Raw genomic sequence first — 115343 nt, 5'->3', positions numbered from 1 at the left:
GGTCAATTCTTCCAAATGTTTGCAGGATAGATACAATCGAAAGTGCCATCTGGGTATCATCGGTGTAGTACCAAGGTGCTTCTGGTATGGCACGAGCAGCAATTAAATTTTCTGCCACATCTGGATGAAGAAAAAATCGCTCTCCAAAAGCATCTCCCACCGATAAACCTTCTAAGGAGCAGCAAGCGCGGACAAGACTAGGGTTATTTCTCTCTAGCACAGCTTACCTCTAGATATTTTGTAATATAAATGTAGTATAAAATGCCTTGATTGAGAAAGCTATTGAGTCAGAAGTGCAAGAGAATTTTTAACAAAACAAAACTTAGTGTAAGAATTGCACTGGCATAATTGCAAATATGATTGTTTTTTTATTGCTAATTGCTAAATAAATGTGTAGTTATAAGATACTTTATTAGACAATATAAATATCGGCGTTGCTGATTTAGGCTATGAAAATAATTTTTCGTAATGCCAAAACCCCTGCCCAGACGCGATATATCGCGTCTCTACACATCAAATTCATACCGCGATTCAGCAACGCCTAAATATCAGTCTCTATAGAGACATATTCCTCAAATGTAGGGGAAGTAAATAGCGAGAAATGGCTCACTTGTTCAATAGTAAGGAGGAACTTAAATGAGTCTACCACTATTGATATTTTGGGCGCTTGTGGGATTTTGTCCTCAGCCACCACTAATGCCAAGTAGAGTTTCAACATCTGCCACTATTGAACATATACCTTGGTGGCGATGGTGGACATCCAAGATTATTGGTATTGTTGGAGGAATCCTTGGTGGCTGGCTTTTTGTTCGTGTCTGGCCTGTAGTAGCGGTAATGAGCAGCATTGATGTTGCTGCCACAGCTGTTGGTGCCTTTATTGGCGCAGTTGTACTCATGCATATCTACGAAATCGCAACCGAGATGGTTGGCGGTAGGCCCAGGACTGTGATCCAGCATTAGATACATTTTTTAGCAAGCAAAACTCCTAGATTGGATATACATAATCTAGGAGTTTTCTAATTTTCGTAAGGTACTTCTAACTAGCAATAGCACAGACACCAAGAAGTTAAGACAGAAGCTAGAATCTGCTTCCAGTGCAGCAGAGTGTTAGCCGAGAGTGTGTTCCAACGTTACCGCATGGCCTCTAAAAAGCGGTAGTCGTGCATCCATCTTTCCCCTTCTTGATCGCTCAACACGGCGATCCGTCCGGTACTCAAAAATGCCAGCTTGAAGATCTCCCACTGCTCGTCAGTGATGTCACCCTGCTGGGAACTGACACCTCCCTCCTCCCAGACAATAGTTACTTCTCTGCCACCAGCAATCTCAAAGTACCCCAACCGAGTAATTCGGCCGAAATGCCACTCGAATTTGGCCCCGGCTTGCTTGGCTTGGGCTTCTTCAAGCCCTTCAGTGCCAGGTCGGCGAATTTGTTGCCCTGTATCGACTGATGAAGACTTGTTTTCCATAATCTTTCCAAAATCATGAGTGTGCAGAGATGTAGATTTCGGAGAAAAGTCTGTAAATACCAAAAGGAAAAGCCTGTCAATAATAAAAACAAACGCTGTCGCCGAATTAACTCTCACTTTCCACCTTGACATAGGAGGAAAATATTAGAAGAGAAGTTATAAAAATCGTTATAAAAAGTTATGAGAGCAATTGTTCTAAGTATTAGGTAATCACGTAGGTTACAGCCAGTTATCATCAATGCTCGGTTCACCTAGAACCGAGCTTAATCAACCGAAGGCAAAAAAGACTACATCAATTTACAGGATGCCCCAGAAATGGAGGAAGCCTTGACCAGAAAAAACTTCAATCAAAATGACAGATACAAAACCAATCATTGCAAAGCGACCGTTCCAGTTTTCACTTTCAGGAGTGAACCCAAAACGCATAGCATTAGGGTCATCTGAAACAGTAGGAGTAGAATTTTTGAAACCTGACATGAGCAAAACTCCAAAGTTCAAGCTTTGTAACAGTTGCAACTGCCTGTAAAGTAATGTAACAGATTTTTAAGAGAATGCAACATTAAGTTGAAACAAAAATGCTGGCGTTGATTGGTTACGAGCGATCGCAGAGTAATCTTATTTTGATAGCATTGAATAGGAACTTAATTAAGTACGCAATTTAGTATTTAATTTATGATTAATCTAGAGCATATTCACTCTCTTACAGACTTTAAGCGCAACGTCAAACAGTTTCTAGAGAAGATCAAGGCGACTAAATCACCTCTTGTGCTTACTGTTAATGGCAAAGCAGAAGTCGTCATCCATGATGCAAGTGCCTTTCAGGAAATGATAAATAGACTTGAGCATACACAGGAGGAACTGCGTCAGCTAAAGTTAGAAGCATTACAGCGAGATATTGCGATCGCAGCCGAACAGCTAAAGAATGGAGAATATACCGAATACGATGACGAGTCTCTACCCCGTTTGCTGGAAAATATCAAGGCACGAGGACAGCGTAAGCTAGATCAGGATAGCTGACAATGAATCGCTATAGAATTTCTCGGCAAGCTGAACAAGACTTAGAAGATATTTGGACTTACCTAGCTCAACAAAATCAAATTGTAGCTGACAAACAAATAGCTCAAACTCTTAATCGTTTTCCAATGCTTGCTCAGTTTCCCGATCTGGGCAAAAAGCGAGATGATTTAATGAACGAACTTAGAAGTTTTCCTGTTAAGCCTTACGTTGTGTTTTACATAAAGATAAATGATGACATAGAAATTTTCCGAGTATTACATCAATCGAGAGATATTGAAAGTGAGTTTTCTTAATTTATAGGTATTTTCTTGACTGGTGTACGGATCTTTACCTTTATAAGATTGCGCGATCGCCCTCTAAACTTGATTGCGATCGCTGTTTGACGTGCAGGGAGTATGTCATAAACAAGCAAACCGATCCGTAGCCTCTATCAAAGCACTGCGAATTCCGGGTTCGCTCATCGAATGCCCGGCATCAGGAACAACAATAAATTCTGCTTCCGGCCAAGCACAATGTAATTCCCAAGCTGATATCATCGGACAAACCACATCATAACGTCCTTGAATAATTACAGCTGGAAGATGGCGGATGCGATGAACATTTAAAAGCAATTGATCTTCGGGTTCAAAAAAACCTTTATTAATAAAGTAATGACATTCAATCCGTGCAAAAGCATCAGCAAATTCATTTTCACCAAACTTTTGCATTAATTCTGGATCTGGAAATAGTCTACTAGTACTAGCTTCCCAAATAGACCAAGCACGAGCGGCTTCTAGCCTGACTTGCAGATCAAGACTGGTTAAACGTTTGTAGTATGCTGTTAGCATATCATCACGTTCTGCCACAGGAATAGGTTTTAAATACTCTTCCCAAGCATCGGGAAAAATATAGCTTGTGCCCTCTTGATAGAACCAACGTAACTCTTTTTGCCGTAGCATAAAAATGCCACGCAGAATTAATCCTTTGCAACGTTCGGGATGAGTTTCACTGTAAGCTAAAGATAAAGTACTTCCCCAACTGCCACCAAAAACTACCCACTTTACAATTCCTAAGTGTTCTCGGAGTTTTTCAATATCGTTAACCAAATCCCAAGTTGTATTTTCTCGCAATTCAGCATGGGGTGTACTTTTTCCACATCCCCTTTGGTCAAACATCACCAATCGCCATTTTTCGGGATGAAAATACTGCCGATAATAGGGTGGACATCCTCCACCCGGCCCGCCATGCAGTAAAATGATAGGCTTACCTTGTGGGTTACCAGATTCTTCAAAATGAATTGTATGGATTTCTGATACCCGTAAATTCCCTTCTCTATAAGGCTCAATTGGTGGATAAAGTTCTCGCATTTTCTCAATTTTCCTACTTGTGAGCCTGAATTCTCAATCCACAAGACATCGGTTGCGATAGACTTGTGATCTATGACTTGTTTGCACTCAGCCACTTTACCTGAATCAGTTACTCACGGCGTTTACCCCTTGAGTATTGCGCCAATGATGGATCGTACCGATCGCCACTTTCGGTATTTTATGCGGCAGATTACACGTCGCACTTTACTTTACACCGAAATGGTTACAAGTGCGGCAATTTTGCATGGCGATCGCCAGTATCTCTTAGGCTTCTCACCCCAAGAAAAACCCCTGGTTTTGCAAGTGGGAGGCGATAACCCCAAAGAGCTTGCTGAATGCGCTCGCATTGCTGAAGATATGGGCTATGACGAAATCAACCTCAATGTCGGTTGTCCTAGCAGTCGCGTGCAAGATGGCAATTTTGGCGCTTGCTTAATGGCACAACCCCAACGGGTTGCAGATTGTGTGGCAGCAATGCTCAATGCTGTTCAAATTCCTGTTAGCGTTAAACACCGGATCGGAATTGACGATCGCGATCGCTACGAAGACATGGCAAACTTTGTCCAGGTTGTTTCACAAACAGGTTGCCAACGCTTTACCGTTCATGCACGCAAAGCTTGGTTGCAGGGATTAAGCCCGAAAGAGAATCGAGACATCCCACCGTTGCGTTATCAAGATGTGTATCGTCTCAAGCAGGAATTTTCCTACCTATCGATTGAAATAAACGGTGGAATTACCAATTTAAAACAGGTGCAACAGCAGTTACAGTTCGTAGATGCAGTCATGATTGGACGTGCTGCTTACGATCATCCCTACCTGTTTGCCACAGCAGATAGTGAAATCTACGGCGAGACGGTGCAACCCCCTAACCGTCATCAAGTTGCTGAAGCGATGTTTTCTTATATTGATGACTGGGTAACAAAGGGACTCAAGCTCAATAAAATTACTCGCCATATGCTACAACTGTTTGCTGGGCAACCGGGTAGTCGAGTGTGGAAGCGTCACCTGACAGAAAATTCCTGCCGTTTGGGAGCAGGTTCTGATGTGGTACGAGAAGCATTAATGCAAGTCTTGGAATTTTCGGCAATATCAAACGTCAACATCCCTACTAGCTGAACTTTACCATTACCCAGTTGGTAGAGCCTGCGGACGTAACATCGACATTAGATCCTGGATTCCCTTTTGCAGATACCGCGTTACCGTCATCGGACTAGTACCTATTTTTTGAGCGGCGTCTTTGCGAGAAAGTTCCTTCAAAAATACCAATTCCACTGCCATGCGGGGTTTTTCTTCTAACAAACAGATTGCCCCTTGCAGTTGTTGGCGTTCTTCTTCTCGCTGTTGTTCTGCCACCGAACGAGGACAAGGAAGTGCTTCACCTAGAGTAATTTGGCAGTCAACGTAGTTAACTACAGTTGCATCTAAACTCAAAGGCATCCGATTTTGAGCAGCCAACTTGGTTTCTTGCCATTCCTGGGTGGAGACTTTGAGTTGCTTGGCTATTTCTGAATCTTTAGGAGGACGTCCCAAAATTTCTGCCAATTCTTTGCGAACTTTTTGCCCTTCATTATAAAGTTCCTGCCAACGACGGGGAATCTTTAATAAAGTGCTGCGATCGCGTAAAAAATGCAGCATTTCACCCCGAATATAAGGAACAGCGAAAGAACTAAAAGCATATCCTTGGCTCGGATCGAAGCGCTCAATAGCTCTAATCAAACCAAAATAACCAATTTGCTCTAAATCCTCGTAAGGCTCATTACACTGATGGCTAAATTTATGAGCCATTTTTCGTACTAAGCCGATATGTAACCTTACAAGTTTATTACGAAGTTCAATAGAGGGATTCTGATGGTATAACTGCAATAATTCCATACCATCACCTCGTATAGAGGACTGACTTACTGCCATAGAAATTCCTTTGTAGTAACTCCTATTCTGAAAAAATGGAGTTGCGTAAAATTTCACCTAAGCTGTAATTATTGTCCTTAGGAAAGCTTTGCTACACCATTCGTTGTTTCACTGAACTTATGTATACCCTACCCCTATATCCCAGTATTTACACGCACTTAGTTTGTACAAAATATTATTTGTAGAGTATTGAAATTTTGTAACAATTGTGTGTGTATTCCCTTGCTTAGTTAAAAAATATAAAAATATTTTTAGAGTATCTATTCAGTATGAGATGTATTAGATAATGAGAATGAAAAATTAGGGTTCTGTTTATTTAAATCTAAAATTTTCTTTTTATATACTTAATAAACTTAGTTTTTAACCTGGCTAATTTTCGTGTTATTTGTATAGTAAAAACTCTCGCCACAGATATTTAGTTATCTGTATCATCTCAATAATTTTATAGTTGTAACCACAATTTACAGTGTTAAGGTACTGAGACACGCTAATGAAAAATTTTTCTAATTTTTTAACAAAGGCAGCAAAAATGGTCGTTCCTGCAGATTTATCAAACAGAATTCAGGAGCTAGAATTGGTGAATTCAGAATGAAGAATTCCCAAGCTGGCTCCTGACTTTTGACTTCTGCATTCTTCAAGCACTAATTGCGATCTGAAAATTTGAGTAAAAATGAGAGTAGTTTAGTAATGTTGTCACACAAAGCGAGTTGTGAAATATGAGCAATACTAGCAACTTCCGTGATGCTATCCGTGAAGCCAAAACTCAAGCCCTTGTCGGCCCAAATGTCATAGCTAATGCCTTACCCTACTTGGGAGGAGGTTTAGTATTAACCGCACTGGGAACCTACGGTGGTTTGGCAGTTATCCGTGCTAATCCTGGGTTATTCTTTCCCACCTTCATTGGTGCAATTATTCTAGAACTAATTCTGTTTTTTGTTGCCCAAAACGTTGCTGAAAAAGGTCAAAACAACGTTGCACTGCCACTTTTAGCAACCTACAGTTTGTTATCTGGATATACCCTTAGTGGCTTAGTGTTTGTGGCATTGAGAACTGAGGGCGTAGGCATTCCTGGGATTGGTTTAGCTGCTCTTGGTTGCGGCATCACGTTTATTGTCGCCCGTCAGGTTGGTTCAAATCTCTCTGAATCTGACGGCATGGCTTTAACAAAAACCATTCGTCTGGGCATTATTGCTTTATTCGTTGTTGTACTTTTGCAATTCTTGTTTGCCCTGTTTGGCGTCTACACCCCAACATGGTTAGAAATAGGCATTTCTGGCTTGGGCGTATTTTTGTTTGCTGGCGCATCTGTAGTTGATTTTTACATTCTGCCCCGTACCTATCGCAACGATCAGTACTTACCGGCAGCTTTGTCAATGTACTTGACTTATATCAATCTGTTCATCTTTATCCTACGGTTGCTAATCGCCCTTAATGGCCGTGATTAAGAATTCATTCAAAATCAGCGAGAAGCAAAGTTAAAGTTCAAGTGCCGTGGTTTTTGCGCAAGCAAACCACGGTTTTTTTGGTCAGGTTGAATATAGCCTGTACTACAGTTTGTAGCAAAATCTTATAAAACTCAATCTTCCTCATCCCCCGTTCCCTGTATTTCGCCAGAGAGTAGCCGCACAGGTGGCGCACCACCCGCTACAAATGGAACAAACAAGTCCAATCCTCTTTCCTTCTGCCTTCTTAAAAGACAAATATGGATAAAATTGAAGATATGAATACAATAAAGAGCGATGTCTTTTGCAAGACGTTCCGCGTCTGAAGATAAAATCAAAAACGCTCTGTTATTTAGCAAAAACGATGGAAGTACTGGAATTAAAACGCGAAATTGAAACGTTGTGCGATCGCCTGGGTAAAACCCAGGACTATCTTTGACATACCTGCACTTACTGCTAAAATTCAAGATTTAGAACAAATAGCAGCACAACCAGAGTTTTGGAACGACCAAATTCAAGCTCAAAAAACTTTGCAAGAACTCAATGACCTGAAAAACCACCTTCAGCAGTATAATCAGTGGCAAACCAGTCTGGAAGACAGCAAAGCTGTAGTAGAGCTTTTGGAATTGGAAACTGATGAAGCACTACTGCAAGAAGCCCAAACTACCATTACCAAACTGAATCGTGAACTCGATCAGTGGGAATTGCAGCAGCTACTTTCTGGCCCTTACGATGAACAAGGTGCTGTGTTAACGGTTAATGCTGGTGCTGGTGGTACTGATGCTCAAGATTGGGCTGAAATGCTATTGCGGATGTACACGCGTTGGGGAGAAAACCAAGGCTATAAGGTACATTTGACGGAAATATCTGAAGGTGATGAAGCGGGAATAAAATCTGCCACCATAGAAATTACCGGACGCTATGCCTACGGTTACTTGCGATCGGAAACTGGTACTCATCGTTTAGTGCGAATTTCACCTTTCAATGCCAATGGCAAGCGGCAAACTAGTTTTGCCGGAGTAGAAGTGATGCCACAGTTAGATAACTCGGTACAATTAGAAATTCCAGAGAAGGATTTGGAAATTACCACATCTAGATCTGGTGGAAAAGGTGGGCAGAACGTCAACAAAGTCGAAACAGCCGTGCGGATTGTTCATATCCCCACAGGCATAGCGGTGCGTTGTACAGAAGAGCGCAGTCAACTGCAAAACAAAGAAAAAGCTCTTGCTCGCCTCAAAGCCAAACTGTTGGTAATCGCCCAAGAGCAACGGGCTAAAGAAATTGCCGAAATTCGCGGTGATATGGTGGAAGCTTCTTGGGGCAACCAAATCCGTAACTATGTTTTTCACCCCTATCAAATGGTGAAGGATTTACGTACTGATGTGGAAACGACTGCGATCATGGATGTGATGAACGGTGAGATTGACATATTCATCCAATCTTATCTCCGGCAAGAAAACCAACTGGTAGAAGCTACCGCCTAATCAAAGAAATTGTTAGTAGATAGTAGTTAGTAGTTAGTAGGTAGTAAATAGTAGGTAGTAGGTAGTAAATAGTTTTTTATACCTACTAACCGCTAACTAGGTAAAGACGCTTCAAACAGCGCGTCTCCACTAACCACTAACCACTCACTATTCACTAAACAAACTGTTACATTTATAGAAGAATTGTGAGCAAATCATTATGAGCGACTCTCCTTCTACAGAATCTCAACCGAGCTATGTCAAACTTGCCATGCGAAACATGGTGCAAAAGCGACTAACTTCTTTAAAACATTTTTTCCTAACTACTGTAGGGCTTTTAGCTGTCCTTGTGGGCTTGGCTTACCTAACTCGTTGATCGTCTACCACAACCTAAGCATAGGAGATTTTTTGACTGGTGCAAGTTGAAGTATGCGTGCAGGATTTTGTGTTTGAGTCTTCTCAATCGGCAGCTACAGATACTAGGGATGCTAATACCCAAATTAGTGTAGAAACTTGGGAAAAGTGGTTTAATTGCTGGTTGGAAATACTACAACCCAATCTTCCACCCGCAACAAACTACGAATTAGGGTTGCGTTTGACAAACGATGCTGAAATTCAAGTGTTAAATGCTCAGTATCGTCTTCAAAATAAGCCTACAGATGTTTTATCCTTCGCCGCATTAGAAGTAGAATGTCCGCAGTCCGACGAAATGCTTGCTTCCTTGCCCCTGTATCTAGGTGACATTGTTATTTCCATCGATACTGCTCAAAGACAAGCTCAACAGCTGGAGCATTCCTTACAAACTGAATTAGCCTGGTTAGGTGCTCACGGATTATTACACTTACTTGGCTGGGATCACCCTGATGAAGAAAGTTTGGCAAAAATGCTCAAACAGCAAGTAATATTACTTGAATCAGTAGGTATAGATATTGATATAGAATAACACGTGGCTGCATAACCGCGAACGTGTATTACTTTTGTAATAAATTGGCATAAAGTCTGATATGCGATTAAAATCGGCCAGAAATTTCAGTTAAACAAAATCTGCTGCTGTATTTTTATGACTATGTCCCAACCAGTTCCATCACCGACGACAAATCCTTTAGAAAAAGTGGTGACTAAAAAGCGGGAGCTATCCTGGCAAGTTGCCTCAAGTTTATTTGTTAGTTTTAAGTATGCCTGGTGTGGGATAAGTTACGCATTTCAAACTCAGCGCAATTTTCGCATTCACGTATGTGTTTGCATTTTGGCACTTGGGTTAAGTTTATTTTTGCATTTAAAAACGGTAGAAATAGCAGTAATTGGTATAACTAGTGGTTTGGTTTTAGCTTTGGAACTACTGAATACGGCGATTGAGTCAGTAGTTGATTTAACAGTGAAGCAGACATACCACGAATTAGCAAAAATTGCCAAAGATTGTGCTGCTGGTGCTGTGCTTGTATCTGCTTTAGTCGCAGTATTGGTGGCTGGTACGCTCTTGTTACCTCCTTTGTTAACCTTAATTTCCTCTGCTTTTTGAATAGTAGCGATCGCATTCTATAGGGAACAGGGAATGTGTAATAAGTTTGTTTAGGTAGTGATTATTGATATAAATTAGGGGTGATAAGTTGTGATTATAGTTATCGATAATTACGATAGCTTTACTTATAATTTAGTTCAGTATTTAGGAGAATTGGCGGTAGAGTTCCCGGTAGCGGCTGATATTAAAGTTTTTCGTAACGATAAAATTACCCTAGATGAAATTCGTGCTCTCAAGCCAGATGGAGTTGTAATATCTCCAGGCCCAGGGCGTCCAGAAGATGCGGGAATTTCTCTAGAATTGATTGAAAAACTCGGAGCTAATTTGCCAATTCTGGGAGTTTGTTTGGGGCATCAAAGTATCGGTCAGGTATTTGGAGGTAGAATAGTCTCTGCACCAGAGTTGATGCACGGCAAAACTTCTCAAGTTTCTCACACTGGGATCGGTGTTTTCCAGGGATTGGAAAATCCCATGACTGCAACCCGATATCACAGTTTGGTAATTGAGCGCCAAACTTGCCCAGACGTGTTAGAGATTACGGCTTGGGTTGAAGATGGCACAATCATGGGAGTGCGACACCGGAACTATCCTCATGTAGAAGGCGTCCAATTTCACCCAGAGAGTGTTCTCACATCTTCAGGTAAGCAGTTACTGCGAAACTTTTTGGCAACATTACAAATGAGGACGAGAGAGTAATTAATGAAACGACGGCAATTGATGGGCTATGCTGGAGCGGGGTTGGCAACAACCATAATCACTAGTTTGGGTTCTCGCCTGCAAGCTAATGCCCAATCTCGCGGTGGTTCATTAACAGTTCAGTGGTTGGGGCACACTTGCTTTCTATTTACTGGCGGTGGTACGAAAATTCTGGTTAATCCATTTCGTACAGTTGGTTGTACCGCCGGTTATCGTGCGCCAAAAGTGGCAGCAGATTTAGTGCTGATTAGCAGTCAACTGCTGGATGAAGGCGCAGTGGAAAATCTACCTGGAAATCCCAAGTTAATTTACGAAGCAGGAGCTTACGAATTTCAAGGAATTAAATTCCAAGGAATTGCTATAGATCACGATCGCAAAGGGGGCAGGCAATTTGGTAAAAATACGGCTTGGCAATGGAATCAGTCTGGAATCAATATCCTACATTTAGGAGGAGCTGCTGCACCCATTTCCATTGAACAAAAAATCCTGATTGGACGTCCCGATGTAGCATTTGTACCTGTGGGAGGTGGGCCAAAAGCTTATAATGCTCAAGAAGCAAAACAGGCAATTCAAGTCATAAATCCGAAACTAATCATTCCTACCCATTACCGTACACAAGCAGCAGATGCTAGCACCTGCGATATTTCTCCTTTAGATGATTTTTTGAAATTAATGGATGGAATGACAGTACGCCGTAGCAATAGTGACACAATTACTATTAGTTCTGGTAATTTACCGGAGAATGGGGCAATACAAGTTTTGAGTTATAAGTTCTAGTTTGTAGGGCAAGTTATGACCGATTATGACCTGCCCTTGCAAATGCCATGCCAAGGCATAAAAGTACGAAAACGAACATACTAAGTTCAAATCCGTTGTTTGCCAACCCAACTCACCCGCTTCTGCACACCGTACCCATCTTCAATTGTGCGATCGCGATAAGAACCTGCTCGTGATTGAATCACTATCCAGTTCAGCTGTTCCCCATCTGAGGTATTGCGCAAGCAGCGCTCCCCTTCAGAATCCACACGCACTACAGTTCCCTCACACACTGGAAATACGCGATCGTCTACTTGAAACTCTCCTTGACCTTGAATAAAAATATAAATTTCCTCGTTTAATCGGTGCTTATGATAGAACGGTATGGACTTCAGAGGCTGTAAAGTGTTAAGGGAAATCTCTGCACTAGTTAGGTTAAGCAATTGTTTTAAAAAGACTTTGCCTTCCAGCTTAATCGAGTGTTCCTCAGCCTCAAAAACATACTGATGCAAATCAGAGAATTTCCCTAAATCCACAACAGCGAAGTTCTGCCCAGTTTTGGCTATTGGTATCGGTTGCATCATGGTTATCCTTAGGTTTTAAATTGCAAGTTAAAAGTTACTTTAGCAAAGTTAACTTGTAAAATGCAAGTAATCTTGAAATTCAGATTTTAGATTGATGGCACAATTAAAACGCTCCTACTGTCCGATCGCATCCACGCTGGATCTAATTGGCGATCGCTGGACACTGTTGGTAATTAGAGACATGATGTTTTTTGGCAAACAGCGATTTGAGGAGTTTTTAGAATCTCCGGAAGGAATTTCCACTAATATCTTGGCAAATCGGCTCAAGTCTCTTGAAGACTTAAATTTGATAGTAAAACAGCCCTATGGCAATCATCCGCGGCGAATGAACTACCAACTTACAGAACGAGGACAGAGTCTTCGCCCTGTGCTGGTAGCAATGATTGAATGGGGGTTAGAGCATATTCCTGACACAATGATTCCTAAAGGTGGCTCCAAGTAAACTGCGTGAAAATTAAGTAATAGCATCTCTACTACTAACCTCCCACTGGGAAGCGGTTTCTCCCCATCCTCCCCATCTTCCTCATCTTTCCTAATCCCTAGTCCCCTGTCACCTGTCCCTACTTGTATAAATCTTTCATCATTCTTCTCAAAAATTTTAGTATGTTCGGGGATTCTTCTTGTCCTTAAAGTAGTACAATTGTTCTAGTTAAGCTAAATTTTGCCAACAGCACAATAGTGCGATCGCTTTATGACGACACAAATGCACAGTGTAATAGCAGCCCAAGTTGATTCTAAAACAATTAGCGAATCCTCCTTTAAGCAATACGAGAAAGAGCAGGCTGAGATGGCAGCGCTTTCTGGCGATCTAAATTCCTCTTTTGGGGCACTCTTTCATGTCACCGCAACTATTCTGCGTCATGCCTTCTTTTTAGCCGAATTTAAAAAGACGCACTCCAAGCGGGAATACAAGAAGCTGCTTGATGAACACGGCTTCTTGGGTGAGGAGAAGAAATATCTAAAAGTGGCAGCAGCCTTTCAAAAGTTCTCGCCTCAAGATTTAGCGCAAATTGAACCGAGAACCATATATCAGCTAGCAGAAAACAGCAAGAAATATCAGCCAGTCATCGATCAGCTCTTAGATTTAGCAGAAGTTTCTCAAAAAGCAGTACGAGAGCTAGTCAGAAAGCAACGTCAACCCAGGGAAATAAAACCCGAAAAGCCCAGCATCTGGAGACGGACAAAAAATGGCGGCAGGTACTGTCAAATTCCACCCATTCATGAAGAAAATGAACGGACTGGAACTACTCTACAAAAGATGATGGATACAGAGGGACTGAGCGCCCAACAGATTGTGGCAGAGGCTATAGCCTTGCGGCAGGCATACAAAGAAGGAAGATTAGTACTGGTACAAGAAACAGTGAATTAACAACCCTGACATAGTCTTTACTGGGGTAAGGATGGAATCCTAGCCAAAATGCCTTTCTTGAGGGGTTCAGGACGTTCTGACCAAGGCAGTAAACCATCGGGTTTAGCATAGTATTGGCTAGCACATTCTAAGATTGCAGATGCACTGTTATCGATTGGTAAATCTCCAAACAGATAAGTTAATTTACCAGAACCAGCAAAAGCGACGACGCAAGAATGACTGCAAGCGCTCATGCATTCAACTTCCTGAATTGGAAAATAATTTTTCAAGTGCCAGTCTTGTGATAGGTTTTGCAGCTGTTTTAGTAGCTTTTGCCCTCCACTTTCACCAACTCGCTTGCCATCTTGCCATGTGGTGGCGCAAGTTTTACAAACAAATAAAGTATGAGAAGGGGCATTAGTGCCCTTGGTTGCGGAAATATTTGCTGTGGCTGTCATCTGTTCCTCGCAGATACATAAAAATACATTGATTAACTTCGGCGGGCATCCTGACTTACAAGGACAAAAGTTATGTGACTTTTGACTTGATTACAGTTGCGGGACAGCGTCGGATTTGCACCGTACTTTCCCCGTTACCTCTGGTGGCTGCTCCCCACCAGAACCGAACGTCTTCGATCATAACATCAATGTGATTTTCACTGACGTAAAAGGCGATCGCGATGTCATACCAATTCTCTGTAACAATGCATTTAATATCTATATCTATATCACCCAAACCCTAGAAGGGTTGGGCTATAAGAACTAAGCCCACCTGCGCGGGCTAAATAAAGAGCTTCTTTATAGATCAATGGTATCAGCAAGTTAATATTACATTGCAGCAGATAGACGAGAGCCGCTGTTGTTGGACTTAATTATGAGCGCGTACTTGCTTCACACTGAACGATTGAGCCTGCGTCCATGCCAGAGCGAGGATCTTGACTCCTTGCACGAGCTATGGACTGATGCTAATGTGCGGCACTTCCTCTTTGACGATCGCCAAATTTCCCGTGAGGAAGCGCAATCTTTTATTGAAACAAGTGCAGCGAATTTTGCAAATTACGGCTACGGGATTTGGCTATTTTTTGAAAATCAAAGTGACTTGATCGCGGGATTCGCAGGTTTGCTTCATTTCTCCCAGGAAGCGCCGAGTCTCATTTTTGGTACTTGTCCCTTACTTTGGGGACGCGGCTACGCAAAAGAAGCCGCACGGGCTGTACTTTGTTATGCTTTTGACGTGCTTGGTTTGGAATGGGCGATCGCAGATGTCGATGAACCGAATGAAGCTTCGATTAGGGTACTTGAGGCTCTGGGTATGTCTCGAACTCGGCGGGCGATCGTCAACGGACGACCACTTCTATACTACGAGATCCACACAGGGCAGGCACATTTATAGGCACATTTATAAACTTGTGGGATGAGCTTCTAACCCGTCCGGTGCGGACAAGATGTCCACACCACAAGATTTACCACAAGATTTATATTTATGCACTAAATTAGTCCGTCACGCCAGTGCGATCGCGCTTCACACTATTTGTACTGGCATCAAAGTTGCATATGAATTACTGCTTCACAGGCTTCCGTGCTATATGTGGAGTCTAATTTCTACTAAGTATGACAAGAAATACTTATGAATAATCGCTACATCCACCGACGGCGTTTCCTCAAAGCTAGTGCTTTTGCTCTTGGAGGTTATACAGTCACCAGCCTTGATGTCTTGCGTTCCTGGGCAAATCAGAGTGAACCTATAGATGCGATCGTGATTGGCAGTGGCTTTGGCGGCGCGGTTGCGGCGCTGCGGTTGGCGCAAGCTGGAGTACAAACTCTTGTGCTGGAACGCGGGCGTCGTTGGACTTTGACTGAAGAACAAAACACCTTTTCTAGCCTGCGTGCTCCAGATAGTCGCTCTTTTTGGCTAAACTCTTCTTCTGTTCCTTTACTTGGTGTTTTTAAGCCTGCTGCCATTGATGACTGTACCGGTGTGTTGGAGGTTTTGGGGGAAAACGGCATCGGTGTGTTAGCAGGTGCAGGTGTGGGTGGCGGTTCTCTTGTCTACTCTGCAGCTACTTACGAACCAACACGCGCTAATTTCGATCGAGTCTTCCAGGGATCAATCTCTTACGATGAGATGGCTGAGGTGTACTATCCTAGAGTCCGCTCTATACTAAAGCCCAGCCCCATTCCAGAGGATATATTGGCGTCAGACTACTACCGCCTGACACGCATTACCCTAGAGCAGGCGGCAAATGCAGGATTGCCCGGAAAACTATTGGACATGAACCTAGATTGGGATGTGGTTCGCCAGGAGATATCTGGAGAGCGGGTTCCCTCTGCGATCGTTGGTGAATTTTTGTATGGGAATAACAGCGGTTGCAAGAACAGCTTGGATCGCAACTACCTGTTACAGGCAGAACAGAGTGGGTTTGTTCAAATTTTGCCATTACACGTAGTCACGGATATTTATGAGATGTCGGAGCATCGTTATGCAGTTTTTTGCAACCAAATTGATGAAGGTGGGAATGTTCTGCAAAAGCGCACCTTTACGAGTAAGCACGTTTTCTTAGCGGCTGGTTCCATGGGAACATCTAAGCTTCTAGTCAAGGCAAAAGCTAAAGGAACGCTCCCCAAGCTAAATGACGCTGTCGGAAAATTCTGGGGTGGTAATGGTGATACTCTTGGTCTTAGAGTTGGTCTACCACCCACTAATCCCAGTCAAGGCGGGCCATTAAGCGCTGTAATTGAAGATCATGCCAACCCAATTGCACCAACAGCGCTTCAACCATACCCAAAATGGAACGAAACACGGCAAGATTATCTTTATTCATTGGGATTTAGCATCGGTTCGGCGAAAGGGAGTTTCCAGTTTGATCCCTTTACCAATAGCGTGCGACTGACTTGGCCGATATACGATCCAGAAATAATTCAGCTACGTCAAGCGACCTTAAAAACATACCAAAAACTTAACCAAGCCAATACAAACAGCACGTATCAGCCTAAAACTGCCCGCGTACTAGATGAGATAACATTACATCCGCTCGGTGGTGCCGTACTTGGAAAAGTCTGTGATTTTTACGGCAGAGTTAAAGGCTATAAGGGTTTATATGTTGTAGATGGTGCGATGATTCCTGGCTATACTGCATGTGCCAACCCTTCTCTCACCATTGCTGCCCTTGCGGAACGGTGCATCGAGCGGATTATTGCAGATGACTTTGTCTAACCACTTATTTATCTGACTCAACAACCTTACTGCTAGAATGCCGATCGCGCTCTGAAAATCCTGCGATCGCTGTGTGCAGTGTGAGATATATGCGTTCATTTCCAATCTTCTGTAAAAGTTGCGATCGCTTTAGCTGGATATAGAGATCCTGTTTGACGCGTGCCATTGCAAAGGTGATGTTTCTAGCGGCTAGTTCGCTTTGCAATTCTGCTAAGGTGTCGATGGCAGTGATATCAACTTCGGCGATCGCTTCTGTATTTAAGACAAACCACTCCACTGGAACTGCTTCTGCCTCGATTGCTTCTAATGCCCGTCGCTTAAAGTTTTCTGCATTGGCAAAGCATAAGGGAGCGTCATACCGATAAATCACCAATCCAGGAATAGTTTTAGCTCCTTCCCAGTCTTCAATATCATGCAATCCCGGTAATCCCGGCACCTCTCCCAAAACAGCATCGTGTGGGCGCGCTACCCTAGCAAACAAATCAATGACGGATAAACCCACAGCAATGCCAACGCCAATCAAAATATCTGTTAGTAAAACTCCAACTGTTGTAATCAGAGCCAGAAACAGCTCGCTGCGCCGAAATTGTCCCAGTCTGATAAATTCCGGTATTTCAATCAATTTGGTAGCGGCATAGATCACGATCGCTCCCAATGCCGCTTTGGGAAATTGCGCCAATAACGGACGCAAAAATAATAGTACCAAGACAACGACAACCAGAGCCACTAAGGAAAACACCTGCGTCTTGCTTCCCAATGAATCTCCGATGACAGTGCGGCTACCACTGCTACTGATTGGGAAACCCTGCATCAATCCGTTTCCCAGATTCGAGGTTCCTAGTGCCAAAAGTTCCTGATTAGCATCAATTTTGTAATGATTGCGGTTAGCAAATGCCCGTGCTGTGAGTACGTTATCTGAATAGCCAACAATCGCAATTCCAATCGCAGATGCTACAAGTGGTAAAAAATCTTGAACTGATAGGCTGGGTAAAGCAAACTGAGGCAAGCCCGCCGGAATTTCCCCAACAATAGCAACACCCCGCTCATCAAGATTAAAGAGTGCCACAGCAGCAGTTGCCAGCAACACCGCCAACAATGGGCCAGGTGCTGTGCGAAAGCGACGCTGAATCGTGAACAAGAAAAATAAAACCAGAGTTGCTAAAATCAGAGTCGGCCAGTGAATGCGATTGAGCTGACTGAGGAATTCACCTACTTCTCCAGAAACAGTATTTGCCTCAATACCAATGCCACCTATTTTACCAAGCTGACCTGTAATCATAATTACAGCAACTCCGGCCATATATCCTGTCAGGATTGGTTTAGATAGTAAATCTGCTAGAAAACCCAGCTTTGCAATGTAGCCAATTATGCACACTACGCCTACCATTAAAGCCAACAAAGAAGCGAAACTTGCATAGTTACCACCATTTGCAGCTATTAGGGGAGCGATCGCTGCTGCCGTCATTACTGCCGTTGTCGATTCCGGCCCTACCGATAGTTGAGGCGATGAACCCAAAAGGGTGTAAATTATCATTGGCGGCAAAATTGCCCACAACCCCACTACAGGTTCCACACCAGCCAACTCCCCATACGCCATACACTGGGGAATCAAATAAGCAGCTACTGTTACACCCGCCAGCACATCCCCTCGCAACCATGTTCGCTGATAAGACAGCAATCGTTTCAACCCCGGCATTTGTAGAGGGATGACTTTATATGTTTTTAATTGGACGTTCACAGACTATATTTGCGTTTAATTTAAGATTAGGCTAAGGATAGGTTAAGCCTTATATAGATTTTATCTCTTAAGGTTATTAAATTAACAGAAAGGCGATCGTAAAATTTTGCGCGATCGCTCCTTTGTTCAAGCTATTTCACAACAATTCAACAAATTCGTCTACACTCAAGCCTACCTGCTGGATAATTGCACGCATTCTGGTAGGGAGACTATCGTTCTAGGCTCTTCACGAATTAGAATGTGCGATCGCAAAATCTACAGTTAACCCTCACCCAACTAGAATAAGAAAGCAAACTCGAAAAGCAGTTTCGTTGAGGTGCAGGTGTGCGATCGCCTACTTTTAAAATGAATAAACGTTGCTGTTCACCAAGAAATTTATTGATTCGCAAAGGCTCTGTGTACAACTGTTGTTCACTTCACAACCTATTTAGGATTGCTGTATGACCATTTCTGTAACAGAAACCAAGCTGCATCTCTATCGCCAACAATTTCCAGCTTTAGCAAATAAAACTTATTTCAACTACGGCGGTCAAGGCCCAATGCCTAAAGCGTCTATGGATGCCATTACTCAAGCCCAAGCGTATATTCAAGAAATTGGCCCTTTTGGTAATGCAGTCGGTAAATGGATTGGACAGGAAGTGAAAGCCACAAGGATAGCGATCGCATCTGAATTAACTGTACAACCTGAAACAATTACCATTACGGAGAATGTAACTGTTGGCTGTAACATTGCAATGTGGGGTATTGAATGGCAAGCTGGCGATCACTTGCTTTTATCTGAATGCGAACATCACAGCGTAGTGGCAATTGCCCAGGAAATTTCCCGCAGATATAGTGTAGAAGTTACTACCTGCCCCTTAATGCCTACCTTGAACGAAGGCGATCCTGTAGCGGTAATTGCCCAGCACCTTCGCCCCAATACCCGTTTAGTAGTTTTGAGCCATATTCTGTGGAATACAGGTCAAGTTTTACCTCTTGACAAAATTGTAGAAAAATGCAGAGATAATAATTCTCTATTGCTGATAGACGCGGCGCAATCAGTTGGTTCATTGCCTTTGAATTTAACTGAATTGGGGGTAGATTTTTATGCATTCACCGGGCATAAATGGTTATGTGGCCCTGCAGGAATAGGGGGTTTGTATGTCAGCCCAGAAATTAGGACAAGCCTGAAGCCTACTTTTGTTGGTTGGCGCAGTATTATTACCGATAGTCAAGGAATGCCTGTAGATTGGCAGCCCAATGGACAATGCTATGAAGTCGCAACATCAGATTATCCTCTTTACGCCGGGTTGAGAGAAGCGATCGCTATTCATCAAAAATGGGGAACGGCAGAGGAACGCTATCAGCAAATTTGTCGTAATAGTGAGTATATGTGGCAGCGGTTGAGGACATTACCGGATGTTCATCTTTTGCGAACCTCACCACCCGAAAGCGGTTTAGTCTCATTTCAACTCACTCAGAGCAAGCCCCATTCTCATCCCCAATTGGTCAATTTTTTAGAATCGCAAGGATTATTTATTCGGATAATTGCCAATCCGAATTGCGTGCGTGCTTGCGTTCATTACTTTACACTTAAATCGGAAATCGACCAACTGGTTGAGGGAATTAGGGAATGGTTAATGGCTAATAGTTAGTGGTTAGTGGTTAATTGTTAATTTTTTACTACTATCTACTGTACGGGCGGGTTTTATTGATTATTTTCGGTTCAAACCGACAAATTATCTTCTAAACCCCCCTACTACTATCTACTAACTTCCCTTCTGCTCAAAAATCTCAAATTCAATATGGAACGTCCAATTTTATACATAGCAATAACAAATCATGGCTTTGGTCATGCTACTCGTGCCGCAGCTGTTGCGGCAACTATTCAAAAGTTATGTCCAGAAGTGCTGCTCATTTTGGTGACCACGGCTCCACGGTGGTTGCTAGAGTGCTATATTGAAGGCGATTTTATCCATCGTCCCCGTGCATTCGATTTAGGTGTTGTACAAGCAGATAGCTTGACAATGGATAAAGCAGCGACATTGGAAAAGTTGTTAGAGATTAAGAAGAATCAGCGTTCTATCATCGCTTCAGAAATCAACTTTATCCGCCAAAATCGTGTCCATCTCATCTTGGCAGATATTCCTTTCCTTGCTGCGGAAATGGGTAAAGCTGCTGGTATTCCCTGCTGGATGATGAGTAACTTTGGCTTCGACTTTATTTACCGAAGTTGGGGCGATCGCTTTACCGAAGTTGCAGATTGGATTAGCGATTGTTACAGCAAGTGCGATCGCTTGTTTCGCCTTCCCTTTCACGAACCGATGGAAGCATTTCAGTACATTATAGACGTAGGCTTAACAGGTGGTTCTCCTCGTTATTCTGCTGACGAAATCCGAGCAATTTGGGGTATTACTGCACCACCAGAAAGAACTATATTACTTACTTTCGGTGGCTTGGGCTTGCAAAAAATCCCTTACGATCGCCTGCAAAAATTTTCGGACTGGCAATTTATTGCCTTCGACCAATTAGCCCCAGATTTACCTAATGTAATTCAAATTAGCGAAGCCTGCGGCAAGCGCGAAGCGCTACGCCAATTCCGTCCTGTAGATTTTATGCCCATTTGCGATCGAGTTGTTTCTAAACCTGGTTTCAGTACTTTTGCAGAAGCTACTCGCCTAGATGTGCCAATCGTTTCTGTAACCCGTGATGAATTTGCAGAAGCAGCTTTTCTATTAGAAGGTATTACAAGTTACAACCGACATCAAATTCTCACCCCATCAGAGTTTTTTGATGGTTCTTGGGATTTTTTACTGCAACCACCCCAACCACCAACTTCCTCAGAACCGATTGCCAAGGATGGTAACGAAGCTATTGCTCATGCAGTCGTCAAATATTTTGGTGAATGCGGCAATTCTAAATGATGTTTTTCATCTCTCAAACCCACGTTCTGGTTAGTTAAGAAAACGCGATCGCGCAATCAAAGGAAATGCTCGCATCTTGTGAAACCATTGCCACATAAGCTTACGGAGCAAGTAAGAAAATATTTTTGCTCAGTTATTTCTGACTTGTGCTCAATTTTATAAACAAAATCCTTATAGACTAGACCTCTCGCACATTTATGACTTAAAAAACTGGTTTTTTACTTAATTTAAGATATTTAGCCTGCGGAGGCAGGCTTTGTTTGTCTAGCCCCAGACTTCCAGTCTGAGGGGATGAATGCATTTTAATGTCCGTGATTTGCTTGGGGATGCCAAATAACGAGCGATCGCACCTGTCTGAAGGAATGAATGCATTCTAATGTCCGTGCTATCCTTTTTCAGGAGAGAAAAAAGAACTCAAAAATGACCACAAATACAGATTTACAACACTGTATAGAACTACTCAAGATTAAAGTACCACCTGCACAACGAGAAGAATACATTCATAAGGACGCAGAAATTTGGACAGCGGCGCTGGCTAATTATCCTGGCTTTCTGGGCAAACAAGTTTGGCTCAACCCCAACGATCCCACAGAGGTAATTTTGGTCATTCATTGGGAAACACGCGAGCAGTGGAAAGCTATTCTACAAGCTGAACTAGATGCCATAGAGCAAAAATTTAACCAAGAACTAGGATTTAACAGTCAGATAGTAGAGGTATGTGAGTATAAAGTACAGAGTTTTCTCTAAAACTAGAATCCTTAATATTTTGAATTCCTGTCTCCCCCACTCACCCCCTCTTCAGTTTCTACTCCCTACACCCGACCTGTGGCACAATAGGAAACTGTAATAAGAAAAATATAGATAAAGGTAATTTAGTGAGTCCTACTGCTATTGCTACCGCTGCTGCGCGTCGCGTGGTATTTCCTTTTACGGCAATTGTCGGCCAGGAAGAAATGAAACTGGCTCTCATATTGAACGTGATTGACCCTAAAATTGGTGGTGTGATGATTATGGGCGATCGCGGTACTGGTAAATCCACAACCATCCGGGCGTTGGCTGACTTGTTGCCAGAAATCCCTGTAGTTGCTAACGATCCCTTCAACAGCCACCCCAGCGATCCCGATTTGATGGGCGATGAAATTCGTCAAAAACTAGAAAACGGCGAGGATATTCCCGTCGTTCAGAAAAAAGTTCAAATGGTTGATTTGCCATTGGGTGCGACAGAAGACAGGGTTTGTGGCACTATTGACATTGAGAAAGCTTTATCTGAAGGTGTGAAAGCCTTTGAACCAGGACTTTTAGCGAAAGCCAACCGCGGCATTCTTTATGTGGATGAAGTCAATCTACTCGACGATCACTTGGTAGATGTGCTCTTAGACTCTGCCGCCAGTGGTTGGAACACAGTAGAACGAGAAGGTATTTCCATCCGTCACCCAGCGCGCTTTGTACTCGTCGGTTCTGGGAACCCAGAAGAAGGCGAACTCCGTCCACAGCTACTCGATCGCTTCGGAATGCACGCAGAAATCCATACAGTCAAAGCACCAGCTTTGCGGGTGCAAATCGTCGAACAACGGGCAGAGTTTGACCAAAATCCCCAAGAATTTTTGGAAAAATACAAATCTCAGCAAGAGGAATTGCAACAGCGTATTATCAAAGCCCAAGAACTTTTACCCTCGGTTAATATTGACTATGACTTGCGGGTAAAAATTTCCGAAGTTTGTTCTGAACTAGATGTGGATGGTTTGCGGGGTGACATTGTTAGCAACCGCGCTGCCAAAGCTTTAACAGCCTTTGAGGGGCGTACCGAAGTGACAGTTGATGATATCCGCCGTGTCATTACACTATGCTTGCGCCACAGATTGCGGAAAGATCCTCTAGAGTCAATTGATTCTGGTTATAAGGTAGAAAAAGCTTTCGCACGTGTATTTGGTGTAGAACTACCAGAAGACTCCGTTCAAAGTAATGGTGCAGGTCAAATTAAAACTGGTATTCGTTGATTTGGTAGTTATAAGTAGTTAATGGTTAATGGCTAATGGATAGTTTTTTTAACAAATAATCAACCACTAACCACTAACCACTAACCACTAACCACTAACTACTAACTCCTAATTGGTGGACTTGTTATGAGAAGTTGGCGCTTGTTGTTAAGTACCCTAATTTTATCTAGCCAATACAACCCACCCCGGTTTGTAGAACTGTTAATGTTGACGCTGGCAATTGTTATGCTGGCGATTTCTACTGTTTTACCAGCACAAGAACCTTACATGGTGTTGGGCTTGAGTTTTGTGGTTGGTGCATCAATTTCTATCTTAGTCAGGGAAGCGATCGCTCCATCTCCTCAAACACGCATTACCCAATTCACAGCCATACTATTGCTGATCGTTAGTATTTATGGTTTTATTGATATAATCTAGCAAGTTACAGGTTACAGGTTACAGGTTACAGGTTACAGTTTTCTTCATACCCTGTCACCTATCCCCTATCCCCTATACCCTATTCTCACCACCCTTGCATTTCTACCAACTCTATACATAGCTCATTGATTTGCTCTAAATCGGGTTTGTAAGGTAAATTTGATTTTTCATATACTTTTTCCATTTCAGCCATCAAATCTTCTGCCATTTTCATCACCTGCTCATAAGAATAATTACCCTTAAGAATTGCTTTTAAATCATCAACATCACCAGCTATTCTTCTGTCTACAATTAATTCTCCTGTTTGTAATATTTCTAGTCCACTGCGTAGCAGTCTAATGCAGTGCATCCCGTGTTTGAGATCAAAGCCAGACTTTCTTTCCATTTCCGCCCTAGCAGGATTTCTATTTTCTTGCCACGATAAATAAGCTTTCCATTCTCGCAAAGCGATTTGATAGCTTTGACTTTTCTGAAGCAGACGGATAAAATCCTTACGACTATGAGTTAAATTTTGAGTATATTCTAAAGTTTCATCAGGCAAGGTATATTGTTTCAACACGGCTTTGAAATCAATATCTGCTACTAACAAATTATATAGTTGTTCGACTTGTTCTAAAAACTCAATCTTGCCTCTAATTAAGTTATAAAGATACTCCAAAAAAGCATTCAATTCTTCTTTGCTTAATGGTGGTTCGTCTTCTATGCCAAAATCAGATGGAACTGGTTTCTTTTGCGGTGGATTTAATAACCATTTCCGATGAGTTTCCATTTTTTTGATTTGAGCAAAGGCATAACCAGAGTAAGTATGTTTGACTTTCTTACTCAAGAATATTTTTCTCTTTTTAATTAAATGTTGTCCTACTAATGTTAATACAGGATATTGATTTAACCAAAGTAATTCTAAAACATTGGGATTTGCTCCAGCTAAAAGTTGGAGAAGTTTTCTTAATTCGTAAATAACTGTATCTTTATTACTATCTAAAAAGGAAAATATTCCTGGTTCATCCCAACCACTATCCTTTTGTTCAATACGGTCAAATCCCAAGTAAAATCTTTTGGGTGCGATAAACACTCCCCTATAATCATAGTCTGAATCTGGACGATTTAAGCCATAGCCGTGACTGCCTGCTAAACCAAGTAAAATAGTTCTTTTTTCAACTTCAATTCTTTTCATTTACTCTAACAACCATCCAAATAATTCTCCTACCGACAGTTTTAACTCACTTGCAAATTCTGGTACAGGAAGGATAACTTCTGCCTCATCCAACGCTATAGGTTGCCGAGCGCGTATGTATACAAATACAGTTTGCTCCTCTGGATCGATCAACCATCCCATTTGGGTTTCAAATCTCAAGCAATGTAGAATGTTTTTGATTACCTTTGTTGCACTTGCTCAGGAGACAAAATTTCAATTGTCCAATCAGGAGCAATTGCAAATACATTGGCTACAGCACCATTTCCTTTACGAGGTATTCTGTGCCAGGTAAACACTGCTACATCTGGTACAATTGACTTACCACCAAAAGTACACTGCAGTTCAGGAAAAGCACGCGCGATTTTTTTGGATTTCACAACGGCATTAATCGCAATAATAAGTTCGCCCTGAATAGTGCTGTGTTCTCCCTGTGGCATTGGTTTTTGAATAACTTCACCGTCAATATACTCGCTTGCTGGTTCGGTTTCTGGCAGCTTCAGAAATTCTTCTAATGTTAAAGCTTTTGGTGGTATCTGTACCATTGCTTTTCGCTTTTATGGCTCTAAGTAAATACCTTTTTCCTTTATTCTACAGATTGCTATGCAATTCCTTTAGAATCTAAAGGGTAGTTATAACCATAAAGATAGCTTAGATAATGACGTATCGAGTTATTGAAGATTTGACTGAAAATCAAATTTCAGATTTGCTGGATTTGTATAAAAACGAATTTTGGAGTCACAAACGTACCCGTGAGAAAGTCATAAAGATGCTAGCAGCATCAGATATTATCATTGGGTTGATTGATGAGGGCGATCGCTTGATTGCTTTTACCCGTGTTCTCACAGATTTTGTCTACAGGGCAACTATTTATGATGTGATTGTTAAGCCTACCCACAGAAAGATGGGACTTGGTGCTAGGTTAATGGATATAGTTGTCAATCATCCTCAATTATGCTCTGTGGAGCAGTTTGCTCTTTACTGTCTACCAGAGATGATACCATTCTATGAGCGTTGGGGTTTCACTGCTGATTTGGGTGAATTTCGCTTAATGTGTCGCAACCATCAATCTCATCCTGAAAATATCAGCAGTGGCGATGAACTTCTTTGAACTGGTTTGAATATTGCTGTCAACTTTTAACTGACTTTAGCTCTATCCTTTGCATTAATATCCGAAGTTACCAAATCTTTCTCAGTATTGTATTCTTTGACGTAGAAATAGCTGTCCGGTTCATTTTCAGGACATACACCATTAACTACCATCCCTAAGACATTTTGACTAGACTGCTCTAAAAGTTCTTTAGCAGAAATAGCGCTTCCAGTATCTAATAACTGAGGTTGAACTATCATCACGATGCCATCAGTCATAGCACCAATAATCCTTGCATCAGCAGCAGCGCTGAGTGGAGGAGTATCAATGAGGACGAAATCATAGCTGCTTGAGAAGACTTCGACTAGGGAAGCCATGCGTCTGGAGTTGAGAATTGCTAACGGATTCGGAGGTAATACCCCAGAGGTAAGAACGTATAGATTCTGCTCTACCTTTGTTACCACTGTTTCCAAATCTATCTGCTCAACAATGAGATTGCTCAATCCTTTATTATTTCCAAGCTCCCAGAACTGGTGTTGTGAAGGACTACGCATATCTGCATCCACCAGCAAGACTTTGAACCCTAGTTGGGCGATCGCTAAAGCCAAGTTGGCAGAAACCGTAGACTTACCCTCTTTAGGAACAGCACTTGTGATTGTAATTACCCTCAATTCTTGATCTGAACCAAGAAATTTTAAGTTGGCATATATCATTCCATAGATTTCGCTAATCATGGAACGAGGGGTACATTTAACAGGAATCTTGGGTAGAGTTTGTTCGGGATTTTCATTCCGAGAGTTAAGTTTGTCAATTTTGTCAAAGTTAGGAATAACACCCAATACTGTGTATCCCAATACTTCCTTTGCCTCGCGTAAAGTTTTGATTGATGTATCTACAGCATCTCTAGCCAGTGCAATGAATACAGCAAGTATGATTCCTGCAACTCCTCCGAGTGCAAAGTTTAAGAGTTTCTTTGGAGCAACAGGTTCTTCTGCAACTCGACCGACATCTACAATTTGAGCATTGCCAACATTTTGATTTTCTGCAATCCGTACTTCTTCTAATTTTTTCAACAGAGTGGCATAAGTAGATTGAGCTGCATCTACTTCTCGTTCTAACTCTCGCTGTTTTTGTTGCAATTGGGGTATAATCCCAGCTCTTTGTTTATAGTTGGAATATACTTTAGATAAAGCACTCAACTGATTGTTGAAAACAATACGCTCTACTTCTGTTTTGACATAATCTTCGGTAAGTTTTTGTTGCAACTCTCCTATCTGCAAGTTTTGATCGAGTAAAGGTTGTTGCCCTTTAAAAACTTGTTGTACCCGTTTTTCTAATACTTCTCTGAGCGATGCTTGCTTGAGCTTTAGATCGGCAATCACAGGAGTATTTTCTTGATATCGGCTGCGCTCATTTGCTAATTTGCTTTCTACCTCTTGGTAGTCTGCAAGTGCTTTTTGTACCCCAGCAGACTGGCTCAAAGCATTAATAACTTTAGCTTGTTCGACGTTGATGCCAATCTCTCTTTGAAGCGCGGCTGAACGCATATTCGCATTTGCCAAATTAATTTGGGCTTGAGCTATTTGATTTTCTAAATCTGTAACAAGTGTAACTGCAGCTTTTGCTTCATTCTCCAAATCTAAAATGTTATTGCGTTCTTTAAACTCACGCAACTGTGCTTCCGCTTTTTGAACGCTAATCTTACTCTTGGGTAACTGACTTTCGATAAAATTTCTTGCAGCTATAGCTTCGGTTCGAGTAGCCATCATATTGTTTCTTAGATAAGAATCCATGAGTTTGTTGACTACTGCCTGTGCTTGTTCTGGTACGGTACTTTTGTATGAAATTAGTAAAGTATCTGTTCCCTTGATATTTTTGACTTCAAGCCGTTGCTGAAACTCTTTAATTTTCAGTGGTTCGCCCTGTTCATTTTTTAAATCGAGTTCGTTAATCGTTCTTTGAGCAAAGGCTACAGAATTTATAATTTCTGCCTGTGTGTTGACTGGATAATTGCTTTCTGGGGAATCTACTAAAGAATCTAATTGTCCTAACTCTTTCCCTAAACCCGTTACAGTAGAGGTGCTACCCGTTCTCTTCAATAAAAGCTTTCCTTGCGCTTGATAAACAGGCTTTTGCAGAAAAGTCACTAAGGCTGTTAGTAACAATACAAATCCGAAAACAGCTGATGCTGGTAGCCAACGTCTTTTTAGAATCAACCAGTACTGCCGAAGATCTATGTATTCTTCTTGTTTATTGGATTGCATGAGTTTTAACTCCTGAAGTACTGCCCTTGGTGATTTTTCTTTGAATTAGCTACCGTAGCTTTATAATACATAAGCTTGTAAAAGGTGCCAACCACTGAACGCAAAGCTGAATAAAAAAGTTAGTTATAACAAAAAAGTTAGTCATAACATATATAAGCATACCTGTAGATGTATCAGTATATATAAGTAAAAATGTACAGTTATTCAATCTGTTTATAGATAGAGAGATAAAAAATAAAATTAACCCACAACTTTGATGTAAAAATCAGTCAATAAAGTGGTACTTTTAACAATGGCTTTGTCAAAAATTTATTCCATCAGCAGCGTCGCTCCCAACTTACATGATGGCAAAACGCTATTTCTATACACAACAAAAATCTCTACCTACGCAGAAACTAATTAACTCTCCTGTAACTGCATTAAAGTTTGATGCTCAAATAGCAACAATGTTGCAGTGGGCAAAAAAATCTGAGAGTAAAGTTGTATGTGTAGCAAATGTTCATATGTTAATCGAGGCATACAGAGAGCCAGATTTTGCCTGTGTTCTCGAAAATGCAGACATTGTTACTCCTGACGGTATGCCTTTAGTTTGGATGTTGAAATTATTGGGGGTAAAAAATCAAAATCGTGTTGCTGGCCCTGACATATTAGTAGAATTATGTCGGCTAGCTCCAGAACATGATGTTAGTATCTATTTTGTGGGAAGTGAAAGAAGAGTTCTTGAACAAATGAGAAAGAGGATAGAAGTTCAATTTCCTCATCTCAAGATTGCAGGGATGGAACCCTTGCCGTTTCGTCCATTGACTCAACAAGAAGATGATGCTTTAATTCAAAAAATTAATCAAAGTCAAGCAGGTTTGGTACTTGTTGCACTAGGGTGTCCCAAACAAGAGTATTGGATGGCTCAACATAAAGGCAAAATTCAGGCAGTTATGATTGGTGTGGGCGGAGCTTTCCCAATGTTTGCAGAAATCCACAAAAGAGCACCTTTATGGATTCAAAAATCAGGATTAGAATGGCTTTATCGATTAATTCAAGAGCCACAACGGCTCTGGAAACGTTATTGGAATACGAATGGAATGTTTATCTATCTAGCAGTCAAACAACTGCTCACCCAGAGGATAAGTGAGAGGCAATAGCAGTTTTTTTAGTGAGTGCCACTTGGTAAATTGCCATCAATTTTTGGTAATTTTCCTCAGGAGTATAGTGATTTTCGTAATTACGGCGAGCATTTTGACCCATACTAATCATTTGTTCAGGATGCTCGTATGCCCATCTGATTTTATTTGCTAAATCTGTTGAATTGCCAGGTTGGAAATGCAGACCAGTAATTCCATCCTCAACAATTTCTGCCATACTACCCCAGCTTGAAGCTAATACTGGCAGGCCACAAGCAAAGGCTTCCACCATGGTTAAACCAAATGTTTCGTACCAAATTGAAGGAAAAATGAGAAATTTTGCATTCAGCATCAGTTGCAGTACTGCTGACTTATCTTGCTGACCCAGAAATTGGATTGTATCCTCAAGCCCAATCGCTTGAATACTTGCGGATAAGCTCTCAAGTTGTGGCCCTGTGCCAGCAATTTTCAGTGGAATACGCAAATTGTTTTGCACATATGCATCGATCAGAGTTGCTATGCCTTTTTCTGGTGAGATTCGCCCTACGAAGAGTGCATATTCACCGTCTGCTCTAGTGAGATTTAATGGTTTTGGGTCAATGATGTAATTAGGCTTAATGTGGATTTTTTCTCTAGGCAGCCCAGCTTGAACCATCTTTTCTTTTTGAAAAGCTGTCAGAGCAATGTAAGCATCAACTGATTTGTGCCAAGTACCGCGCTGCCAGTGAACAGCTAGCATAGCAGCAACGACAGCACTTTGAACGTGCGAACCGCGATAGCAAGCGTGTACAATACCAGGCCACGGTATCCTTTTGCCCAAGCAATCTTCACAAGCTGTGCTGTTCCGAAATAGCATTGCATTGGGACAACCTAGTCTATAGTTATGTAATGTTTGCAAGACTGGCACCTTAGCAGTGTTACAGGCATCGTATACGGATGGAGAGAGTAGTGGGAAAAAGTTGTGAACGTGTACTACATCAGGACAAAAGTGAGCGATCGCCTCGCTGATGCGGGATTTAGATGGGAGTGAATAAATTGCGCTCAAAGCAGCCCGAATTTGACCTGTAATTCCAACTATGTCATCATTGCTAACTTCAATTAATACAACCTGATGCCCTTTTGACTCCAATAAAGCTTTTTCTGCTTGTACTACTGAATCTTCGCCGCCGGCGTACTGATAGCGGTTATGTAGTAAAAGAACTCTCACGAGGTTAATCCTTCTAATAATTGAGGTGATGGGTTAATTACTATCCGGCTTTTTCGTATATAAGTGTGTTTTTTACCTGACAAATCTCTGATTTGGCGCACATTCCACTTTTGAGGTACGTTGAACAGTTGTCTTCTTTCCGGATTCCAGACGATCCAAGCTAAATTGCCGCGATCGCGCTTTAACTGACAAACCCACGTCTTGTTTCGATCTGGTTCGCAACTTGTGATTTTTGACCCCAGTAGCCAATTCCTTACCTCGGTGTAGGCAGTAGCCACAGGCTTGGGCGTTTTAATGTCATACTCAGTTAATCCCATGCTTCGGTGTCCCCAAGCATACCAATAAAGCCTTTCTATCCCCCTTGCCCAGGAAAGAATGTAAGAGCGAGCAATATAAGCAGAAGCATCTCCAAGAGAAAGTGCTTTTCCTGCCCATTCCTCATCATCAATGTTTTTATCTCGATTTATCGTCTTCCATCCAGTTTCCGTATTCCAAAGTTGTTTATGGTCTTGTTTATACTTTGCTAACAACCCCTGTACTCGCTGAATTATTGGCAACATTGCCTCTGGTGGCTTGGGTGCAACATAAAAGTGAAAAGCAATCATATCCGCATACCTACCCCCACCCAGAGCCAGGTAGTCTTCAAAATATCTCAGGGCATTGCTTTCTGGTGCTGACATTGCAGAGGAGATAACTGTAATTGTTGGATCAACCTCTTTAAGTACTTGGTAAGCGGCTCGATTCAATGCCACCAATTGCTTCACAGTTCCAGAATAAAATCGCTTGACATTTGGCTCGTTCCAAAGCTCGTAATAGCGAACTCGTCCTTTGTAGCGCATGGCGATCGTGCGTACATAATTGCGCCAGTCTTCAATATTTTTAGGCACGGCAGTGTTGCCCTTTTGTGCATCTGGCGTGCAACATCCAGTTTCGTTTGGACGTACTGACGCCCAGGTTGGGACATATTTGAGAATGAACAGCATCTCCACACCATGCTGTTGTGCTAAGGCAACATCCCGATCCAATCTTTCAAAATTCCACTTACCTTGCTTTGGCTCTAAAAGATCCCAATCTGAATAAGCATTACGCCAACCTTTAAAAGGAATAGTCGGCCAAGCTGCACCATAATCCAAGTTGATTATATTCAAATTAAAAAGACTAGTGGGTACTGCAGGTAAAGTCGCAGGATTGAGCTTTGCACCAAATGATTGTTCAGTTGGAAAAATTTTCAGCAATCCTTGCCAATGAAATAACATGATTAGCAAGATTGTTGCCACCGTTAAGCTAGTGTAGCGCCATAAATTAGACATTGCTATCTCCGTGGCCTAAAAATTGCATTACTTTTCCTGGGCTTGAAGGTAAGTTGATTAACTTGAGATAGCCACCCGATCATCAGCATCATCAAAGCTGTACGATATACTATCGGATCTGGAATACTAGCTTCAGTTAATCCCCGCACTACAGAATAGACAAACAAAGCTAATCCCAAAGGCGCTTGTGGTAAATGCGCTTTCAGTGCTTTTTTAACTAACCAAAAATAGCTGATATAAGTTAATACACCCAGCAGTAAGCCTATAAATCCCAAATTAACCCATATATTCAACAATTCATTATGGGGATGAACCAATCGAAGATCGATGATCTGATCTGCAATATCTCGATATGATTGAAATCCATAACCCCATATAGGATTTTCCCGAATCATATCCCAAGTCATTTCCCAAATTGCGGTTCTCCCTGTTGCAGTGGTTAGAGCTTGTCCTCCTTGCTGTTCATTCAGGTATCGATCTAAATAACTACTTAGTCTCCCAGCAGAAATAGCTACTACCCCACTTGTTAGTAATAGTATATTTATTTTTTTCTGAAAACTGATTTTACTACATCCTACATATACCAAGCCTGCCAGCAAAAAACAGGCAATAGAAGTTTTACTTAGACTTTTTAGTAATGTAAAAAGTAACACTACTATGATGAGAATATAGCGCTGACGCTCTGCTATCCTTTCTTTAGATTGCAAAGCTAAATGAATAGCACACAGACTAATAATAGCCATGTTGTTGCCAATATTATTGGGGTGGAAAAATTCTTCATTACCCAAACGACCGTCAGAAGTCATAGGACTTAAGAGCAGGGCAATTAAAGCAAATACCAAACCTCCCCAAACATAGCCTCGTAGAGAACTAGGTGCCACTCTTTCTACATCACCTATGTATAGCAGTAGCAACACTACAAAAATATTGATTGCCAAGCTAGCCCAATACCCGAAAGCAGAAAAAAGAGGACTTGCACTTGTCCACAATAGTGTGATACCTGCCCAAATTATTAGTGCAAGTAGCATTTTGCTAGCCATGGGTTGCAATATCTCTAGACGTTTAAGTCGTTTACTGACGAAGATACTTGATAGCAAAAATAAAGCAAAACCTGTAGCAGGTAGGCAACTAACTAACGTTCCTAAAGCTGGGTTACTTTGAAAAAATAAGAAAGTTAGAGAAGGCTCAATTGCATTAATAAACCAAAACCAAAATGCAAGGCTTTCAACTTTGATGTAGAAACTTTGAGCAGGTAACTTCTTGGCTGCATCCGCAGTAATTATGGACTCTGGCCTCATCTTTTACATTCGGTAATATCCTACTTATAGTTAAAGATACACGTTCAGCCTTCACTTAAAACATTAGTTTCAATAATAAATTTGAACAATTTGAATGTGCTTTGACAAAAATATTTATTTAATCAGTATCAATTTGTATAAATTTTCTTGATTTACGTCGGTAATATCTTGTATTTTATGAAGAATTAATGATAAAAAATATATTTTCAAAAGTATAATTTTTCTGAGACTATTTCTAATCTTAGACAAATGCTATTACAATTATGAAATTATGTATATCTATAAATAAACTAATGTTAGGTAAATACCATAATATTAGTTCTAATAAAGTTGAAATTTGAAGCTTTAGGTATTTAGTATTCTCGCATCTAACATATCTAAAATTTTACTATCATACTTGATATCGAATTTTCTAGCGAAATGAATATCATCTTTGCACAAAATTGGATAGTCTTCGGAACTCAACTTCCGACAACCGTCGTATGGCAGACCCTTTCTATAATCCATATAACGCTTATTATCATTGCATAAATTGAATAATTTACTATTAACTAAAATAGCCTGAATAAAGGATTCATCGGGTAAATAAGTTTTTTTGTAGTAATTAACTAAATCTGGGTTTTTTTGAGCAAACTCATATAAATATTGAATACAGTTTTGGGAAAGAGTATGAAAGTACGAGCCAGCATAACATAAAAAAGAATCATTAAATGGCAAGTTAGTACTGCGAATTCCCACCATCAAGCTATATTGAGTCTTAATTCTTATAAAAGGCTGAATACTATTAATGATTTCTCGTGGAAGCTTAAGGAATGCTCTTTGCCAACGTTGTAAATATCCATAAAACCACCAATAGCTATAAAGATAGCGATCAAAACCTTCTCCACGCTTCCAAGTATTTTGTTCAAAATCAGAAAGCGCATCAAAGTACTCTAAAAAGCCATCAAACTCAGTTTCAGCCAAGAATTTTTCTATCTGGGGAAGTGGTTGAGTAGGATAGTCTTGACCTGTTAGGTTAATAAGCCAATCGAATTCAATATTTTGGCTAAATACCCAATCAAGGACATCTAAATATTCTTGAACTAGAGAAAAAGAGCCTAATTTTCTTTCACTACTTTTTAATATTTTAACTTTAGGTAGACTCTCTAGGAACTCTACGTCTAAAATACTATATTTGAAGTTATGAATAACTATTATGTAAGATTCTGGACTTGAACTTTTAATAATTTTGACAAGTCTGTAAATTTGTTCTAAATCCTTATGAGTATGGATAAGATAAATAATTTTCATGAGGCTAGCTACTTATCAAAATCAAGACTGCTATTATTACTGGCTACTAGTATCACTTCACCAAATGGCGAAAATTAGAAAGGAAAGTAAATATCCCATTTAATCATATTGTATTGTCATCACTTTATCTTAAAAGAATTAAGACCATCTATATTAGACTTCTTACGAGCTACCTACTGTCATGATTGAAAGTAATGTTCAATTGAACGTTTTACCGTGATTTCTCTAAAGATAAAAGGCGGTATAGGCTTATTCCAGACAGTTTTCAGTTTTCACTTGATAAAAATTGATAAGGCAGGTCAGATTTTAGATCATAACTACATTTGTTTCAGATTTTAGAGATTCTAGTGTTTTTGATTTAATTAAATTGTAAAAGTCCATTTGTAACTGCATTAATTGCATTATTTTAATTTTTTTGAATTTTTACAATAAACTTTATAGTACTATAGTCTTGCATATACTCCAGCTCAATAGCTTACACCAAAAGTAACAACGCACTTAGTGCCAAGAACTTTACTTTATTAGCGATTACCCAGACATAGTATTAAAGCGAGTTTGACTAGTACCAATAGAGTCAAATTGAGTAGTTTGAATTTTTGCTAGCAATTTTGAAGGTTTATGATTCAACCCCTCAAATTTTTTCTACAGCGTTACAGCCATGTTAATTGGACAGTTGCAGATCAGGTCATGGTCAGCGGTACAAACTTTCTAACAGGCATCTTGCTGGCTCGATTTTTAGGAGTAGAAAGCTATGGTCAGTTTGTCGTATTGTATGCAATCTTACTTTATGTGAATACTATCCAGTTTGCGCTTATTATTGCTCCCATGATCAGTATTGCTCCCCAGATTAGCTCAAAAAAAGAGCGAACTCAATACTTCCAAGGTGTGATTACTTTACAAGTTCTATTTAGTGTTTTTCTCAGTCTGCTCATCTTCTTACTCGGAAGTAGATTTCAACAATGGTATTCTTTGGGGAATATTCAGGAAAGTATATTGCCTTTAGCAGCAAGTATACTGTTGTTTCAATTACAGGATTGGTTACGACGTTATTACTTTATTTGTTCTAAAGGTAAGACCGTGTTTTTTAATGATTTTATCAGCTATGGTGGACAGATCGGATTATTATTTTTATTTTATGCAATTGGGAAATTAAATATTGCTAATGCTTTATGGGCGATCGCGCTTAGTTCTGCAATAGCCTTTTTAATCGGTATATTGACAGAAAATCTTCGACCTGCTGTCAGTTATGCTTTACCAGTCTTAAAGCAGAGCTGGCGATTTGGACGCGATCTGTTATTTTCTGGGCAGATATATTGGGCTGGCTCACAAGGTATTCTGATTTTTAGTGCTACTATGTTGGGCGCAACAGCAGCAGGTGGAATCAAGGCTGCACTAAATATTGTCGGGCTACTAAATCTTTTATTCCAAGGTATGGAAAATATCATACCTATACAAGCAGCACAGAAATACAGTCAGAACCAAATCACAGGATTGATGGATTATCTTAAAAAAATCAGTCTACTTGGTGGATTACTACTAACAGTACCTTGTTTAGCTATAGCATTGTTATCCAAAGAGCTAATGCTATTCATATATGGAAAGGAATACGTAGTATTTGCTTCTTTAATTATTTGGCAAGTAGGTATCGCTTTCATCGCATTTTTTCGGATGCAAGTTTTCTACTTCTTTAGAACTATAGGTTATACAAAGGAGATTGTATTCAACACAATCGTTTCGACCACATTGACATTTATCATCGCTGGTACTTTCATATACACGTTGCAAGAAACGGGTATTATGATGGCATTACTATTTGGTGAAGTAGCCGGTCTTGTTTACGGAGCTTGGCTAGTGAATAAATATTTCCATGGGCTTAAATCATATACAATCTCTCCTAAGTAGTAAGCAGTTCTTGCTGAACTGCCTACAGAAAAAGACAAGGAGGAGAGTGGGAGCTAGAATCTCCTTCCATGTCCTAATTTACTACCAACGGATACGCCGCTGTTGTATATACTGTCTTGTTTTAGTCAGGGAAGCTAGATTCAACAGCGCCATCATCAAAGTTACTGAGTGGTAGTTCTTAGCGAAATTAATGAGGCAGAATACGGAGCAATCTGAAACGAGAAAGAAGATCCGGCATTAGAAATCGTAGTTTGAGCAATATCCGGTGAACCAATTCCTGTTCTGGCAGCCTCATCCTGAGGAATGCCATAGGAGTAGACAGTCGCAGTATTGCTAGGTGAATATTCAGAAATCGAAATATTCGTATTGAAAGCCTCTGTAGGGCTTTTATTGATAATCAGCAATGACAAAGTTCCATTAGTACGCTTCACAGCATAAGCAGAAACAAGTGCGTAGTTACTTTTTACCTTGACTACCCCATCTCCCTGGCGTGCAAATTTAGAGAGCAATTTATATATATAAAAGGTAGGGTAACGCTCATAACCCGTGCTCTGCTGGGAAAGAATGCCGTAACCACCATGCTGACGCCAGCCGTAAAGAGATGCGCTGTTATTTCCGTCAGTCTCTGGGGTTGCCCGCATCAGCCACCATAACAGCCCTTTCAGTTCCGTCTGGAGAGCTTGACCGATGCTATCTGCCAAAAACAAACCGTTGACAAGACTTGTTGCTTGCTTTCCTGTCGGTGGACTCCAAACAGAATTATGCTCTGTTGCTACAATTTCCACTCCGTCGCCAGCAGTACCAAGGTAGTCAGAAAGCATTGCTCGCAAGTTTGCTATGTCTACTGTCCAGCTCTGCGCCGATTGGAGAAGAGTAGCATCATTTTCCTGACCTGGGCCATGAATGTACTTATGGTAAATGACAAAGTCAGGTGTAACATCTAAACTTTTTAACGTTGAAAGCATTACTGGAGTCCATCCATTATGGATTTGACCAGTCCTTGAGTTTGTAGCTGGATGATCGGTGTAGTTTGCGTAGCTATCCTCACCAGTTGTTACTACAACCCCAACTTTTATTGTTGGGTCTTGTGCCTTCATCTTAGATATATAATTCTTGGCTTTGACTGCATAGGTATAGGGATCGTGCGATCGCTCGTTTGTGTCATACTCCCAACTTCCATATGACTCATTACCTATTTCCCAATATTTGAAGCCATAACCCTTCGTTTTATTAGAATACCTAACCCACTTAGCTGCTTCAGCCGAGGTACCACTACCGTAATTAACGGTGATAAAGGCTTGATTACCAGCCTCAATGGCTCCTTTTGCAAATTTATCAAAAGGAAGAGGTTGAGTTGTAGTTTCATCTTTTTCTAGTGTCGTACTGTTTGACCAGTGGTAAATGTCAGAAAGTGAGCCTCCAGGAAAACGCAGTATTTTATTATCAATTTCTTTCAGCAGGCTGGTATTGTCAGAACTAGTAAATGATGACTCCCATGCCCCTGAATTCAAACCAAAGAGGCGGTTATCAACTTTTTGCAAGATTTGCGATCCATCTACATTAATATCTACTACCGAAGGAGCCTCTACCGCTGTAAGTGAAATATTATCTAGGTAATAAGTTGAACTAGAGGTGCCACTTACATCTTTGATATAGAAACCATCTAGATCGGGTTTATCTGCAACACCTAATTTACTCAGCGAAATTGTAACTTCTTGCCAAACCCCAGGTAAAAGAGGTGAAAGTTCATAAGATGCTTGACCTTTTCCGCTGAGAATACCTCCAACTAGAAGGCGCTGCCCTCCTACAGATCCACCATGAATCCAGAAAGTAAGTGCAGTATAACCACTAGTATCAAAGGCAGCGTGATGGAGATGGATACCTTCGTATGGAGCAGCAGTAATGCTAATAGAATTATTTCCATTATGAACAATACTAGTGTCGCTATAGTCACGGTTTGCCCAACCGTAGTCAACCCAGCCATTTACAAGTGAATCGTTGTAGATCTCTAGATTAGGTGGTATGCTAGCCGCCCTAGTAGGGAGAAAGAAGGCATGACAATTCAGAAAGAGAGCGTAACAACTCAGAGTAATTAGAAAAGTTCTACTACCTTTGCAAAAAGACTTCCAGAATCTGTTTTTAACTAGGTTAATCTTCCGATTTGAGCTACGTAAAGTCTTGACTTTCTTACCTAAGAACAAGCTTTTATTTCTTCGTGATTTCACGAAGAGTTCAACCCATTTTGTTAATTTCATAAAAAAAGAAAAATAACTTAGAGTTGGGCTAGGCTAAGTTTTTAAGGTTTTAAAAATTGTGTAATTCAGAATCGAAGATAAATTAAAAGTTCCTAAGCAAAAAATTAGTGAAAAATAATTCGCTGATAAACACGTATTGAAGAGTAGCCTTGCACAACTTAATTGCAAGACAAACTTAATGCCGCTTCTCACATATCACCAAGGGAAAGAACACGGTAATTATGTGATTTTTATTTTCGGTTTTTATTTAATTGTGAAAATATTATGTAATGAATTTTACTTAAAAGATTTGCTTTTTTGGGTTTTTACGTTATTTAATTTACAAATCCGCCAGCGTATTTATACTTAATTATTTTTAAAAATTTTGTGTTTTGTTTTTTATTTATGACTGTAATAATACGTAAGATTACACTGCGATCCAGTTTTAGTTATATTTATATTTTTCACCTCCTTTGCTAAAAATTGAATTACTCAAGATGTAAAAGCCATTGAAAGTGGCTTCCTTAGGTAGGGAAGCGGGTAACGCACCGCCTGTGCGCCTGCTATGAATAAAATCGCAGTACTTTTATTACTGTATGATTATATAGTTTATAAAATAAACAGTCTTGCCAAGCTGGAATAAGTTTGATAAATTCTACTGTGATTGCTCAAAAACTTTTGATTCAAAAACAAACACAAAAATTAATTGAGTTATAGACATACACTGCCTGAAGCTCAAGAAGCTATAGCACTAAAGCTAGAGCACAAGGAGTTATGAGTTTACAAGAATCCGGTGAAAGCTTTTATAGGAATCAACTAGGTTAATCCCTGTTAAATAAATTTCAATACGCTATAAAAGCACTTGTTTATAATTCCCCTTCTTTGCTAAAATTAATGCGCAAGTTTTGGCAGGCTCAATTAATAAGATAGAAGTTATTTTTGCTCATGGACTGACTTTGGGCTTACTCTCAATCACAGCATGGTTTGAACCAAGTTATACCGCCCCTTCAAAAATTCTTCATAATGATCGGTTCGTGAGTCTGAAGAAAGAGGAGATTAATTTTGACACAATACAATATTGTCATCGTTACCATTGCTGATTTACCTGAAGGCGGTGGGAATACATCGCGCTTAAAAACATTAGTTGATGCTCTAATTCAGGCTGGGAACAAGGTAACCATATTGAATCAGCACGCCCTTGGTATTACTCCTGAATCAGTGCAAAAGTCTGAAGGGCAAATCAGTGGTGCACCATATTACTACGTATTGAATACAACAAAAAGAACTTCGGGATTTGCATCCATTGGTATTAAAATTCGTGCAGTTATAGCGATCGCCAAAAAGCTAATTGAGTATCACAAAAAGAAAGAAATTGATGTACTTTGGTTTAATCATCTGTCTTTTTATGATGTTTATTCATTGACTTTGCTGGCTAGATATCTAAACATCCCTACAATTCAATCTTATGAAGATGAACGCCTAGAGCGTGTATCTTCTGAAAAAATATCAATATCAACACGTATATTTGCAGTAAATTCTGCACTTGGCGATCAATATTGCCCTCAATTAGCTGATGGGATTGTAGTCATATCAAATTACCTGAAGTCGAAATATGACAAGTTGAGTAAAAATCCGGATAAAGTTTACATAGTGCCAACAATCATTGATTGCGAACAGTGGGGATGCTCAGAGGAAGAAGATACTGCAGTCCCCACTATTTTATATGCAGGCGCTTTTAATGAACAGGATGAAATAGAAAATTTGATTGAAGCTTTTGCAGTCTTAATTTCCAAGGGTTACGATTTTCGTGTCGTCATGCTAGGAGGAAATGAACGACATTCAGACCGAATGGCTAAAGTATATGAAAAAATTGATAAACTTGGGCTTTCTTCTATAGTTGACATCAAAGGTTTTGTACCACTAGCAGAAGTAAAAGCACAAGTCTGTAAATCAAATATTCTGATCAATATTCGTCGTGATGGTGTATATAGTCGCTCAGGATTGTCTACGAAGCTATCTGAATATCTTGCTTCTGGACGTATGGTGATTTCTTCAGATCTTGGCGATGTGAGCCAGTATCTATCCAATGGTAAAAGTGCTTTGTTAGTGCCCTCAACAGTAACTGTAGATGAAATTTATCAAGCCCTTTCTCAAGGACTTCAGTCTAGTGATTTAAGACGTAAAATAGGTGCAGATGGGAGAGATGTTGCCAAACGTTATTTTGATGTTTGTGTAGCTAAGGTAAAACTCCAAGCTATTCTTGACAAAGTTTTGACAGAAAGTAAATAGGGGAATTATGGGTGTAGCTTTAATAACAGGTTCAGCAGGTTTAATTGGTTCTGAAGCAGTAAGATTTTTTTCTAAAATTGGCATGGAAGTTGTCGGAATTGACAACGATATGCGAAAGTTTTTTTTTGGTGAAGAAGCTTCAACTGATTGGAATCGCAATCGGTTAATAGCAGAAATATCAAACTACCAACACTACAATGTAGATATTCGAGATTATTCTAAATTAAAAGAAATTTTTGAGCGATTTCAAAAAGATTTGTCTCTAATAATTCATACAGCAGCACAGCCCTCTCACGATTGGGCAGCACGCGATCCATTTACAGATTTTTCAGTTAATGCCAATGGTACGCTGAATTTATTACAGGCAACACGCGAATACTGTCCAGAAGCTACCTTTATATTCACATCTACAAATAAAGTGTATGGTGACTTACCAAATTACCTTCCTTTAGTAGAGTTGGAGAAGCGTTGGGAGATTGAGGCATCTCACAAATATCATCAGGGTATTTCTGAAGATATGAGTATTGATCAAAGCAAGCACTCACTCTTTGGCGCTTCTAAAGTTGCTGCTGATGTACTCGTACAAGAGTATGGTCGCTATTTTGATATGAAAACGGTATCTTTTCGAGGAGGATGTCTGACTGGGCCAAATCATTCAGGAACCCAACTACATGGCTTCCTCGCTTACCTAATGAAATGTACCATGACGGGAATACCCTATACAATTTTTGGTTATAAAGGTAAGCAAGTTCGCGACAACATTCACTCTTGCGATCTGATTAATGCTTTTTACGAATTCTACAAAAATCCAGGTATTGCTGAAGTTTACAACATCGGAGGCGGTCGTGAAAGTAACTGCTCTATGTTAGAAGCTATTGAATTATGCCAAGAAATTACAGGCAAAGAATTGAATTACTCGCTTGATGAAACTAATCGTAGTGGCGATCATATCTGGTATATCAGCGATCTGTCTAAATTCAAAGCAAAATATCCAAATTGGGCAATTACCTATGATGTTCCGCGAATTTTGCAGGAGATATATGAGCAGAATACAGAGCGATGGGTAGCAAAATAGAAATTTTTCAGAATTTCTTTCAAAATTGAATGATGTTTATTGCTGATACTGAATGTCAAGAATAGAGCTACCTGCCTTGGCTCTGCTAAAAAACTAATAGCTCTTGATAGTGATATCAAGAGCTTAGTGAAAATTTGACCATTGAAAAAATGAATTTGTATTATTGATGTCACATCACTTCGAGTAGTAGTTTTTTGACAGTTTGTCCAGCTATTGACCAATTAAGACGTGACTGATATTCATTAAATGAGGATAGAGCTAAATCTTTATAAAGAGAGTAATCAGAAAACAAACTATAAATATATGCACAGTATTCTGAAATACCAGTACTGTTTGGAAAAATCTTTCCATTCAAATCATCTTTGATAATTGTTGGTATTCCACCAACATCTGTTGAAAGACAAGGAACACCGAAAGAATTTGCTTCACAAAAAACAATTGGGCTACAATCTGCTACAGAAGGTAGAATTAAAAAGTGAGATTCAGCTAAAAGTTTATTTATTGTTCTTAGCCCTTCGCTACTAGATTTCTTGATAAATCCCAAAGGTTTAACAAAGTTAGGAAAAGGTTCTTTTATAATAGGTTGACATCCAACTACTGTTAACTCAGTGTTCAAGCCCATATCGTTTAACTTTTGAGCTACCTCAAAAGCTATATTTCCTCCTTTTCTGTACCAATCAACTCCTAAAAATAAAAGTCTACAAGTATTTGCAGGTCTTGAATAAACTATTACCTTAATATCTTGCCAATTCCTGTTATATTCAATATTGGCTCCAAAAGGAACAACTTTTACCTTAGATGCTTCTACTCCATAATATTTAACAGCCGTTTCAGCGGCCCAATCAGATGAATAGATAGCTAATCTACACCTCTCTAGTGCAGATGCTTCCATTGCATCTCCATTTCTGATAGTTTCTGGAGATAGATTAGTAAACTCAGGATAGAAATTTACTAATCCTCTAAAAGTGACATCCGTCCAAAAAATAATCGGTTGCTGGCACTCAAGATAAGCAATTGGAATCGTACCAGGACTAAATACTATATCTGAGTCAAGGTGAGATAATTTGCTAGAAACTTGACGTGCGTAACTTTTTAATATCACAGGATCTCTGTCACGCAAGTACTTTTTAGCAAGTGATTTTTTAGATAAATAGTTGGAGATATGTTGTTTAGTCTTCAAAAGTAATGAATATTTCTCTCTTAGAGAACCAATATAATTCAGTTCTATAGATTGTTCTATCAGAGAGCGAGCCATATGATGAGCAGTCCCTGACCAGTTCTTTATGTTTTTAGCATCGTAAGTAGTTACATAAGCTATTCTCATAACTGAGGGCATAACATAGGAAGATTTTCTGCTAATAAATCTTCAACCTATTATATACAAAATACATATATGTTTGTTATCTTTTATTTACAGTTATTTTCAGATAAATAAGCGAGACAATACTGTAGGGGGCGAGTTTAGTGCATATTTTCTCGACTTGAGCTAGAGATTGAAGCAAAACCCACTCCTACAAAAATTGTAGTTCAAACAATTAAAATTTGCTGTAAGAAAAGACAATCAAGAATCTGTGTTATGATATGGTGATGCGCTAAATGATTATCAATTAGAAAATTTGGTGCTCGCGAGTAACTATCTCTAAAGACAGTCATCTTTTAAAACTCATAAGCTGCAATCACTTCTTGCTCAGTTTCAGCAGCTTTAATCCACTCCTGCAATGCTGGCAACTTCAAAATAGTTTCTACATAATTTCTGGCAATATCATCTAATTGCACATCATAGATGACAAACCTTAAAACAACAGGGGCAAACATAGCATCAGCAATTGTGAATTTGCCAAACAACATATCACCACCAGCACCAAATTTTTGGCGGCATTCTTGCCAAATTGTAGTAATACGATCAATATCTTTTTGCACGCCTATTGCCATACCTTTGCCAGGAAGTTTAGCACGGCAGTTCATTGGCATATTTTGACGTAAAGTTTGAAAACCTGAGTGCATTTCGGCAGAGATAGAACGGGCGATCGCTCTTGCAGATTTATCTTTTGGCCACCAATGCAGATGCGGATATTCTTCAGCTAGATATTCACAAATAGCTAGCGAATCCCATATTGCTAAAGAACCATGTAACAAAACAGGTACTTTGCCTGAAGGAGAGTATTGGCTAATTTTCGAGACTGATTCTGTTGTGTACAGGGGAATGCAAATTTCATGAAATTCTAAGCCAAATTGCTTCATCGCTAACCAAGAACGCAGCGACCAAGAAGAGTAATTCTTATTACCAATTACAAGAGATAAATCTGACATTTTTGATTACCTATAAAGCTGTTCTATCCATGCACGTATATCAGATTCAGAACCTGAAGTGAAAGACTTTCCAGTAATAGGGTCGTATGCTCGCCAATAAATATTACCATTCCGATCTACCTTTTGCCAAACTTGTAATTCCTGACTTTCTCGCAAAAATTTTCCTATTTTTTGGCAAAAAACACCCAAAAACTTCCATAAAATTGAGATGCTGCTGTGGCTAAATTTTAACTGCAATTCTGTATCGTTTGATTGTATGCACATTCCATTATTTTTCATAGAATTCTGCTGGAAATTTCATCAACAATCAAAACTGTAACAATGCCTGAGTGAACAATCAAATCATGGCTTGTATATTTTCTATAAATGCGGTTTATGGACAGCAAAAATTATTGATACAATCTTGGGTGGGAAAATTAAGTTAGCATCTGTATAGAAAATACTCATGAAACTCTCCCAGATTCGAGCCTTAGTTGCAGTGGCAGAGTATGGTAACTTTAGTGAGGCGGCTGGTGAATTACAGCTTTCCCAACCAGCGATAAGTCATGCTATTGCTACCTTGGAAGAAGAATTAGGCGTACCTTTATTCGCTAGAGGCCGTTATGGCGCAATATTAACACCAGCAGGAGAACGGATTTTATTTTATGCCCGTCAAGCTATGCAAAATCTGGAGATGATCCAGCAACAAGCAAATCTGCATAGAGGTTTACATGGCGGATTTGTGCGAATTGCTTCTTTTCGCAGCGTTGCTACCCATTTACTACCAACAGCGATCGCTAAATTTAACCATCAATTTCCAGAAATTGCTGTAACTATCATAGAACGGCTTTCCTATATAGATGTCGAACAGTCTTTGCGTGAAGGGCGTGCCGATATTGGCATTACTTATCTACCTACTAGCGATGAATTTGAAGCATGGGAAATTGTACGAGATGAATATGTAGCTTTATTACCACCCAATGCCGAAATTAAGAATTCACAAATTACCTGGGAAGATTTAAGTATTTATTCACCAGTTATGCTTGCCTGTTTACCCTGTGGACGTCCTTTACACGACCATATAAAAAAATTAGCACCCTTTTTGAATACTGCTAGCGACATTCAGGAAGACTCCACTATTGTCAGCATGGTTAATCAGGGACTTACTGCGGCTATTCTTCCTCGTTTAGCAGCTATACCAATTCCCCCAGGAGTGCAAGTATACAATTTGCCAGTACAGTTAGAAAGAGTTATGGCTGCTGCAATTTTATCTAATGCTCTCCATGTTCCTGCGGTTTTCAAATTTGTAGAAATGTTAAAAAAATTTGATTTTCAAAGTTTAGCTCAACTGGCTTGATTTAATCTTTATTTGTGTAGAAATTGTCAGTAATGTGTTTGAGGGATATTGTACCCTAATTTAGGCAAAAACTTAGTCGTTTTTTCAAGCTAGATAGCAGATGGCAGAAGGTGAAAAGCTTTTACTATCTAATTTCTGGTCTTAAATATCTGACATTTAATTATGTCCAACTACTTGTAAGTTTTATTGCTCTCCCCGACAGTATTAATTGTGTTAACAATCTAGACTTTGTTGTAGAAAAATAATTACTCGCTCCTACAAAAAAATGCCCCATAACTGTATGGACAATATCTATAACTTTTTGCAAATATCTGAATTGATTGCTACCTCAGGACAACCAACTAAAGAAGAATTTGCACTCATCAAAGAAGCAGGATATCAATTAGTTGTGAATTTAGCACTTCCAGAATCTCCTAATGCTGTTCCTGATGAGAAACAAATTGTAGAATCTCAAGGCATGGAATATGTTCATATCCCTGTAGTTTGGGATAAACCTAACCTTGAGAATGTGAAAGACTTTTTTAGAGTTATGGAAACGAATGCTGATAAAAGAGTGTTTGTTCACTGTGCTGCTAACAAGAGAGTTTCTGCTTTTATGTATCTTTATCGTCACTTGCATGAAGGGATAAATGATGAAGAGGCGAAGAAAGATTTACATCAAATTTGGACTCCCAATGAAATTTGGCAAAGATTTATCGAACAGGTAATTGACTATTGTAAGTAGATTTGTACAAATAAAGTTAACTAGTAAAGGTCGTCATTAGTCATTGGTCATTAGTTATTAGTAATAATTCCAATCACTTTACATTCCTTAACGTAATTTGCTTTTATTCTTGCGTACTGACTTAGAGAAGGCAAATTGTAATAGGTGCTTGCTTGTTCTACCCTGATCTACCTTTGTTGTAAATTTAGATATAAGTACTATTGCAATTGTGCTAACCTTAGTTATCTTTCGTATATTTTGTTGCTAATTTACTTTTAATTGGCATAAATTGTGCTTTTGCGATTAAATCAGTCAATTATGTCTTCTGTTCCCACTATCGAAAGTATATATACTGATGGCGCTTGCACCGGCAATCCAGGGCCAGGCGGTTGGGGTATTGTTGTCTACTTCGGTGATGGCTCTATTCATGAAATAGGCGATGCAGCCAAGCAAACCACCAATAACAGAATGGAAATGCAAGCTGCGATCGCGGCTTTAGAATTTCTCAAAGCATCGGGACAAAGCCAACCAATTACCCTCTACACTGACAGCGAGTATCTGATTAATTGCGTTACTAAATGGGTAAAAACCTGGAAAAGAAAAGGCTGGAAAAAGGCAGACGGGAAGCCGGTTCTCAATCAAGATTTACTAGAAATTCTCGATCAACTCAACACTCGCCAAGTAAAATGGCAACACGTCCGGGGACATGCAGGTAATGAAGGTAACGAACGCTGCGATGCGATCGCTCGTGCCTTTGCTTGTGGTAAAACTCCATTACTCAAACAAATTACCGAAACTACTTCCTCTGACGCACTTTCACAGATACAAAAAAAAGAAGTTGCGGTAGCAAGTTTATCTGATTCTAGTGACGAATTAATGATAATGAACCAAAATACACAAGATATCAGTTCTCTTGCACCCGATACAAACATGATTGAAACTTCTCATACCTCAGCTGCCCTTAACAACGAGGAATTACCACGTGAAATGAGGGTAATTCAACTCCGTAATTTAGTTGAAACTCTGCGAATTGCCGACGAAATTGCCGAAAAAGGTTACCTAATTACCAGTTCTGAATTAGCAGATCTAATGGATGTTCACGCTAGCGCTGTTACCAGTCGTGGCGATCAATGGCGCTGGCGTAACTGGATTGTCTCGCGGGTACGCCGAGAAGGCAATCAAATTCTTTGGGAACTAGAACGCGGCGATCGCATTAATGAAGGAGATGAGTAAAAGAGAGGAAGAGTGGGGCAGAAGAAGAGTGGAGCAGTGGAGGAGTGGGGGAGTGGGAAAATTCTTCTCCTTGTCCCCCTATTCCCTATCACCTATCACCTATCCCCTGTCCCCTCAGCTATACTCTCTTCCTCGCCATTTCCGGGGTGTGCGAAACGCAGACAAAAAGATACGCAGCACTGCTAGCGGATCTGCCAAAGGAGAAAGCCAAAATAGCCAACCGCCTTTGGCGAGTGTGCGATCGTAGCTGGGTGCGATCGCAAAAAGCATTGCAAAGCGAATTACCAGCAGAAATAAATTCAGCCCTAGTAATAACAAAAGGGGAGAGAGGAGGAGAGTAGGGGCAGTGCCTTGGGAGCGCCAAAGAGTAAGAGAAAAGCAGAAAAAACTAAGTACAATGGGTAAGGGTAAACCTTGAACTGCCGAGAGTAGCCACAAATCTCCCCATAATAGGGAACGGGAGGAAGCATCTTTCAAGTCAAGGCTTCGTCCCCACTCTGTCCAAGTCTCTTTAGCACCTTCATACATTCGCACCTTCAAAACTTTTGCCCCATTTAAAAAACCCACTTTAAAACCAGAAGCGGCTATGTGGCGTGCCAAGGTAACATCATCGCAAAAAGAACTTTTAGCGCTGGTATAACCATTGACATTAACTAGAACAGAACGACGGCATAAAAAGCACTGTCCGTTAGCCATCACCCGCTCTGCTTGCTCAGTATTAATACCAGCAGGATCAAAACGATAAAGTAGCGTCATTAACAACGCAGGTTGTAACCAACACTCTCCTGGATACTTGAGAATAAACTGGGGCGAAAGAGAAATAAGGTCATATCCTTCAGCTACTGCTGTCTTTACTAAACCTGCAACTAAGCCAGGTGATGGCTGGGTATCGGCATCCATACCCAAAAACCATTCACTTGCCTCTGAACTGTACAAAAAGCCGTTATGTAATGCCCAAGGACGCCCTACCCAATTAGCTGGCAAGGGATCGTCGGTTATTAAGCGAAAGCGGGGATCTTGTTTTTGTGCGGCTTTTACCAAGTCAGGGGTACCGTCTTGAGAGTTGCTGTCTACAACAATAATTTCCCGAACTTCATAGCTTTGCTGACTTAAACCAGTTAAGAGGGGATTAATCCGAAGAGCTTCGTTCAAAGTAGGAACAACTACACTCACACTACCCAAAAGTTCTGGTGTTGGGTGTTGGGGTGTAATGGGAGGATGGCGCAAAGGCCCTTTAAAGAGGCGCGACAGTAAAATGGCCGTTGCTGGGACTTGTATGAGTAATAAAAAAAGCGAAAAGGCGCTTACTATTGTTAACCAACCGATCACTTGTAAAAATGCTGAAGGATGTATAACTAAAACTGCTGTCTATCTGGGCAATTGCAGTTGTATGAACTTGCCTCAATGATGGAAGATGCTAAATATTTAAAGACGCGATTAATTAAATCTTGATCGCGTCTAATAGGTAATTTGGTTTATTTGAGAGCAACTCTTACCTGAGCTGCTTGCATCTCTTTGGTTGTCGATTCCAAAGCCGCTGGTGTAGATGTAGTTTGAGCTTTCCACCACAACAGCACCGCAGGAGTTGTACCAAGTAGCAAACCAAGTAACACGGGGATAGAGAATCCAGCAGCCAAGCTCATGACAGTAGCAAAGGCAAAGTTGCTCAAGTAAACAATCAAGGGTAGATTGAGTTGCCATCCCTGTAAATGAATTGGTGTATTTCTCCACAACAGTGCAGCCACCGTCATAAACACACAACCAGTACCCAACCATCCCACAAAGTTTTGGTAAGGCATCCCAAAGAAAGCTCCTGGCTGGTGCCAATACCAAAATGGTAAAGCAGTTTGGCTCATTGCCGGATCAAGCACAAAGTCCCAAGAGGTTAGCAACAAAGCACCCAAAGCCACAGCACCTGCATGACGCAGTAAGCTGGGTTTTTTATCTACTTCTAAACCAGCACGCGCCAACAAGTAAGAAGCACATCCCAAATAGAACCACGACAAGGGAATAGTAAATGGTACTAAGCCTGCTATTTTATAGCCCAAGCCACTTAAGTAAGTGTAATGACCGAAAGGAAATCCAGTACTAGTTCCTAATAATTCACTGGTTAAAGAAATAAATATTGCGGGCAGCATAAAAGCCAGCCACAAACGCAACCCCAATGTTCTATAAGCATATAAAGCAACAGCTGCGGTTCCCAAAATCATATAAACTACGCCACCTCCAGCCATACTCCATTGCATGGCGGTTTGTCCTACCTCGGATAAGCTCATAATGAGTTCGGGATGAGGAACGACCAGTAAGATGCCTACTAGTCCAAACACCATTGACACAATATGACCAATCAGGCACACGCGTTCAGCTATAACAAGTTGTTTCATGATATTTCCTTAACAAGACGTGACACGCGGCTACATAACTGCTAACAGTTTACAAATGTTTAAGAAAATATTTAAGTTGTTTTGCCAAAATTCTCTATGAAATTCTTAATCCCTAGTTGTATTTAGCACAGTTAAAAAGACCACTTATCATAGATGCTAAGAGAAAGTTGAACACAAGCAATTCTCAAAGCGTGGTAATTTAGCCACTATTAAACTGTGGAATCGTAGCTTGACCTAGTACTGGGAAAATAACTCATGTCTATTTTGAAAAAACTTCCCTGGCTTTCCCTGATACTACTGCTGCTTACCTTTATTTCCTTGGGCTGGGTGTTATCTGCTACAAATCCTCCACATTTTATCTGGGTGCTGGTTGCGATCGCTATCTTATTTTTAGTGGCAAGCTTAACCAGTCCTTTGGCAAGGATAGCAGACTATTCTGTTAATTTATTTACATCAAACCTTAGATCCTTTAGTGTTACCGTATTAGCGGCTTTCCTGTTCTTTCTTGTTTTTGCCCGCTTTCGATTGTTTCTTGATATTTTGGTGATTCTTGCTGCTTTAATGTTGGTGAGAATAGATTTCCAAGCAGCAGGATTTAGAGAAGTACAAGCTTTTTGTATTACAAGTATTTTTTCTCTAGCAGGTTTAGCTATGGGTGCTTTTGTGGAACGAATAATGTTCCAATACAATATCTATGGCTGAATCATCAAGCAGGGTAGCAGCAATGCCTACCCTGCTGAAGATTCTGGTACTTAAGAAGCAGCAACTTCAGCAGCAACTGGATAAACGCTAACTTTTTTACGGGTTTTGCCCTTGCGTTCAAAAGTTACTACACCATCAACTAAAGCGAACAAAGTGTCATCGCTACCAATACCGACGTTGTTGCCAGGGTGAAATTTAGTACCCCGTTGTCTAACGAGAATATTGCCCGCGCGCACAACCTGTCCGCCATAACGCTTCACACCCAATCGTTGGGCATTAGAATCACGACCGTTGCGTGTACTACCTGTTCCTTTCTTATGAGCCATAATTTCCTCTTTTTAGATAATGTGAATAGTTAGTGGTTAGTGGTTAGTAGATAGTAGTTAGTAGTAGCAAATAAACCACTAACTACTGTACTGGCGGGTTAAAAAAAAGCACCTGTGAATAGGCGAAATATCTTCTACATAAACCCGCCCCTACTATATTATTCAGCAGCTGTTTGGGCAGGTTCTTCTGTTGCCTCACTAGTAGTGGTTGCTGTTTCTTGCGATGCAAGTACAGAACCATTCAGGCTAATAGAGTTAATCATTAACCTGGTGATTTCTTGCCGATGTCCCCGCTTTTTGCGGGTTTTCTTTTTCGGTTTCATTTTGTACACCAGGACTTTGCGACCCCGAAGATGCCGCATTACTGTCCCTTCTACTTTTGCCCCTGCCACTAGAGGCTGTCCAATGGTTGTTTCACCATCATGCTGCACTAGCAGCACTGATTCTATGGTAACTTTTTCATCTGATTCGGCATGAAGCAGTTCAATATCATAAAAGCGGCCTGCTTCAACTCGTAATTGTTTGCCGCCAGTTTCAATAATTGCGTAGGTCATGTAATTGTCCTTAAAAGTTGCCGTACAGGTAGCTGACTTTTTTTGCCAGCTTTTGTAGTATGTCTACTCAAATCTTGCACCTCGTCCCTAAAACGCCTGGAACTTCAGTTCCAGGCTAATAGCCCAAGTTCATTAAAACGGACTGAAATTTTGCCTAGTCTGCTTAAGCAGACTTTTGCCTTGCAGCCCAGAAATTTATTTCTTGGTGGACAAGAACGTAAATGCAAAATATGAATTTACCTGATCCGAGCAGGAATTAGACAGACAATCTGCCATTTTACTTTATTATTCAACTAGCGTCAAACTACAATCCTCAGGCATCAACTAGACAGTTGGGCTGTTGCCCGTTGCATGATTTCTTCTGGTGGTACCTCTTCAATTTGACTGGCAATCGACCAATGATGACCAAAGGGATCGACTAGCTTGCCATAGCGATCGCCCCAAAACATATCCTCTAAAGGCATTGTCACCGTAGCTCCCGCATTCACCGCACGAGCAAACCAAGCATCTGCATCATCAACTTGCAAGTGCATTGTGACGGGCGAACCATTTAAAGTTATCGGCGACTGGGAACCAAAATCTGGAAATTCATCATTTAAATAAATTACTGAGTTGCCAATTTCCAACTCGGCATACATAATTTTGTTATCTTTTGGAGAGGGCAGAATGTATTTCTCAATCGCACCAAAAGCTGCTTTGTAAAACTCTATTGCCGCCCTGGCCTCACTAACTGTCAAATGTGGAGTGATTGTACGAAACTCTGTCATTGCCTTTCTCCTTGCAGATATGCAAGTAAGTTTCTCTCAACCACAAAATTATAGTACATATGTACTGCAAAGGCGGAGTATTAATCAAACGTAACATAGATGAATTTCAACAGCTAATAGCCTAGTAAGGCGGATAACCAAAATCATCTTCATCTGGGTAAATGTAGGAGCTAGAAACCCCTACAGGCACCATCTTTGCTGTTTCCGCTTTCACAGTTTCCCTACCAAACTCTTTGTGTTCTTCAAAAGTCTTGATAATGATTTCTGACTCTGGAGAATCAGAAGCAATCAAATATTGTGTTAACGTCCCAATAGTAGGATGTTTATAATCCACAGTTGAAGCAACTAGAACCGTGTTTGGCTCAATGCCTCTTTCTTCGCAATCAATCATAGGACAAAAAATTCCGTGAGCATGAAATAGCTGCCCTTTTGGCGTTAAAGGTTGCTTGCGATACCCGGCATATGCCCTTTCTAGTTCGGCGACGAATCCACCTGCAACTCTACCTTGTTGATATTCACAATAGGCTTTGCTAAAACTTGCTCCTGCTGCACCGTTTAGGGTTAATTGCAAAGGCAATTCATGTAAAAACTTTTTATTTTCTGCGACCAGAAAAATTAAGTAGCGTGTAAAAGTTTTAAATTTAAGTTTATCTGCTAAAAAAGCATCGTAATTATCTCTAAGGGTACCGAGCTTAATACCAGTTTCCCTATCTTTGACAGACAAAGGCCCTCGCCTGACGATAACTATGCGGGGGGTAGTAGTGATATATACCGTTTCTAATCCAGAGCTAAATTCATGCTCTACCTGCTGCCAATTGTCATCTGGCTGAAAGCCCACAGCATGAGCGTTATCTAGTTTAATTGCCAAACCATAATGTTGAATACCATTGTTGCCATACCGAGGATTAATCATCTGACACCAAGGGATGATTTGAGAAGGGGGTGCGTTAAACTTCTCGTCCTCAAAATCGAATTTTGCAGATGCTTTCATCTTCTTAGGCGTTTGTGAGTGTCTTGCAGATCCAGTTTAAGAAATTGTGGGGCGTTGTTGCGGGCAGTGGTTTTTCTAGAGTGAACCACAACCGACTGTTAGCGATCGCACCCAAAATCAGCAAACAGAAGTTAATGATACCTTTTGTATCATTCATCTCAGGCGTGATACATATTTCTGAAGCAGATTTTAACAACTGGATAAGGGTGTAGGTTCAACAAACAACAATTCTTGTCGTAACCGCTCCTGAAAAGCATTCATCCCAAAACAAGCGATCGCTTCTTCTCGCAACCACTGCCCATCACAACGCTGATCGTGTCCTTTGAGTATTTCAATGCAAGCTTTGGCTACAGCATCAGGATCGCGGTGCGGTACCCGCCATCCCAATTTCCCATCTTGCAACGGTTCAGATGAGCCATCGGCATCACCAGCAAGTACAGGCACACCACAAGCCATTGCCTCAAGATAAACAATACCAAATCCCTCTTGAGAAGGCATAACGTAGGCATCTGCAAGGCGATAGTGTGTTATTAGTTCCTCTGTAGGGATGAAGCCAGCAAATATTACACGTTCTGCTACACCTAAATCTTTTGCTAGCTGGGCTAATCGAGGTTGATCGTCACCACGGCCAATTACCAAATATTTTACTTCTGGAAAAGCTTGAGATATTTGCGGTAAAGCTCTAATTGTCACATCTACACCTTTGTAGATATCTCCTGACCACAGTCGTGCTACGGTCATTAATATCTTTGCCCCTGCCAAATCATACTTATCGATTAATTCTGGCTGTTTGATACCTGGAGTAAATTTATTTTCATCAATAGCACAAGGAAGTAGGTGTACCTTGTTGGGTTCGATATTATTTGCTGCACAGAGGCGATCGCGACTGTAACGACTAATTGTTAAAATCTTGGCGGCACAGGCAAGAGCGCGTTGCTGCTGAGGTGGAAGCACCTCCCATACTTCCTTACCATAAGTTAGGACAGTGTAAGGAATTCCTAAGGGCTGGCAGAGAGTTTGTACTAATACTGCTAGTTTTATATGACCGCAAAAAACGTGTTGAGGGTGTTGTTGTAGCAGAGATTTTAGCAAAGCTGCTGTGATTTTAACTCTCCCAATTTGGGGAGAATGACTTTTAAAGTAATGAAACTGTAAACGCTCACACTGATAAGGATTTGAGCAACAGAAGCTATCTCTTAGTAAAAATACTTGACCATGATAGGCTTCAGTAAAACTTAGATAGGCACGAAAAATATCCTTGATGTAGGATTGGATTCCTCCTTCACATTCAAAAATTTCCAAGAAAACAAAGAAATTATCAACTTTTTTTTTAAACTTGCTTCCTAAATTTGGCTTTTCACCCATATTATTCATTAACATTTTTTATAATCTTGACTACTGAGTCAGAGAAAACATACTAATACTTCTGTAAAAAAACACTGTTGATATCAACTAATTATGTAAGTGCTTTATATTACAGTGATAAGTGACCAAATTTTAGCAAGATGGTATATATAAGTCTAATGATAATTTTACGGTATTCAGTATTTTTTTTGATACAGATATCTTCAGTGAAAATAAGGCAGAATACAGCAGTCCTAAATCATTTGCAGAACACAAGATCCCCGACTTCTTATAGAAGTCGGGGATCTGTAATTTACAGCTTCAGAATTTTAAAATAATGGATTGACTAACGATTAAAGTTATCAGAACAAATAATCTATCTTTGGCTTTCTTTCTTTAGATAGAAGGTTAAGGCTATTCAATTTTTTAGACTAGACTAGTGTCGTTAATATTTTCTCAAGCAAAAAATAATAGGGATCAAAAGTAACTACTAATATCTTTTAGGTAATTTCTAATCAACATGAAAAAGATTAGAAAGGGTAGGTAGTTATGAATTTGTTCCAATAAGTTTAATAATAAGGAGGAAAAATGACAACTTTTAATCAATATCAAAAAGGAGGTTGGAATAATCGCATAGGTGCCCTAGCTATTGCATTAGCGGCGATAGTTCTTCCTGCATGTGCGCCTAACCAACAGCAAGCAACTACTCCTCAATCTCCAGCAGCAGAAGCTCCTGATACTTCTAAACCTGTAGCAGAAAAAGAAAACGTTACTGCACCGGATGTTAGTCAGAAGACAGATGCTCTTATAGGTAAACTTGTGACTGTCAGAAGCCAGCCTATTAATAGGCTAAATGACAAAGTATTTACAATTACTGACAGGGAAGTTTTTAGCGGTGAAAGAATAGTCGTTGTAAATAATACTGGTCAAACTGTCAACTGGCCCATACCTCAAGATTCAAGATTGCAAGTAACGGGTACAGTTACTAAATTTGATCCCAATGCTATTCAACAAGAATACGGCTTAAATTTAGGTCAAGATTCTTATCGAGAGTATGAAGGTAGACCAGCAATTATTGCACGGTCAATTGCCTTGGCACCAGTACCAGGAGAAATCAGTGAACAACCACAAAAATACTACAATAAGGTAATTGCTGTACCTGCCGAGGTCGAAAGAATTTACAGTCCTAGTGCATTTGTCCTTGAAGACGATACACTCCTTGGCGATAATCCATTGTTAGTTTTAGTGACGGATCAAATCAAAGAAAAAGCTCCTATTAAACAAGGCGAAAGGATTGTTGCTACTGGTACACTCCGCCCATTTGTTGTTACTGAGCTTGAGAGAGACTACAATTTTGGTTGGAACCAACAATTGCGAGGACAATTAGAGAAGGAATACAACACAAGACCTGTGTTAATTGTCGAAGGTATATATCCATCAGCATTGCCAGAAAGCGCTAAATAGTTGTTTTGAGAAGCTCTGAATGTTTCCCTAGTCCTTCTTGCAAGGGCAGGGATTTTCATTATTTGCAACTCTTTTTTGTGAGCCTCAACCGTAAGGTGGGCACTGTAAAGAACGTAAAATAGGAGTTTTACCAAAAGCTTAAAAGTGCCCACCCTACAGAATTTGCTCAATAATTGTTTTCTTCTCCATCACTGTCAATAAAACTGACACATCTGGAGAAATTTGTTTGGTTAAATTGAATTGTGATGCAGCAAAATCAAAATTTTTTCCTTGCAATATTTGATAACCAATTTTTAGTAATTCATCCCAAGTAATATCACTTTCAATATAAGCTTTAGCTATGGTAATCAATAAGTCTTGATAGTTATTACCTTCAGCCTTAGTCATCATGGTATGGGGAATTTCAAAAACTTTCTCAAAGTTAAAATACCAAGATTGATGCTGATTCTTTCTTAAAGCTAAAAATAAAGCTCGTAGTTCATTATGGTCAATTGTGGGGTCACTTTCACTAGAAATAACAAACATTGGCACTGCGGCTTCTTTCTCTACTCGCTCCAGTACTGTTTGACCCATATCTAAAAATAATCGCAGTGCCGGAATGCGAAAACCGTGATAACCAAAATTACCGGGATTATCTTTATTCAACCATTCATAATAAAAAGGAAGTATTTCTACAAGAAAATTGACGATTGGATTATTACTACTAACATAGGGAGCAAACAGTATAGCTTTCTCTATTTCTTGGGGGTATTCTAGTGCCAACCAAGCTGCCAAGTTACCACCTGTAGATAATCCACCAATAATTATCTGCTCTCCTAAATTTCGTGCTACTTGCAGCCAGGAAGATGCAAACTCTTGATATACCTCTTGTTCTGTAGGCAGAGGAGGAGGGTTGTCACCATTCCAATTGCCGGCTACTCCATGACCAGGCTGTAACGGTATCAAAACATTGTAACCAGATTCAAACAAAGTTTTTCCCAATGGTTCAAATTGGTAAGGGCCAGCAGTAAATCCGTGAAAGAACAGGCAAACTTTTGGGGTGGGATGAGGATGGAAAAAGAATTTTGAGCGGCAAGCTTCATTTTTGATTGGAAGAACATCCTCGATAGTTTGCGCTTGCTGAATTATTTCTGCTGTAATGGTGGAATAATCAGGCATATTAAATATTGGAGAAGTTGTTTTATTTTAAAAAGCTGTTATATTAATTTTGCATCACCTTTTAGATAGAAAAATATCTAAATTAGGCACTTCCAAATGTAAAACAACTCAATAACCTAACTTAATAGACCTCTCTGTTTCTTATTTCTCAGTGCTCTCAGTGTCTCTGTGGTTTTTTTATTTGAATAATTTATTTCTTGGTAATCCCTTAACTGAAATTAAAGGTATTGCAATCCACATATAATTTCTATTAAGCTAAAGAATTTGTGATAAAAATTGCCGGGTACGTTCTTCTTGGGGATTATTAAAAAAGCTGTCAGGGGTAGCTGATTCCACTAGATTGCCGTTATCCATCAAAATAACTCGATCGGCGACTTCACGAGCAAATCCAACTTCGTGGGTGACAACTACCATTGTCATGCCATCACGGGCAAGACTCCGCATCACCTCTAAAACTTCTCGCACCATCTCTGGATCTAAAGCAGAGGTTGGTTCATCAAAAAGCATGATTTTAGGTTGCATAGCTAAAGCACGAGCGATCGCTACTCTCTGCTGTTGTCCTCCAGACAACTGTCCTGGGTATTTATATGCCTGTTCTAAAATGCCTACTCGCTCTAGTAGTTGTATTGCCAATTCTTTAGCTTTTACCTTTGGCAAATGACGCACCCAAATTGGTGCCAAAGTAATATTTTGAATCACCGTTAAATGGGGAAATAAATTGAACTGTTGAAATACCATCCCCACTTCTCGGCGAATTGCTTCAATATTTCGTAAATCATGGCTGAGGGTAATTCCATCAATTTCTATTTTACCTTTTTGATAATCTTCTAAAGCATTAAATGTACGGATTAAAGTTGATTTACCCGAACCAGAAGGCCCCATTAAGACTACTACTTCTCCAAGATTTACTGTTAGACTTATACCTCGCAGAGCATGGAATTTACCATACCATTTGTGAACATTATCAGCAATAATTATCGGTTTTTGTTCTGACACAGAAATTAACTCCTCATTTTCTATATTTTCGATGAGAAATTTTGTAGGGTGGGCACTGCCAACTTTCCTCAAACCCTTATTTTTACGTTATAGACAGTGTCCACCTTACGATTGAGAGTAGTACAAGCTCTCAGTTCACTAACTGCTTCTCTAAGCGCCGAGCAGCCAGCGACATAGCATAACAAAATAGCCAGTAAATTAAGCCAATAAACAGATAAACTTCTGCATAACGACCGAGAAATTGTGGTTGTGCCAAAATAGAACGGGCAATTCCTGTAAGCTCTACTAATCCCACCAAAGATAAAAGTGAAGTGTCTTTAAATAATCCGATAAATTGACCAACAATTGCCGGAATTGCAACACGCAAGGCTTGAGGCAGGACAATTAATAGCACAACCAAGGAAGCGTTGAGTCCCAGGGCTTTGGCGGCTTCAACTTGTCCGCGAGGAATAGCTTGGAGTCCGCCGCGCACATTTTCTGCCATATAAGCAGCACTAAAAAAAACTAATCCAGCAATGGCACGCAAAACTCTATCCAAACGAATTTCCCCTGGCAGAAACAAGGGAAACATCACCTGAGCAAAAAATAAAATCCCAATTAGTGGCAGCCCCCGAATAATTTCAATGTACAAAATACATAACCAACGGACTATAGGTAGGTTGCTAGTACGTCCTAAAGCTAGTAACACGCCAATGGGAAAAGAAAGCACAATACTAACTGCTGCCATGAGGAGAGTAAGCAGCAAACCATTCCATAAACTTGTTGGTACTGGTCTTAAACCAAATCCACCACCAATTAACCAAAATATCACAGGGAAAGATAACAACCATGCAAGCGAAAGCCAAGGCGCGATCGCACCACTCCATCTTCTCCCCAGCCAAAAACCTGCAAATATTAAAATTATGATTATCAGCAACCAAAGGCGGGTATTTAAATCTAGGGGTAAAAACAATAAGACTCCGCAGAGAATCAAAGCAAAAAGGTTAATTCGTCGGCTGTTCACACTTTGTTTGCTAAAGAAAACTCCCCAAGTCAGAGCTAGTAACGTGGAGGCTATTGCTAACACAATCCAAACTCGCCAGTATAATGTTGGGGGAAAACGACCGACAAAAAATAAACGCAAATTTACCCCAATAACTTCCCATTGTGCTTGAGCGATCGCCCAACTCAAAACACCCCAACCTATCCAGAACAGTAATACCAAACAGACAACAGTTAATATGCTGTTGTACCAGGTATTAAACAAGTTTTTACGCAGCCAATTCATATTTTAAAAGTTAGTCATTGGTCATTATTCATTTGTTAGTAGGGGCGGGTTTTGTTGATTATCTTGCCTTCAAACTGATAATTTATCTTCTAAACCCGCCCGTACAGTAGTTAGTGGGTACAGACGCGATTAATCGCGTCTGTACAATTATTTATTACTCCCCTTGTCCCCGTGTCCCCTTGTCTCCCCCTCTCCCTGTTCCCCCAACCCTATTCCCTGCTATATTCTTATCTTTCTTTAATCGCCACCATCCTATTAAAAAAGTTCATTCCCAAAGAAATTGTCAAACTCAATGTCAGATAAGTAAGCATAATCAACAACATAGCTTCTACCGCTCTACCAGTTTGGTTAAAAGTAGTAGAAGCAACAAAATATATATCGGGATAGCCTACGGCGATCGCTAAACTAGAGTTTTTAGTCAAATTCAGATATTGACTTGTCAGTGGTGGCACTATGACTCGCAAAGCTTGAGGAAAAATCACCAGTCGCATCACCAAACCAGGCTTTAAACCCAAGGAACGGGCTGCTTCCCATTGTCCCTTTGGTACAGATTGAATACCACCTCGCACAATTTCAGCGATAAACGCACCAGTATAAAAAGTCAATCCCATTAGCAAAGCAAAAAATTCTGAAGAGAGCCTAAACCACGGGAATTGCACACCACTTTGACTGATATAAACTAAACTCAAAACAGAAATTTGGTTTTCTATCTTAGGTAAACTCAGAAAAACAGCAAAGTACCAAAATAATAATTGTAAAAGTAGAGGCGTATTCCGAAAAATCTCTACATAAACCCCAGCGATATTTCGTACTAACCAATTGTCAGATAGGCGTGCTATTCCTGCAAATATACCAATAATAGTAGTGAGAATAATGCCCGCGATCGCCACTCGTAAAGAGTTAATTAAGCCTACCCATAAGGCGCGACTGTAAGTATCAGATGGATTGTAAGCAATAGGCGTTTCACTAATATCAAATGAAGCTTGTTGCTTGAGAAAATCAAATCCAAATTTAATTCCTAATTTCTGCAAATTATAGTTGAGATTGATCCATAGTATAACTACTAAAAATACTACTAAAAATGCAATTATTAGTTGAACAAGAATTTGCCAGTAACGCCGATCACGCCACAAGGGAGATTTTAAATTATGCATGAGCTATAACCGATTATCTAAAAGGAGGAGAAAACAATAGTCCACCCTTTGTCCAAAGTTGATTTTGACCGCGAGGAAAATTTAGCTTTGTCTTTGCTCCCAAATTGCGATCGTAAATTTCACCGTAGTTGCCCACGTGCTTAATAATTCTGACAGCAAAGTCATTTGGCAAACCCATCCCTTGCCCAAGGTTACCTTCAGTTCCTAAAAAACGTCGAATTTCTGGATCGTTACTATTAGCAAGCTTTGCGACATTTTGAGAATTAATTCCCAATTCTTCGGCTTTAATTAGGGAATAAACTACCCATTTAACAGTATTAGCCCACTTACTATCTCCGTCGGCGACAGCTGGAGCAAATGGCTCGCTAGATAGATTTTCATCAAGAATTACATTATCTTCTGGCTTGGGTAAAATTGTGCGCCGAGAAATTAATTGGGATTTATCAGAGGTAACAGCGTCACAACGTCCTTGCGCATAAGTGGCATATGCTGTATTGACATCCTCAAAGACAAGGGGTTTGTAAGGTATACCCCGTTTTCGCATTTGATCTGCTAAGTTCTGCTCATTGGTAGTACCAGTTTGAGTGCAGATTGCTTTGTCTTTGAGATCTGCTAGAGTCTTGCTGCCGCTACTTTTACGAACCATGACGCCTTGACCATCATAAAAGACTATCGGTGCAAACTCCAAACCCACGGAGGTATCGCGACTGAGCGTATATGTAGTGTTACGGCTGAGAACATCTACTTCTGAGGTTTGTACGGCTGTAAACCGCTCTTTCGCATTAAGATTGCGGTACTCTACTGCATCTGGGTTATCGAACAAAGCCGCTGCTATGGCGCGACATACATCTACATCTAATCCAGAGTATTTACCATCTGTTCCGACAAAGCTAAATCCTGGTAGTTCACCGCTAACACCACAAATTAACTGTCCGCGACTTTTAATCGTATCCAAACGGCTTTGAGTAGCTTGTGACGCGCTTTTATTTCCTGTGTTTGCCACCTCTCCACTACAAGCAGTAAGGCTAAAAATCAGGGGTGCGATCGCTAAAATTAAAGTTTTTTTATCCATAAATATCATTGACAATCAAAAATTACTAATTAACATAACGTAAAATATGTCCTATCAGATCCCCGACTTCTTAGAGAAGTCGGGGATCTGTGTTTTTGTGTTTTTAGTTTATGTGATATTAAAAAAGTAATAGTTAAGGTTAGGCTCAACTAGATAAAAGCATATTTTTTAAATATATTCTGTTAAGAATATATTTTGAACCTGTAGTTAGCTTCAACATTAGCAAGAGTTGATTGCAAATTGATAGATAAGGAGAAGTATCTAAATCAACCTAATAAAGTACCTGTAGCAGGTTAAACTAGGTCTGGAAATAGCCGCTCCAGTTTTTATGATGAGGCTTTTATGGCTGTGAATCTGGAACAGATTGCTCATTACTTGGATAATCTTGGTTGGGACTATCGTTTAGATGAAGAAGAAGATCGGATTATTACAGGTGTAGAAAGTGAAAATATAGAAGATTTTTTGATTGTCGTTCAGCTAGATGAGGAAGGAAAATTTTTTCGCTTATTTGCGCCCCAAGTTTTGGCGGGAGTGCAAGATCATCCTCACAAAGTAGCTATCCTTCAGACAATGCTGGCAATTTCTTGGGAAACCAAGATGCTGCAATGGGAATATGACCCTTCCGACGGTGAAATTCGTGCCATTATAGAGTTTCCCTTAGAAGACTCCACTCTTACAGAGAAACAATTCAACCGTTGTTTGAGTGGATTAATTCAGTTGGTTGATAGCGTAGCACTGCCTCGCCTGCAAGCCGTGATGGAAACAGGTCAAGATCCAGGAAACGTGGAACTAGGTGAGAGAATCTTACTTAGTATTCAAGAACAGGCTCCAGGATTGCTAGAACTATTAGAAAAGGCAATGGAAGCTCGTAAAAAGCGAGGAAGTTTTCCTAGCGAATGAGTTCAAATGCTCAGTGAAATAGCTATACTCCTAAAGTGTTACCCTCGATATACTGAAAGTTTTACTAGGGCTGGATAAATATGACATCGTATGCTACCTCCTCTGCTAAAGCAGAAATGAGTGAACTCCGGCGGTTAAAAGGCTTATTACCGCCAGAATTGCAGAGCTGGGTCATGGTTGAAGGTACAACAGAGGTAAATCCACCCCTGATCCGCTCTGAAGAAATAGGTAAAGACCAAGTAGAAATTCAAATAGACTTGGTGAAATGGGATTCGCTAGCAATGGATCAGCGCAATTTGCTGTTCTGGCACGAAGTTGCTCGCATTCAAAATGATACTATTCCCAAAGATGGTTGGGAAATGGCAGCCTTAGCGATTGGTTTGGGTGGTGCTGTTGGTGAATTGTGGGTACAAGATGTATTGTTGCTGTTTCTCGCTTTAGCGCTGTGCGGAGTTTCTGGTTGGCGACTTTATCAAAAAAATAATGGGGAAAAGCAGTTAAGGGAATTAGTGGAAGCTGACGAAAAAGCGATCGCCTTAGCAACTCGTTTTGGTTATAGCCTTCCGAACGCCTACAAAAGCTTGGGTAGCGCCTTAAAAACCTTAATTGATATCACTCCCGGCAAGCGCCAGCGCTCTAGATACGAAGCACGGCTTTCTGCCCTCAAACGCAGTGCTAACAAAGCAAAGGCAAAATCTAAGGCTGCTATGGATGATAGTGAATATTAAAAAGCATCGGCAATTACGGATGCAATTTACACATTTACTCGTGAAGCCTGTTCTTAGTCATTAGTCATTAGTCATTTGTAACATAAAGGACAAAGGACAAATGACTAGTGACATTCACAACGATAAAGATATACAGCACTATGCCCAGATTAGCTGAATAACTTTCCATCTCCCAAGTTTCACCGAAGAACAGCTTACTATCATCAAACCTCACGCGATCGCTTAGGGAAATACGTAAGCGAATTTTATATATCCGTAATAATTAGCACAACAAAGCTGCTGCACAAGAACAGTCAATGTCTTACTTGCATCATAACTCTCACACCTAGAAAATCGCTTTTTTGTGCATCTGGCTTTCCGATTAAGAATATATTAAGAAAAGGTTAATTAAGTTCAGTGCGAATGTTCACATTGAAATTTAATCAAAATTGTCTGGTGCTTGCTCCTATCTTCACAAAACTCCTATGAGAATGAAGCAGAGGAGCAACTGCGTTGCCTGCATAAATTACTGCTCTCAGTAATTTCCAGGTGGTAAAGTTATTACTCCTTATTCTTTTCAAACGTTCATTGAGTAGTTTTCCATTCATTCTCGAACGGAGGGGTGAATAATAACAAAAAATCACCTATTTGACACGGGAGATGACCGCTAGTTTTCAAAACCTCAGCTTTTGGTGCTTCTAGTTCAACCCAGACTAAAGATATGAGCCAATTTAAACTACATATACCCACCTATAATTGGATAACCTTGGAATCTAGGTTAGTTACTAACAAAAGTAATTCAACACAATTCCACAACTTGTTGCTCGATCAAAAAATATTTTTAAGTACAATACCGAGCTACTTAAAGTTGGTTCAACATTTTATGCGTCTGAGGCACTACACGCACTTGCTTGACAAACCGCTTCATTAAAGCTTGCCATATCAAAACTTGCTCTGGAGCAGGTGCAAATATAGGGTTTTGAGTAAGTTGTTCAGATGCTGCTAGAGGAGTGACAGGTTGTAAAAAAATGGGGATTTGCGGACTAACTTCTGCCACTAATAAACCAGCATCCTCTAAATCAGTAGGGTCTGTTTTGTCAGAAACTATAATTTTGACAAAAACTTCCACTTGTGATTCATAACAGAGTTGGAGGAATTTTGCGTGTTCTTGCCAATGACTTTCGCCACTGACACTGGGTAACTTAAAATCCATACCTACAGAGTCTAGATAGGGCAAAATGTTTGCCAATTGTTCTGGACGATGTCCGCCAGTTTCCAAGTATATAGGTAGACCAGTGACTGTACGTACCTGCGGTAAAAATTCCACCAAAAATTGTGCATGAAGAAGTGGTTCACCACCTGTTAAGCTAATACTATCGTGCAGGGGAAGTATATTTTGCCGCTTAACCCATTCAATTAATTGGGTTAAAGAAACGGGATTAGAGTAAATCTCGAAATCTCGTAAGCCAGGCGATCGCTCAATCCTACAAGTTGTGGGTGTACTCCAAGTGTGGGCGCTATCACAAAAATGACAGCGCAAGTCACAAAGGGCAAAGCGAATAAAAATTTGACGTGTCCCAACATTCAATCCTTCCCCTTGGATTGCGGAAAAGACCTCAATCAGGCGTGCTGTAGGTTTAGTAACAGTTTTAGTAGTCATTGATGATAGCAGTACGTATGCGCTACTTCAGCAAAATCGTAAGGATATTTTGTAACCTCTTGTTCTATTGTGAACCGTCCCTGAAAATCTCTAATCTGAACTCCAGTAAATAACCGAGTAAACATCGGGTAAAGTGATTCGCTAAGACAAAATAATTTTGGGTCGATTATATTGACACGGCAATGAAAGTACAGGATTTCATGAATAGCCAAACCACAGAGGTAGATGATTCAGTAATGTTATTAAATGATATGGCAGTAGTGCAGGTCTCACACCGGTTGAGCATGCTTGAAGCTGTGGCATTTAAGCAAACCTGTCAAGACTTAATCCAAGCAAATCCGGTTCTTAAAAAAATTATCATCGACTTTCAGCAGACTACTTTCATGGATAGCAGTGGTTTGGGTGCTTTAGTGAGTAATTACAAAACTGCTCAAGAAAAAGGAATTGAATTGAGTTTGCGGAATGTTACTCCTCAGGTTATGGCAGTACTGAACCTTACAGGCTTGGAGGAGGTTTTTCATATTGAATCTGGTGGTAACACCGAAGCATCCTCCAACCGACAATTAGAGGAGCAGCTACCAACCACACACCCCTCTGTGCGTTCTTGGATGAAACGTTTGATAGACGTTGTTGGGGCATTTATAGGGTTATTAATTACAGGAGTTGTATTTATTCCCATCGCTGTTGCTATTACACTTGACGATCCCGGCCCTATTTTATTTAGCCAAACTCGCTGTGGTTGGATGGGTAAGCGCTTTCGGATTTGGAAATTCCGATCGATGTATGTTGATGCAGAAGCTAGGAAAGCTGAACTGGAAAAACACAACCAAGTACAAGGGGCTTTTTTCAAAATTGATAAAGATCCCAGAGTTACCAAAGTAGGAGCCTTTTTGCGACGTACCAGTTTGGATGAACTTCCTCAATTTTGGAATGTCCTTAAAGGAGAGATGAGTTTAGTCGGCACCCGCCCGCCTACACCCGATGAAGTAGAGCGTTATGAAGTACCTGAGTGGCAACGACTAGATGTAAAACCGGGTATGACTGGAGAATGGCAAGTAAATGGACGCTCTAGCATACGTAAATTTGAGGATGTGATTCGTCTGGACTTGCAGTATCAAAAACACTGGAGCTTACTATACGATCTAAAGCTTATTCTCAAAACAATAGCCATTCTATTTCACAAAAATAGTGGTGCCGTTTAGCTTAAATGTATAAATTTAGGAGCGGGGAAACAAGGAAGCTCTTTTTCTTGTATGCTTTCCTACTCCTAGATTTTTTGTAGTACAGAAGCTTCTTAAATAACAAGTAAGTAAATCAGCGCACATCTCACGCTCAGTATAAAACGATAATAGTTAACTTAGTATATTCATATATTTTTCCTGTTCTGGAAATTGTACTTATTTAAAATACAAATTTTGGTTTATATCTTGCTCCAAAAGTAATCAATATAGAAATTTTAACTAAGAATAAATACTTAATTGCTGTTTTTTATAGTGTGATTTAAAAGTAATAAATATCTTGGTATACCTACATAAAGGTATTAAATTTTACTAAAACTTTAATGAAAACTTGCTGACATCAAAAGAATTCAAAGAGAAAATTAAACAGAACTGCTCTCTGAATGCAGAAAGCTTTTAAATCAACAGACTAAGCAAATACCAAGCATATTCTGACTAATTTTGATATGCAGATTTTAATTTACTCATATAACTACTATCCAGAACCAATTGGCATCGCTCCTTTGATGACTGAATTAGCAGAGGGACTGGTTAAGCGGGGACATAAAGTGCGCGTAGTCACTGCAATGCCAAACTATCCTGAGCGTCAAATTTACGAAGGGTATAGGAAGAAGTTGTATGTTACTGAGTATAAAAATGGTGTTCAAATTCAACGCAGTTATGTTTGGATTCGTCCGCAGCCAAATTTATTAGATCGGATGTTGCTAGACGCTAGCTTTGTCTTCACAAGTCTTCTACCAGCTTTAAATGGTTGGCGTCCTGACGTCATCCTGACACCTTCTCCATCTTTACCGGTTTGTATACCAACTACCTTGTTGGGATGGTTGTATGGTTGTCCTGTAGTGTTAAACCTTCAAGACATATTACCCGAAGCTGCTATCCATGTCGGTCTGCTTAAAAATAAATTGCTGATTAAAGTTTTTACAGCTTTAGAAAAATTTGCCTACCGTAGCGCCACCAAAATCAGCGTTATTAGTGATGGTTTTATAGAAAATTTGCTCGCTAAAAATGTCGAAGCTAATAAACTTTTGCAAATTCCTAATTGGGTTGATACAAACTTCATTCGCCCCTTGCCCAAGGACAATAACGCTTTCCGTATTGCCCATAACTTGAATGGCAAATTTGTAGTCTTATATTCAGGCAATATAGCTCTCACCCAAGGCTTAGAAACAGTTGTCAAAACAGCCTCTGTGTTGCGGCATATTCCAGATATTGCTTTTGTCATCGTTGGCGAAGCTTCATGTTTGCAAAGATTGCAACAAGAATGCCAAAAATGTGGTGCAGATAACGTTTTGTTACTACCTTTTCAACCCCGCGAACATTTGCCAGAGATGCTAGCTGCTGCTGATATTGGCTTGGTAGTGCAAAAGAAAAATGTGATCTCCTTCAATATGCCATCGAAAATTCAAGTATTACTTGCCAGTGGTCGAGCATTGGTTGCTTCTGTACCTGAAAACGGAACTGCTGCAAGAGCAATCAGACAAAGTGGGGGTGGAATTATTGTTCCTCCAGAAGATCCAGATGCTCTAGCCCAGGCAATTTTGGACTTATACCAACATCCGAACAAAGTTCAAACTCTTGGTTATAACAGTCGTCAATATGCCACAGAGCAATATGCTTTTGAGCAGGCTCTAAATCATTATGAGTCCCTCTTCTACACAGTTACGGCAGATACCCCAGTTATAGAGTCTACAGTAGTGTCGAAGCAGGAAGTATGAACAGAGTGTAGGAAAAACCGTAAGGTGGCACTGTCCATAACGTCAAAATCAGGTTTGAGGAAAGTTAAGCAGTGCCCACCCTACAAAAATTGCTTTCATAGAAAATTGGTATACAGCCATACAGGTGGCATACTTTTTGAATACTAGCCTTCGCTACAAAAATAGGCTAAATCTGGGCAAACAAATCCAAGCCGATAACTCCGTTAGAATAGGAATATCTATTCAATAACATTTGTTGCCACAATCCTGAATTCAGGTATTCAGCTATTATGCGCCAAAAAGTCTTAGCTTGGTTAGCAGAGAATGTTCCTGCGTCGCGAATCAACCACATTCTCAGGGTCGAGCAAATGGCAATGGAGCTAGCAGAGCATTACAATTTGGATCGAGAAAAAGCCGCTACAGCTGGGCTAATGCATGATTTAGCAAAATATTTTCAGCCACAAAAACTTTTGCAGATGGCAGAAGTTGAGGGATTGGAAATAGATGAAGTGGTAGCAGCATCTCCTCATCTTTTACATGCAGATGTCAGTGCCATTGTCGCTAGAGATACATTTGGTGTTAAAGATGAAGAAGTATTACAAGCGATCGCCAATCACACCTTAGGTAGACCAGGTATGAGTCCGCTGTGCTGTATCGTATTTTTAGCAGATACTCTAGAGCCAGGGCGTGGCAATAGTTCAGAATTACAAGCATTAAGACAAGTTTGTTGGGAAAATTTGGAGCGGGCTGTTTGGTTGACTTGCGATTACACTTGCAAATTTTTGCTCTTAAGTCCTCGTTTGATTCATCCGCGAGCGATCGCTACTCGCAATTGGTTCTTGCAAAAGTCGAAAGCCAAACAGCCAATGATTCAATCAAGCGCATAGACATCTGTATTTTTTGTTAGTATTCAAAAAAACCAACTTATTATTTACAGTTGCAATTCCATGGTCTTTTGCCAGTAATTGTAAAAATTTATCAAAATTATCAAAAAAGAGAAAAAGCAGCTGAGGTTTAATGTCTGATTATTTCCAAGCAAACTTCCCATTACAATCAGTCGCTGTGACAAAAGGAGCGGTAAGAAACCTGCAAATTGATACTAATGCAACCAGTCAAAATGTAGCCGAAACAGTTGCCGAAGCAGCATCAGACCGGAAAGCAGGTGATATTCTATTGCTGAGAGTAGCAGATGTGTCTTACCTGGCGGATTACTTTGTGGTGATGACTGGTTATTCAAGAGTACAGGTAAGGGCGATCGCCGATGCGATAGAAGACAAAGTACAACAAGATTGGCAAAGGCGTCCTCTACGGGTAGAAGGTAAAACCGAGGGAAATTGGATTTTGCAAGACTACGGCGATGTGATTGTTCACATTATGATGCCCAAAGAGCGCGAGTTTTATAATTTAGAAGCGTTCTGGGGACACGCAGAACATATCGAGTTTCCAACATCTGATGATGGTGGAGGTAAACAAACATGATCGAGTCCTCGGTCTCAAATTGCCCTGTTCCATCCGAGCAACAACCGCTAAATGAGTACGAAGAGCTAAAATCATCTTGGCTATTTCGTGATTGCACGCTAGATTGGCGCGAGTATATCACGAAATTAACTTGTATTTGGGGTTTATCTTGGCCAATTGCAGCAGCCGTCGCAGCAGTTAGCTTTCCCCCACACAAACAAATTGCCCATTTTCTCCTTTGTGGTTCTGCCGGAGCAAGTTTGGGTTTAATACTCATACTGCTGCGATTATATTTAGGTTGGTCTTACGTGCAACATCGCCTAGCTAGTCCAATCATATTTTATGAAGAGTCTGGTTGGTATGACGGCCAAACTTGGACAAAACCGCAGGAAGTGCTCACCCGCGATCGCTTAATTGTTACCTACCAAATCAAACCTATTATCCAACGGTTACAAATTAGCTTTGCTAGCTTGGCTGTGTTGTTCGTTGCTGGTACTATAGTTTGGCACTTAGTTTAAATTCTCATCAGTCATTGGTTAATGGTTAGTAGTTAGTAGGTAGTGGCTAGTAGTTGGTAATTATTCCTAACAACTAACAACTAACAAGCAACAACTAACACATGACAAATGACCACTCACAAAAGACAAAATAGCGATAAATAATCACCCATGACAATGGGAAAACGAACTCAAGCCGCCGTATTGGAAGTTAGGTTGCTGCGCGAAGGCATAATTGAATCAAAGCATATAGTCCAAGCTGTTGTATGCGACAACCGAGGACGAGTGCTTTCTGTTGCCGGAAATGCTGAAACTGCAACATTTGTCCGTTCCGCACTCAAACCGTTTCAGGCACTTGCCGTTACTAGCACAGGTACCTTGGAACGCTACGACCTTAGCGATCGCGATTTAGCGATTATTACCAGTTCCCACAAAGGAACAATACAGCAAGTACGACAAGTATTTAATATCCTTTGGCGAGCTGATATTGATCCTTCGGCACTACAATGTCCGATCCCCGAAGGCAAACGCAGTCCTTTGGAATACAATTGCTCTGGGAAACACGCAGGAATGCTAGCTGTTTGTCAGCAGTGCAATTGGTCTTTCAATAACTACTTGCAGCGCAAACACCCGGTACAGCAACTGATTATAGCCAAAGTAGCAGAAGTGCTGAAAATGCCAGCCGAGGAATTTATCAGCGTTCACGATGATTGTGGTGCACCCACCTATCTCATGCAGCTTGGACAGATGGCATCGTTGTATGCTCAACTAGCTGCTAGCAGTAGTTTGGATATGGAGCGTATTGTCCGTGCCATGACTCATCACCCGACGCTGGTAGCGGGAGACGGAGAATTTGACACAGAACTGATGCGTTTAGCACCAGGAGAAGTCGTAAGTAAAGCTGGTGCAGAAGGAGTGCAGTGTATTGGTAGACTCGGCGAAGGTATGGGATTGGCAATTAAAGCCATAGATGGGGCAAAACGGGCAAAGTATGCGGCTGCTATTCACTTGCTCCAACAAATGGGTTGGATTAGTCCCTCTGTTGCCGAAGCCTTATCAGAAAACTTTATGAACTTAGGTAGATACAAACGTTTAGAAGTAATTGGAGAATTATCGATTTTGTAGTTGCTAAATTTCTGACTTCTAGTTATACTAGAGAAGACGACGCGGGATAGAGCAGCCTGGTAGCTCGTCGGGCTCATAACCCGAAGGTCGATGGTTCAAATCCATCTCCCGCCACCAAATACGAAGTAAACCTCTGCAGCTTTAATAGTTGTGGAGGTTTATTTTATTGGGAAATTAAATTTAGAAATCACCCTCGTTACCAAGTTCAACCTGGTAACAAGAATTAGAGCCAAAGGCTCTTGCTGAGAATGGCGCAAGATGTCAGGTATCCTTTTTATTCTGTCGCTTTTGTTGAGATACCCGGCTAGCTAACAGAAAATGCATACAAAGAAGTTGAGTGCGATCGCTTGACTTTTAAGACATTCGCTACGAGATTCTTTGACTCATATCTCGCATCTGTGCTCTTGTGTGCCAAGAAAAAATTTCAAAGGCTGCAAAGCTAAAGTCTACTAAAGGAAACTGGGTAAAGTTTTCAGTCAGTTTTAACTGACTTCAGCTATAAGCCTAGAACTGAAGTTCTAGGCGTTTTAGGGACGAGGTGCAAGATGAGAGTTGAGCTATTCCCGCGGAAGATGTTAATTATCTTGGTTTTCCTAAAGTAGTAACATACAATACTGCTTCATCAGCAGGAATACCCAAAACTTCATTAACTTGATCGTCAAAGAAGCCACCAATACCACTAACGCCTAAACCCAGGCGAATAGCAGCTAAATTTAATTTTTGTCCCAAATGCCCTGCATCCATGTGTAAGTAACGGTAAACGCGATCGCCGTACTGGGCAACAGCTGCTTTCAAATCTGCTGTATGAAACAAAATTGCTGCTGCATCCCTTCCTAAGTCTTGCCCCAAACAAAGAAAGTGTAATTCTCGGCGAAAGTTTTTAAAGCGAATTTGTCGTAATTCTTGCGCTTTTGGTGCGTAATAGTAACAACCTGCCTCCAGCCCTTCTACCCCAGAAACAGCGATAAATGTTTCGATTAAATTCAAGTCAAAATAGTCTGGAGCAATATCTAAATTCTGATCTATGTAATGTTGAGGTTGGTAAGTGAAATCAAGTAAAGCTTTTAATTCATCAAAGGTTAAATAATCACCATTGTAAGCACGGGTAGAACGTCGCTTGAGAATAGTAATTTCTAAATCTTCCAACTTTTCGCCCCAGCTAATTGGTGTGGTGGCAGTAGAAATTTTTTGACAAAAAGGAAAGTTGTATTTATCTTCTAAGGATTTTTCTTGTTTTACCTCCGGCAAGTTCAATTTACCTGTTGTACCTGCTTGAATTTCGGTGGCTTGATGAAAATACTTCAATAACTCACCATCGGGAATTTCAGGATAATTAGTTTCGGTAGCCGAAGGTAGAGCCGTTCGCCATGTAGGCAAATTTTGTTTAATATCAAATAAATCTGCTAGGGCAACAACAGCGATCGCTCCTTCTTGCTGGCGATCGATATAAAGCAACTCGTTTACTGCTTCATCCACAAAACCGCCGATTAAATGAGGGCGATAGTCACAAACAGCGCTTGCCAACTCGATATTGCCTAACAAATGTCCCGTATCTAGAAAAATGCGACGGTAAGCCCTATCTTCGTAGCGCCACGCCGAACGATAGAAAACAGCAGTGACAATAATTGCCAATTGAGTATTTTCCAGAGCCGGATGCCAAAAACAAGCTTTTTGCAGAGCTTGCCAAACATCACTTTCCCAATAATGCATTAGGGAATGAGTGCGACACTGGTAGTTATACAGCCCTGATGGTAAAAGTTGCGTACCGCGAGAAACTAAATATACTTCCGCTGGATACAAACCACCCGCACTAGGTGCTGCACGAAGATACACCGCACTTCCCATAGAAGGCATTTTGGCAGTCAATCCATAACTGCAAAACAAAAGCCGCGACAATCTTTGCCACCATTGAGCCTCAGGATTATTTGTAAAATCTTCCAGCTTTTCTTCAATATAGGGCTTGAGGTCAAAATTCGAGCCAATTTTGTACTCCTTGAATGGTACTGGCTGTTTCGCCCAGTCTAGCCTTTTACTTTTTGAAGCGATCGTTTGCGGATCGTATTTAGTGCGTTCGTGGTAGTGCTGGGCTATTGATTGGCGGAGTTCAGGCATAAGAGTTTAAATACGTTGCTGCTACATATCTTGGCATTCCTCTGCGCCATCATTTCGTCATAATTAGTACAAACCTTAGGTTTTTATGGGATGAGCGTCAGAGGCGCATCTATATTATTAAAATTAGCATTTCACAATACCACTCAATCGGATAAAAACCCGGCTATTTTTGAAACGTGAGGAAATTACCGAAGGCACCAATGGTTTTAAAGTTATATTGAGAAACTTTTGTAGTGTAAGTACTGAAAATAAAAAAGTTTTGCTGCTCCGTTGAATCAGCGATAAATTCTTTAATGCTGATACTTTGAAAAGCTAGCCCTGTAGATAATCCAGATTTACAGGTGGTGGTTGTAATTTTACCAACTTCCTCCCATAATAGCCCTTGTGGTAACTTCGGCCCTTGACAAATAGAGTTTTGAATTTCGCTGGTAAGTCTTGTGGCAGCGTAGTCAATGTAAGTATCTTTTTTCGGGTTTGTAAATAACATTACGCCACTAACAGTCATTAATAGGAGCAAACTTTTACCTAAACGGCTTTGCAAAACAGTCTTCATAGTTTTATTAAAAGTATGACTTTGGGAAAATGATTGGCTATTTGACTGTAACTACAACAGTGTTTATATCTATTTCTGAAAATTTTTAGAGAAATTTTTAGGTAAGTAAGTCAACATCAATAAACAGATCCCCGACTTCTTAGATAAGTCGGGAAACAAACTTAGAAGTACATTTTGGAGTAAAATAATGCAAGTAGAAAAAGAGATATTTTTAGTAAATTACTAATTGTTTATATTTATTTAGAGCAGACAATCAACCATGTGAAGGATGGATTCTCACCAAAAGTCTGACTAGTTAGTGAATAGTTAATGTAACTTAAAAAAAAGCTAGACACATGGGAAAAAAACAACTAGGAAACACGGATGTCTATGTTAGTGGTATGGGTTTGGGAGCGATGCCAATGTCGTTAAGCAGCCGCCCTTCAGAAAGCGAGTCTATCAGTGTCATTCACCGTGCTTTGGATTTGGGAATCACTTTCATTGACACCGCAGATTCCTATTGTAAAGATGAATCTGACAAGCACCACAACGAGCGGCTAATTTGTCAAGCGCTGCAAACTTATAATGGAGATGCAAGTGATGTAGTTGTGGCAACCAAAGGTGGTTTGATGCGCCCGCAAGGCAGCTGGATACGCAACGGAAATCCAAAACATTTACGGGAGACTATTCACGCCAGCTTTGAGGCTTTAGGTGGAAATAAACCAATTGATGTTTGGCAATACCACGCACCCGATCCCAACTATACAATCGAGGAATCTCTTGCACCAGCCAAAGAAGCAGTCGCTGCTGGAATGATTAAATTTGTAGGAGTTTCTAACTTTTCTGTAGAACAAATTCAACGAGCGCGAGATGTAGTTGATATTGTCTCGGTGCAAAATCAATACAATCCTTGGCATCGTCAGCCCGAATTTGATGGCGTACTGGAGTACTGTGAAAAAGAAAATTTGACCTTCTTACCTTGGAGTCCTTTTGGTGGTAGTCGCCGCCACAAGAATTTGCAAGATATTCCGGTAATAGCGAAGCTAGCAAAGGAAAAAAGTGTATCGGTTTATTGCATTGTGCTAGCGTGGTTGCATTCCAAATCTCCATGTGTCTTGCCTATTCCTGGTGCTAGCAAGATTTCTAGCATTGAAGATTCAGTACACGCTCTTGAAGTAAAATTATCTCATGATCAAGTGCAAAGAATTGATCGAGAAACGGCATCATGATCCGGTAAAATAACAAGTCTGCGATTAAACAGGATGCTTGCTGACGGAGACGCACTTATGGCTCGGATGTATTACGACACAGATGCAAATTTAGACCTTTTAGCCGGAAAAACAGTTGCCATCATCGGTTATGGTTCCCAAGGTCATGCCCACGCTCTTAATCTTAAGGATAGTGGCGTGAACGTGATTGTCGGATTATATCCGGGTAGTAAGTCAGCGGCTAAAGCTGAGGCAGCAGGCTTAACCGTAAAGAGTGTGGCAGATGCAGCCAAAGCAGCCGATTTGATAATGATTTTGTTACCTGATGAGGTACAAAAAGCTGTTTATAAAAATGAAATTGAACCTTATTTAGAAGAAGGAAATGTGTTAGCTTTTGCTCACGGGTTCAATATTCATTTCGGGCAAGTCGTTCCACCTCCTTTCGTTGACGTGATTATGGTAGCACCCAAAGGGCCGGGACATTTAGTACGGCGGACTTACGAACAAGGACAAGGAGTACCTTGCTTGTTTGCTGTATATCAAAATGCTTCTGGGCAAGCACGCGATCGCGCCATGGCATATGCTAAAGGTATCGGTGGTACTCGTGCAGGTGTTCTGGAAACTACCTTCCGTGAAGAAACTGAAACCGACTTGTTTGGCGAACAAGCTGTGTTGTGCGGCGGGTTGAGTGCTTTAATCAAAGCTGGATTTGAAACTCTCGTAGAAGCCGGATATCAGCCAGAGTTGGCTTATTTTGAATGTCTTCACGAAGTCAAATTGATTGTTGACTTAATTGTGGAAGGTGGACTCGCCAAAATGCGTGATAGCATTTCCAATACTGCGGAATACGGCGATTATACCCGCGGCCCCAGGGTTGTGAATGAGCAAACTAAAGCAGAAATGAAAAAGATTCTGCAAGAAATTCAAACCGGGCAATTTGCACGGGAATTTGTCTTAGAAAACCAAGCTGGTAAACCTGGATTTACCGCTATGCGTCGTAAAGAAGCCGAACACTCCATTGAGGAAATTGGCAAAGATTTACGTGCTATGTTTAGTTGGATGAAGAAAGACTAGGGACTAGGGACTAGGGACTAGGGACTAGAGCGTGTTTTCAAACTATTTCGTTTAGCCTCCTAATTTTTTAGATCCCCCCAACCCCCTTAAAAAAGGGGCTAAGAGTTTCTTAAAGTCCGCCTTGGAAAGGGGGATTTAGGGGGATCAAAGAGTTTGAAAACAGACTCTAGGGGCTAGGAAAAGGACAAGGGGACACGGAGACACACCAGACACGGGGAATATTTTTGATAATTTATCCCTCTCTCATTCCCCCACTCCCCCACTCTCCCCATCTCCGCCTCCTGTTCACTAGTCCCTAGCCTAAGCGCCTCTAGCCCCTATTAACGCAATAAATTCACCAAGTGAGCAAGTTCTGGCAAAATTAGTTTTTCCATTGCCAATCGTACAGCGTTGCTGGAACCAGGAAGAGAAAATATTAATTTGCTTTGATAAACACCGGCTACAGCACGGGATGCGATCGCCCGCGAACCAATTTCTTGATAGCTTAAAAAGCGAAATAATTCTCCAAAGCCAGGCAAAGTTTTTTCCAGTAATTTTTCGATGGCATCGTAGGTAGTATCTCTGGGTGCAATGCCCGTGCCACCATTAAAAATCACAGCATCCAAATAAGAATTTTTACCCAGCATCTCTAACTGCCCTTGAATCTGGGTTGGTTCGTCTTTAATAATCGTGTAGGCTCCGACAGTGTGGTTAGCAGCGTTAAGTAATTGCTGAATTAGCTGACCACTTTTATCATTTTCTTTTGAACGTGTATCGCTGACGGTAACAATAGCACAAGTTACCGTAATTCCTGGTTGGTCAGGGTGTGGCTGGTGCATCATCATCTTTTAAATATGGGGGTGGAAATATAGAAATGTTAGGAAAGGATTTCCCCTACCCGCTCTACTTTCCCGTCTCCCCACTGTCATCTTAAACAGTGATAGCAGCTTATTCAGCTTTATTAAATCCCAAGCCATTTTCTTCTGCATACCGCTGCATAAACCGCATGAAGCGCTCCCATTCTTCTGGAGATTTCATTACATAAACAGCTTCTAATGCTTCTGGTTTACCGTTGATAAATCTGCCTTTGACTTCGCGGGTAACTAGTTCGCCCTCTTCATCAATTAAATACATCCCAGTGATTTCGTCGGTGCTGCCGTTGCTTAATGCTTTGGGATTTTGAAAAATGAACGTCGCTGTACCACTGTTGCCAGTTCGCGATCGCGTTAAACGCACTTCTGGAATCACTTCCTCGTCGATACCTTTAGAAAACTGAATTGTTGCCATGATGAGTGAATTTAAAGTTTTGTGATGGTCAAACTAATATTCTCTCATTAATTTAGTACTAAGTAGTATTAAGCAGTCTAGATGCAGTTGAAATTTTTATCTACGTAAATTTAACTAATTAACTTATTTTTCAAGTAGCAAAGTTACAGGGCCATCGTTTTCGATCGAAACTTGCATCATTGCCCCAAACTTACCAGTTTCCACCCTTAAACCACTTTCGCGTAACTTGGCAACAAAACGGTTATATAAATCTTCGGCTGTTTGGGGAGCTGCTGAACGGTCGAAAGAAGGACGGCGACCTTTGCGACAATCACCGTAAAGAGTAAACTGACTTATTACTAACAACTCGCCGTCAATTTCTTGTACAGATTTTTGCCAGCGATCTCCACCTTCGCGATCGGGAAATAGCCGCAATTCTAAGCATTTACGTACCATCCAATCAAGTTCGGCATCACCATCAGTTTCGGCAATGCCCACAAGTAAATTTAATCCTCGTCCAATTTTGCCGACAATTTCACCATCAACAGTAACTTGAGATGATTTAACTCGCTGGATGATAACGCGCATATCGATTGTAAATTTTAGATTTTAGATTGTGGATTTTTATCTTTTGATAAAATCCCCTCATGTTCGATAATATTTGTAAATTTCTTGCCGAAAACTTCTCCAGCGACTTTGCCAGTTGGCTATTGGGAGAACCAATAACTTTCACTGAATTAAGTCCCTCGGAACTATCTCTTGAGCCGATTCGCGCTGATGCGCTGATATTACTTCAATCAGATGAAGTTGTACTTCACCTCGAATTCCAAACCCAGCCCAAAGCCGAAATTCCTTTTCGCATGGCAGATTATCGGTTGCGCGTGTATCGCCGTTTTCCTCAAAAACGAATGTCTCAAGCAGTAATTTATCTACAACAAACCTCTTCTGAACTGGTGCAACAAGATACATTTATTTTAGAGAGAACTCGTCATGAATTTGATATATTTCGGTTATGGGAGCAACCAACAAATGTATTCTTACAGTATCAGGGATTGTTGCCATTTGCAGTATTAAGTAATACCAGTGACCGTGCTGAGACATTACGACAGGTTGCTCAAGAAATATCTAAAATAAGCGACCAAAGAACACAAAGTAATGTTGCAGCATCAGCATTCATTCTGGCTGGGCTAGTATTAGAGAAAAACATTGTTAAACAGTTGCTGCGAGAAGAGCTTATGCAGGAGTCAGTGACTTATCAAGCTATCAAAGACGAAGGTCGATCTGAAGGTATTCGACGTGTGGCTATCAATCTGCTGAGAGAGGGAATGTCAGTAGAAATGGTAGCAAGAGTAACCGGATTAACGGTGGAACAGGTGCAACAGTTAGAAATTTCAGCAGGTGAAAACCAAGGAGAGTGATAAAAAAGTCAAAAGGAGCCAGTGCGTTGCGGGGTTTTCCCCGTTGTAGCAACTGGCGTTCAAAAGTCAAACAAATCAAAATGATGGACTAATGACCAATGACTAATGACTAATGACTAATGACTATTTCCCAAAGCCTTTGCCACGAGATGTAGAAGGTAAACACACGCAGTTTTCTAGTTGTTCTCGTAACTGCTCGTGATCTAGATTTTGCCCAATTAGCACCAATTGATTTTTTTTCTCGCCTTTCCACTCTTCATCATCTAGAGTAAAACGCTTGCCGCATAGGTGGAAAATGTGGCGTTTGGGACTCTCTTCAAACCACATAATTCCTTTTGCTCTAAAAACAGTATCAGGGAGTTGATTATCTAAGAAATACTGGAACTTTCTGATCGCAAAAGGTTGGTCACTTTCAAAAGATAATGAGGTAAAGCCGTCATTTTCCAAATGGTGGGAATGATGGTGATGGTCATGGTCGTGATGATGATCATGACTACATTCTGAGTGGTCGTGATCGTGATGCTCATGATCGTGATCGTGATGCTCATGCTCATGAGCTTCCTCAGCATCAAAATACTTGTCTGACTCAAACAAACCGACGCTGAGAATTAAGGGAAGCGGCACTTGCGATCGCTTGGTGTGGATAATTCTCGCTCCTTCTTTGATTTCCCGTATTTTGGTTTCTAGTGATTGTAATTCTTCCTCAGAAACCAAATCTGTCTTATTTAAAAGAATTACATCCCCGTAAGCAATTTGACTGTAAGCTGCTTGAGAATTAAATAAATCCAAGCTGTAATTTGCCGCATCTACAACGGTAATAATCGAATCTAGACGGGTTAAATCGCGCAATTCTGTACCCAAAAATGTCAAGGCAACTGGTAGCGGATCGGCGAGTCCAGTTGTTTCTACTACCAGATAATCGAGATTTTCTTGACGTTCTAAAACTTTGTAAACGGCATCAACCAAATCATTATTAATGGTGCAGCAAATACAACCATTATTTAGCTCCACCATATTCTCTTCAGTGGAGATAATTAGCTCGTTATCGATGCCAATTTCACCAAATTCATTTACTAAAACAGCAGTTTTTAAACCTTGCTGATTGCTGAGGATGTGATTGAGTAAAGTAGTTTTTCCGCTACCGAGAAATCCAGTAATAATTGTGACTGGTAACCCTTGTTTAGGAGAATCCATTGAATGAGATTCGGGGGTAACTGCTTGCATAGCGCTGCTGTTAAAAAAGTCAAAATAGAAATGTAGCGCAGAGAGTCCAGAAAACTCTAGCATAGGGATACTGGACATACATCCTAGCTACTCTAATTTATTATTGCGTATATCATTCAGTATTACTGTGTTATGACCCTAACTGTTTACAATACTCTCACTCGTCGCCAAGAACCCTTTGAAACTGTCGAACCAGGAAAGGTAAAAATGTATTACTGCGGCGTGACGGTGTACGACTATTGCCATTTGGGTCATGCTAGAGCTTGTATTGTTTGGGACGTTGTGCGTCGCTACCTACAATTCATTGGCTATGACGTGCGTTTTGTCCAGAATTTTACCGACATTGATGACAAAATCCTTAATCGAGCACGGCAAGAAGGCTCATCTATGGAAGCTGTCGCCGATCGCTTTATCAAAGCCTATTTTGAAGATATGCGGCAGTTGAAAATTAAAGACGCCGATGAGTATCCGCGTGCAACTCATACAATGAATGGCATTCAACGGCTCATTCACGATCTAGAAAACAGAGGTTACGCCTACCCTGCTGACGGTGATGTCTACTACGCTGTGCGGCAATTTCCTGAGTATGGCAAACTTTCCGGACGTAAATTAGAGGATTTGCAGGTTGGTGCAAGTGAGCGAGTCAATGTAGAAGATCCAGATTATCAGAAGAAAAGAGAGCCGTTTGACTTTGCCTTGTGGAAAGCAGCAAAATTAGGAGAACCTTATTGGGAGTCACCTTGGGGTAAAGGACGTCCAGGATGGCATATTGAGTGTTCTGCAATGGTACGCGATCGCCTCGGTGAAACTATTGACATCCACGCTGGCGGTGCTGACTTAATTTTTCCCCACCATGAAAATGAAATTGCCCAATCTGAGGCAGTAACGGGTAAACCATTAGCTCGCTACTGGTTGCACAACGGCATGGTGAAAGTCGATGGCGAGAAAATGTCTAAATCTTTGGGCAACTTTATCACCATTCGCGAGTTGCTGGAGCGAGGCGTAGATCCAATGGCATTGCGATTGTTTGTGTTGATGGCACACTATCGCAAACCGATTGATTTTACCGATGAAGCGATCGCTGCTGCCACTAACGGCTGGCAAACCCTCAAAGAAGGTTTGCTTTTTGGTTACAAACATGGAAAGGAACTAGGGACTAGGGACTGGGGACTAGGGACTAGGGAAAGGACAAGGGGACAACCAGACAAGGAGACAAGGGGAGAAGAGGTGCTGATCGATCCTATGCCTATTGCCCAATCACCGATCCCCGATCCCCGATCTCCAATCCCCAATCCCTACATAGAGCGTTTCCAAGATGCTGTAAATGATGACTTTAATTTTCCTGGTGGGTTAGCTGTGTTATTTGAATTAGCCAAAGAACTGCGCCGGGAGGGAAATCTTTTGGTACATGAAGGAAAAACCGAAACACCACCAGAGGAGTTATTTGAACAATGGCAAACTCTACTAACCTTGGCAGGAGTTTTAGGTTTAGAAGCTCAAATTGAGGAAGAAAAACCAAAGAGGGGTGGTTTAACTGATGCAGAAATTGAAGCCCTGATTCAAAAACGCCAAGAAGCAAGAAAAGCTAAAAATTTTGCTGAAGGCGATCGCATCCGCAATGAACTACAAGCCCAAGGTATTACCTTAATTGACAAACCCCAAGGTACGGAGTGGCACCGAAATTAAAGGATGAAGGATGAATTAATACAATATTTCATCCTTCTCTAGCTGTCCCCTGTTCCCTATCCCCTATCCCCTGTCACCTGTCCCCTATCCCCTGTCCCCTGTCCCCTATCCCCTGTCCCCTGTCCCCTATCCCTGTCACCTGTCCCCTATCCCCCATACTTTATATGTCCGAAAAGCATCAGGCGATATCTTTACTTAATCTCCTGTTGATTATCGCCACTTTCTTTTTGGTTGTTCTGTTGTGGCAATTGCGGAGCTTGCTGCTGACATTAATGATTGCAGTAGTGCTAGCAGCTGCGATCGCCCCCATCGTTGATGCTGCGGAAAGACTGCGACTGCCACGGTGGCTAGGTGTGATTTTGGCTTACGTGGGTTTAATTGCTAGCTTAATAGGGCTAGGTTTAATAATTGGCCCCTCTGTTGCCGATCAAATCCAAAGATTGGGTAGTAGACTGCCAGCCTATTTAGAAAATTTGCGGACGACATTGGAAAATTTAGCCGTGCGGATGGGTATTTATCAGATAGGAACAATCGATCAATTCTTTGACATCCAAGCACTCACTAATTGGTTGATTCGTTCTAGCCAGCAGTTGTTGGTGCGTTCTTTTGGATTGACTCGCGGCATCGTTGGTGGTGTCGTAAATCTGATTTTAGCTTTGGTCATTTCCGCCTACATGGTTGCTGGTAGCGAAAATTTAATCAAAGGATTGGTAGCACTATTTCCCAAACCCTGGGATGAGCGTCTCGCTGCCCAGGTTGCACCCATTTCTCGTCGGATGGGAGGTTATATTCAAGGTCGAGTTTTGGTGTCCGCTATTTTAGCCTTTGCTATTACACTGGGTTTAGGCATTTTGGGACTTTCGGAGTTTGCCTTAGCATTGGGTGTAATTGCTGGCTTTACAAATTTGATACCATTTGTCGGGCCGATATTAGGAGCGATTCCAGCTTTAATAGTCGCAATTCCTCAAGGAGGGTTAACTTTCCTCTGGGTACTATTGTTATTTGTCATTATCCAGAATTTAGAAAGTTACGTACTCGATCCTTTGCTGGTAGGTTCTTCAGTGCGAGTTCATCCGTTGTATCAACTTTTAGCAGTACTAGGAGGAACGCAAGTTTTAGGAATTATTGGTGCTGTAATCGTCCCACCTTGGATCGCTGGTTTGGCAGTGTTACTAGAGAATCTTTATCTACGTCCAAAATTAATCGCAGAACAGAGAGATAATCTCTCAGAAGCTGTAATTTGTTCAGATAACCAACAATTGTCGGATGGAGCATCTAAATTATCTGGGAAATAACCCCGTTCCCCGTTCCCTGTTCCCTATTCCCTGTGTTTCTTCAGACGTATAAGGTTAAGAAAAGGTTATTGATTGATAAATGTAATTGATTTTCACTTATATTTACTGGAATTTTAAGAAAATATGTGGTCTGAACTAACAAAAGCGATCGCCAATATCAACATTCCCGCAGATTGGATTGGGATCAGAGTAGTTAAAGAAACTTCTTCCCATTGTTATTTCCGTGATGCCTTACCGCAAAGTAATGGCAAATCTTCCACAATGGGAGCAATGTTAGAAGTAATGGTAAATGGCTGCATTGGCTATGCCGCTACCAATCATTTAGAACTTGCAAGTTTGCAATCTGCTGCCGAAAAAGCTTATAAACAGGCATTAGCAGCAAGCGAGTGGTGGATACATCCATTCCAAGCCGCAACTGAGCGCCCCAAAGTTGTTGGTGAATATATTTCGCCATTTCTCGAACCATTAGATGCTCTTAGCACTGCTGAAATCAACGATTTGTTAGTCCGTACCTGCCATACCCTAAAAGTTTCCGAACAAATAGTCCAAACTACAGCCAGTGCTACCACTACCGAAAGAGAAACTTGGTTTGCGAGCAGTAATGGCTCCCAAGTGTATCAAAAATTTATTTCCTTACGCCAGCATTACGGTGCGATCGCCCAAGAAGGAGCGATCGTGCAACACCGCACTAACAACGGTTGGGAAGCCAACTGTTACCAAGGCGGTATGGAACTATTCAAACGAGACGATACATGGCAACGGGTGCAGCACATTGGCGAACAGGCAGTTGAACTTTTAACAGCCCAAGAGTGCCCAAATACACGCACAAATCTGGTACTAGCCCCAGATCAAATGATGTTGCAAATTCATGAAAGTGTTGGACATCCTCTAGAAATTGACAGAATTTTAGGAGATGAGCGCAACTATGCCGGAGGTAGCTTTGTTAACAAAAGTGATTTCGGCGTTTTGATATATGGTTCTCCCCTCATGAACATTACCTTTGATCCCACCATATCTGGAGAATTTGCCAGCTATGGCTTCGATGATACTGGTGCTGTGGCAACGCGGGAATATTTAATCAAGGAAGGTGTATTAATGCGGGGTTTGGGTAGTTTGGAAAGTCAAAAACGAGCGGGAGTACCAGGAGTAGCTTGTGCGCGTGCTTGCTCTTGGAATCGACCAGCTATTGACCGGATGGCAAACTTAAATTTAGAACCAGGAAAAGCATCTTTTGAAGAAATTATTGCTGGCATAGAACATGGAGTTTACATGGAGTCTAACCGCTCTTGGTCAATAGACGATCGCCGCTATAAATTTCAATTTGGTTGTGAGTATGCAAAATTGATTGAAAATGGTAAGCTCACCAAAACACTCCGCAATCCCAACTATCGAGCCACAACACCAGAGTTTTGGCATAGCTTAATTAAAGTTGGCAACTCCTCTAGTTGGGAGATGTATGGCACTCCTTACTGTGGCAAAGGAGAACCAAATCAAGCTATTTGGGTAGGGCATGGTTCACCCGTTTGTGTGTTTGCTAATGTCGAAGTATTTGGCGGCGGAACATGAAGAGGACAAGGGGACAACCAGACGCGAGGAATGTAAATGAAAATTTCTCCCTCATTCCTACCCAACTCTCCCACTCTTCTTTACTAGCCCCTAGCCTCTAGCCCCTTTTTTCTAGATAGGAATATAATGAAACACCAGGAACTATTAGCTTTAGAAGACAGCTTTAACCAATTAATTGAAACTCTTTTAGATAAAAAAGAAGATAGTGAACAATTCACTGTGAAATTGAACAGTGAATATAGTCAATTTACGCGTTTCAATCATGCCAAAGTGCGACAAACAGGCACTGTTGCTGATGGCTGGGTTGAGTTGACTTTAATGCAAAATCAGCGCAGTGGTTTTCGACTAATTCCTTTCACTGGCGATCGGGAAGTAGATTGGCAAGTAGCATACAAAGCTTTACAAGAACTGCGTGAAGAGGTTCCCCTGCTACCTTTAGATCCCTATTTAGTTTTGCCATCAGGAACTAACACCAGTAGAGAAATTCATACAGGTAATTTGTTACCTGAAGAAGCTGTAGTGCCAACGGTACTAGAATTGGTGAATGAATTAGATTTTACGGGTATCTACGCCGGGGGGTTTGTAGTTAAAGCTTATGCTGATTCGAGTGGTCAGAAACACTGGTTTGCTACCGATTCTTTTACTTTGGACTACTCTATATTTACTACCCAAGAACAAGCTGTAAAAGGCACTTTTGCAGGCAGTAATTGGCATCAAGAAGCTTATGCAGCCAAAATTGATGAAGCTAAAAAGCAACTAAAATTACTTTCTCGTCCTGTCAAACAGTTGCCACGAGGAAATTATAAAACTTATTTTGCACCCGCAGCAGTTGCTGATTTATTAAGTATGCTTTCTTGGGGAGGTGTGAGCGAAGCTGATTTACAACAAGGAAACAGCGCCTTAGCAGCCCTATCTCGTCAAGAAAAATTGCTTTCTCCTACATTTAATCTCAAAGAAAACTTTCAACTGGGATTAGTACCGCGTTTCAATGAATGGGGAGAAATGGCAGCACCAGAATTACCAATAATTACAAATGGGATTTTGGTTAATACCTTGATCAATTCTCGCACTGCTAAGGAATATCAAAAAACTGCCAATGGTGCTAACAGTGCTGAGTCTTTGCGTGCGCCGGAAATAAGTCCGGGCAATTTAGCATTTGATCGGATTCTGCCAACTCTTGATACTGGCTTATATGTATCAAATTTGCATTACTTAAATTGGAGCGATCGCCCCACGGGAAGAATCACAGGTATGACTCGTTATGCCTGTTTTTGGGTAGAAGGTGGCGAAATCATTGCTCCAATAGAAAATTTGCGCTTCGATGAAAGCCTTTATCGGTTTTGGGGAGAAAATCTGGTGGATTTGACTGATTTTCAAGATTTTATTCCCGAAGTAGGAACATACGAAGGTCGTCAACTCGGAGGTAGTATGGTTCCTGGTATGTTGGTTGAGGATTTTACATATACGCTTTAGTACTAAGATGCATATCTAGGCAAAACTTCGCTTTATGTCAACAGTGAATTTTGCCCAATCCAAAATATTGCATATTTTTACAAACATCTTGACAAAATACCCATATCAATATCTATAAGATAGACTAGGTAAATAGGTGTATATAAAACAAACTAAAAATAAGTATTTCAAGAGTTTTTTCGCCTATACCCAATGCTCTATAGCCTAATACCTGAATTTAACGAGTAGAAGTTTTTGCTTGTGGATGGATTGAGCAAAAATTTTTACCCAGGTTTTAGGAGCAGTGGCAATGGGAGTGAAATACTATGTTTTATTACCCACATAATTGAATATGTGAGGTTAACGATGAGCGAACAATTGCATATTGACAAAAAAACTAGTTCGTTCACTTCTGCATCAGGAAATAATAATTCTTCTTTACCTGACTCTAGTGACAAAATTCGCCTAATTCGTGATTTTGCTCAACTTTTTCGATTGCCAGTTGCTATCCTGGCTGCTTTAGTAGGTTGTGCTACTATCTATGCGTTAAACTCGGCAGTTCCATTATATAAATACTTGCTGACGGCAACTATTTTAATTTGTACGCATTCCGCAGCCTGCGCCATCAATGACTACTGGGATATAGACAAAGATAGAATAGATCACCCACAAAGACCATTACCATCTGGACGTCTTTCACTGCAACAAGTTTGGTGGGCTGCTGCTATTTTGTTTGCCTGCGCTCTAATCGCAGCAATTCCTCTTGGAATCTATTGCTTGATCCTAGTAGCCGTGAGTTCCATCTTGCTATGGAATTATTCGCATCTGTTAGCCCGTAACGGTATTTTTGCGAATTTTATTGTGGCAACAATTGCAGGTGCAATCATTTTTCTGGGTAGTTTAGTAGTAAATCGCCCCTTGGCGCTACTTTATCCTAGTGCTTTTGCATTCTGCTACACTCTGGCGAAAGAAATTATCTGGGATGTGCATGATGCAGCAGGCGATCGCGCCCAGGGAATTATCACCGTTGTCAATTCTTGGGGAAGGAAAAAGGCTTTCTCAATTAGCTGGGGATTAATTGGTACATTGCTTGTGTCAATTCCTCTTGCAGTATTATTGCTGCCAATGGCACATCCTCTGATATTTGGAGTTTTCTCCTCAGTCATGTTGCTAATGATGGGAATGGCACTGGCACGCTATCAATATCAAGATAGTGTGAATGCTTACGAGGGATTTGTATTTTGGGATCGCATAGGTATGCTTGTGGGAGCAGTAGGTTTGTTGGGGGCTGCTCCGGCTGTGTAATATCAGGTTTAGGATTCCAAAGAGCGGATGACGCGGCAGGGATTGCCAGCAGCAACGACATTAGCAGGAATGTCTTTGACAACAACGCTCCCGGCTCCAATGGTAGTGTTGTCACCAACCGTCACACCCGGACAAATAATTGCACCACCACCAATCCAAACATTATTACCAATCGTGACAGGAGCAGCTAATTCTAGTTCTCTGTGTGTCAGTCGTTGGATCGGATCGGTGGGATGATAGGCAGTGTAAATCTGCACGTAAGGAGCGCAAAGAAGATTGTCGCCTATATGCACGGTGTTACAGTCTAGAATTACGCAGCCAAAATTCATATATAAATTTTTGCCAGCATATATATTGCTACCGTAGTCACACAGAAATGGTGGGACAACCTCAAAATTTTGACCTAGTTTGCCAAACAGTTCTTGGAGAATTTGCGATCGCTGTTCTAATTCTTCTTCGGTAGTAGCATTATAAAGACGAGCGAGCCGACGCGCTCTTTGGCGCTCAATCACTAGTTCAGGATCGGTGGAAAGATACAGCTCTCCTGCTAGCATTTTTTGTTTTTCAGTCTTTTGTGAATCTTGCATCGATCACACAGAGAATCAGATTCCTAATTTTTATCCTGGCTTTAACTATCAAATAATATCTAACAAACTCTTCAACATTAAATAAGAAGAGGTTGCTCCTGGATCTTGATGCCCTACACTGCGTTCTCCTAAATAGCTGGCACGGCCTTTTTTTGCTTGCATGGGAATAGTTTCTTTCATACCCTGTTCTGCCGCAGCTACAGCTTTTTGCATTGCTTCCAGCATGAGTTTACTTTCTTGTGCAGCCTGCCCAAAAGCTGCTACAGCTGGAGCTAAAGCATCCACCATTGTTTTATCACCCAATTGTGCTTTGCCGCGTCCAATTACGCCTTCTAAACCAGCTTGCAGCATTTTAAGCATATCTTGCTCGGTTAGTTCTTGTTTGCCTGCGATCGCCGTACTGGCTCGTAAAAATAGAGTGCCATAGAGAGGGCCGCTAGCACCACCGACTGTGGAAATTAGAGTCATACTCACTGTTTTCAAAATGCTACCGATATCTTTGTCTGCAACACTTGGCAGTTGAGTTATCACCTTTTGGAAGCCGCGAACCATGTTGATACCGTGATCGGCATCACCTATGGCTGCATCTAATTCTGTCAAATAGTCTTTGTTCTCCTCAAGTGTAGTTGCAAATTTCTGCAACCATTTCACAACCTGCTCCTTGCTCACCATACTTAACCTCACAGCCTTCGTGTAATATAATACTACAAAAAGTTATGTTTCTATTTTTGAAATTTGAACTCAGGTGCTTTGAGAATGGTTAGAGCCTGTAATTACCGAACCATAATAATTTTAGGCTTCATAGACAGATACAAAGCGTCTCTTCAAAACAGCCGCACCAAGCGATCGCATTGCTTTCCTCACGTATACAATTGCAGAGAGGTGTTACATAGCTGAGAAAACGAAAAACAAAATCGAATCAAAGGAATGGAATAATGCCGTTTCTCACTGCTGATGATGGTATTCCTATCTACTACACAGATCAAGGGCAAGGTATCCCTATCTTCCTCATTCACGGCTGGATGATGAACCACCAATTTTTCAAATACAACATTCCGGTACTAGCCCAAACCCATCGTGTGGTAACTATGGACATTCGCGGTCATGGGTATTCGGGAAAGCAGGAGATTAACTGGACATTGCAGCAGGCGGCTAGGGACGTGCGCCAGATCGTCAATTATCTGGATTTGAGTGAGGTGATCCTCGTTGGCTGGTCAATGGGAACTACTCTTATCCACAATTATTTTGACCAATTTGGAAGTGAGAAGCTTAAAGGGGCCGTTTTTATTGACATGACACCCTATCTGCTCAAGACGGAGGATTGGGAACATGCCGTATTTGGTAAAATGGATCTTCAGGCAGCTGTGAATCTAGCATCCAGTATCATTAAAGACAGAATGCAGATTGCGGAAAAGTTTGTCCCAGCCTGCTTCAACGTTAATCTAGTGGTAGATCCGGCGCTTAGGGAATCGTGGATGCGAGAGTCGATGTTGACACCAAACAGTGCGATGGTCGCTTTTTGGCTGGACATGGTGACCTACGATTGGCGTTCCCATCTCGCGCAAATCCCAGTTCCTGTTTTACTATGTTATGGCGCACATAGTGCAGTTTATCCCACTCAGTTGGGCAAACATATGCACGAACGTATCCATAATAGTCAGCTGATTATGTTTGAACACAGCGGTCACTCTCCATTTTGGGAAGAACCAGAACGTTTCAATGCTGAAGTGGCACGCTTCGCTGGCTAATTTGCGGTTCATATTTCTATTTATTTTGCACGATTAGTTACTGTGCTGACCAACCTGCATCAATTGACAGTGCTGTTCCTGTCAAAGTTTTACAGGCATCGCTGCATAGATAAATGGTCATAGCTGCAATCTGTTCTACGGTTACAAACTCCTTAATGGCATGATGCGCCAGCAGGACTTTAGGAATCACTTCATCCTCTGACAGGTGATGGGCTTTGGCTTGTTCAGAAATTTGCTGACGTACCAAAGGAGTATCAACGTAGCCAGGACAGATGGCATTTACGGTAATGCCAAACTCCGCTACATCTAGCGCTGCTGCCTTGGTCAATCCTACTAGTCCGTGCTTGGCAGCCACATAAGCTGACTTGTAAGCTGATGCTACCAGACCATGTACAGAAGCGATATTGACGATCCGTCCCCATTTTTTCTCTTTCATGAACGGTAATACGGCACGGATGGTATAAAAAGCTGAAGAAAGGTTGGTAGCAATAATCGCATCCCATTTCTCGATGGGAAAAGTATCTATCGGCTCGACATACTGAATACCAGCATTATTAACCAGAATATCAAGGCTACCTAGTTTCTTTTGTGCATCAGTAATCATTGTCGTAACTTCTTGCACATTACCCACATCGGCCTTGTAATATAAGATTCTTTGCCCCATCTTTTCCAACTCCTGACGGGTATTTTCTGCTTCTTCCGGCGTATCGATCCCATTCAGAATAATATTCGCCCCTTCTTGCGCCATTGCTGAGGCAATGCCGCGACCGATGCCAGTCAGCGAGCCAGTAATTAGGGCTGTTTTACCTTGTAATCTCATCATGCATGGTCTCCTTTCCCTTAGAGACTTGTGCTAAGACCTTTCTGGTTAGCTATGCTGAAGAACTCTAGATGTAGAGACGCGATATATCGCGTCTCTACTGCGATCGCTTACGAGTGAAATATCACTGTCACCAAGGGCAAAAACGCCAAGAGAAAGCCATGCCAGGAGCGTAAGTTAAATTCTGGGGTAGATTGTGGTTGTTCTAAAAGAGCTTCTATCCTCTGTTCTAAGCGATCTGTACCATTGGAACTCAAAGCTGCACAGCAAATTAGGGAGGTTACGGGTGGAGTGCTAGCTACCAATAACAGTGACTCTGCCAGCAACAAGGGATCAACTTTTGATGCCGCGTGGGCATCGGCACGCAGTTCGCGCAAAATTAACAGTTCTTGCCATAAATTTTCTGTATTCGGTAACCAATGAGTGCAAGCACGCACCCAACCCAGCCAGAAAAACCAGAATGTATCTCGATAATGGCAGTGCCCTTGCTCATGAGCTAAGACTGTTTCTAGATGCTCTGTTGAGAGAGTTTGTACTAATCCTTGACTGAGAACAAGTTCGGGTTGCCAAAAACCAATCGAAGCTGCAAATAACGCTCCTGTGTTCAACAGGCGGACTTGTCTACCTGCAACATTAACAACAGCACAGTTGCGGGTAGATTTTACAGATTGCCATCCCTCCCATAGCAGCTTGATACCCAAAATGCAAGAAAATGTTAGGTAGCTTAACGCCAGTACATAGCTAAACCACCCTGTTTGCAAACCGCCCATTTGGCCTTGAGATCCCATACAAAGTAGGGCGATCGCTGTCATCAAAATCAGCAATGGCGGAAAGAGAAATAAAAATAACGCTCGCTGCCATCGTACAGTCCAATTACCTTGGGGTTGCTGCCAAGAGCATCGCAGCCAGAAAGCAACTGCAATGACGGCGCAAATCATCAATAGATGCATCATTTTTCCTCCCTCGCTTGCCGTGCAGCTTGAATGCGTTTAGCTATTGCTTGTATTTTCTCACTTGCTACCTCATCTAGACTATCGGCAAAAGCAGCCACAACATCAGGATTGCCTACTGCCAGAAATTGCTGTAACTGTTCATGTGCCTTGATTACCTGAGCTTGCTGCTTTGACAGTAAAGGACGCCAGTAAAACGCCCGTCCTTTTTTGTCGCAGGCAAGCCAACCTTTTTCGGTGAGGCGGCGCAGCACTGTAGTCACTGAAGTATAAGCTAATTCTCGATTGGGATCTGCCAGAATGCGATCGTGTACATCCTTAACTGTAGCTGAACCAAGCTCCCAAATCAGATTCAAAATCTCTGCTTCCAAAGGGCCTAAAGACATTTGTTTGGGACGATAGTCTGGTAAAGGTGCCATTGTCTACTGTTAGTTGTTGATAGTTAATAGGGATGGGTTTTGCTGATGAATTGTCGCTGCAAATAACTAATTTCTTATGGATTTGATAGTTTTACTTGATGAAGAGACCAAACACGACTTCTTCGATCTGTTCTTTTTTCAGATTATCGTTGATTTACCTGCTTTGTAAGCGATCGCATTATTAATTCTCATGCCAACTTGCCATAACACTCCTGCATAAAAAACTACTATGGTTGGTGACATGAACCTGGTTAGAATGTGATCTCGGCAGTATTAAATCAGGTATATCCAGCGCGTGAAGCTATTTGTTTATCACACTCCGGAATTAACTCCAACGGGTAAAGTGCCAGAATGTGCGATCGCAGTCGATGTACTGCGAGCCACTACCACAATGGCGACAGTCTTAGCCGCTGGAGGCGAAGCTGTTCAAGTCTTCAGCGATCTAGATCATCTCATGCAAGTTAGCGAATCTTGGCCTGCCGAAAAACGGCTGCGAGCTGGAGAACGAGGAGGCGCAAAAGTTCCTGGCTTTGACATGGGTAATTCTCCTTTGGACTGTACCCCAGATATCGTTAAAGGACGGCGCTTGTTTATCAGTACTACCAATGGCACTCGTACTTTACAACGAGTGCAGGATGCTCAGTTTGTCCTGGCAGGAGCATTTATTAACCGTAGTGCCGTGGTGAAATATATTCTAGAAAAACAGCCAGAGACATTATGGATTGTCGGTTCTGGTTGGGAAGGCAGTTTTTCTTTAGAAGATACTGCTTGTGCCGGTGCGATCGCCCACAGCATTTGCCAAAAAACTCAATTGTCACCCGATGAAATCGCTGGTAACGATGAAGTAATTAATGCGATCGCTCTTTACTCTCAGTGGCAAGACAATTTGTTGGGACTATTTCACTATGCCAGTCATGGCAAACGCCTGTTGCGTTTAAATTGTCATGAAGACTTAAAATATTGTTCCCAAGCCGATATTTTAGATGTCTTGCCCATGCAGCAAGAACCAGGAGTTTTAAAAAGGTATTAAATAGGAGGCAGAAGGTAAAAGCCTATTACTGATAGAGTTTCATGCTTTTAATTTATGTCCACCTGTTTATTAATTAAGTAAAAATGAAAAATAAATAGCCAAACAATTTTGTTTTATTGTGGCATTTACCCCTTTACTAACAAAAACCAAGAAAGGGGTAAAATCAAATTCATTTAACATTAACCCAAAAATCAGCCGTGTGTATTTTACCTTTACGATTAAACTGCATCCAAAGTTTATATGTACCTGGCTGAGGAAAACTAGTGATAAAATTCACCTGTCCTTGTGGAGAATTTTTGAGGGCATGAGCGTGAATATAATCAGATACTGTTAATGGAGATGAACTTTTGATAATCACTAAATGTGCTTTTTCTCCTAAATAAGGCTGTAAGTCTTTCACAGGTTGATTATTAGTAGCTTCCCTTAAATCAAATTTCAAGTTGACTTCCTGACTTGCCTTGAGAGTTGGTTGAGAAAAGGTCAAACTAACTTTAGTATCAAGTAAATTCTTGGTATTACTATATTTTGCCAATTCATTAGGAAGTGGAGTATAGCCAGTAACTTTTATATTCATAACAGAAACCCGTTCGTTATCTCCAGTTGGTTTATAGTCGCTAAAAATAGTGTAATTATTAGGCTCAGGGAAATTAGTATCAATTACAAAGCTTCCATCCCCTATATAATTTGGATGGAGATGATTAAAAATTTTCAGATCATCACTGACAATAATTAAATGCATTAATTGTTCTTGAAACTTATCAAACTTAAGAATAGGTTTACCTTGAGTATCTTGAATAGCAATTACCAAAGGTACAGATTGATTCGGCAAAATTTTTTGGGGAGTAGTTAATTTTGCCTGGGTAATTGTAGAGTTTTCACCTTTATCTTTTGTTGAATGCCCATGATGATGCATATGTTCAGATGAATGTCCATCATGAGAAGTGTCTCCAGAATTAGTAACTGATGAGCAACCTTGACTAACTAATAAAGCCGCTAATGCAGCGATTCCAACAATAGAATATTTCATCAAAATCCTTTCATAGCAAATATACAGATTAAATAATTCAGCATCCAAAAGAGCCAGAGGCTCTATTTCTCGTTACCAGGTTGAACCTGGTAATGAGGGTTACGAGGATGTCGAGGCTTTGCCTCCAGGTTGTTTTAATAAGGAACTATTTCATTTGTTGCGCGTCTAAACATAATTACCTAAAAAATAGTGATAATGTTTTCCTACTTAATTTAATTGATTTCGGAAAACACGGTTATTTTTCCGGATATACTGAGATACACCTGAAAAGGTGTGCAAGCAAATTTTATGATAGCTCAGAAATCACACGGATGAGATTACGCTTATTATTACTCAGTATTATCAGTATTTTAGTTTTATCCTCTCCAGCAAAAGCAGCTCGCCTGGAATCTTGGCGCTTCGATCCCGCTCAAAATCAGCTGAACCTGACTACCGATTCTGGAGTTCAACCTAAAGCTTTTCTGATTAATAATCCAACTCGACTAGTAATTGATTTACCGGGTACTCATCTTAAAAGCGATACAATCCGTCAGCGTTTTAGTTCCGTAGTTAAAGAGATCCGCATTGGTAAGGTTGACTCTAAAACAACGAGAATTGTAGTTGAATTAGCACCCGGTTACACAGTTTCTCCTGACAAATTATTGATTAAAGGAGATTCTTCCTCTCACTGGACAGTACAATTTTCATCAATTGAGCGTGTAGCTGTTAATAATGCGCTTGAGCCAATTTCTCATACTAAGTCTACAGAAGAACAGACTCCTGTTCAGATTAGTGATACTCTAACCTTTGCTGGAGTTGTTTCTTTAGGCAAAGAAATATCACAGCTAAATTCTCAAGTAAAGGCATTGATGGCTCGTCACAGCTACCTCCAGCCAGGAATGTTTTTTTTGGATTTAGAAACAGGTAATTATTTAGATATCAACGGAGAAAAAGTATTTCCTGCGGCTAGCACAATTAAGTTTCCAATTTTGATTGCTTTGTTTCAGGAAATAGATGCTGGTAGAGTCAAGCTGAATGACACCCTAGTCATGCGCCGCGACTTGATGACTGGAGGTTCGGGAACTATGCGTTATAAACGTGCAGGAAGCAAGTTTAGTCTTTTAGAAACTGCAACTAAGATGATTACCATCAGCGATAATACCGCTACCAACATGATTATTGATCGCTTGGGTGGTAAGGCTAAATTAAATCAGCGCTTTCGCACATGGGGACTGCAAAATACTATTATTCGCAATCTACTAGGTGACTTTAAAGGAACCAATACAACTAGTGCTAAAGATTTAGTACGTTTGTCGGCATTGATTACTAACGATCAGCTGCTAAGTAGTACCAGTCGCTCTAAAGTTTTGGATATCATGAGTCGTGTTCAGAACAGAAGTTTATTGCCAAAAGGACTTGGGAAAGGCGCAATAATTTCTCACAAAACAGGAACTCTGGGAATAATTCTTGGAGATGCAGGTATTATTCAGATGCCAACAGGTAAACGTTATTTAGCAGGAATTATAGTGCGAAGGCCTTTCGGTGATGCAAGAGCCAAGTCTTTTATTAGCCAAGTTTCCCGCTTAGTTTATGGTTATTTAGAGCACTCAAGATTAACTCAACTAGCCAAGTGATACTATTTCACAAAAAATCTGATACAAATACAGATTGTATAGAGCCGCGATATATCGCGGCTAGGCAAAATTCATGTGTATCGTAAATTAACGTGAAATGGTATGAGCGCTTCATATCGTTTCACTTTCAGGTTGATACCTACAGGGCAAGCACGAATTGGGAATTGAGCAATTAAATTTTGGATTTGAATTTAATCTAAAATCCAAAATCTAAAATCTAAAATTCCTAGCCCCTAATCTCTTAGCTTTATTTAGCAAAGTCTTTGCCATTGAATATTGTTAAAAACTCAATACTATTAAATTGCCGATCAATACATGGGAGGCTACATATTTTGGCTCCGTTAGCTAAATATAGTTGCAAAATATGAGGAATCTCAACCTTCCATGAATCTGGGTACTGTTGGGGAAGTTCTAACAAAAATTGTGAATTCGGATAAACCAAAATACTTAGGTGCATAAAGCCGTTCTGCTGAAAATAATTATATGCACAACGAGCGTGCCAATAATTTTGTGTTGGTAATGTTGAACATCCCAAAAAATATTTGTTTCCACTCCAGACAAGATAATTTGCTAGCCCCTTCCAAAGCAATGAAAGTGCCTGAATATCTCGGTATTCTTTTGCTATACATACACGCCCAAGTTCCACGGTTACTGAAAGTATAGAATTAGTAATAGCATTAAGATTAAAATATTTAGCAGCTCTAAAGCCCAATCCTTGGGAAGCCATAGTATAGGTTTGCATTCGATAACTTCCAATCGTTTGACCTGTCTGTTTCAAGACAAGTATCAAATGATGGAAAAAGGCATCAAATTCATCTTTATCCATTTGGGTAAAATGAGAAGTAGAGTATCCCAAACCCATTTCCATATTAAAAACTTTAAAACGTAACCGGAACACTGATTCTAATTCTGCTTCAGTCGAGGCAAGTTTTAAGATATATCTTTCTGTTTCCAGAACAGGAAAATCTTTGAGAGGAAGGAGATTACGCCCTGAAGAATTGGTGTTATTTTGAGAAAATTGAGAAACTTGCATCTTTTTTCCTCATTAAATTTGTCAAAGTCTTTATAAGCTTAAATTTCTAAGCTCACACTTTATTTCTTTGGCTGAGTTGAATAGTTATGTTGCAGTTGAAGAAGATTTTTGCAGTGACTGCCCTTGTTTAAATTCAAATCAGGATGCTGGTGCCTCATGCCATCAAAAAAGTAATGAAAGCCAAAATAGATAGTAGGCTTTCATGTCACCTATCGTTTTAAAGGTACTTACTTATCTCAGATATTATCTTCATGAGATACTCAATAGCAACTTATATGCAACACTAGATACTAACCCAGATTATGGATTGTATTCATGTAAAAGGTATTCGCGCCTATGGCTATACTGGGTATTTGCCAGAGGAACAAGTTTTAGGACAATGGTTTGAAGTAGATGTAAAGTTATGGCTAGACCTAAGTCCAGCTGCAAAAAGTGATGCGATCGCAGATACTGTAGACTACCGCCGAACGATCGCCTTGGTGCAAAATCTGATCAAGACATCAAAATTTGCTTTAATCGAACGATTAGTAAGTAAAATTGCAGACACTATTCTGCAAGAGTGCGAGCAACTCACACAAGTTCAAGTTACTCTGAGCAAACCCGCTGCACCCATTCCTGACTTTGACGGCAAAATTAGCATTGAAGTGACTAGAACAAAGCCCGATATGTAAATTAAGAGTTTCCCTCAACTGCTATACGCAGAGGCACTTGGATATTTTACTGGCACCAAGCCATCCGCTTTCTCTCTGGTTTGAAAAAGGGCGTTGCTGATTTCTTGGTGTGAAAACCTTGCCTAGACGCGAGATCTCGCGTCTAGGCATCCGAATTAATATCACGATTCAGCAACGCCTGAAAAAACTTGTATTAGCTTCTACTTCATTTTTTTTACGTTTATCTTAGTTGTTATACTGAGTATTTTTGCAAAATTGAATAAATATTAATTTGTTGCTATCCTCAGTACTTACCACAAAACGCTGTATCAATTATCTTGTATTTTATTGATAAATGATGATAGTAAATTGATATTAAGATGTAAACATTATCTTAATAGCTGTTATAAAAATTCTCACGTTGGTACTGACAAATATTTGTTTGAGAAGTTAATAAAATCCTAGTTAAGCAATACACAGTAATTTCAGAGATTTATTATGATAGGATTACTCTCTGACAAGTTCGCATGAGACTAGCAAAGACATCCGAACCTGATAAACCCGGTGCTTTTAGCATGAGCGCTCCAAAAATCCTAATTATTGAAAATGAAAAAATTCTAGCTGTATATATTAGGAAAAGTTTACAGAAGTTGGGATACACCGTTTTCGATATTCTCGATTCAACTGAAGAAGCAATCAAAAGAGTGACAGAAACTAATCCAAGTTTAGTATTGATTGATATTTGCTTGACAGGAACGGTAAGTAGCGTGCAGGTGGCAGATATAATTCAAAATACATTTCAAATCCCAGTCTTATTTATAACAGATTATTCAGAACATAGCAGATTAAATCACAATAAATTTAAAGAGCCTTTTAACTACATTATTAAGCCATTTTCTGAAAAAGACTTGCAAATTGCCGTAGAAATTGCTCTTTATAAGCACAAAATTCACAAGAAATTACAAGCAGAACAACAAAGGCTACTGTCAATTATTAACAGTATGGGCTGTGCAGTAGTAGTAACAGATATTAATGCTTGTATTCAAATTATGAATCCAGAAGCACAAATACTTACTGGTTGGCAGGAAAATGAAGTATTAGGAAAATATTTAGTAGAAGTTTTAACTTTAGTTAACAAAGATACGGGAGAAAATATTAATGATTTAGTCACACAAGTCATAGAAACAAATACAGTTTTCAGACTGCCGGATAACTGTATATTAGTTACCAAAGAAGGGACAGAAATAGCAATTGGAGATAGTGTTGCACCCATTCGCGATAATTTTGGTAAAGTTACAGGCGCAGTTTTAATTCTTCAAAATATCACTCACCGCAAGCAGACAGAAGCACAGCTGCTTCATAATGCTTTTTACGATGGGCTAACAGCACTACCTAACCGTATTTTATTCCTAGATCGTCTTAAGCAAGCGCTGGAGCATTGCAAAAGAAGGCAAAATTATCACTTCGCTGTTCTGTTTTTAGATTTGGATGGCTTTAAAGGAATTAACGATCGCTTTGGACACGGGATGGGTGATGATTTTTTGGTTGCGATCGCTCGGCGCTTAGAGTCGTGTTTACGCAGTGGCGATACAGTCGCTAGATTTGGTGGTGATGAGTTTGCAGTGCTTTTAGAAGACATCAAAGATGTTAGCGACGCTATTAACGTTGCCAGGCGTATTCAAGAAACTTTAAGATTGCCTATTTATCTCAATGGCTATCAATTACTAACAACAGCTAGCATTGGTATTGCTTTAAGTAGCAATGGTTATGAAGAACCAAGAAACCTCTTGCGAGATGCAGATACTGCCATGTACCGCGCTAAGGAACAAGGCAAAGCAAATTATATTATTTTTGACGAGCGGCAGAATTAGTGCTGAAACTTCGCTCTAGAGATAGATTACCTACTCTACTTAATGGCAGAAAATCAACACAGAGGTGCTACACGGCATTCCATTATGTCGGCTTCTGGGTAATGGCTAAGGCTGAAAAGACAGTAGCTCTGGATCAACCGACGGTTAAAAGCTTGATTCGGGAGCTATAACTTTGACCCATTTGATAAACTCTAATGTATCTGAAAATTTCTTGATCGGCGATCGCGAAATGGCGGTAATCATGCGATCCAGTGTGATATCTGCTTTGTGGTACCTACAATTGGTTGCAAATGCTGCTAGATCCGATCAAATATCTAGCAGAGCAGGACTATGACCGATGGGAGGATATCATTGAGAGTTGGGAAAAAACTCACTCCTAGTAACCGACTGCTTTCCTATGGCGTCGCATTGCTTTCTACTGCTCTGGCGCTGGCGATCGCCTTGCTACTTGACCCCGCAATAGATCCAGCACCAACTTCACTGTTCTTTATGGCGGTGATGGTAACTGCCTGGTACGGTGGCTTGCGTCCGGGTTTGGTTGCAACTATGTTATCTGCGTTGGCAATTAACTACTACTTCGTTGAGCCGTATCATTCCCTGAAAATTGCCGATTTGGGAAGCTTAGTGCGCGTGGGTGTGTATGTAACGGCAGCACTGCTGATTAGTGGGTTGAATGAGTCACGCCGGATTGCCCTACATCGAGAGCAGAAGTTGCGGGCTGTCAGCGAAACAGCCCAAAGAGAGGCACAAGCTGCGAAAGAACGCTTAGAAACGGTACTTTCTAGTATCGATGATGGATTTTATGTACTTGATCGCAACTGGCGCTACACTTACGTCAGCGATCGCTACTGTGAAATGACTGGGATGCAGCGAGAAAAGCTACTCGGTCATAAGATTTGGGATTTATTTCCGGATGCAGTTGACACTGACTTTTACGTTCAACTGCAGCGGGCGATGACTGAGCAAACGCCTGCTCAGTTTGAGTATTTTGATGCTACTTGGAATCATTGGTATGAGTACCGGGTTTATCCTTCACCGGATGGAATAACTGTTTTGATCGCTGAAATTACTGATCGCAAGCAAACCGAAGCCGCCCTGCAACAGAGCAAGCAACGTCTGCACATCCTGGCGAACAGTGTCCCGTCGATTGTATGGACGGCAGCCCCCGATGGTACAATTATCTGGACTAGCGACGACTGGTACACCTACACAGGCATCACACCCCAACAGAACGCCTGCAACTGGACACAAGTACTTCATCCTGACGATATGAAGCGATGCCTCAATCAATGGCATGATGCGCTCGAAAGAGGCGTAGCATACGAGATTGAAGTGCGTAATCGACGGCACGACGGAGAGTATCGCTGGTTCCTTACAAAAGCTCTGCCAATGCGTGATGATGGCGGTTGGATCACGGCTTGGTTCGGCTCAACCACCGATATCCACGACAAAAAGCTCGCCGAAGAAGCCCTGCGTCAAAGCGAGGCAAGATTTCGGCGTATTTTTGAGTGCAATATGGTGCCAATGGGCATTTGGAATATTTCAGGCGGTATATTGCAAGCCAATCATGCCTTGCTAGATTTGATTGGTTACACCCGGCAGGAACTGGAAGCGGGACAAATTAACTGGCAGAACATCACCCCGCCTGAATGGTTATCGGTGGACAAGCGCTCCTTGGCAGAGATTGCAACTAAAGGCTTCAGCACCCCGTTTGAAAAAGAATATATCCACAAACAGGGGCATCGGATTCCGATTCTTATCGGAGGGGCATCATTTCTGGACGATCCAGAAAGCGGGATATTTTTTGCCATCGACTTGAGCGATCGCAAACAAGCCGAAGTCGCATTGCAGCAACGAGAAGCAGAACTTCGCCTAGTCACCAATGCTGTACCCGCCTTAATATCCTTTGTAGACTCAAACCAGTGTTACCGCTTCAACAATCGAGCATACGAAGAATGGTTTGGACATTTAGCGGCGGAAATCTATGGCAAGCACCTGCGAGAGGTGTTGGGTGAAACTGCCTATGAAGAGATTCGTCCTTATGTTGAGCAAGTTTTGGCAGGACAGCAAGTCTCCTTTGAGAGCCAAGTAGCTTACAAAGATGGGGGAACCCGTTATGTAAGTGCGACTTACGTGCCCAGAATCAATAGCCAGGGAACAGTTGAAGGATTTGTGGCACTAGTCAGCGATATCAGCGATCGCAAACGAGCAGAAGCAGCGCTACGTCAAAGTGAGGCACGCTATCGTTATTTGATTGAGGTGACTCCCCAACTCGTCTGGACTGCCGATGCTCAAGGGTACAATGACTATGTGAATCAGCAAATGTGTGACTATATTGGTTTGCCATGTGAACAGTTGTTGGGTTTGGATTGGCAGACAGTTATCCATCCAGAGGATGGGGAGCGAGTTCGCAGGCGCTGGATGGAATCAGTACAAAACGGTACTCCTTACGAAGCAGAATATCGACTCCGACGAGCAGATGGGGTGTATCGTTGGCAACTCGTGCGGGCTATTCCCTTCAAGGATGAGCAAAACCGAGGTATTCAGTGGGTTGGTGTATCAACAGACATTCACGATAAGCATGAACTCGAAGAACAGCGATCGCGTCTCCTGCAACAAGAACAAGCCGCACGGGAACAAGCCGAACGAGCTAACCGCATTAAAGATGAGTTTTTAGCAGTGTTGTCCCACGAGTTGCGATCGCCCCTCAACCCGATTCTCGGTTGGTCAAAACTCTTACTCGGCGGTAAGCTAGACGAGGTAAGGGCAAAGCAAGCTCTCGTAACCATCGAGCGCAATGCCAAGCTGCAAGCCGAATTGATTGAAGATTTGCTTGATGTTTCTCGGATTCTGCGAGGCAAGCTCAGTCTCACAGTTAGTCCGATTAATTTAGCATTAACCATCAAAGCGGCGATCGAAACCGTGCGACTCGCGGCAGAAGCCAAGTCAATTCAGATAGAGACAATGCTCGATCCTGAAGTGGGACTGGTTTTAGGGGACTCAACCCGCTTGCAGCAAGTCGTGTGGAACTTGCTCTCTAATGCTGTTAAATTTACACCCGCAGGTGGTCGAGTTGAGGTAAGGCTGTCAAAGGGACTAGGGACTAGGGACTGGGGACTAGGGACTAGGAAAGAAGCAGAGGAGCAATCCCCGATCGCTAACTATGCCCAAATTCAGGTGAGCGACACTGGCAAAGGTATCAACCCAGACTTCCTGCCCTACGTGTTTGACTACTTCCGTCAGGAGGATGGTGCCACCACTCGTAAGTTTGGAGGGCTGGGGCTAGGGCTAGCGATCGTGCGTCATCTTGTAGAACTGCATGGTGGAACAATTCAAGCAGATAGCCCCGGTGAAAACTTGGGAGCCACATTTACAGTTAAAATTCCACTCATGCCCGCTCAACCAACGGTAAATCAACCTCTTCAATCATCGGAACAATCTCTTGATTTGAGCGGTGTCCAAGTTTTAGTGGTAGACGATGATACCGATACACGCGACTTTGTTGCCTTTTTATTAGAACAGGCTGGCGCGAGGGTAATAGCAGTCACAACCGCAGGGGAAGCGTTTGCAACCTTAACTCAATCCCAACCCGATATCTTACTTAGTGACATTGGGATGCCAGACATCGACGGATATATGTTGCTCCGCCAGGTGAGAACTCTGCCGCCAGAGCAAGGAGGGAAAATTCCTGCGATCGCACTTACTGCTTATGCCGGGGAGTATGACCAAAAACAAGCATTGGAAGCTGGATTTCAACTACATCTTGCAAAACCAATTGAGCCAAATGAGTTAATTGTTGCGATCGCAACACTGATTCGAGGAGACTAAGACAATACTAAACAAATGGTTAACCACTAACTACTGTACGGGAGGCAGCGCGTTGCGGAGCCAGTGCGGTGGTGAGGCAGCGCGCCCTTGCGGCTACCCTCCGGGAAGCCGCTAGCTAACGCAACGCCTGACGGCGAACGACGTCTAGTGCCGACTTGTAGGCGCGAAGCGACTTCCGAAGGTAGCGACTGCCGTAGACACGTAGACGCGGTAGACGCGAAGGTACGGCTTCCGTTCAGCGTTGGGCGAAGCCCTTCCCGCAGGGTAGCTGTTCCCGTTCCCCGAAAGGGGTTCCCGCAGGGTAGGGTAGGTACGGCTTCCGTAGGTAGTGGATAAACGAAAGTAAGGGTTCCCCGGCATAAGGCAACTGGCGTCGGGTTAAGCGCGTTGTAGCGACTGCCGTGCGGGTTTAGAAGATAAATTATCAGTTTGAACGGCAAGATTACCAACAAAACCCGCCCCTACTATCCACATATCTATCGTTTTGGTGTTGCATCACCGAATTTAATTAATAAAGCGATCGCAATACTAACCGCCAAAATCAAAATCGTACTCAAAGCAGAACCAAATCCCCAATTTTGAGTAGCTCCGAGAAATTGGTTATAAATTAACCGTGCTGCCGTCATACTGGAAGCACCACCGAGTAATTCTGGATTGATAAAATCTCCCAAGCCAGTAATAAACACTAAGAAAGAACCGGCTGCAATGCCAGTGAAGCTTTGGGGTACGGTGATTTTCCAAAAAGCTTTGGTGGGATTTGCACCTAAATCGGCAGCTGCTTCTAGCAACCGTTGATCTAGTTTTTCTAGCGAGGCGTATAAAATCAAAACCATGTAAGGCAGCAAGCTGTAGCTCATACCTATTAATACAGCCGCACTGCTGTTGAGCAAATCCAAAGCAGGCAACCCCAAACTAGTTAAAACAGTGTTGAGTAAACCTGTAGGGCGCAAAATTGTAATCCAAGCATAGGAGCGCAGCAAGGAAGAAGTCCACAATGGCAAAACAAAGCCAATCAGGAGTAAATTTCGCCAGCGCCTTGGTGCCATCTGAGCAATCCAATAGGCAACAGGAAAGCCTAAAATCAAACAAATTACTGTAGTACCAACAGCAAAAAATAGCGATCGCCCAATAACGCGCAGGTACAAAGGATCTAAAATCCGGATATAGTTATCAAATCCACTGGGAATTACCAAATCTCCCGGTCGAATTCCAGGTACTAAACTTAACTCAATAATTAGCAGTGTTGGTAATACCAACAGCAGTAACAACCAAATTCCTGCCGGTGCTAGTAATATCAGGGGTTGCAACCATCCGAACGGAGAATGTCGCCATTTAGGTACTGTAGTAATTTCGCCATTTGCATCCATTTGCATCAATTAAATTATGAGTAGTTAGTCATTAGTCATTAGTCATTGGTCATTTTTGAGTGGTTAGTAGTTATTGGTTCTCCTCTGCTCCTGGTGCCCCTGAAGCCCCTCTGCTCCTCCGCTCCCCCCCTTCCTTGTCTCTTCCTAGCCCCTAGTCCCTAGTCTCTAGTCCCTATTCTCAAGACAGCTAGCTACTGGTTAATTCAGTCCAATAGCGATCGTAAACTTCTTCAATTTGCCCCAAAGGAGTAATGCGTTCACACTTTTCTAACAAATCCTCTGAAGGAAAAATATCGGTATTTGTTTGAATTTCTGGGGGTAATAGCTCAAAAGCAGCACGATTGGGAGTAGCAACTGTAAGGATCTGGCTAGTTTTTGCTGCAACTTCTGGTTGTAACATAAAGTTTAGCCAAGCATAAGCACCATCTGGATTAGGTGCAGTTTTGAGAATAGCTACTGTATCAGTCCATAAAGAAGAACCACTTTTGGGGAGCACATACTTTAACTTTGGGTTTTCTTGACTTATTTTCACTCCATCTAAGGAATAACACATTGCCAAACTTAAATCACCCGCTACAATTTTATTACGCCAAGCATCAGTATCAAATGCACTGATTATCGGTTTTAGTTCCTTCAACTTTTCATAAGCTTGTTTGATTTCATTTTCATTTTTTGAATTATAAGAGTAGCCCAACATTCGCAATACTGCACCCATTACTTCTCGGACATCATTGAGTAAAGTTACGCGTTTATTAAGTAGCTCTTTATTTTGCCAAAGATAGTCCCAATCTTGTGGTGGTGTTGTAATAATTTCAGAATTATATATTAAACCTGTTGTTCCCCAAGTGAAGGGAATGCTATAGCTATTATTAGCATCATATGTAGGGTTTTGAAATTGGGGGAATAAATTGTCTAAACCAGTTAAGAGTTGATGATTTATTTGTGCTAATAATCCTTTTTCCACCATCTTCTGCACCATGTAGTCAGATGGGTAAACCAAGCTGTAAGAGCCTCCACCTCCAGCTTGGAGTTTAGCCAACATAACTTCGTTGGAATCATAAAAATCTGCAATAATTTTAATGCCAGTTTGGGTGGTAAAAGTTTTTAATAATTCTTGATTTGTATATTGTGTCCAAGTATAAATATCAAGCTGATCCCGCGAACCTCTATTGGTAGAAGAAGCTCGCACATCAGCAAGTCTCCAACCACAACCAGTTAAAGATAAGCCAGAAAGTGCTGCTACACCTTGTAAAAATTGCCGTCTTTTAGTCATTAGTCATTGGTCATTAGTCATTGGGCATTTATCAGATAAAATTTCTGATAACTGATAAACTTGTAAATCTTGAAAACGCTTTGTTGCCATTCAATTTTTTATAATTTTTTATCCGTTTATTCCTCAATTTTCAAGGATATTTTTGGATTTGTCACTATCTAATTACAAATGACAAATGACAAGTGACTAAGGACTAATAGCTAAACAATCTGTTTCATTCCACCAAGCATAAATGGGTGTGTCTGAATCTGGTAGGGAGCCAAAAGTATTAGGTTGCATCACGGTAATACGCACACCTTTTTTCATTTCGACCACATAATTAATGTGAGTTCCCAAATACATAACATTAATCAGTCGTCCCTCAAAGCAGTTATCTTGTGTACTCGGACGATAAAGTGTAAGCTGAATCTTTTCTGGACGAACACTGACTGCCACTGTTTGTGATAATTCAACAGGTGTATCGTTAGTGCGGGAAACGGTAATTTTGAGTCCTGTTTTGGTCAAAACTTGAATATTGGCAGGGTATACTTCTATAACTTCACCTTCAAACAAATTTGTATCACCGATAAAATCTGCAACAAAAGCTGTTTGAGGTTTTTCGTAAATCTCGCTAGGGGTGCCAATTTGCTCGATTTTGCCATGATTCATGACGGCAATGCGATCGCTCAACGACAAAGCTTCTTCTTGATCGTGAGTAACCATAATAAAGGTCAAGCCCAGTTCTTTGTGTAGATTTGACAGTTCTACCTGCATTTCTTTACGCAGTTTTAAATCTAAGGCTCCCAAAGGTTCATCTAACAGCAAGACGGCAGGGCGATTGACTAATGCCCGCGCCAACGCCACCCGCTGCTGTTGCCCTCCAGAAAGTTGACACGGTAAGCGTGATCGCAAACCTTCCATTTTCACCAGTTTTAAAGCTTCTTTGACTCTGCTTTCGATTTCAGCTTTACGTATTCTTTTTAACCGCAATCCAAAGGCGATGTTATCCCACACATTCAGATGGTTAAACAGCGCGTAACTTTGAAATACTGTATTAACGGGTCGGCGGTAAGGAGGAACATTAGTCATGGGCTGACTTTGGATCAAAACTTTACCAGCATCAGCTCTCTCAAATCCACCAATCAAACGCAGTGTGGTAGTCTTGCCACAACCAGATGGCCCAAGGATACTGAAAAATTCCCCTTGCCTAACATCCAAGTCTATTCCGTGTACCGCTGGCTCTTGGTTAAAAAACTTAAAAACGTTACGCAGTTCAACATCAAGGGTGTCAAAACTCATTATTTCCCCCTGGTTTTGCGTCAAACTAGAGGCCATAGTCCTAAATTAGAAAACTATTAATTTTACAAATTATTACAAAATAATGTAGTCTGCTTCACAAACTACAAATCAGACTTGGGTACATTTTATCCGGTAAGACAACTATTATTTATTAGACATATACTTTTGTAAGTTTTTAGCATTAAATTCTAGCCAAAATTAGTGTAATTGTATACGAGCAATCATAGTCCCCAAATTAGTTTTTGTCCTATGTATTTATTGAAATTACCTCGACTTGCTGGTAAAAATAGTACATTCTATCCCTGGAGAATTACTAGGCTGTATTGTTGCTCGTATTTACCTGAATGAGAGCAACCCAATTGAAAAAGGCTAAAAAGCCTTTGAAATAAGCAGTTTTATGAATATTTGACTAACTATTTGTTATATGCCTTCACTACAATTTCCTCTACTTGGCAATCCTAAAGAAAAGCGTACCGTTGGACGAGGCTTACAATCGGTATTTTTAATTCTATTGACCTTATTTTTGACAAGCGGCATTCTGGCACGTTTAGTATATTTGCAAATTATCCAAGGCCCAACTCATCGGCAACAAGCAGAATCGAATCGAATTAGGCTATTACTCAAACAACCGGAGCGAGGCAACGTTTTTGACTGCAATGGTAAACTTTTAGCTACGACTCGCTACCCTCATTCCGTGTATTTGTGGCCAATGGCTCATCAGAAACAATCTTGGCCGCAAACTGGTATACGTTTATCTCAAATTCTGGGTATATCTCTAGAAGAAATTGAAAACAAGTTAAAAGAGGCAGGCCCCAACTCTTCTGGTCTTGTACGAATTAAGCGCGATCTGGAGCTAGACGAGATTACCGCTCTAAAGGAATATGAAAACGAACTTGACGAGGTGGAAGTACATACGGAAGCTGTTCGTTACTATCCACACGGTAAGGAATTTGCTCATGTACTTGGTTATACCCGCGAACTAACAGCCGAGCAGTTAAAAGATAAAAAAGACAAAGGCTATCGCCTCGGAGATGTTATCGGTCAGATGGGAATAGAAAAGGCTTTTGAAAATGTGCTCCGGGGTGAGTGGGGCGGACAGCAGGTAGAAGTTGATAGTAATGGTCGTCCATTGCGGATTTTAGGGGAGAAACAGGCAAAACCTGGTGATGATATCCGCTTGACTATAGATTGGAATTTGCAAATGGCAGCCGAAAAAGCTCTTGCGCAGCGCAACGGCACAGTTATTGCCATGAATCCCCAAAATGGGGCGATTTTAGCAATGGTGTCTCACCCCACCTTTGACCCGAATGTTTTCTCTAAGCAAAGAGCGTCTCAGAAAGAATTGCAACAAATTCTGCTAGGTGCAGATCATCCGTTACTCAATCGCGCCCTGCAAGCTTATCCTCCAGCTAGTACTTTCAAAATTGTTACCACTACAGCCGGACTAGAGTCGGGGAAATTTTCGCCGCAGACAGTACTACAAACCTACGGTTCCCTAAGCTTTGGAGGTTACCGTTTTAATGAGTGGAATCATGCCGGATTTGGTGCATTGGGATTTGCACGGGCGATCGCTATGAGCAGCGATACCTTTTTCTACCAAGTAGGTGCCAGAGTTGGTGGTTCCACGTTAATCAATTGGACTCGCAAGTATGGTTTCGGCAAGAAAACTGGGTTTGAATTTGCTTCCGAAGAATCAAAAGGTTTTGTTCCAGATGAAGCATGGAAACGGAAAGTCTGGAAAATGCCTTGGACTGTTGGCGATTCGGTGAATATGTCAATCGGTCAAGGAGCACTACTTGCAACACCACTGCAAGTTGCGGTTATGTTTGCTGTACCTGCTAATGGTGGCTACCGAGTCCAGCCCCATTTACTTAAAGATAACGAACAAGCAAAATCATGGCGCGAGCCGATTAATATGAAACCGTCAACCGCCAAAGTTCTTCGCGAAGGATTGCGCAAAGTAGTCTCAGAAGGTACTGGTAAAGCTTTAAATGTGCCAACACTTCCTCCTGTGGCAGGCAAAACCGGAACTGCTGAAGCATGGAGACGTAATGGCATCAAAGCCAATCATGCTTGGTTTGGTGGTTATGCTCCCGCCGATAATCCTGAAATTCTAGTTGTAGCGTTCGCAGAACATTCTGGTGGTGGCGGTGGTAGCGTTGCCGGGCCGATCGCGCTAAAAGTAATGGAAGAGTATTTCCACAAAAAATATCCAGGCAAGTATGAAAAACCAGAGCCTTAAAAATTAGGAATTGAAGAAGAAGCCAGAATCCAGAAGTCAGAATTCAGAATAAAGAATTTCTTCTGGCTCCTGGCGACTGATACCATTTCACGAAAAATTTGATACAGATGTAAACCCTGAAAGCTTTGTTGCATCTAAGGTATCACAACTAAACTCCTATTATCAAATCGCAGGCAATCAACATCCCCTGCGATTTTTTTTGCTAATTGCTTGCAACTCAAACTCATAATGACTATGATTTATTTATATGAATTAAATAAAAAACCCTAGATATGGAAAGCCTTGTGATCGGCGCGATCGCTAGTTTAGGTGCAGGACTTGCTACAGTAGTTGGTGCTTTGCCGATTTTGTTACCAATCAACCTCACGCAGCGAGTGCAAGGAATAATGCTGGGGTTTGGTGGAGGAGTGATGTTAGCAGCGACATCGTTCTCATTAATTGTACCGGGAACCGAGGCAGCTATTGCTCAAGGAACATCAAAACCCATTGCTGCTTTAATTATTGTTGCCGGTATGCTGTTAGGCGGAATATTTTTGCAACTAGTACATCGGTTTTTACCCCACGAACATTTTTTCAAGGGTAAAGAAAACTATCGTGGTACAAACCTAAAGCGAATTTGGCTATTTATTACTGCAATTACTATTCACAATTTTCCCGAAGGATTAGCCGTAGGAGTAAATTTTGGTAACAACAATATTACCGACGGAATTCCTGTTGCTTTGGGTATTGGGTTGCAAAATATTCCAGAAGGTTTGGTAGTGGCATTATCTTTAGTGAGCGAGCAATATTCAGCAGCTTATGCTTTATGGATTTCTCTGCTGACAGGATTAGTTGAACCAATCGGTGGTTTGGTTGGTGCGGGAGTGGTAAGTATTGCTAACTTTATTTTGCCGTGGGCGATGGCATTTGCAGCAGGAGCAATGTTATTTGTCATTAGTGATGAAATCATCCCCGAATCTCATCGCAAAGGATTAGAAAAAGAAGGAACTATTGGTGTGATGCTGGGGTTTGTAGTCATGATGTTTCTGGATGTCTCGCTAGGGTAATAGGTTAGTTAGTTGTTAGTAGCAATTAACTATTAGCCATTAACCATTAGCCATTCTCTATTTCTAAAATAAGGAGTAGATATGAATTTTATTCGCTTTGAGCATATTAATCTTGCTTGCAAAAATCTTAACGACAGCAAGAAGTTTTACCAAACTTTATTTCCGGAATGGTATGTGCGTGCTGATGGTGTGTATAACGGTAGACATTGGATGCATTTAGGTAATCATCAATTTTATCTTGCATTAAATGATGAGAATGAGCAAGAACGCGTCCATAGCGCCTACGAAAACATTGGCATTAACCACGTTGGTTTTATAATTCTTGATGGTGATGCAATGAAAAAAATACTTGAAGATGCAGGCATTGAATATTACACAATGTCAGCACCAGAAACCAAACACAGAATTTATGTCAACGATCCTGATGGTAACGAAATTGAACTCGTGGAATACAACCAAGATTATGCACTTAAATAATTAAATCGTAGGGTGTGTTACGGCTTTAGCCTAACGCACCTAAATAAAGATTTCTAAACTACTAAACTAGAGAATCCGAACATGACAACACCAAAAATTGCAGTAGTAACAGGTGCAAATCGCGGTTTAGGATTTGAAATTTCTCGCCAATTAGCAAAAAAGGGATATCAAGTAATTCTTACTAGCCGTGATGAAGCAAAAGGAAAAGCGGCAGCTGAAAAATTACAATCGGAAGGATTAGATGTAATTTATTATCACCTTGATGTTACCAGTGATGAAAGTAGCCAGAAATTAGCTGAATTTATTAATCAGCAATTTGAACGGTTAGATGTGTTGGTGAATAACGCAGGTATATATATTGATTGCAATAGTGTTTTCGATACTCCAATAGACACATTACAAGAAACAATGGAGACAAATGTTTACGGTGTATTGCGTGTAACTCAGGCGTTGATTCCCTTAATGAAGAAACAAAATTACGGGCGGATAGTGAATGTTTCTTCAGGTGCAGGACAATTGAGTGATATGCAGGGTGGTTTACCTGGATATCGCATTTCTAAAGCTGCTTTAAATGCCTTAACGCGAATTTTTGCAAGCGAATTACAAGGCACAAACATATTAGCAAATTCAGTTTGTCCTGGTTGGGTGAAAACCGATATGGGTGGTTCAAATGCACCGCTAACCCCTGAACAAGGAGTTGACACGATTGTGTGGCTGGCGACACTTGTATATGACAGTCCAACAGGTAAATTTTTCCGGAATAGAAAACCAATTGCTTGGTAGTAGTAGATGAATTTTATACTAGGAGTTCAAGATAGACACTCATATAATTTAATTAAATAATCAATAGATAAAAGGCTCAGTTGCTTATTCTCTAGCCCTTATTTTCATAAGAGATGAAAGGAAATAGAAGAAGTGGTTGATTGACTGTTTCAACGTATCAGTATATGTTTATTTTAAGTGGGAATATAGCCTAATTCAGTCCAGCATTATGGTTAAAAAGCCTTAGATCTGGACAAGAAGCGGAGGAACCAATCTTTGGGGCGAATCTCAAAGCGAGAGAGACACCTTCCAGTCTTAGCCCGTCAGCTAACTCCGTCGGCATTGGAAGGAGTACCTTTGACATCAGCTTACTCTAAGCTATTGTCCTTGTGGTCTCCTAGCTGACATTGCTATTGAATTGGCAGTGGCAGATATCTGTTTATTAACCCACCTCGCCAACCGCTACAAAAATACAGAGGCTAGGATGATTAATTACAAACAGTGGATTTTAGTCACAACAAAAGAGTTGAGCGGTATTGCCGTTGACTACACAGATCCAAAAGGAAATCAGTACAGCGAGCCTTTTTGTTTTCCAACAGAGGCTGAAGCACTTGGATACGGTAAAATTTGCGTTGACAGATTGCTCCAATCAAAATCCCAATCCTGCAAATAAGCGTGTTAGTAACTCGTTATCAAACAAGGTAATTGGGACACAAAAATTAACACACTTATTAATCTTTTTTGTTAACACAGCTGTTGCATCAGAACTTAGGAGGAGAAATGCCTATCAAAAATCGTGCTTTCTTTACTGATGTAGACTTTTTCCCTGACAACCAGTTCAAGTTAATTGGAGAGTGCGCAGGCAAGAAACTTTTACTCATAGGTAAAACTAAAGCCTACGGCGATCCAATTGTGGCAACAAGCCAAACAGATGAACCATGTCATGAAGATTTGTATGCTTCAGATCTTTACGAATTAATGAAGTTTGGTCACGAGCCAGTTAAAGTTACTGGAGAAATTTAAAGATTCAGAAGAAGAGATAAAAGCTTAACTTGACCAAGTTGTTGTGTAAAGTCAACTTAACTACATATTCACGCTGAATTATTGAGAATATAGTTCCAATCTGGTCAAAACCCATTTAATCTTCTCAAAAAATATCGGCTCTGTCGTTAAGTTGACATACTTTTTTTATATATGTTTTGAGTTTTAAGATTTCAGTCGATATATTCTTAAGGCCATCGGAATCATTGAATCTAAAATATTAATATAGATGTTAAGTAAGTAGGCGGGATAAAAGCGACACGCGTTAATAAATGTAAAAAAACTGGAACTCTATACTAATGACCAATGACCAATGGCTAATGACGAGCTTAACGACTTAATTGTACCGAACTACTTAGCTTTACTAGTGTTAAATATCCTTGTAAAATAAACCGAATCAAATACAGTATTCGGGATATTAAATATGTATAAAAAATTGGTAATAACAACCTTGAGTTTATTTTTTGCGGCATCGACACCGAGTCTAGCTCAGGCAGAAAATGTAATGCAAAAAGTGGCACGAACAGGTGTACTCACAGCAGGCACAAGTAAAGATGCAATCCCCTTTGCTTATGCTGATAGTAAGGGGCAGTTGGTTGGCTATTCCATAGATATGCTGAATTTAATTAAAGAGCAGTTAGAAAAAGAACTTGGAAAAAAAATTCAATTAAAATTGGTGGCACTAACACCTGCACAAAGGATTCCCAAAATACTGAACCGACAAGTTGATATTGTTTGCGATGCTAGCAGTTTTACCTGGGAACGCGACAAAAAGGTGGATTTCTCACTTAGCTATGGCGCTACTGGTACCCAGTTATTGGTAAAAAAAGGAAGTAATATAGGTTCTCCTGAGTCTTTGATTGGTAAGCGTGTTGGTGTACTGAAACAAACCACCAATGAATTAGCAATTAAGCGATCGCAACCTCAAGCTCAACTAGTCTTCCTCAAAGATAGAGCAGAGGGATATACTGCCCTGCAACAGGGAAAAATAGATGCTCTGGCATCAGATAGCATTCTGATCGAGGGATGGTTAGAAACAACTAAAAATCAAGATGCATTCCAAATTGTACCCGATCGCCCTTATTCCAGCGAGGGCATTGCTTGTATAGTTCCTGAGAATAACTCTAAGTTCCTTGATGCAGTAAATTATACCTTGTACAAATTTATGCAAGGATTTGTGGATGGAGAGAAACGATATGTAACTATATTTGACCGCTGGTTTGGTGCAAATGGTGTCGTGTTTCTAAATAAAGATTTGCGCGATTTAACTGTTGAAACCATGCAATTAGTGATCGAATCCCGTGAAGAAATTCCCAAAAGTGAGCTTTAAGAAAAATATTTTATTTAACAAATTTCGTTACGGTTTTTTACATTAATTAATGTGATAGAAGACGTAAAACTACCTATAGCACTACTAATGGCAGAGGAATCATCAACTAGTAACCTACTAAGCTAAAGATGTACTTGGTTGCCTATAGTGCTAACTAAAATTTTCTCCCTCTCGGAATATTCTTATCTCCCAAAGTGCTACGCACACGCTACGCAAATGACAAATGGTTTTCTCCTCTAACCTCGGTTGATAGCCGGGGTTTTTATTATTAGACTTGCCTTTGATACTCAAGTCGTATATGTTTAACATCGGGCTGCTCTGGATCCATTAATAGAGTACGACGAACTTCCGATAATCCCAATGCTTCAAACTGAGCAAGTTCTGAGTTAGATAATGGCCAAGGAGGGCCATCGGGTTCTGCTTCAGTCTCGCGAAATCGATTAATCACCAATAACGTTCCTCCCACAGCGACTAAAGAAGCTACTGATTGAATGGCACAGGAACGCACACTCAAAGGTAAGGCTTGTAGATTGCGAGATTCGACCACTAAATCAAATGCATAATGCCATTGCGGGGGAATTGCTAACAAGTCTGCGATCGCATAAGTAACAGGCGAATCAGGAAATCGTTGTTTGCACCAGGCTATAGCTGTGGGGGAAATATCAAAGGCAGTTACCTGAAATCCAAATTCTGCTAAAGCCTCCGCATCATCTCCCAAACCACAACCAATTACCAAAGCTGAATGTCCTTGACTTTGAGGACTATAAGTCAATAACCAATTTTGTAAATAGGGGTTTACAGTTAGCTTTGCCCAAGGAATCTGTGCTGTATCACCCTGCGCTTCAGTATATAAAACTTCAAACCATGCCGATGGATCTGATTTATTTAAGGCTTCGGTAGCTAGCTGTTTTACCTTCTGCCGTAAATCTTGTGGTTGTTTTTCAAACATAACAAACATCTCCGATTCCTTTTGTCACCTGCAATTGCAGGTATTCAGCTACATATAATCGGACTCTAAGAAAAATAGTAAGCGATCGCCAACTCAGGAATTTGCATTACCACAGGTAAATTCCCAAAGCGATCGCTATGCAGATGCAGAAGTTCTTACTCTTCCACGTCTACCCAAATACTTCCTTCCTCCACGCGAACTGGAAAAATAGGCAGCACCTTTTGTTGCGAAACCATACTCATAGCCTTACCAACAACAGGTGGCCAAGTGATCCACTCCTTAACTTCACCAGTGCGCAGATCAAAAGCACTGCGATGCCAAGGACAAACGATCGCCCCGTCTTCAGTGACTTTACTTTTCTTTAAAGATAATTTCAGATGAGGACAGGCATTTTCAACTGCATAAAGCTGATCTTCATGATTCAACAGCAAAATATTTCGGTTGCCAACTTTCACTACTTGTCGCCCGCCTGGAGAAAGTGCGTCAGCTGAAAGAACTTTTGTCCAACTCATGAGTATCTCCTCTCTTTAAATTTAGCCAGCTTTGAGCAACGTGATGCTATACTTCCACGCTTTCCTTGACACAGGCCAAGTATGGATAAAAGCACCGAAGCAACTTTGTATTTTACAACGCAAGCCCTCCTGCATTGACAACCGTAGTTTGAGTAGGAAAGACACTTAGTCCTACTTAAGTAAGATTAATGAGCTTAATTTACTCAAGGGTATTGTAAAGTTAAGTAAACCTGTGTTAATGTATTGTT

Annotated in this window: 113 protein-coding genes, 1 tRNA gene, 1 pseudogene and 2 riboswitches (1 of these 117 running past the window's edge); of the genes and pseudogenes, 63 read left to right on the top strand and 52 right to left on the bottom strand. The window is 40.8% G+C overall.

What is annotated here, in order from left to right; all coding sequences use genetic code 11:
• Positions 1-220, bottom strand: the 5' portion of a protein-coding gene (locus UYC_RS0105020) for an ADP-ribosylglycohydrolase family protein (protein WP_235082882.1). 164 nt of this gene lie to the left of the window's left edge; 220 of the gene's 384 nt are visible here — the first part of the coding sequence; it begins with the start codon at positions 218-220; its stop codon lies off the left edge, out of view.
• Positions 221-636: 416 nt separating this feature from the next.
• On the opposite strand from UYC_RS0105020, the gene UYC_RS0105015 reads away from it, so the two are divergent.
• Entirely contained in the window at positions 637-960 is a 324-nt protein-coding gene (locus tag UYC_RS0105015) for a GlsB/YeaQ/YmgE family stress response membrane protein (protein ID WP_016873554.1), read from the top strand.
• A gap of 170 nt (positions 961-1130) precedes the next feature.
• Here the strand turns inward: UYC_RS0105015 and UYC_RS0105010 are convergent, their stop codons facing one another.
• Both UYC_RS0105010 and UYC_RS0105005 read right to left on the bottom strand, forming a co-directional pair.
• Entirely contained in the window at positions 1131-1598 is a 468-nt protein-coding gene (locus UYC_RS0105010) for a hypothetical protein (RefSeq protein WP_235082881.1), read from the bottom strand.
• A gap of 165 nt (positions 1599-1763) precedes the next feature.
• Positions 1764-1943 carry a high light inducible protein gene (locus UYC_RS0105005; RefSeq protein WP_016873552.1) on the bottom strand — a complete coding sequence of 60 codons (180 nt, stop codon included), beginning with the start codon at positions 1941-1943 and terminating at the stop codon, positions 1764-1766.
• Positions 1944-2138: 195 nt separating this feature from the next.
• Between UYC_RS0105005 and UYC_RS0105000 the strand changes: the two genes are divergently transcribed.
• Positions 2139-2483, top strand: a complete 345-nt coding sequence (locus UYC_RS0105000; protein WP_016873551.1) for a type II toxin-antitoxin system Phd/YefM family antitoxin — start codon at positions 2139-2141, stop codon at positions 2481-2483.
• Between the two features lie 2 nt (positions 2484-2485).
• The gene (locus tag UYC_RS0104995; RefSeq protein WP_016873550.1) at positions 2486-2776 is read left to right on the top strand and encodes a type II toxin-antitoxin system RelE/ParE family toxin; all 291 of its coding nucleotides are present in this window, start codon (positions 2486-2488) and stop codon (positions 2774-2776) included.
• Positions 2777-2881: 105 nt separating this feature from the next.
• Here UYC_RS0104995 and pip read toward each other — a convergent pair whose 3' ends face one another.
• A complete protein-coding gene (pip, locus tag UYC_RS0104990; protein WP_016873549.1) occupies positions 2882-3829 on the bottom strand; it encodes a prolyl aminopeptidase in 948 nt (315 codons plus the stop codon).
• Between the two features lie 72 nt (positions 3830-3901).
• On the opposite strand from pip, the gene dusA reads away from it, so the two are divergent.
• Complete coding sequence (gene dusA, locus UYC_RS0104985) at positions 3902-4945, top strand: tRNA dihydrouridine(20/20a) synthase DusA (RefSeq protein ID WP_016873548.1); 1044 nt, start codon at positions 3902-3904, stop codon at positions 4943-4945.
• A gap of 9 nt (positions 4946-4954) precedes the next feature.
• Here dusA and UYC_RS0104980 read toward each other — a convergent pair whose 3' ends face one another.
• Positions 4955-5737, bottom strand: a complete 783-nt coding sequence (locus UYC_RS0104980; protein ID WP_016873547.1) for an RNA polymerase sigma factor SigF — start codon at positions 5735-5737, stop codon at positions 4955-4957.
• 716 nt (positions 5738-6453) lie between these two features.
• Between UYC_RS0104980 and UYC_RS0104970 the strand changes: the two genes are divergently transcribed.
• Positions 6454-7182 carry a Bax inhibitor-1/YccA family protein gene (locus UYC_RS0104970; protein WP_016873545.1) on the top strand — a complete coding sequence of 243 codons (729 nt, stop codon included), beginning with the start codon at positions 6454-6456 and terminating at the stop codon, positions 7180-7182.
• A 131-nt stretch (positions 7183-7313) separates the two neighbouring features.
• Here UYC_RS0104970 and UYC_RS39340 read toward each other — a convergent pair whose 3' ends face one another.
• The gene (locus UYC_RS39340) at positions 7314-7538 is read right to left on the bottom strand and encodes a hypothetical protein (protein ID WP_127011303.1); all 225 of its coding nucleotides are present in this window, start codon (positions 7536-7538) and stop codon (positions 7314-7316) included.
• A gap of 5 nt (positions 7539-7543) precedes the next feature.
• On the opposite strand from UYC_RS39340, the gene prfB reads away from it, so the two are divergent.
• The 6 genes from prfB (at position 7544) to UYC_RS0104940 (ending at position 11634) form a co-directional block, all read left to right on the top strand.
• Positions 7544-8663 (top strand): peptide chain release factor 2 gene (gene prfB, locus UYC_RS35325; protein ID WP_127011302.1). Its coding sequence is split into 2 segments (ribosomal slippage): positions 7544-7615 and positions 7617-8663, totalling 1119 coding nucleotides; the frame shifts between segments, so codons are not numbered across the junction.
• A gap of 199 nt (positions 8664-8862) precedes the next feature.
• Positions 8863-9018 carry a DUF3285 domain-containing protein gene (locus UYC_RS36320; protein WP_016873544.1) on the top strand — a complete coding sequence of 52 codons (156 nt, stop codon included), beginning with the start codon at positions 8863-8865 and terminating at the stop codon, positions 9016-9018.
• Positions 9019-9057: 39 nt separating this feature from the next.
• On the top strand, positions 9058-9585 hold the full coding sequence (gene ybeY / locus UYC_RS0104955; protein ID WP_016873543.1) for an rRNA maturation RNase YbeY: 528 nt from the start codon (positions 9058-9060) through the stop codon (positions 9583-9585).
• Between the two features lie 123 nt (positions 9586-9708).
• A complete protein-coding gene (locus UYC_RS0104950) occupies positions 9709-10161 on the top strand; it encodes a diacylglycerol kinase family protein (RefSeq protein WP_016873542.1) in 453 nt (150 codons plus the stop codon).
• 90 nt (positions 10162-10251) lie between these two features.
• Complete coding sequence (locus UYC_RS0104945) at positions 10252-10857, top strand: anthranilate synthase component II (RefSeq protein WP_016873541.1); 606 nt, start codon at positions 10252-10254, stop codon at positions 10855-10857.
• Positions 10858-10860: 3 nt separating this feature from the next.
• The gene (locus tag UYC_RS0104940) at positions 10861-11634 is read left to right on the top strand and encodes an MBL fold metallo-hydrolase (RefSeq protein ID WP_016873540.1); all 774 of its coding nucleotides are present in this window, start codon (positions 10861-10863) and stop codon (positions 11632-11634) included.
• Positions 11635-11720: 86 nt separating this feature from the next.
• Here the strand turns inward: UYC_RS0104940 and UYC_RS0104935 are convergent, their stop codons facing one another.
• Positions 11721-12197: a cupin domain-containing protein gene (locus UYC_RS0104935; RefSeq protein ID WP_016873539.1), complete on the bottom strand. Its 477-nt coding sequence runs from the start codon at positions 12195-12197 to the stop codon at positions 11721-11723.
• A 94-nt stretch (positions 12198-12291) separates the two neighbouring features.
• Here UYC_RS0104935 and UYC_RS0104930 point away from each other — a divergent pair, with 94 nt between their 5' ends.
• Both UYC_RS0104930 and UYC_RS0104925 read left to right on the top strand, forming a co-directional pair.
• Positions 12292-12639: a winged helix-turn-helix transcriptional regulator gene (locus tag UYC_RS0104930; RefSeq protein ID WP_016873538.1), complete on the top strand. Its 348-nt coding sequence runs from the start codon at positions 12292-12294 to the stop codon at positions 12637-12639.
• Positions 12640-12888: 249 nt separating this feature from the next.
• Positions 12889-13566 carry a hypothetical protein gene (locus UYC_RS0104925; protein ID WP_016873537.1) on the top strand — a complete coding sequence of 226 codons (678 nt, stop codon included), beginning with the start codon at positions 12889-12891 and terminating at the stop codon, positions 13564-13566.
• A gap of 17 nt (positions 13567-13583) precedes the next feature.
• Here the strand turns inward: UYC_RS0104925 and UYC_RS0104920 are convergent, their stop codons facing one another.
• Positions 13584-14003, bottom strand: coding sequence for a DUF1636 family protein (locus UYC_RS0104920; RefSeq protein ID WP_016873536.1), 420 nt, complete (start codon positions 14001-14003; stop codon positions 13584-13586).
• A 23-nt stretch (positions 14004-14026) separates the two neighbouring features.
• Positions 14027-14186, bottom strand: a riboswitch (cobalamin riboswitch).
• Positions 14187-14418: 232 nt separating this feature from the next.
• Between UYC_RS0104920 and UYC_RS0104910 the strand changes: the two genes are divergently transcribed.
• From UYC_RS0104910 to UYC_RS0104905, 3 genes are read left to right on the top strand one after another with little or no spacing between them, the layout of a single operon-like run.
• Entirely contained in the window at positions 14419-14937 is a 519-nt protein-coding gene (locus UYC_RS0104910; protein ID WP_016873534.1) for a GNAT family N-acetyltransferase, read from the top strand.
• 52 nt (positions 14938-14989) lie between these two features.
• The gene (locus UYC_RS37525; RefSeq protein ID WP_127011301.1) at positions 14990-15175 is read left to right on the top strand and encodes a hypothetical protein; all 186 of its coding nucleotides are present in this window, start codon (positions 14990-14992) and stop codon (positions 15173-15175) included.
• Positions 15172-16758: a GMC oxidoreductase gene (locus tag UYC_RS0104905; protein WP_016873533.1), complete on the top strand. Its 1587-nt coding sequence runs from the start codon at positions 15172-15174 to the stop codon at positions 16756-16758. Before UYC_RS37525 ends, UYC_RS0104905 begins: the two co-directional genes overlap by 4 nt.
• A gap of 4 nt (positions 16759-16762) precedes the next feature.
• Here UYC_RS0104905 and UYC_RS0104900 read toward each other — a convergent pair whose 3' ends face one another.
• Positions 16763-18496, bottom strand: coding sequence for an SLC26/SulP family anion transporter (locus tag UYC_RS0104900; protein WP_016873532.1), 1734 nt, complete (start codon positions 18494-18496; stop codon positions 16763-16765).
• Between the two features lie 440 nt (positions 18497-18936).
• On the opposite strand from UYC_RS0104900, the gene UYC_RS0104895 reads away from it, so the two are divergent.
• The 5 genes from UYC_RS0104895 (at position 18937) to UYC_RS0104875 (ending at position 23813) form a co-directional block, all read left to right on the top strand.
• Entirely contained in the window at positions 18937-20130 is a 1194-nt protein-coding gene (locus tag UYC_RS0104895) for an aminotransferase class V-fold PLP-dependent enzyme (protein WP_016879276.1), read from the top strand.
• A 150-nt stretch (positions 20131-20280) separates the two neighbouring features.
• The gene (locus tag UYC_RS0104890; protein WP_016873530.1) at positions 20281-21399 is read left to right on the top strand and encodes a hypothetical protein; all 1119 of its coding nucleotides are present in this window, start codon (positions 20281-20283) and stop codon (positions 21397-21399) included.
• A 420-nt stretch (positions 21400-21819) separates the two neighbouring features.
• The gene (locus UYC_RS0104885; protein ID WP_016873529.1) at positions 21820-22146 is read left to right on the top strand and encodes a TIGR03792 family protein; all 327 of its coding nucleotides are present in this window, start codon (positions 21820-21822) and stop codon (positions 22144-22146) included.
• A 128-nt stretch (positions 22147-22274) separates the two neighbouring features.
• Positions 22275-23396, top strand: coding sequence for a magnesium chelatase ATPase subunit I (bchI, locus tag UYC_RS0104880; RefSeq protein ID WP_016873528.1), 1122 nt, complete (start codon positions 22275-22277; stop codon positions 23394-23396).
• Positions 23397-23522: 126 nt separating this feature from the next.
• Positions 23523-23813 (top strand): hypothetical protein, encoded by a 291-nt coding sequence (locus UYC_RS0104875; protein ID WP_016873527.1) that lies wholly within the window; start codon positions 23523-23525, stop codon positions 23811-23813.
• Positions 23814-23898: 85 nt separating this feature from the next.
• Here UYC_RS0104875 and UYC_RS0104870 read toward each other — a convergent pair whose 3' ends face one another.
• Together UYC_RS0104870 and UYC_RS35320 are read right to left on the bottom strand one after the other, a co-directional pair.
• A complete protein-coding gene (locus UYC_RS0104870; protein WP_016873526.1) occupies positions 23899-24987 on the bottom strand; it encodes a nucleotidyltransferase domain-containing protein in 1089 nt (362 codons plus the stop codon).
• A pseudogene (locus UYC_RS35320) lies at positions 24988-25550 on the bottom strand (Uma2 family endonuclease).
• A gap of 113 nt (positions 25551-25663) precedes the next feature.
• Here UYC_RS35320 and UYC_RS0104860 point away from each other — a divergent pair.
• Positions 25664-26116 carry a GNAT family N-acetyltransferase gene (locus UYC_RS0104860; RefSeq protein WP_016873525.1) on the top strand — a complete coding sequence of 151 codons (453 nt, stop codon included), beginning with the start codon at positions 25664-25666 and terminating at the stop codon, positions 26114-26116.
• A gap of 26 nt (positions 26117-26142) precedes the next feature.
• On the opposite strand, the gene UYC_RS0104855 is transcribed toward UYC_RS0104860, so the two are convergent.
• A complete protein-coding gene (locus tag UYC_RS0104855; RefSeq protein WP_016873524.1) occupies positions 26143-28359 on the bottom strand; it encodes a GumC family protein in 2217 nt (738 codons plus the stop codon).
• A 344-nt stretch (positions 28360-28703) separates the two neighbouring features.
• Here UYC_RS0104855 and UYC_RS0104850 point away from each other — a divergent pair, with 344 nt between their 5' ends.
• Positions 28704-29498, top strand: coding sequence for a WecB/TagA/CpsF family glycosyltransferase (locus UYC_RS0104850; RefSeq protein WP_016873523.1), 795 nt, complete (start codon positions 28704-28706; stop codon positions 29496-29498).
• Here the strand turns inward: UYC_RS0104850 and UYC_RS0104845 are convergent.
• From UYC_RS0104845 to UYC_RS0104830, 4 genes are all read right to left on the bottom strand, one after another.
• The gene (locus UYC_RS0104845; protein ID WP_016873522.1) at positions 29470-30684 is read right to left on the bottom strand and encodes a glycosyltransferase family 4 protein; all 1215 of its coding nucleotides are present in this window, start codon (positions 30682-30684) and stop codon (positions 29470-29472) included. The two genes, UYC_RS0104850 and UYC_RS0104845, sit on opposite strands and share 29 nt — an antisense overlap.
• A complete protein-coding gene (locus tag UYC_RS0104840) occupies positions 30681-31994 on the bottom strand; it encodes a GH39 family glycosyl hydrolase (protein ID WP_016873521.1) in 1314 nt (437 codons plus the stop codon). Before UYC_RS0104840 ends, UYC_RS0104845 begins: the two co-directional genes overlap by 4 nt.
• A gap of 2 nt (positions 31995-31996) precedes the next feature.
• Positions 31997-33292 (bottom strand): O-antigen ligase family protein, encoded by a 1296-nt coding sequence (locus UYC_RS0104835; RefSeq protein ID WP_016873520.1) that lies wholly within the window; start codon positions 33290-33292, stop codon positions 31997-31999.
• Positions 33293-33637: 345 nt separating this feature from the next.
• Positions 33638-34582 carry a beta-1,6-N-acetylglucosaminyltransferase gene (locus UYC_RS0104830; RefSeq protein ID WP_016873519.1) on the bottom strand — a complete coding sequence of 315 codons (945 nt, stop codon included), beginning with the start codon at positions 34580-34582 and terminating at the stop codon, positions 33638-33640.
• Positions 34583-35200: 618 nt separating this feature from the next.
• Between UYC_RS0104830 and UYC_RS0104825 the strand changes: the two genes are divergently transcribed.
• Positions 35201-36484 (top strand): lipopolysaccharide biosynthesis protein, encoded by a 1284-nt coding sequence (locus UYC_RS0104825; protein ID WP_016873518.1) that lies wholly within the window; start codon positions 35201-35203, stop codon positions 36482-36484.
• A gap of 161 nt (positions 36485-36645) precedes the next feature.
• Here UYC_RS0104825 and UYC_RS0104820 read toward each other — a convergent pair whose 3' ends face one another.
• Positions 36646-38709, bottom strand: a complete 2064-nt coding sequence (locus tag UYC_RS0104820; protein ID WP_127011300.1) for an alpha-L-arabinofuranosidase — start codon at positions 38707-38709, stop codon at positions 36646-36648.
• A gap of 1071 nt (positions 38710-39780) precedes the next feature.
• Between UYC_RS0104820 and UYC_RS0104810 the strand changes: the two genes are divergently transcribed.
• Together UYC_RS0104810 and UYC_RS0104805 are read left to right on the top strand one after the other, a co-directional pair.
• Positions 39781-41007, top strand: coding sequence for a glycosyltransferase (locus UYC_RS0104810; protein WP_016873515.1), 1227 nt, complete (start codon positions 39781-39783; stop codon positions 41005-41007).
• 7 nt (positions 41008-41014) lie between these two features.
• Positions 41015-42082, top strand: coding sequence for an NAD-dependent epimerase/dehydratase family protein (locus UYC_RS0104805; protein ID WP_016873514.1), 1068 nt, complete (start codon positions 41015-41017; stop codon positions 42080-42082).
• 169 nt (positions 42083-42251) lie between these two features.
• On the opposite strand, the gene UYC_RS0104800 is transcribed toward UYC_RS0104805, so the two are convergent.
• From UYC_RS0104800 to UYC_RS0104790, 3 genes are all read right to left on the bottom strand, one after another.
• A complete protein-coding gene (locus tag UYC_RS0104800) occupies positions 42252-43406 on the bottom strand; it encodes a glycosyltransferase family 4 protein (protein WP_016879274.1) in 1155 nt (384 codons plus the stop codon).
• A gap of 332 nt (positions 43407-43738) precedes the next feature.
• Positions 43739-44392, bottom strand: coding sequence for a glutathione S-transferase family protein (locus UYC_RS0104795; protein WP_016873512.1), 654 nt, complete (start codon positions 44390-44392; stop codon positions 43739-43741).
• Between the two features lie 6 nt (positions 44393-44398).
• Entirely contained in the window at positions 44399-44671 is a 273-nt protein-coding gene (locus tag UYC_RS0104790; RefSeq protein ID WP_016873511.1) for a hypothetical protein, read from the bottom strand.
• A gap of 166 nt (positions 44672-44837) precedes the next feature.
• Here UYC_RS0104790 and UYC_RS0104785 point away from each other — a divergent pair, with 166 nt between their 5' ends.
• The 3 genes from UYC_RS0104785 to rnhA all read left to right on the top strand — a co-directional run bounded on the left by UYC_RS0104785 (position 44838) and on the right by rnhA (position 47664).
• Positions 44838-45728 carry a LysR family transcriptional regulator gene (locus UYC_RS0104785; RefSeq protein ID WP_016873510.1) on the top strand — a complete coding sequence of 297 codons (891 nt, stop codon included), beginning with the start codon at positions 44838-44840 and terminating at the stop codon, positions 45726-45728.
• 280 nt (positions 45729-46008) lie between these two features.
• Complete coding sequence (locus tag UYC_RS0104780) at positions 46009-46452, top strand: protein tyrosine phosphatase family protein (RefSeq protein WP_016873509.1); 444 nt, start codon at positions 46009-46011, stop codon at positions 46450-46452.
• A 297-nt stretch (positions 46453-46749) separates the two neighbouring features.
• Positions 46750-47664: a ribonuclease HI gene (gene rnhA, locus UYC_RS0104775; protein ID WP_016873508.1), complete on the top strand. Its 915-nt coding sequence runs from the start codon at positions 46750-46752 to the stop codon at positions 47662-47664.
• A 114-nt stretch (positions 47665-47778) separates the two neighbouring features.
• Here the strand turns inward: rnhA and cruG are convergent, their stop codons facing one another.
• Complete coding sequence (cruG, locus tag UYC_RS0104770) at positions 47779-48993, bottom strand: 2'-O-glycosyltransferase CruG (protein ID WP_016873507.1); 1215 nt, start codon at positions 48991-48993, stop codon at positions 47779-47781.
• A gap of 146 nt (positions 48994-49139) precedes the next feature.
• Positions 49140-50048: a gamma-carotene 1'-hydroxylase CruF gene (gene cruF, locus UYC_RS0104765; protein ID WP_016873506.1), complete on the bottom strand. Its 909-nt coding sequence runs from the start codon at positions 50046-50048 to the stop codon at positions 49140-49142.
• Between the two features lie 255 nt (positions 50049-50303).
• Here cruF and UYC_RS0104760 point away from each other — a divergent pair, with 255 nt between their 5' ends.
• Positions 50304-50750, top strand: coding sequence for a hypothetical protein (locus UYC_RS0104760; protein WP_016873505.1), 447 nt, complete (start codon positions 50304-50306; stop codon positions 50748-50750).
• A 50-nt stretch (positions 50751-50800) separates the two neighbouring features.
• Here UYC_RS0104760 and rpmA read toward each other — a convergent pair whose 3' ends face one another.
• The 6 genes from rpmA to UYC_RS0104735 form a co-directional block, all read right to left on the bottom strand.
• Positions 50801-51076, bottom strand: a complete 276-nt coding sequence (gene rpmA / locus UYC_RS0104755) for a 50S ribosomal protein L27 (RefSeq protein WP_016873504.1) — start codon at positions 51074-51076, stop codon at positions 50801-50803.
• 158 nt (positions 51077-51234) lie between these two features.
• Positions 51235-51630, bottom strand: a complete 396-nt coding sequence (rplU, locus tag UYC_RS0104750; RefSeq protein WP_016873503.1) for a 50S ribosomal protein L21 — start codon at positions 51628-51630, stop codon at positions 51235-51237.
• Positions 51631-51950: 320 nt separating this feature from the next.
• Positions 51951-52397 (bottom strand): VOC family protein, encoded by a 447-nt coding sequence (locus UYC_RS0104745; protein ID WP_016873502.1) that lies wholly within the window; start codon positions 52395-52397, stop codon positions 51951-51953.
• A 121-nt stretch (positions 52398-52518) separates the two neighbouring features.
• On the bottom strand, positions 52519-53388 hold the full coding sequence (locus UYC_RS0104740) for a DUF5895 domain-containing protein (protein WP_016873501.1): 870 nt from the start codon (positions 53386-53388) through the stop codon (positions 52519-52521).
• 4 nt (positions 53389-53392) lie between these two features.
• Positions 53393-53545 (bottom strand): hypothetical protein, encoded by a 153-nt coding sequence (locus UYC_RS37520; protein WP_157171213.1) that lies wholly within the window; start codon positions 53543-53545, stop codon positions 53393-53395.
• A 32-nt stretch (positions 53546-53577) separates the two neighbouring features.
• Entirely contained in the window at positions 53578-54768 is a 1191-nt protein-coding gene (locus UYC_RS0104735) for a glycosyltransferase (RefSeq protein ID WP_016873500.1), read from the bottom strand.
• A gap of 552 nt (positions 54769-55320) precedes the next feature.
• Here UYC_RS0104735 and UYC_RS0104730 point away from each other — a divergent pair.
• On the top strand, positions 55321-56196 hold the full coding sequence (locus UYC_RS0104730; RefSeq protein ID WP_016873499.1) for a hypothetical protein: 876 nt from the start codon (positions 55321-55323) through the stop codon (positions 56194-56196).
• 153 nt (positions 56197-56349) lie between these two features.
• On the opposite strand, the gene UYC_RS0104725 is transcribed toward UYC_RS0104730, so the two are convergent.
• The 5 genes from UYC_RS0104725 to UYC_RS0104705 all read right to left on the bottom strand — a co-directional run bounded on the left by UYC_RS0104725 (position 56350) and on the right by UYC_RS0104705 (position 61843).
• Positions 56350-57354, bottom strand: a complete 1005-nt coding sequence (locus UYC_RS0104725; RefSeq protein ID WP_016873498.1) for an alpha/beta hydrolase — start codon at positions 57352-57354, stop codon at positions 56350-56352.
• A gap of 255 nt (positions 57355-57609) precedes the next feature.
• The gene (locus tag UYC_RS0104720; protein WP_016879272.1) at positions 57610-58350 is read right to left on the bottom strand and encodes an amino acid ABC transporter ATP-binding protein; all 741 of its coding nucleotides are present in this window, start codon (positions 58348-58350) and stop codon (positions 57610-57612) included.
• A gap of 130 nt (positions 58351-58480) precedes the next feature.
• On the bottom strand, positions 58481-59617 hold the full coding sequence (locus UYC_RS0104715; RefSeq protein ID WP_016873496.1) for an amino acid ABC transporter permease: 1137 nt from the start codon (positions 59615-59617) through the stop codon (positions 58481-58483).
• A 227-nt stretch (positions 59618-59844) separates the two neighbouring features.
• Positions 59845-60771 carry an amino acid ABC transporter permease gene (locus tag UYC_RS0104710; RefSeq protein WP_016873495.1) on the bottom strand — a complete coding sequence of 309 codons (927 nt, stop codon included), beginning with the start codon at positions 60769-60771 and terminating at the stop codon, positions 59845-59847.
• Positions 60772-60784: 13 nt separating this feature from the next.
• Positions 60785-61843: an amino acid ABC transporter substrate-binding protein gene (locus UYC_RS0104705; protein ID WP_016873494.1), complete on the bottom strand. Its 1059-nt coding sequence runs from the start codon at positions 61841-61843 to the stop codon at positions 60785-60787.
• Positions 61844-62185: 342 nt separating this feature from the next.
• On the opposite strand from UYC_RS0104705, the gene UYC_RS0104700 reads away from it, so the two are divergent.
• Both UYC_RS0104700 and UYC_RS0104695 read left to right on the top strand, forming a co-directional pair.
• A complete protein-coding gene (locus UYC_RS0104700) occupies positions 62186-62743 on the top strand; it encodes a type III secretion system chaperone family protein (RefSeq protein ID WP_016873493.1) in 558 nt (185 codons plus the stop codon).
• Between the two features lie 80 nt (positions 62744-62823).
• A complete protein-coding gene (locus tag UYC_RS0104695; protein WP_016873492.1) occupies positions 62824-63471 on the top strand; it encodes a DUF3318 domain-containing protein in 648 nt (215 codons plus the stop codon).
• An 841-nt stretch (positions 63472-64312) separates the two neighbouring features.
• On the opposite strand, the gene UYC_RS0104690 is transcribed toward UYC_RS0104695, so the two are convergent.
• Positions 64313-65110 (bottom strand): 7-carboxy-7-deazaguanine synthase QueE, encoded by a 798-nt coding sequence (locus tag UYC_RS0104690; protein WP_016873491.1) that lies wholly within the window; start codon positions 65108-65110, stop codon positions 64313-64315.
• A gap of 200 nt (positions 65111-65310) precedes the next feature.
• Here UYC_RS0104690 and UYC_RS0104685 point away from each other — a divergent pair, with 200 nt between their 5' ends.
• The 7 genes from UYC_RS0104685 to UYC_RS0104655 all read left to right on the top strand — a co-directional run bounded on the left by UYC_RS0104685 (position 65311) and on the right by UYC_RS0104655 (position 71242).
• On the top strand, positions 65311-66312 hold the full coding sequence (locus tag UYC_RS0104685; protein ID WP_016873490.1) for an anti-sigma factor antagonist: 1002 nt from the start codon (positions 65311-65313) through the stop codon (positions 66310-66312).
• A 482-nt stretch (positions 66313-66794) separates the two neighbouring features.
• On the top strand, positions 66795-68066 hold the full coding sequence (locus UYC_RS0104680) for a glycosyltransferase family 4 protein (protein WP_016873489.1): 1272 nt from the start codon (positions 66795-66797) through the stop codon (positions 68064-68066).
• A gap of 269 nt (positions 68067-68335) precedes the next feature.
• Positions 68336-68932 (top strand): bis(5'-nucleosyl)-tetraphosphatase (symmetrical) YqeK, encoded by a 597-nt coding sequence (gene yqeK, locus UYC_RS0104675; RefSeq protein WP_016873488.1) that lies wholly within the window; start codon positions 68336-68338, stop codon positions 68930-68932.
• Between the two features lie 130 nt (positions 68933-69062).
• On the top strand, positions 69063-69524 hold the full coding sequence (rsfS, locus tag UYC_RS0104670) for a ribosome silencing factor (protein WP_016873487.1): 462 nt from the start codon (positions 69063-69065) through the stop codon (positions 69522-69524).
• A complete protein-coding gene (locus UYC_RS0104665) occupies positions 69521-70021 on the top strand; it encodes a CGLD27 family protein (RefSeq protein WP_016873486.1) in 501 nt (166 codons plus the stop codon). Before rsfS ends, UYC_RS0104665 begins: the two co-directional genes overlap by 4 nt.
• Positions 70022-70171: 150 nt before the next feature.
• Positions 70172-71125, top strand: a complete 954-nt coding sequence (locus UYC_RS0104660) for an asparaginase (protein ID WP_016879271.1) — start codon at positions 70172-70174, stop codon at positions 71123-71125.
• A 40-nt stretch (positions 71126-71165) separates the two neighbouring features.
• Positions 71166-71242: transfer RNA gene (locus UYC_RS0104655), tRNA-Met, on the top strand.
• Between the two features lie 462 nt (positions 71243-71704).
• Here the strand turns inward: UYC_RS0104655 and UYC_RS0104650 are convergent.
• Both UYC_RS0104650 and UYC_RS0104645 read right to left on the bottom strand, forming a co-directional pair.
• Positions 71705-73237 carry a SagB/ThcOx family dehydrogenase gene (locus UYC_RS0104650; RefSeq protein WP_016873484.1) on the bottom strand — a complete coding sequence of 511 codons (1533 nt, stop codon included), beginning with the start codon at positions 73235-73237 and terminating at the stop codon, positions 71705-71707.
• 163 nt (positions 73238-73400) lie between these two features.
• Positions 73401-73790 (bottom strand): DUF4359 domain-containing protein, encoded by a 390-nt coding sequence (locus UYC_RS0104645; RefSeq protein ID WP_016873483.1) that lies wholly within the window; start codon positions 73788-73790, stop codon positions 73401-73403.
• A gap of 335 nt (positions 73791-74125) precedes the next feature.
• Between UYC_RS0104645 and UYC_RS0104640 the strand changes: the two genes are divergently transcribed.
• Together UYC_RS0104640 and ilvC are read left to right on the top strand one after the other, a co-directional pair.
• A complete protein-coding gene (locus UYC_RS0104640) occupies positions 74126-74998 on the top strand; it encodes an aldo/keto reductase (protein WP_016873482.1) in 873 nt (290 codons plus the stop codon).
• Positions 74999-75016: 18 nt separating this feature from the next.
• Positions 75017-76051: a ketol-acid reductoisomerase gene (gene ilvC / locus UYC_RS0104635; protein WP_268743982.1), complete on the top strand. Its 1035-nt coding sequence runs from the start codon at positions 75017-75019 to the stop codon at positions 76049-76051.
• Positions 76052-76371: 320 nt separating this feature from the next.
• On the opposite strand, the gene UYC_RS0104630 is transcribed toward ilvC, so the two are convergent.
• The 3 genes from UYC_RS0104630 to dtd form a co-directional block, all read right to left on the bottom strand.
• Positions 76372-76872 carry a MogA/MoaB family molybdenum cofactor biosynthesis protein gene (locus tag UYC_RS0104630; protein ID WP_016873480.1) on the bottom strand — a complete coding sequence of 167 codons (501 nt, stop codon included), beginning with the start codon at positions 76870-76872 and terminating at the stop codon, positions 76372-76374.
• Positions 76873-76978: 106 nt separating this feature from the next.
• On the bottom strand, positions 76979-77317 hold the full coding sequence (gene psb28, locus UYC_RS0104625) for a photosystem II reaction center protein Psb28 (RefSeq protein WP_016873479.1): 339 nt from the start codon (positions 77315-77317) through the stop codon (positions 76979-76981).
• Between the two features lie 123 nt (positions 77318-77440).
• On the bottom strand, positions 77441-77884 hold the full coding sequence (dtd, locus tag UYC_RS0104620) for a D-aminoacyl-tRNA deacylase (protein ID WP_016873478.1): 444 nt from the start codon (positions 77882-77884) through the stop codon (positions 77441-77443).
• 59 nt (positions 77885-77943) lie between these two features.
• On the opposite strand from dtd, the gene UYC_RS0104615 reads away from it, so the two are divergent.
• Entirely contained in the window at positions 77944-78714 is a 771-nt protein-coding gene (locus UYC_RS0104615) for an Rpn family recombination-promoting nuclease/putative transposase (protein WP_016873477.1), read from the top strand.
• A 123-nt stretch (positions 78715-78837) separates the two neighbouring features.
• Here UYC_RS0104615 and UYC_RS0104610 read toward each other — a convergent pair whose 3' ends face one another.
• Positions 78838-79938 (bottom strand): CobW family GTP-binding protein, encoded by a 1101-nt coding sequence (locus tag UYC_RS0104610; protein WP_026087365.1) that lies wholly within the window; start codon positions 79936-79938, stop codon positions 78838-78840.
• Between the two features lie 132 nt (positions 79939-80070).
• On the opposite strand from UYC_RS0104610, the gene cysS reads away from it, so the two are divergent.
• The 5 genes from cysS (at position 80071) to UYC_RS0104585 (ending at position 87242) form a co-directional block, all read left to right on the top strand.
• Positions 80071-81624 (top strand): cysteine--tRNA ligase, encoded by a 1554-nt coding sequence (gene cysS, locus UYC_RS0104605; RefSeq protein ID WP_016873475.1) that lies wholly within the window; start codon positions 80071-80073, stop codon positions 81622-81624.
• Between the two features lie 164 nt (positions 81625-81788).
• The gene (locus UYC_RS0104600) at positions 81789-82919 is read left to right on the top strand and encodes an AI-2E family transporter (protein WP_016873474.1); all 1131 of its coding nucleotides are present in this window, start codon (positions 81789-81791) and stop codon (positions 82917-82919) included.
• Positions 82920-83042: 123 nt separating this feature from the next.
• Positions 83043-84485 (top strand): TldD/PmbA family protein, encoded by a 1443-nt coding sequence (locus UYC_RS0104595; protein WP_016873473.1) that lies wholly within the window; start codon positions 83043-83045, stop codon positions 84483-84485.
• A 126-nt stretch (positions 84486-84611) separates the two neighbouring features.
• The gene (locus UYC_RS0104590) at positions 84612-85958 is read left to right on the top strand and encodes a TldD/PmbA family protein (RefSeq protein ID WP_016873472.1); all 1347 of its coding nucleotides are present in this window, start codon (positions 84612-84614) and stop codon (positions 85956-85958) included.
• A 345-nt stretch (positions 85959-86303) separates the two neighbouring features.
• On the top strand, positions 86304-87242 hold the full coding sequence (locus UYC_RS0104585; RefSeq protein WP_016873471.1) for a geranylgeranylglycerol-phosphate geranylgeranyltransferase: 939 nt from the start codon (positions 86304-86306) through the stop codon (positions 87240-87242).
• An 8-nt stretch (positions 87243-87250) separates the two neighbouring features.
• On the opposite strand, the gene UYC_RS0104580 is transcribed toward UYC_RS0104585, so the two are convergent.
• Both UYC_RS0104580 and dhaL read right to left on the bottom strand, forming a co-directional pair.
• Positions 87251-87829: a sugar O-acetyltransferase gene (locus UYC_RS0104580; protein WP_016873470.1), complete on the bottom strand. Its 579-nt coding sequence runs from the start codon at positions 87827-87829 to the stop codon at positions 87251-87253.
• Between the two features lie 48 nt (positions 87830-87877).
• Positions 87878-88501: a dihydroxyacetone kinase subunit DhaL gene (gene dhaL, locus UYC_RS0104575; protein WP_016873469.1), complete on the bottom strand. Its 624-nt coding sequence runs from the start codon at positions 88499-88501 to the stop codon at positions 87878-87880.
• A gap of 263 nt (positions 88502-88764) precedes the next feature.
• On the opposite strand from dhaL, the gene UYC_RS0104570 reads away from it, so the two are divergent.
• Positions 88765-89577, top strand: a complete 813-nt coding sequence (locus UYC_RS0104570; protein WP_016873468.1) for an alpha/beta fold hydrolase — start codon at positions 88765-88767, stop codon at positions 89575-89577.
• A gap of 37 nt (positions 89578-89614) precedes the next feature.
• Here UYC_RS0104570 and UYC_RS0104565 read toward each other — a convergent pair whose 3' ends face one another.
• The 3 genes from UYC_RS0104565 to UYC_RS0104555 all read right to left on the bottom strand — a co-directional run bounded on the left by UYC_RS0104565 (position 89615) and on the right by UYC_RS0104555 (position 91766).
• Complete coding sequence (locus tag UYC_RS0104565; protein ID WP_016879268.1) at positions 89615-90400, bottom strand: 3-hydroxybutyrate dehydrogenase; 786 nt, start codon at positions 90398-90400, stop codon at positions 89615-89617.
• A gap of 107 nt (positions 90401-90507) precedes the next feature.
• A complete protein-coding gene (locus UYC_RS0104560; protein WP_016873466.1) occupies positions 90508-91347 on the bottom strand; it encodes a M56 family metallopeptidase in 840 nt (279 codons plus the stop codon).
• Positions 91347-91766, bottom strand: coding sequence for a BlaI/MecI/CopY family transcriptional regulator (locus UYC_RS0104555; RefSeq protein WP_016873465.1), 420 nt, complete (start codon positions 91764-91766; stop codon positions 91347-91349). The genes UYC_RS0104560 and UYC_RS0104555 overlap by 1 nt, the downstream gene beginning before the upstream one ends.
• A gap of 295 nt (positions 91767-92061) precedes the next feature.
• Between UYC_RS0104555 and UYC_RS0104550 the strand changes: the two genes are divergently transcribed.
• Positions 92062-92796, top strand: a complete 735-nt coding sequence (locus UYC_RS0104550; protein WP_016873464.1) for a 2-phosphosulfolactate phosphatase family protein — start codon at positions 92062-92064, stop codon at positions 92794-92796.
• Between the two features lie 169 nt (positions 92797-92965).
• On the opposite strand, the gene UYC_RS0104545 is transcribed toward UYC_RS0104550, so the two are convergent.
• Entirely contained in the window at positions 92966-93823 is an 858-nt protein-coding gene (locus UYC_RS0104545) for a hypothetical protein (protein WP_016873463.1), read from the bottom strand.
• Positions 93824-94134: 311 nt separating this feature from the next.
• On the opposite strand from UYC_RS0104545, the gene UYC_RS0104540 reads away from it, so the two are divergent.
• Positions 94135-95436, top strand: a complete 1302-nt coding sequence (locus UYC_RS0104540) for a serine hydrolase (RefSeq protein WP_016873462.1) — start codon at positions 94135-94137, stop codon at positions 95434-95436.
• 247 nt (positions 95437-95683) lie between these two features.
• Here the strand turns inward: UYC_RS0104540 and UYC_RS0104535 are convergent, their stop codons facing one another.
• Entirely contained in the window at positions 95684-96469 is a 786-nt protein-coding gene (locus UYC_RS0104535) for a GNAT family N-acetyltransferase (protein WP_016879267.1), read from the bottom strand.
• Positions 96470-96771: 302 nt separating this feature from the next.
• Here UYC_RS0104535 and folB point away from each other — a divergent pair, with 302 nt between their 5' ends.
• The 5 genes from folB to UYC_RS37510 all read left to right on the top strand — a co-directional run bounded on the left by folB (position 96772) and on the right by UYC_RS37510 (position 103154).
• Complete coding sequence (gene folB, locus UYC_RS0104530) at positions 96772-97140, top strand: dihydroneopterin aldolase (RefSeq protein WP_016873460.1); 369 nt, start codon at positions 96772-96774, stop codon at positions 97138-97140.
• A gap of 554 nt (positions 97141-97694) precedes the next feature.
• Complete coding sequence (locus tag UYC_RS0104525) at positions 97695-98990, top strand: diguanylate cyclase domain-containing protein (RefSeq protein ID WP_026087364.1); 1296 nt, start codon at positions 97695-97697, stop codon at positions 98988-98990.
• Entirely contained in the window at positions 98990-99160 is a 171-nt protein-coding gene (locus UYC_RS37515) for a hypothetical protein (protein ID WP_157171212.1), read from the top strand. The genes UYC_RS0104525 and UYC_RS37515 overlap by 1 nt, the downstream gene beginning before the upstream one ends.
• A gap of 160 nt (positions 99161-99320) precedes the next feature.
• A complete protein-coding gene (locus UYC_RS0104520) occupies positions 99321-102818 on the top strand; it encodes a PAS domain S-box protein (RefSeq protein ID WP_016873458.1) in 3498 nt (1165 codons plus the stop codon).
• An 87-nt stretch (positions 102819-102905) separates the two neighbouring features.
• Positions 102906-103154, top strand: a complete 249-nt coding sequence (locus UYC_RS37510; RefSeq protein WP_127011299.1) for a hypothetical protein — start codon at positions 102906-102908, stop codon at positions 103152-103154.
• 140 nt (positions 103155-103294) lie between these two features.
• Here UYC_RS37510 and UYC_RS0104515 read toward each other — a convergent pair whose 3' ends face one another.
• From UYC_RS0104515 to UYC_RS0104505, 3 genes are all read right to left on the bottom strand, one after another.
• Entirely contained in the window at positions 103295-104191 is an 897-nt protein-coding gene (locus tag UYC_RS0104515; RefSeq protein ID WP_016873457.1) for an ABC transporter permease, read from the bottom strand.
• Positions 104192-104372: 181 nt separating this feature from the next.
• Positions 104373-105458 (bottom strand): ABC transporter substrate-binding protein, encoded by a 1086-nt coding sequence (locus UYC_RS0104510; protein ID WP_016873456.1) that lies wholly within the window; start codon positions 105456-105458, stop codon positions 104373-104375.
• Positions 105459-105644: 186 nt separating this feature from the next.
• Positions 105645-106772 (bottom strand): ABC transporter ATP-binding protein, encoded by a 1128-nt coding sequence (locus tag UYC_RS0104505; protein WP_026087363.1) that lies wholly within the window; start codon positions 106770-106772, stop codon positions 105645-105647.
• 388 nt (positions 106773-107160) lie between these two features.
• Between UYC_RS0104505 and mrdA the strand changes: the two genes are divergently transcribed.
• From mrdA to UYC_RS0104470, 7 genes are all read left to right on the top strand, one after another.
• The gene (gene mrdA / locus UYC_RS0104500) at positions 107161-108978 is read left to right on the top strand and encodes a penicillin-binding protein 2 (protein ID WP_016873454.1); all 1818 of its coding nucleotides are present in this window, start codon (positions 107161-107163) and stop codon (positions 108976-108978) included.
• A 272-nt stretch (positions 108979-109250) separates the two neighbouring features.
• Positions 109251-110024: a ZIP family metal transporter gene (locus tag UYC_RS0104495; RefSeq protein WP_016873453.1), complete on the top strand. Its 774-nt coding sequence runs from the start codon at positions 109251-109253 to the stop codon at positions 110022-110024.
• An 81-nt stretch (positions 110025-110105) separates the two neighbouring features.
• A complete protein-coding gene (locus UYC_RS0104490) occupies positions 110106-110501 on the top strand; it encodes a VOC family protein (protein WP_016873452.1) in 396 nt (131 codons plus the stop codon).
• A gap of 81 nt (positions 110502-110582) precedes the next feature.
• Positions 110583-111284, top strand: a complete 702-nt coding sequence (locus UYC_RS0104485; protein ID WP_016873451.1) for an SDR family oxidoreductase — start codon at positions 110583-110585, stop codon at positions 111282-111284.
• Positions 111285-111492: 208 nt separating this feature from the next.
• Positions 111493-111620: riboswitch (cyclic di-AMP (ydaO/yuaA leader) on the top strand.
• Between the two features lie 67 nt (positions 111621-111687).
• Complete coding sequence (locus tag UYC_RS35315; RefSeq protein WP_016873450.1) at positions 111688-111936, top strand: hypothetical protein; 249 nt, start codon at positions 111688-111690, stop codon at positions 111934-111936.
• 107 nt (positions 111937-112043) lie between these two features.
• Complete coding sequence (locus tag UYC_RS0104475) at positions 112044-112286, top strand: hypothetical protein (RefSeq protein WP_016873449.1); 243 nt, start codon at positions 112044-112046, stop codon at positions 112284-112286.
• A 442-nt stretch (positions 112287-112728) separates the two neighbouring features.
• Positions 112729-113634, top strand: coding sequence for an amino acid ABC transporter substrate-binding protein (locus UYC_RS0104470; protein ID WP_016873448.1), 906 nt, complete (start codon positions 112729-112731; stop codon positions 113632-113634).
• 268 nt (positions 113635-113902) lie between these two features.
• Here the strand turns inward: UYC_RS0104470 and UYC_RS0104465 are convergent, their stop codons facing one another.
• Both UYC_RS0104465 and UYC_RS0104460 read right to left on the bottom strand, forming a co-directional pair.
• A complete protein-coding gene (locus UYC_RS0104465) occupies positions 113903-114583 on the bottom strand; it encodes a class I SAM-dependent methyltransferase (protein ID WP_016873447.1) in 681 nt (226 codons plus the stop codon).
• Positions 114584-114738: 155 nt separating this feature from the next.
• Complete coding sequence (locus UYC_RS0104460; protein WP_016873446.1) at positions 114739-115095, bottom strand: Rieske (2Fe-2S) protein; 357 nt, start codon at positions 115093-115095, stop codon at positions 114739-114741.
• Positions 115096-115343: the final 248 nt, after the last annotated feature.

Origin of the sequence: Chlorogloeopsis fritschii PCC 6912 (assembly GCF_000317285.1) — a bacterium.
GTDB lineage: Bacteria > Cyanobacteriota > Cyanobacteriia > Cyanobacteriales > Nostocaceae > Chlorogloeopsis > Chlorogloeopsis fritschii.
The sequence above is the reverse complement of the archived record's forward strand: the minus strand, read 5'-3'. Positions and strand labels throughout refer to the sequence as shown.

Bases quoted from the DNA above. Each gene is read 5' to 3' on its own strand.
- UYC_RS0105015 (WP_016873554.1), top strand. From the start codon at position 637: ATGAGTCTACCACTATTGATATTTTGGGCGCTTGTGGGATTTTGTCCT.
- UYC_RS0105010 (WP_235082881.1), bottom strand. From the start codon at position 1,598: ATGTCAAGGTGGAAAGTGAGAGTTAATTCGGCGACAGCGTTTGTTTTT.
- UYC_RS0105005 (WP_016873552.1), bottom strand. From the start codon at position 1,943: ATGTCAGGTTTCAAAAATTCTACTCCTACTGTTTCAGATGACCCTAAT.
- UYC_RS0105000 (WP_016873551.1), top strand. From the start codon at position 2,139: ATGATTAATCTAGAGCATATTCACTCTCTTACAGACTTTAAGCGCAAC.
- UYC_RS0104995 (WP_016873550.1), top strand. From the start codon at position 2,486: ATGAATCGCTATAGAATTTCTCGGCAAGCTGAACAAGACTTAGAAGAT.
- pip (WP_016873549.1), bottom strand. From the start codon at position 3,829: ATGCGAGAACTTTATCCACCAATTGAGCCTTATAGAGAAGGGAATTTA.
- dusA (WP_016873548.1), top strand. From the start codon at position 3,902: ATGACTTGTTTGCACTCAGCCACTTTACCTGAATCAGTTACTCACGGC.
- UYC_RS0104980 (WP_016873547.1), bottom strand. From the start codon at position 5,737: ATGGCAGTAAGTCAGTCCTCTATACGAGGTGATGGTATGGAATTATTG.
- UYC_RS0104970 (WP_016873545.1), top strand. From the start codon at position 6,454: ATGAGCAATACTAGCAACTTCCGTGATGCTATCCGTGAAGCCAAAACT.
- UYC_RS36320 (WP_016873544.1), top strand. From the start codon at position 8,863: ATGAGCGACTCTCCTTCTACAGAATCTCAACCGAGCTATGTCAAACTT.
- UYC_RS0104950 (WP_016873542.1), top strand. From the start codon at position 9,709: ATGTCCCAACCAGTTCCATCACCGACGACAAATCCTTTAGAAAAAGTG.
- UYC_RS0104940 (WP_016873540.1), top strand. From the start codon at position 10,861: ATGAAACGACGGCAATTGATGGGCTATGCTGGAGCGGGGTTGGCAACA.
- UYC_RS0104935 (WP_016873539.1), bottom strand. From the start codon at position 12,197: ATGATGCAACCGATACCAATAGCCAAAACTGGGCAGAACTTCGCTGTT.
- UYC_RS0104930 (WP_016873538.1), top strand. From the start codon at position 12,292: ATGGCACAATTAAAACGCTCCTACTGTCCGATCGCATCCACGCTGGAT.
- UYC_RS0104925 (WP_016873537.1), top strand. From the start codon at position 12,889: ATGACGACACAAATGCACAGTGTAATAGCAGCCCAAGTTGATTCTAAA.
- UYC_RS0104920 (WP_016873536.1), bottom strand. From the start codon at position 14,003: ATGACAGCCACAGCAAATATTTCCGCAACCAAGGGCACTAATGCCCCT.
- UYC_RS0104910 (WP_016873534.1), top strand. From the start codon at position 14,419: ATGAGCGCGTACTTGCTTCACACTGAACGATTGAGCCTGCGTCCATGC.
- UYC_RS37525 (WP_127011301.1), top strand. From the start codon at position 14,990: ATGTCCACACCACAAGATTTACCACAAGATTTATATTTATGCACTAAA.
- UYC_RS0104905 (WP_016873533.1), top strand. From the start codon at position 15,172: ATGAATAATCGCTACATCCACCGACGGCGTTTCCTCAAAGCTAGTGCT.
- UYC_RS0104895 (WP_016879276.1), top strand. From the start codon at position 18,937: ATGACCATTTCTGTAACAGAAACCAAGCTGCATCTCTATCGCCAACAA.
- UYC_RS0104890 (WP_016873530.1), top strand. From the start codon at position 20,281: ATGGAACGTCCAATTTTATACATAGCAATAACAAATCATGGCTTTGGT.
- UYC_RS0104885 (WP_016873529.1), top strand. From the start codon at position 21,820: ATGACCACAAATACAGATTTACAACACTGTATAGAACTACTCAAGATT.
- UYC_RS0104875 (WP_016873527.1), top strand. From the start codon at position 23,523: ATGAGAAGTTGGCGCTTGTTGTTAAGTACCCTAATTTTATCTAGCCAA.
- UYC_RS0104870 (WP_016873526.1), bottom strand. From the start codon at position 24,987: ATGAAAAGAATTGAAGTTGAAAAAAGAACTATTTTACTTGGTTTAGCA.
- UYC_RS0104860 (WP_016873525.1), top strand. From the start codon at position 25,664: ATGACGTATCGAGTTATTGAAGATTTGACTGAAAATCAAATTTCAGAT.
- UYC_RS0104855 (WP_016873524.1), bottom strand. From the start codon at position 28,359: ATGCAATCCAATAAACAAGAAGAATACATAGATCTTCGGCAGTACTGG.
- UYC_RS0104850 (WP_016873523.1), top strand. From the start codon at position 28,704: ATGGCAAAACGCTATTTCTATACACAACAAAAATCTCTACCTACGCAG.
- UYC_RS0104840 (WP_016873521.1), bottom strand. From the start codon at position 31,994: ATGTCTAATTTATGGCGCTACACTAGCTTAACGGTGGCAACAATCTTG.
- UYC_RS0104835 (WP_016873520.1), bottom strand. From the start codon at position 33,292: ATGAGGCCAGAGTCCATAATTACTGCGGATGCAGCCAAGAAGTTACCT.
- UYC_RS0104830 (WP_016873519.1), bottom strand. From the start codon at position 34,582: ATGAAAATTATTTATCTTATCCATACTCATAAGGATTTAGAACAAATT.
- UYC_RS0104825 (WP_016873518.1), top strand. From the start codon at position 35,201: ATGATTCAACCCCTCAAATTTTTTCTACAGCGTTACAGCCATGTTAAT.
- UYC_RS0104805 (WP_016873514.1), top strand. From the start codon at position 41,015: ATGGGTGTAGCTTTAATAACAGGTTCAGCAGGTTTAATTGGTTCTGAA.
- UYC_RS0104800 (WP_016879274.1), bottom strand. From the start codon at position 43,406: ATGAGAATAGCTTATGTAACTACTTACGATGCTAAAAACATAAAGAAC.
- UYC_RS0104795 (WP_016873512.1), bottom strand. From the start codon at position 44,392: ATGTCAGATTTATCTCTTGTAATTGGTAATAAGAATTACTCTTCTTGG.
- UYC_RS0104790 (WP_016873511.1), bottom strand. From the start codon at position 44,671: ATGAAAAATAATGGAATGTGCATACAATCAAACGATACAGAATTGCAG.
- UYC_RS0104785 (WP_016873510.1), top strand. From the start codon at position 44,838: ATGAAACTCTCCCAGATTCGAGCCTTAGTTGCAGTGGCAGAGTATGGT.
- UYC_RS0104780 (WP_016873509.1), top strand. From the start codon at position 46,009: ATGGACAATATCTATAACTTTTTGCAAATATCTGAATTGATTGCTACC.
- rnhA (WP_016873508.1), top strand. From the start codon at position 46,750: ATGTCTTCTGTTCCCACTATCGAAAGTATATATACTGATGGCGCTTGC.
- cruF (WP_016873506.1), bottom strand. From the start codon at position 50,048: ATGAAACAACTTGTTATAGCTGAACGCGTGTGCCTGATTGGTCATATT.
- UYC_RS0104760 (WP_016873505.1), top strand. From the start codon at position 50,304: ATGTCTATTTTGAAAAAACTTCCCTGGCTTTCCCTGATACTACTGCTG.
- rpmA (WP_016873504.1), bottom strand. From the start codon at position 51,076: ATGGCTCATAAGAAAGGAACAGGTAGTACACGCAACGGTCGTGATTCT.
- rplU (WP_016873503.1), bottom strand. From the start codon at position 51,630: ATGACCTACGCAATTATTGAAACTGGCGGCAAACAATTACGAGTTGAA.
- UYC_RS0104745 (WP_016873502.1), bottom strand. From the start codon at position 52,397: ATGACAGAGTTTCGTACAATCACTCCACATTTGACAGTTAGTGAGGCC.
- UYC_RS0104740 (WP_016873501.1), bottom strand. From the start codon at position 53,388: ATGAAAGCATCTGCAAAATTCGATTTTGAGGACGAGAAGTTTAACGCA.
- UYC_RS37520 (WP_157171213.1), bottom strand. From the start codon at position 53,545: ATGAATGATACAAAAGGTATCATTAACTTCTGTTTGCTGATTTTGGGT.
- UYC_RS0104735 (WP_016873500.1), bottom strand. From the start codon at position 54,768: ATGTTAATGAATAATATGGGTGAAAAGCCAAATTTAGGAAGCAAGTTT.
- UYC_RS0104730 (WP_016873499.1), top strand. From the start codon at position 55,321: ATGACAACTTTTAATCAATATCAAAAAGGAGGTTGGAATAATCGCATA.
- UYC_RS0104725 (WP_016873498.1), bottom strand. From the start codon at position 57,354: ATGCCTGATTATTCCACCATTACAGCAGAAATAATTCAGCAAGCGCAA.
- UYC_RS0104715 (WP_016873496.1), bottom strand. From the start codon at position 59,617: ATGAATTGGCTGCGTAAAAACTTGTTTAATACCTGGTACAACAGCATA.
- UYC_RS0104710 (WP_016873495.1), bottom strand. From the start codon at position 60,771: ATGCATAATTTAAAATCTCCCTTGTGGCGTGATCGGCGTTACTGGCAA.
- UYC_RS0104705 (WP_016873494.1), bottom strand. From the start codon at position 61,843: ATGGATAAAAAAACTTTAATTTTAGCGATCGCACCCCTGATTTTTAGC.
- UYC_RS0104700 (WP_016873493.1), top strand. From the start codon at position 62,186: ATGGCTGTGAATCTGGAACAGATTGCTCATTACTTGGATAATCTTGGT.
- UYC_RS0104695 (WP_016873492.1), top strand. From the start codon at position 62,824: ATGACATCGTATGCTACCTCCTCTGCTAAAGCAGAAATGAGTGAACTC.
- UYC_RS0104690 (WP_016873491.1), bottom strand. From the start codon at position 65,110: ATGACTACTAAAACTGTTACTAAACCTACAGCACGCCTGATTGAGGTC.
- UYC_RS0104685 (WP_016873490.1), top strand. From the start codon at position 65,311: ATGAATAGCCAAACCACAGAGGTAGATGATTCAGTAATGTTATTAAAT.
- UYC_RS0104680 (WP_016873489.1), top strand. From the start codon at position 66,795: ATGCAGATTTTAATTTACTCATATAACTACTATCCAGAACCAATTGGC.
- yqeK (WP_016873488.1), top strand. From the start codon at position 68,336: ATGCGCCAAAAAGTCTTAGCTTGGTTAGCAGAGAATGTTCCTGCGTCG.
- rsfS (WP_016873487.1), top strand. From the start codon at position 69,063: ATGTCTGATTATTTCCAAGCAAACTTCCCATTACAATCAGTCGCTGTG.
- UYC_RS0104665 (WP_016873486.1), top strand. From the start codon at position 69,521: ATGATCGAGTCCTCGGTCTCAAATTGCCCTGTTCCATCCGAGCAACAA.
- UYC_RS0104660 (WP_016879271.1), top strand. From the start codon at position 70,172: ATGACAATGGGAAAACGAACTCAAGCCGCCGTATTGGAAGTTAGGTTG.
- UYC_RS0104650 (WP_016873484.1), bottom strand. From the start codon at position 73,237: ATGCCTGAACTCCGCCAATCAATAGCCCAGCACTACCACGAACGCACT.
- UYC_RS0104645 (WP_016873483.1), bottom strand. From the start codon at position 73,790: ATGAAGACTGTTTTGCAAAGCCGTTTAGGTAAAAGTTTGCTCCTATTA.
- UYC_RS0104640 (WP_016873482.1), top strand. From the start codon at position 74,126: ATGGGAAAAAAACAACTAGGAAACACGGATGTCTATGTTAGTGGTATG.
- UYC_RS0104630 (WP_016873480.1), bottom strand. From the start codon at position 76,872: ATGATGCACCAGCCACACCCTGACCAACCAGGAATTACGGTAACTTGT.
- psb28 (WP_016873479.1), bottom strand. From the start codon at position 77,317: ATGGCAACAATTCAGTTTTCTAAAGGTATCGACGAGGAAGTGATTCCA.
- dtd (WP_016873478.1), bottom strand. From the start codon at position 77,884: ATGCGCGTTATCATCCAGCGAGTTAAATCATCTCAAGTTACTGTTGAT.
- UYC_RS0104615 (WP_016873477.1), top strand. From the start codon at position 77,944: ATGTTCGATAATATTTGTAAATTTCTTGCCGAAAACTTCTCCAGCGAC.
- UYC_RS0104610 (WP_026087365.1), bottom strand. From the start codon at position 79,938: ATGCAAGCAGTTACCCCCGAATCTCATTCAATGGATTCTCCTAAACAA.
- cysS (WP_016873475.1), top strand. From the start codon at position 80,071: ATGACCCTAACTGTTTACAATACTCTCACTCGTCGCCAAGAACCCTTT.
- UYC_RS0104600 (WP_016873474.1), top strand. From the start codon at position 81,789: ATGTCCGAAAAGCATCAGGCGATATCTTTACTTAATCTCCTGTTGATT.
- UYC_RS0104595 (WP_016873473.1), top strand. From the start codon at position 83,043: ATGTGGTCTGAACTAACAAAAGCGATCGCCAATATCAACATTCCCGCA.
- UYC_RS0104590 (WP_016873472.1), top strand. From the start codon at position 84,612: ATGAAACACCAGGAACTATTAGCTTTAGAAGACAGCTTTAACCAATTA.
- UYC_RS0104585 (WP_016873471.1), top strand. From the start codon at position 86,304: ATGAGCGAACAATTGCATATTGACAAAAAAACTAGTTCGTTCACTTCT.
- UYC_RS0104580 (WP_016873470.1), bottom strand. From the start codon at position 87,829: ATGCAAGATTCACAAAAGACTGAAAAACAAAAAATGCTAGCAGGAGAG.
- dhaL (WP_016873469.1), bottom strand. From the start codon at position 88,501: ATGGTGAGCAAGGAGCAGGTTGTGAAATGGTTGCAGAAATTTGCAACT.
- UYC_RS0104570 (WP_016873468.1), top strand. From the start codon at position 88,765: ATGCCGTTTCTCACTGCTGATGATGGTATTCCTATCTACTACACAGAT.
- UYC_RS0104565 (WP_016879268.1), bottom strand. From the start codon at position 90,400: ATGATGAGATTACAAGGTAAAACAGCCCTAATTACTGGCTCGCTGACT.
- UYC_RS0104560 (WP_016873466.1), bottom strand. From the start codon at position 91,347: ATGCATCTATTGATGATTTGCGCCGTCATTGCAGTTGCTTTCTGGCTG.
- UYC_RS0104555 (WP_016873465.1), bottom strand. From the start codon at position 91,766: ATGGCACCTTTACCAGACTATCGTCCCAAACAAATGTCTTTAGGCCCT.
- UYC_RS0104545 (WP_016873463.1), bottom strand. From the start codon at position 93,823: ATGAAATATTCTATTGTTGGAATCGCTGCATTAGCGGCTTTATTAGTT.
- UYC_RS0104540 (WP_016873462.1), top strand. From the start codon at position 94,135: ATGAGATTACGCTTATTATTACTCAGTATTATCAGTATTTTAGTTTTA.
- UYC_RS0104535 (WP_016879267.1), bottom strand. From the start codon at position 96,469: ATGCAAGTTTCTCAATTTTCTCAAAATAACACCAATTCTTCAGGGCGT.
- folB (WP_016873460.1), top strand. From the start codon at position 96,772: ATGGATTGTATTCATGTAAAAGGTATTCGCGCCTATGGCTATACTGGG.
- UYC_RS0104525 (WP_026087364.1), top strand. From the start codon at position 97,695: ATGAGCGCTCCAAAAATCCTAATTATTGAAAATGAAAAAATTCTAGCT.
- UYC_RS0104520 (WP_016873458.1), top strand. From the start codon at position 99,321: ATGACCGATGGGAGGATATCATTGAGAGTTGGGAAAAAACTCACTCCT.
- UYC_RS0104515 (WP_016873457.1), bottom strand. From the start codon at position 104,191: ATGCAAATGGATGCAAATGGCGAAATTACTACAGTACCTAAATGGCGA.
- UYC_RS0104510 (WP_016873456.1), bottom strand. From the start codon at position 105,458: ATGACTAAAAGACGGCAATTTTTACAAGGTGTAGCAGCACTTTCTGGC.
- UYC_RS0104505 (WP_026087363.1), bottom strand. From the start codon at position 106,772: ATGGCCTCTAGTTTGACGCAAAACCAGGGGGAAATAATGAGTTTTGAC.
- mrdA (WP_016873454.1), top strand. From the start codon at position 107,161: ATGCCTTCACTACAATTTCCTCTACTTGGCAATCCTAAAGAAAAGCGT.
- UYC_RS0104495 (WP_016873453.1), top strand. From the start codon at position 109,251: ATGGAAAGCCTTGTGATCGGCGCGATCGCTAGTTTAGGTGCAGGACTT.
- UYC_RS0104490 (WP_016873452.1), top strand. From the start codon at position 110,106: ATGAATTTTATTCGCTTTGAGCATATTAATCTTGCTTGCAAAAATCTT.
- UYC_RS0104485 (WP_016873451.1), top strand. From the start codon at position 110,583: ATGACAACACCAAAAATTGCAGTAGTAACAGGTGCAAATCGCGGTTTA.
- UYC_RS0104475 (WP_016873449.1), top strand. From the start codon at position 112,044: ATGCCTATCAAAAATCGTGCTTTCTTTACTGATGTAGACTTTTTCCCT.
- UYC_RS0104470 (WP_016873448.1), top strand. From the start codon at position 112,729: ATGTATAAAAAATTGGTAATAACAACCTTGAGTTTATTTTTTGCGGCA.
- UYC_RS0104465 (WP_016873447.1), bottom strand. From the start codon at position 114,583: ATGTTTGAAAAACAACCACAAGATTTACGGCAGAAGGTAAAACAGCTA.
- UYC_RS0104460 (WP_016873446.1), bottom strand. From the start codon at position 115,095: ATGAGTTGGACAAAAGTTCTTTCAGCTGACGCACTTTCTCCAGGCGGG.